102 protein-coding genes, 4 tRNA genes and 1 riboswitch (2 of these 107 cut by a window edge) are annotated in these 113,687 nt (G+C 58.8%); of the genes, 43 read left to right on the forward strand and 63 right to left on the reverse strand.

All coding sequences use genetic code 11. The features are described 5' to 3' along the window. The 4 genes from ACP3TY_RS16685 to ACP3TY_RS16700 all read left to right on the forward strand — a co-directional run. Nucleotides 1–52, forward strand: partial view of a M18 family aminopeptidase gene (locus ACP3TY_RS16685; protein ID WP_282357441.1) — the 3' end only. Its footprint begins 1,238 nt before the window's first position; only the last 52 of its 1,290 coding nucleotides appear in the window; its start codon lies beyond the left edge, outside the window; the stop codon is at nt 50–52. Between the two features lie 158 nt (nt 53–210). Next, nucleotides 211–387: a hypothetical protein gene (locus ACP3TY_RS16690; RefSeq protein ID WP_172680090.1), complete on the forward strand. Its 177-nt coding sequence runs from the start codon at nt 211–213 to the stop codon at nt 385–387. 75 nt (nt 388–462) lie between these two features. Further along, the gene (locus ACP3TY_RS16695; RefSeq protein WP_212544298.1) at nt 463–2,616 is read left to right on the forward strand and encodes a mechanosensitive ion channel family protein; all 2,154 of its coding nucleotides are present in this window, start codon (nt 463–465) and stop codon (nt 2,614–2,616) included. A 65-nt stretch (nt 2,617–2,681) separates the two neighbouring features. Beyond that, nucleotides 2,682–4,016, forward strand: coding sequence for an amidohydrolase (locus ACP3TY_RS16700; RefSeq protein ID WP_426618016.1), 1,335 nt, complete (start codon nt 2,682–2,684; stop codon nt 4,014–4,016). Between the two features lie 454 nt (nt 4,017–4,470). On the opposite strand, the gene ACP3TY_RS16705 is transcribed toward ACP3TY_RS16700, so the two are convergent. Continuing rightward, a complete protein-coding gene (locus ACP3TY_RS16705) occupies nt 4,471–5,184 on the reverse strand; it encodes a UTRA domain-containing protein (protein WP_282357446.1) in 714 nt (237 codons plus the stop codon). Between the two features lie 352 nt (nt 5,185–5,536). Here ACP3TY_RS16705 and ACP3TY_RS16710 point away from each other — a divergent pair, with 352 nt between their 5' ends. The 6 genes from ACP3TY_RS16710 (at nt 5,537) to ACP3TY_RS16735 (ending at nt 10,924) form a co-directional block, all read left to right on the forward strand. Then, nucleotides 5,537–6,604, forward strand: coding sequence for an ABC transporter substrate-binding protein (locus tag ACP3TY_RS16710; RefSeq protein WP_141129984.1), 1,068 nt, complete (start codon nt 5,537–5,539; stop codon nt 6,602–6,604). A gap of 133 nt (nt 6,605–6,737) precedes the next feature. Then, the gene (locus tag ACP3TY_RS16715) at nt 6,738–7,544 is read left to right on the forward strand and encodes an alkaline phosphatase family protein (RefSeq protein WP_212551384.1); all 807 of its coding nucleotides are present in this window, start codon (nt 6,738–6,740) and stop codon (nt 7,542–7,544) included. Nucleotides 7,545–7,549: 5 nt separating this feature from the next. Next, a complete protein-coding gene (locus ACP3TY_RS16720) occupies nt 7,550–8,386 on the forward strand; it encodes an ABC transporter permease (RefSeq protein ID WP_178124209.1) in 837 nt (278 codons plus the stop codon). Continuing rightward, the gene (locus ACP3TY_RS16725) at nt 8,373–9,173 is read left to right on the forward strand and encodes an ABC transporter permease (protein ID WP_008083711.1); all 801 of its coding nucleotides are present in this window, start codon (nt 8,373–8,375) and stop codon (nt 9,171–9,173) included. The genes ACP3TY_RS16720 and ACP3TY_RS16725 overlap by 14 nt, the downstream gene beginning before the upstream one ends. Continuing rightward, complete coding sequence (locus ACP3TY_RS16730; RefSeq protein WP_159814905.1) at nt 9,170–10,159, forward strand: ABC transporter ATP-binding protein; 990 nt, start codon at nt 9,170–9,172, stop codon at nt 10,157–10,159. The genes ACP3TY_RS16725 and ACP3TY_RS16730 overlap by 4 nt, the downstream gene beginning before the upstream one ends. A gap of 111 nt (nt 10,160–10,270) precedes the next feature. After that, a complete protein-coding gene (locus ACP3TY_RS16735) occupies nt 10,271–10,924 on the forward strand; it encodes an HAD family hydrolase (RefSeq protein ID WP_053118621.1) in 654 nt (217 codons plus the stop codon). 97 nt (nt 10,925–11,021) lie between these two features. Here ACP3TY_RS16735 and ACP3TY_RS16740 read toward each other — a convergent pair whose 3' ends face one another. Further along, nucleotides 11,022–11,984 carry a zinc-binding dehydrogenase gene (locus ACP3TY_RS16740; protein WP_426618017.1) on the reverse strand — a complete coding sequence of 321 codons (963 nt, stop codon included), beginning with the start codon at nt 11,982–11,984 and terminating at the stop codon, nt 11,022–11,024. A 138-nt stretch (nt 11,985–12,122) separates the two neighbouring features. Between ACP3TY_RS16740 and ACP3TY_RS16745 the strand changes: the two genes are divergently transcribed. Next, the gene (locus ACP3TY_RS16745) at nt 12,123–14,207 is read left to right on the forward strand and encodes a carboxy terminal-processing peptidase (protein ID WP_172680089.1); all 2,085 of its coding nucleotides are present in this window, start codon (nt 12,123–12,125) and stop codon (nt 14,205–14,207) included. Nucleotides 14,208–14,338: 131 nt separating this feature from the next. Further along, nucleotides 14,339–16,129, forward strand: coding sequence for a bifunctional diguanylate cyclase/phosphodiesterase (locus ACP3TY_RS16750; RefSeq protein ID WP_426618018.1), 1,791 nt, complete (start codon nt 14,339–14,341; stop codon nt 16,127–16,129). A gap of 38 nt (nt 16,130–16,167) precedes the next feature. Here ACP3TY_RS16750 and ACP3TY_RS16755 read toward each other — a convergent pair whose 3' ends face one another. From ACP3TY_RS16755 to ACP3TY_RS16785, 7 genes are all read right to left on the reverse strand, one after another. Next, on the reverse strand, nt 16,168–16,584 hold the full coding sequence (locus ACP3TY_RS16755; protein ID WP_426618019.1) for a hypothetical protein: 417 nt from the start codon (nt 16,582–16,584) through the stop codon (nt 16,168–16,170). Between the two features lie 8 nt (nt 16,585–16,592). Continuing rightward, nucleotides 16,593–21,368 (reverse strand): RHS repeat-associated core domain-containing protein, encoded by a 4,776-nt coding sequence (locus tag ACP3TY_RS16760; protein ID WP_426618020.1) that lies wholly within the window; start codon nt 21,366–21,368, stop codon nt 16,593–16,595. Between the two features lie 233 nt (nt 21,369–21,601). Beyond that, nucleotides 21,602–22,009, reverse strand: coding sequence for a tetratricopeptide repeat protein (locus ACP3TY_RS16765; protein WP_426618021.1), 408 nt, complete (start codon nt 22,007–22,009; stop codon nt 21,602–21,604). After that, nucleotides 22,010–22,381, reverse strand: a complete 372-nt coding sequence (locus ACP3TY_RS16770) for a hypothetical protein (RefSeq protein ID WP_003223109.1) — start codon at nt 22,379–22,381, stop codon at nt 22,010–22,012. After that, complete coding sequence (locus ACP3TY_RS16775; protein ID WP_053118605.1) at nt 22,378–22,719, reverse strand: helix-turn-helix domain-containing protein; 342 nt, start codon at nt 22,717–22,719, stop codon at nt 22,378–22,380. Before ACP3TY_RS16775 ends, ACP3TY_RS16770 begins: the two co-directional genes overlap by 4 nt. 112 nt (nt 22,720–22,831) lie before the next feature. Further along, nucleotides 22,832–23,287 (reverse strand): YkvA family protein, encoded by a 456-nt coding sequence (locus tag ACP3TY_RS16780; protein ID WP_053118602.1) that lies wholly within the window; start codon nt 23,285–23,287, stop codon nt 22,832–22,834. 293 nt (nt 23,288–23,580) lie between these two features. After that, complete coding sequence (locus tag ACP3TY_RS16785) at nt 23,581–24,300, reverse strand: FKBP-type peptidyl-prolyl cis-trans isomerase (RefSeq protein WP_053118601.1); 720 nt, start codon at nt 24,298–24,300, stop codon at nt 23,581–23,583. Nucleotides 24,301–24,569: 269 nt separating this feature from the next. Between ACP3TY_RS16785 and ACP3TY_RS16790 the strand changes: the two genes are divergently transcribed. Continuing rightward, nucleotides 24,570–26,378 carry a di-heme-cytochrome C peroxidase gene (locus ACP3TY_RS16790; RefSeq protein WP_426618022.1) on the forward strand — a complete coding sequence of 603 codons (1,809 nt, stop codon included), beginning with the start codon at nt 24,570–24,572 and terminating at the stop codon, nt 26,376–26,378. Next, a complete protein-coding gene (locus ACP3TY_RS16795; protein ID WP_426618023.1) occupies nt 26,375–27,541 on the forward strand; it encodes a catalase family protein in 1,167 nt (388 codons plus the stop codon). The genes ACP3TY_RS16790 and ACP3TY_RS16795 overlap by 4 nt, the downstream gene beginning before the upstream one ends. A gap of 180 nt (nt 27,542–27,721) precedes the next feature. On the opposite strand, the gene ACP3TY_RS16800 is transcribed toward ACP3TY_RS16795, so the two are convergent. The 4 genes from ACP3TY_RS16800 to ACP3TY_RS16815 form a co-directional block, all read right to left on the reverse strand. Further along, nucleotides 27,722–27,798: transfer RNA gene (locus ACP3TY_RS16800), tRNA-Asp, on the reverse strand. A 19-nt stretch (nt 27,799–27,817) separates the two neighbouring features. Further along, nucleotides 27,818–27,893: transfer RNA gene (locus ACP3TY_RS16805), tRNA-Val, on the reverse strand. A 200-nt stretch (nt 27,894–28,093) separates the two neighbouring features. Then, nucleotides 28,094–28,170 (reverse strand) — tRNA-Asp (locus ACP3TY_RS16810). 19 nt (nt 28,171–28,189) lie between these two features. Further along, nucleotides 28,190–28,265, reverse strand: a tRNA-Val gene (locus ACP3TY_RS16815). 159 nt (nt 28,266–28,424) lie between these two features. On the opposite strand from ACP3TY_RS16815, the gene rdgC reads away from it, so the two are divergent. From rdgC to sugE, 3 genes are all read left to right on the forward strand, one after another. Further along, nucleotides 28,425–29,345, forward strand: coding sequence for a recombination-associated protein RdgC (rdgC, locus tag ACP3TY_RS16820; RefSeq protein WP_007919763.1), 921 nt, complete (start codon nt 28,425–28,427; stop codon nt 29,343–29,345). A 151-nt stretch (nt 29,346–29,496) separates the two neighbouring features. Then, complete coding sequence (locus ACP3TY_RS16825) at nt 29,497–30,462, forward strand: bile acid:sodium symporter family protein (protein ID WP_282359331.1); 966 nt, start codon at nt 29,497–29,499, stop codon at nt 30,460–30,462. A 118-nt stretch (nt 30,463–30,580) separates the two neighbouring features. Continuing rightward, complete coding sequence (gene sugE / locus ACP3TY_RS16830; RefSeq protein ID WP_008077894.1) at nt 30,581–30,895, forward strand: quaternary ammonium compound efflux SMR transporter SugE; 315 nt, start codon at nt 30,581–30,583, stop codon at nt 30,893–30,895. A 113-nt stretch (nt 30,896–31,008) separates the two neighbouring features. Here sugE and ACP3TY_RS16835 read toward each other — a convergent pair whose 3' ends face one another. The 4 genes from ACP3TY_RS16835 to ACP3TY_RS16850 form a co-directional block, all read right to left on the reverse strand. Next, the gene (locus ACP3TY_RS16835; protein ID WP_282358739.1) at nt 31,009–32,883 is read right to left on the reverse strand and encodes an MFS transporter; all 1,875 of its coding nucleotides are present in this window, start codon (nt 32,881–32,883) and stop codon (nt 31,009–31,011) included. Nucleotides 32,884–32,981: 98 nt separating this feature from the next. Then, nucleotides 32,982–34,133: a TDT family transporter gene (locus ACP3TY_RS16840; RefSeq protein WP_400753506.1), complete on the reverse strand. Its 1,152-nt coding sequence runs from the start codon at nt 34,131–34,133 to the stop codon at nt 32,982–32,984. Nucleotides 34,134–34,238: 105 nt separating this feature from the next. Beyond that, nucleotides 34,239–34,550: a cupin gene (locus ACP3TY_RS16845; RefSeq protein ID WP_159814917.1), complete on the reverse strand. Its 312-nt coding sequence runs from the start codon at nt 34,548–34,550 to the stop codon at nt 34,239–34,241. Between the two features lie 44 nt (nt 34,551–34,594). Next, a complete protein-coding gene (locus tag ACP3TY_RS16850; RefSeq protein WP_426618024.1) occupies nt 34,595–35,794 on the reverse strand; it encodes an MFS transporter in 1,200 nt (399 codons plus the stop codon). Nucleotides 35,795–35,885: 91 nt separating this feature from the next. On the opposite strand from ACP3TY_RS16850, the gene ACP3TY_RS16855 reads away from it, so the two are divergent. Continuing rightward, nucleotides 35,886–36,428, forward strand: a complete 543-nt coding sequence (locus ACP3TY_RS16855) for a TetR/AcrR family transcriptional regulator (RefSeq protein ID WP_426618025.1) — start codon at nt 35,886–35,888, stop codon at nt 36,426–36,428. Between the two features lie 246 nt (nt 36,429–36,674). Then, entirely contained in the window at nt 36,675–40,145 is a 3,471-nt protein-coding gene (locus tag ACP3TY_RS16860) for a hybrid sensor histidine kinase/response regulator (protein ID WP_053118578.1), read from the forward strand. Nucleotides 40,146–40,257: 112 nt separating this feature from the next. On the opposite strand, the gene rmuC is transcribed toward ACP3TY_RS16860, so the two are convergent. Together rmuC and ACP3TY_RS16870 are read right to left on the reverse strand one after the other, a co-directional pair. Beyond that, nucleotides 40,258–41,622 carry a DNA recombination protein RmuC gene (gene rmuC / locus ACP3TY_RS16865; protein ID WP_178124210.1) on the reverse strand — a complete coding sequence of 455 codons (1,365 nt, stop codon included), beginning with the start codon at nt 41,620–41,622 and terminating at the stop codon, nt 40,258–40,260. A gap of 175 nt (nt 41,623–41,797) precedes the next feature. Continuing rightward, nucleotides 41,798–42,121 (reverse strand): hypothetical protein, encoded by a 324-nt coding sequence (locus ACP3TY_RS16870; protein ID WP_082341407.1) that lies wholly within the window; start codon nt 42,119–42,121, stop codon nt 41,798–41,800. A 964-nt stretch (nt 42,122–43,085) separates the two neighbouring features. Here ACP3TY_RS16870 and ACP3TY_RS16875 point away from each other — a divergent pair. From ACP3TY_RS16875 to ACP3TY_RS16885, 3 genes are all read left to right on the forward strand, one after another. After that, a complete protein-coding gene (locus tag ACP3TY_RS16875; RefSeq protein WP_003214941.1) occupies nt 43,086–43,310 on the forward strand; it encodes a hypothetical protein in 225 nt (74 codons plus the stop codon). A 274-nt stretch (nt 43,311–43,584) separates the two neighbouring features. Further along, the gene (locus ACP3TY_RS16880) at nt 43,585–44,067 is read left to right on the forward strand and encodes a hypothetical protein (RefSeq protein ID WP_053118572.1); all 483 of its coding nucleotides are present in this window, start codon (nt 43,585–43,587) and stop codon (nt 44,065–44,067) included. 146 nt (nt 44,068–44,213) lie between these two features. Beyond that, nucleotides 44,214–45,485 carry an OmpP1/FadL family transporter gene (locus tag ACP3TY_RS16885; RefSeq protein WP_426618026.1) on the forward strand — a complete coding sequence of 424 codons (1,272 nt, stop codon included), beginning with the start codon at nt 44,214–44,216 and terminating at the stop codon, nt 45,483–45,485. Between the two features lie 197 nt (nt 45,486–45,682). Here the strand turns inward: ACP3TY_RS16885 and ACP3TY_RS16890 are convergent, their stop codons facing one another. The 14 genes from ACP3TY_RS16890 to cobO form a co-directional block, all read right to left on the reverse strand. Beyond that, nucleotides 45,683–46,243 carry a glutathione peroxidase gene (locus tag ACP3TY_RS16890; RefSeq protein WP_053118563.1) on the reverse strand — a complete coding sequence of 187 codons (561 nt, stop codon included), beginning with the start codon at nt 46,241–46,243 and terminating at the stop codon, nt 45,683–45,685. A 54-nt stretch (nt 46,244–46,297) separates the two neighbouring features. Then, nucleotides 46,298–46,420, reverse strand: coding sequence for a hypothetical protein (locus ACP3TY_RS16895; RefSeq protein ID WP_256218825.1), 123 nt, complete (start codon nt 46,418–46,420; stop codon nt 46,298–46,300). Next, entirely contained in the window at nt 46,417–47,625 is a 1,209-nt protein-coding gene (locus ACP3TY_RS16900) for an MFS transporter (RefSeq protein ID WP_426618027.1), read from the reverse strand. The genes ACP3TY_RS16895 and ACP3TY_RS16900 overlap by 4 nt, the downstream gene beginning before the upstream one ends. A 53-nt stretch (nt 47,626–47,678) precedes the next feature. Beyond that, complete coding sequence (locus tag ACP3TY_RS16905) at nt 47,679–48,083, reverse strand: MarR family winged helix-turn-helix transcriptional regulator (protein WP_053118559.1); 405 nt, start codon at nt 48,081–48,083, stop codon at nt 47,679–47,681. Nucleotides 48,084–48,259: 176 nt separating this feature from the next. Continuing rightward, the gene (locus ACP3TY_RS16910; protein ID WP_426618028.1) at nt 48,260–48,991 is read right to left on the reverse strand and encodes an adenosylcobinamide-GDP ribazoletransferase; all 732 of its coding nucleotides are present in this window, start codon (nt 48,989–48,991) and stop codon (nt 48,260–48,262) included. 1 nt (nt 48,992) lies between these two features. Beyond that, complete coding sequence (cobC, locus tag ACP3TY_RS16915; protein WP_426618029.1) at nt 48,993–49,568, reverse strand: alpha-ribazole phosphatase family protein; 576 nt, start codon at nt 49,566–49,568, stop codon at nt 48,993–48,995. After that, nucleotides 49,565–50,620: a nicotinate-nucleotide--dimethylbenzimidazole phosphoribosyltransferase gene (gene cobT / locus ACP3TY_RS16920; protein WP_426618030.1), complete on the reverse strand. Its 1,056-nt coding sequence runs from the start codon at nt 50,618–50,620 to the stop codon at nt 49,565–49,567. The genes cobC and cobT overlap by 4 nt, the downstream gene beginning before the upstream one ends. Beyond that, a complete protein-coding gene (gene cobU / locus ACP3TY_RS16925) occupies nt 50,617–51,138 on the reverse strand; it encodes a bifunctional adenosylcobinamide kinase/adenosylcobinamide-phosphate guanylyltransferase (protein WP_426618031.1) in 522 nt (173 codons plus the stop codon). The genes cobT and cobU overlap by 4 nt, the downstream gene beginning before the upstream one ends. Before the next feature lie 123 nt (nt 51,139–51,261). Then, nucleotides 51,262–52,713: a cobyric acid synthase gene (locus ACP3TY_RS16930; protein WP_426618032.1), complete on the reverse strand. Its 1,452-nt coding sequence runs from the start codon at nt 52,711–52,713 to the stop codon at nt 51,262–51,264. After that, a complete protein-coding gene (cobD, locus tag ACP3TY_RS16935; protein WP_426618033.1) occupies nt 52,710–53,702 on the reverse strand; it encodes a threonine-phosphate decarboxylase CobD in 993 nt (330 codons plus the stop codon). The genes ACP3TY_RS16930 and cobD overlap by 4 nt, the downstream gene beginning before the upstream one ends. Continuing rightward, nucleotides 53,695–54,603, reverse strand: coding sequence for an adenosylcobinamide-phosphate synthase CbiB (gene cbiB, locus ACP3TY_RS16940; RefSeq protein WP_426618034.1), 909 nt, complete (start codon nt 54,601–54,603; stop codon nt 53,695–53,697). Before cbiB ends, cobD begins: the two co-directional genes overlap by 8 nt. Next, nucleotides 54,600–55,250, reverse strand: a complete 651-nt coding sequence (gene bluB, locus ACP3TY_RS16945; protein ID WP_426618035.1) for a 5,6-dimethylbenzimidazole synthase — start codon at nt 55,248–55,250, stop codon at nt 54,600–54,602. The genes cbiB and bluB overlap by 4 nt, the downstream gene beginning before the upstream one ends. Next, entirely contained in the window at nt 55,247–56,698 is a 1,452-nt protein-coding gene (locus ACP3TY_RS16950) for a cobyrinate a,c-diamide synthase (protein WP_426618036.1), read from the reverse strand. Before ACP3TY_RS16950 ends, bluB begins: the two co-directional genes overlap by 4 nt. Continuing rightward, nucleotides 56,695–57,306, reverse strand: coding sequence for a cob(I)yrinic acid a,c-diamide adenosyltransferase (cobO, locus tag ACP3TY_RS16955; RefSeq protein WP_003223053.1), 612 nt, complete (start codon nt 57,304–57,306; stop codon nt 56,695–56,697). Before cobO ends, ACP3TY_RS16950 begins: the two co-directional genes overlap by 4 nt. Nucleotides 57,307–57,387: 81 nt before the next feature. Then, a riboswitch (cobalamin riboswitch) is annotated at nt 57,388–57,617 on the reverse strand. 162 nt (nt 57,618–57,779) lie between these two features. Between cobO and ACP3TY_RS16960 the strand changes: the two genes are divergently transcribed. Next, nucleotides 57,780–58,364, forward strand: coding sequence for a hypothetical protein (locus tag ACP3TY_RS16960; protein WP_426618037.1), 585 nt, complete (start codon nt 57,780–57,782; stop codon nt 58,362–58,364). A gap of 64 nt (nt 58,365–58,428) precedes the next feature. Continuing rightward, on the forward strand, nt 58,429–59,742 hold the full coding sequence (locus ACP3TY_RS16965) for a PQQ-dependent sugar dehydrogenase (protein ID WP_426618038.1): 1,314 nt from the start codon (nt 58,429–58,431) through the stop codon (nt 59,740–59,742). 134 nt (nt 59,743–59,876) lie between these two features. Here ACP3TY_RS16965 and ACP3TY_RS16970 read toward each other — a convergent pair whose 3' ends face one another. The 5 genes from ACP3TY_RS16970 to ACP3TY_RS16990 all read right to left on the reverse strand — a co-directional run bounded on the left by ACP3TY_RS16970 (nt 59,877) and on the right by ACP3TY_RS16990 (nt 64,553). Beyond that, nucleotides 59,877–60,413, reverse strand: coding sequence for a C40 family peptidase (locus ACP3TY_RS16970; RefSeq protein WP_400650994.1), 537 nt, complete (start codon nt 60,411–60,413; stop codon nt 59,877–59,879). 221 nt (nt 60,414–60,634) lie between these two features. Beyond that, nucleotides 60,635–61,252 carry a C40 family peptidase gene (locus ACP3TY_RS16975; protein WP_053118534.1) on the reverse strand — a complete coding sequence of 206 codons (618 nt, stop codon included), beginning with the start codon at nt 61,250–61,252 and terminating at the stop codon, nt 60,635–60,637. A gap of 226 nt (nt 61,253–61,478) precedes the next feature. Then, on the reverse strand, nt 61,479–62,183 hold the full coding sequence (gene hda / locus ACP3TY_RS16980) for a DnaA regulatory inactivator Hda (RefSeq protein ID WP_034156234.1): 705 nt from the start codon (nt 62,181–62,183) through the stop codon (nt 61,479–61,481). Nucleotides 62,184–62,389: 206 nt separating this feature from the next. Next, nucleotides 62,390–63,463, reverse strand: a complete 1,074-nt coding sequence (locus ACP3TY_RS16985) for an AI-2E family transporter (protein ID WP_426618039.1) — start codon at nt 63,461–63,463, stop codon at nt 62,390–62,392. A 31-nt stretch (nt 63,464–63,494) separates the two neighbouring features. Beyond that, entirely contained in the window at nt 63,495–64,553 is a 1,059-nt protein-coding gene (locus ACP3TY_RS16990) for a DUF2066 domain-containing protein (protein ID WP_212550933.1), read from the reverse strand. Between the two features lie 374 nt (nt 64,554–64,927). Here ACP3TY_RS16990 and purM point away from each other — a divergent pair, with 374 nt between their 5' ends. Genes purM through ACP3TY_RS17005 form a run of 3 tightly spaced genes read left to right on the forward strand, consistent with a single transcriptional unit; the run spans nt 64,928 to nt 67,358 of the window. Next, nucleotides 64,928–65,986, forward strand: coding sequence for a phosphoribosylformylglycinamidine cyclo-ligase (purM, locus tag ACP3TY_RS16995; protein ID WP_053118528.1), 1,059 nt, complete (start codon nt 64,928–64,930; stop codon nt 65,984–65,986). Next, nucleotides 65,986–66,636, forward strand: a complete 651-nt coding sequence (purN, locus tag ACP3TY_RS17000; protein ID WP_053118526.1) for a phosphoribosylglycinamide formyltransferase — start codon at nt 65,986–65,988, stop codon at nt 66,634–66,636. The genes purM and purN overlap by 1 nt, the downstream gene beginning before the upstream one ends. A gap of 8 nt (nt 66,637–66,644) precedes the next feature. Further along, the gene (locus ACP3TY_RS17005; protein ID WP_053118524.1) at nt 66,645–67,358 is read left to right on the forward strand and encodes a DUF3108 domain-containing protein; all 714 of its coding nucleotides are present in this window, start codon (nt 66,645–66,647) and stop codon (nt 67,356–67,358) included. A 167-nt stretch (nt 67,359–67,525) separates the two neighbouring features. Here the strand turns inward: ACP3TY_RS17005 and ACP3TY_RS17010 are convergent, their stop codons facing one another. Both ACP3TY_RS17010 and ACP3TY_RS17015 read right to left on the reverse strand, forming a co-directional pair. Beyond that, nucleotides 67,526–69,151, reverse strand: a complete 1,626-nt coding sequence (locus tag ACP3TY_RS17010) for a methyl-accepting chemotaxis protein (protein ID WP_426618040.1) — start codon at nt 69,149–69,151, stop codon at nt 67,526–67,528. Between the two features lie 138 nt (nt 69,152–69,289). Then, the gene (locus ACP3TY_RS17015; protein ID WP_426618041.1) at nt 69,290–70,336 is read right to left on the reverse strand and encodes an amidohydrolase family protein; all 1,047 of its coding nucleotides are present in this window, start codon (nt 70,334–70,336) and stop codon (nt 69,290–69,292) included. Between the two features lie 130 nt (nt 70,337–70,466). Here ACP3TY_RS17015 and ACP3TY_RS17020 point away from each other — a divergent pair, with 130 nt between their 5' ends. Both ACP3TY_RS17020 and ACP3TY_RS17025 read left to right on the forward strand, forming a co-directional pair. Further along, nucleotides 70,467–70,883 carry an OsmC family protein gene (locus tag ACP3TY_RS17020; protein ID WP_426618042.1) on the forward strand — a complete coding sequence of 139 codons (417 nt, stop codon included), beginning with the start codon at nt 70,467–70,469 and terminating at the stop codon, nt 70,881–70,883. Nucleotides 70,884–70,944: 61 nt separating this feature from the next. Continuing rightward, nucleotides 70,945–71,817, forward strand: coding sequence for a pirin family protein (locus ACP3TY_RS17025; RefSeq protein ID WP_426618043.1), 873 nt, complete (start codon nt 70,945–70,947; stop codon nt 71,815–71,817). Between the two features lie 84 nt (nt 71,818–71,901). On the opposite strand, the gene ACP3TY_RS17030 is transcribed toward ACP3TY_RS17025, so the two are convergent. The 4 genes from ACP3TY_RS17030 to ACP3TY_RS17045 form a co-directional block, all read right to left on the reverse strand. Beyond that, nucleotides 71,902–72,630, reverse strand: a complete 729-nt coding sequence (locus ACP3TY_RS17030) for a dienelactone hydrolase family protein (protein WP_426618044.1) — start codon at nt 72,628–72,630, stop codon at nt 71,902–71,904. Between the two features lie 68 nt (nt 72,631–72,698). Beyond that, nucleotides 72,699–74,603 carry a molecular chaperone HtpG gene (htpG, locus tag ACP3TY_RS17035; protein WP_426618045.1) on the reverse strand — a complete coding sequence of 635 codons (1,905 nt, stop codon included), beginning with the start codon at nt 74,601–74,603 and terminating at the stop codon, nt 72,699–72,701. An 82-nt stretch (nt 74,604–74,685) separates the two neighbouring features. Further along, the gene (locus ACP3TY_RS17040) at nt 74,686–75,138 is read right to left on the reverse strand and encodes a PaaI family thioesterase (protein ID WP_053118509.1); all 453 of its coding nucleotides are present in this window, start codon (nt 75,136–75,138) and stop codon (nt 74,686–74,688) included. Further along, nucleotides 75,135–75,611 (reverse strand): PaaI family thioesterase, encoded by a 477-nt coding sequence (locus ACP3TY_RS17045; protein ID WP_426618046.1) that lies wholly within the window; start codon nt 75,609–75,611, stop codon nt 75,135–75,137. The genes ACP3TY_RS17040 and ACP3TY_RS17045 overlap by 4 nt, the downstream gene beginning before the upstream one ends. Before the next feature lie 158 nt (nt 75,612–75,769). Here ACP3TY_RS17045 and ACP3TY_RS17050 point away from each other — a divergent pair, with 158 nt between their 5' ends. Further along, entirely contained in the window at nt 75,770–76,006 is a 237-nt protein-coding gene (locus tag ACP3TY_RS17050) for a hypothetical protein (protein ID WP_053118505.1), read from the forward strand. Nucleotides 76,007–76,082: 76 nt separating this feature from the next. Here the strand turns inward: ACP3TY_RS17050 and ACP3TY_RS17055 are convergent, their stop codons facing one another. The 12 genes from ACP3TY_RS17055 to sdhC form a co-directional block, all read right to left on the reverse strand. After that, on the reverse strand, nt 76,083–76,484 hold the full coding sequence (locus ACP3TY_RS17055) for an MAPEG family protein (RefSeq protein ID WP_212550925.1): 402 nt from the start codon (nt 76,482–76,484) through the stop codon (nt 76,083–76,085). Further along, nucleotides 76,484–77,221 (reverse strand): DUF599 domain-containing protein, encoded by a 738-nt coding sequence (locus ACP3TY_RS17060; protein WP_159815062.1) that lies wholly within the window; start codon nt 77,219–77,221, stop codon nt 76,484–76,486. Before ACP3TY_RS17060 ends, ACP3TY_RS17055 begins: the two co-directional genes overlap by 1 nt. A gap of 251 nt (nt 77,222–77,472) precedes the next feature. Continuing rightward, the gene (gene brnQ, locus ACP3TY_RS17065; RefSeq protein WP_053118494.1) at nt 77,473–78,786 is read right to left on the reverse strand and encodes a branched-chain amino acid transport system II carrier protein; all 1,314 of its coding nucleotides are present in this window, start codon (nt 78,784–78,786) and stop codon (nt 77,473–77,475) included. Between the two features lie 447 nt (nt 78,787–79,233). Then, nucleotides 79,234–80,115: a succinate--CoA ligase subunit alpha gene (gene sucD / locus ACP3TY_RS17070; RefSeq protein WP_008082972.1), complete on the reverse strand. Its 882-nt coding sequence runs from the start codon at nt 80,113–80,115 to the stop codon at nt 79,234–79,236. Next, nucleotides 80,115–81,281 (reverse strand): ADP-forming succinate--CoA ligase subunit beta, encoded by a 1,167-nt coding sequence (gene sucC / locus ACP3TY_RS17075; protein ID WP_007919879.1) that lies wholly within the window; start codon nt 81,279–81,281, stop codon nt 80,115–80,117. The genes sucD and sucC overlap by 1 nt, the downstream gene beginning before the upstream one ends. Nucleotides 81,282–81,480: 199 nt before the next feature. Then, entirely contained in the window at nt 81,481–82,917 is a 1,437-nt protein-coding gene (gene lpdA, locus ACP3TY_RS17080) for a dihydrolipoyl dehydrogenase (protein ID WP_053118492.1), read from the reverse strand. Between the two features lie 109 nt (nt 82,918–83,026). Then, nucleotides 83,027–84,250 carry a 2-oxoglutarate dehydrogenase complex dihydrolipoyllysine-residue succinyltransferase gene (gene odhB / locus ACP3TY_RS17085; RefSeq protein ID WP_064117361.1) on the reverse strand — a complete coding sequence of 408 codons (1,224 nt, stop codon included), beginning with the start codon at nt 84,248–84,250 and terminating at the stop codon, nt 83,027–83,029. Nucleotides 84,251–84,292: 42 nt separating this feature from the next. After that, complete coding sequence (locus ACP3TY_RS17090) at nt 84,293–87,124, reverse strand: 2-oxoglutarate dehydrogenase E1 component (RefSeq protein WP_053118487.1); 2,832 nt, start codon at nt 87,122–87,124, stop codon at nt 84,293–84,295. Between the two features lie 251 nt (nt 87,125–87,375). Beyond that, on the reverse strand, nt 87,376–88,080 hold the full coding sequence (locus ACP3TY_RS17095) for a succinate dehydrogenase iron-sulfur subunit (RefSeq protein WP_053118486.1): 705 nt from the start codon (nt 88,078–88,080) through the stop codon (nt 87,376–87,378). Between the two features lie 11 nt (nt 88,081–88,091). Continuing rightward, nucleotides 88,092–89,864, reverse strand: a complete 1,773-nt coding sequence (sdhA, locus tag ACP3TY_RS17100; RefSeq protein WP_008077944.1) for a succinate dehydrogenase flavoprotein subunit — start codon at nt 89,862–89,864, stop codon at nt 88,092–88,094. 3 nt (nt 89,865–89,867) lie between these two features. Further along, the gene (gene sdhD / locus ACP3TY_RS17105) at nt 89,868–90,236 is read right to left on the reverse strand and encodes a succinate dehydrogenase, hydrophobic membrane anchor protein (protein WP_003222999.1); all 369 of its coding nucleotides are present in this window, start codon (nt 90,234–90,236) and stop codon (nt 89,868–89,870) included. Beyond that, entirely contained in the window at nt 90,230–90,604 is a 375-nt protein-coding gene (gene sdhC / locus ACP3TY_RS17110) for a succinate dehydrogenase, cytochrome b556 subunit (protein ID WP_016773673.1), read from the reverse strand. The genes sdhD and sdhC overlap by 7 nt, the downstream gene beginning before the upstream one ends. A 363-nt stretch (nt 90,605–90,967) precedes the next feature. Between sdhC and gltA the strand changes: the two genes are divergently transcribed. After that, nucleotides 90,968–92,257, forward strand: coding sequence for a citrate synthase (gene gltA, locus ACP3TY_RS17115; protein WP_007919904.1), 1,290 nt, complete (start codon nt 90,968–90,970; stop codon nt 92,255–92,257). Nucleotides 92,258–93,318: 1,061 nt separating this feature from the next. Here the strand turns inward: gltA and ACP3TY_RS17120 are convergent. From ACP3TY_RS17120 to ACP3TY_RS17130, 3 genes are all read right to left on the reverse strand, one after another. After that, nucleotides 93,319–94,977 carry a cation acetate symporter gene (locus ACP3TY_RS17120; RefSeq protein ID WP_053118483.1) on the reverse strand — a complete coding sequence of 553 codons (1,659 nt, stop codon included), beginning with the start codon at nt 94,975–94,977 and terminating at the stop codon, nt 93,319–93,321. Then, nucleotides 94,974–95,285, reverse strand: coding sequence for a DUF485 domain-containing protein (locus ACP3TY_RS17125; RefSeq protein WP_426618047.1), 312 nt, complete (start codon nt 95,283–95,285; stop codon nt 94,974–94,976). The genes ACP3TY_RS17120 and ACP3TY_RS17125 overlap by 4 nt, the downstream gene beginning before the upstream one ends. A 242-nt stretch (nt 95,286–95,527) precedes the next feature. After that, on the reverse strand, nt 95,528–96,379 hold the full coding sequence (locus ACP3TY_RS17130) for a glycine betaine ABC transporter substrate-binding protein (protein WP_212544251.1): 852 nt from the start codon (nt 96,377–96,379) through the stop codon (nt 95,528–95,530). A gap of 286 nt (nt 96,380–96,665) precedes the next feature. Here ACP3TY_RS17130 and ACP3TY_RS17135 point away from each other — a divergent pair, with 286 nt between their 5' ends. Further along, nucleotides 96,666–98,261 (forward strand): glycosyl hydrolase family 17 protein, encoded by a 1,596-nt coding sequence (locus ACP3TY_RS17135; RefSeq protein ID WP_426618048.1) that lies wholly within the window; start codon nt 96,666–96,668, stop codon nt 98,259–98,261. An 82-nt stretch (nt 98,262–98,343) separates the two neighbouring features. Here the strand turns inward: ACP3TY_RS17135 and ACP3TY_RS17140 are convergent, their stop codons facing one another. Beyond that, the gene (locus ACP3TY_RS17140; RefSeq protein WP_426618049.1) at nt 98,344–98,700 is read right to left on the reverse strand and encodes a hypothetical protein; all 357 of its coding nucleotides are present in this window, start codon (nt 98,698–98,700) and stop codon (nt 98,344–98,346) included. 224 nt (nt 98,701–98,924) lie between these two features. Between ACP3TY_RS17140 and ACP3TY_RS17145 the strand changes: the two genes are divergently transcribed. Both ACP3TY_RS17145 and ACP3TY_RS17150 read left to right on the forward strand, forming a co-directional pair. Next, on the forward strand, nt 98,925–100,223 hold the full coding sequence (locus tag ACP3TY_RS17145) for a serine/threonine protein kinase (protein ID WP_426618050.1): 1,299 nt from the start codon (nt 98,925–98,927) through the stop codon (nt 100,221–100,223). Beyond that, nucleotides 100,216–101,004 (forward strand): MlaA family lipoprotein, encoded by a 789-nt coding sequence (locus ACP3TY_RS17150; protein ID WP_053118473.1) that lies wholly within the window; start codon nt 100,216–100,218, stop codon nt 101,002–101,004. The genes ACP3TY_RS17145 and ACP3TY_RS17150 overlap by 8 nt, the downstream gene beginning before the upstream one ends. A 135-nt stretch (nt 101,005–101,139) precedes the next feature. Here the strand turns inward: ACP3TY_RS17150 and ACP3TY_RS17155 are convergent, their stop codons facing one another. Next, a complete protein-coding gene (locus ACP3TY_RS17155; RefSeq protein WP_053118471.1) occupies nt 101,140–102,054 on the reverse strand; it encodes a DUF808 domain-containing protein in 915 nt (304 codons plus the stop codon). 135 nt (nt 102,055–102,189) lie between these two features. Here ACP3TY_RS17155 and ACP3TY_RS17160 point away from each other — a divergent pair, with 135 nt between their 5' ends. Next, complete coding sequence (locus ACP3TY_RS17160; protein ID WP_150647094.1) at nt 102,190–102,795, forward strand: TetR/AcrR family transcriptional regulator; 606 nt, start codon at nt 102,190–102,192, stop codon at nt 102,793–102,795. 102 nt (nt 102,796–102,897) lie between these two features. Here ACP3TY_RS17160 and ACP3TY_RS17165 read toward each other — a convergent pair whose 3' ends face one another. Further along, a complete protein-coding gene (locus ACP3TY_RS17165; protein WP_426618051.1) occupies nt 102,898–103,356 on the reverse strand; it encodes an REP-associated tyrosine transposase in 459 nt (152 codons plus the stop codon). Between the two features lie 212 nt (nt 103,357–103,568). Beyond that, nucleotides 103,569–104,009: a GlcG/HbpS family heme-binding protein gene (locus tag ACP3TY_RS17170; RefSeq protein ID WP_053118462.1), complete on the reverse strand. Its 441-nt coding sequence runs from the start codon at nt 104,007–104,009 to the stop codon at nt 103,569–103,571. A 268-nt stretch (nt 104,010–104,277) separates the two neighbouring features. On the opposite strand from ACP3TY_RS17170, the gene gcl reads away from it, so the two are divergent. From gcl to ACP3TY_RS17210, 8 genes are all read left to right on the forward strand, one after another. Beyond that, nucleotides 104,278–106,053 carry a glyoxylate carboligase gene (gene gcl, locus ACP3TY_RS17175; RefSeq protein ID WP_426618052.1) on the forward strand — a complete coding sequence of 592 codons (1,776 nt, stop codon included), beginning with the start codon at nt 104,278–104,280 and terminating at the stop codon, nt 106,051–106,053. Nucleotides 106,054–106,198: 145 nt separating this feature from the next. Next, nucleotides 106,199–106,981 carry a hydroxypyruvate isomerase gene (gene hyi, locus ACP3TY_RS17180; RefSeq protein WP_008083506.1) on the forward strand — a complete coding sequence of 261 codons (783 nt, stop codon included), beginning with the start codon at nt 106,199–106,201 and terminating at the stop codon, nt 106,979–106,981. A gap of 131 nt (nt 106,982–107,112) precedes the next feature. Next, on the forward strand, nt 107,113–108,006 hold the full coding sequence (locus tag ACP3TY_RS17185; protein ID WP_007919937.1) for a 2-hydroxy-3-oxopropionate reductase: 894 nt from the start codon (nt 107,113–107,115) through the stop codon (nt 108,004–108,006). Between the two features lie 154 nt (nt 108,007–108,160). Further along, complete coding sequence (locus ACP3TY_RS17190) at nt 108,161–109,435, forward strand: glycerate kinase type-2 family protein (RefSeq protein WP_426618053.1); 1,275 nt, start codon at nt 108,161–108,163, stop codon at nt 109,433–109,435. Continuing rightward, nucleotides 109,432–110,847: a pyruvate kinase gene (gene pyk / locus ACP3TY_RS17195; RefSeq protein WP_282359054.1), complete on the forward strand. Its 1,416-nt coding sequence runs from the start codon at nt 109,432–109,434 to the stop codon at nt 110,845–110,847. Before ACP3TY_RS17190 ends, pyk begins: the two co-directional genes overlap by 4 nt. A gap of 227 nt (nt 110,848–111,074) precedes the next feature. Beyond that, a complete protein-coding gene (locus ACP3TY_RS17200) occupies nt 111,075–111,989 on the forward strand; it encodes an urea transporter (protein WP_426618054.1) in 915 nt (304 codons plus the stop codon). A gap of 21 nt (nt 111,990–112,010) precedes the next feature. Further along, nucleotides 112,011–112,835, forward strand: a complete 825-nt coding sequence (locus ACP3TY_RS17205; protein WP_159812675.1) for an ion transporter — start codon at nt 112,011–112,013, stop codon at nt 112,833–112,835. 185 nt (nt 112,836–113,020) lie between these two features. After that, on the forward strand, nt 113,021–113,687 hold the 5' portion of the coding sequence (locus ACP3TY_RS17210; RefSeq protein ID WP_053118449.1) for a sulfate ABC transporter substrate-binding protein. Its footprint extends 332 nt past the window's final position; only the first 667 of its 999 coding nucleotides appear in the window; the start codon lies at nt 113,021–113,023; its stop codon lies off the right edge, out of view.

A 113,687-nucleotide genomic window follows, 5' to 3' on the forward strand; every position in this document is an offset into this window, starting at 1 on the left:
GCATCTGGTGAAAGTGCTGAGCGCGTTTTACGCCTGCCAGGAACTCCCGTAACCCCCCTGTAGGAGCTGCCGCAGGCTGCGATCTTTTGATCCTGTTTTTCAAAAGACAAGATCAAAAGATCGCAGCCTGCGGCAGCTCCTACACAGATCAATACAATGCCCATAAAAGCCACCTAGACTTTAATCATCCCTTTCGACAAGGCTGTCTCCATGATCACGATGTCTTCGTTTCACGCCATGCTCATTCCGATCCTGTGCGGAATGCTCCTGCTGGCCATCGGCTTCAACTTCCGCGACAAGAACGCCGGTGTTTTCGCCATGTGGGTCGGCATGCTGTTGATCCTCGCCACCGTGGTTTACAAGATCCTCGCCAAACTCAACGAATAACCGCGCACCGGCTCGCATTGCAGCAGGCGGGCTCGTACACTCGTTCGATCCGCCCATTGCGAGGTTGACCGCCTAGTGTTTGCTCGTCTTTTTGCTTTACCCAGTCTGTTCCTCGTCTGCCTGATGACGCTGCTGCCGCTGGCGCCTGCCCAGGCGGTCGGTCTGCCCGGCCTGCTCAACACCAACAAGGCCCAGCCCGAAGCGCAAGAACCCCTCGGTCAATCCCTCGACGAAGTCATCAAGTCGCTGGAAAACGACAAGCAACGCGCGCAACTGCTCACCGACCTGAAAAAGTTGCGCGACGCCACGAAAAAAGCCCAGACCACACCTGAAGAAGGCGTGCTCGGCCTGATCGGCGGCACCCTCGCCAATTTCGAAAAACAATTCACCGGCGCTGACAGCCCGCTCAATCGCTGGTCTGCCGAGTTCGATCTGGCCAAAGATGAATTCAGCGCCTTGATGATGCCGGCCAGCGAATGGCTGCCGGTAATCTTCGGTTTCGCCATGATTCTGATGGTCTGGAGCCTGCTCGCCGCTGCGCTGATCTGGCTCAGTCATCGCGTGCGCATGCGTTTCGGCCTCACTGAAGAACTGCCGCAACACCCCAAAGCCCTCGACATGCTGCGCTTCGCCCTGCGCAAACTCGGGCCGTGGCTGATCGCCTTGGTCATCACCGTCTACATGAGTTACGCCTTGCCGTCCTCGTTGGGTAAAAGCCTGGCGATGGTGTTGGCGTACGCATTGGTGGTTGGCACCTGCTTCTCGGCAATCTGCGTGATTGCTTTCTCCCTGCTCGATGGCCCGCACCGCCATCGCGCGCTGTACATCCTGCGTCATCAGGCGTTCCGGCCGTTGTGGCTGATCGGCAGCTTCGCCGCGTTCGGTGAGGCGCTGAATGATCCGCGTCTGATCGAAAGCCTCGGCGTGCATCTGGCCCACACCGCCGCGACCGTCGCCAACGTCCTCGCGGCAATTTCAACCGGCCTGTTCATTCTGCGGTTCCGCCGACCGATTGCGCACCTGATCCGCAACCAGCCCCTGTCGCGACGCCTGACTCGCCGCGCGCTCAGCGACACCATCGATATCCTCGGTACCTTCTGGTACGTCCCGGCGCTGGTGCTGGTGGGGATTTCGCTGTTCGCGACGTTCTTCTCCGCCGGCGACACCAGCACTGCTTTGCGCCAATCGATGATCTGCACGGTGTTGCTGGTGTTGTGCATGGTGATCAACGGCCTGGTGCGTCGCCACTCGCTGAAACCGCAGCGCGGGGCCAAACGTCATGCGCTGTATTCGGAACGACTGAAAAACTTCTTCTATACCCTCGCCCATCTGCTGGTGTGGCTGGCGTTTATCGAGTTGGGTCTGCGGGTGTGGGGCAAGTCGCTGATCACTTTCGCAGAAGGCGACGGGCATGACGTCAGCGTAAAACTGTTCAGCCTCGCTGGCACGCTGCTGTTTGCCTGGCTGATCTGGATTCTCTCCGACACCGCCGTGCACCACGCCCTCACCCGCTCGCGCAAAGGCCTCGCCAATGCCCGCGCGCAAACGATGATGCCGTTGATCCGCAACGTGCTGTTCGTGGCGATTTTCATCATCGCGCTGATCGTCGCGCTGGCAAACATGGGCATGAACGTTACGCCACTGCTGGCCGGTGCCGGTGTGATCGGTCTGGCCATCGGTTTCGGTGCGCAGTCGCTGGTTGCCGACTTGATCACCGGCCTGTTCATCATCATCGAAGATTCGCTGGCCATCGATGACTACGTCGACGTCGGCGGCCACCTCGGCACCGTCGAAGGCCTGACCATCCGCACCGTGCGCCTGCGCGACATCGACGGCATCGTCCACACGATCCCCTTCAGTGAGATCAAAAGCATCAAGAACTACTCGCGGGAGTTCGGCTACGCAATCTTCCGCGTCGCGGTGCCGTACAACATGGAAATCGATGACGCGATCAAACTGATGCGCGACGTCGGCCAGAAGATGCGCACCGATCCCCTGCAACGCCGCAATATCTGGTCGCCGCTGGAGATTCAGGGTGTCGAGAGTTTTGAGTCCGGCAGCGCGATTCTGCGTGCACGGTTCAAGACGGCGCCGATCAAACAGTGGGAAGTGTCGCGGGCGTTCAACTTGTCGCTGAAGCGGCATCTGGATGAAGCCGGACTGGATCTGGCCACCCCACGCATGAGCGTACAAGTGATCACTGCCGGCGGTGGCGAGCCTAAGGAATAGCACTCAGGCGCGCAGTTGCAGTCACAGGCAGGGAAGCCCAAAAACAATAACCAAGGAGAAACCCGATGCAGCTGACCCGCATTGCCCAGGCCGTTCTACTCACCCTGTTCGCCTGTCACGCCGGCGCCGCCACCATGGAAAGCACGCGCACGCAGATCGCCGAGCAGGCGCAAAAACTCGAACCGGAACTGCTGGAAACCCGCCGCGACATCCACGCCCACCCCGAACTCGGCAACACTGAAAAGCGCACGTCGGAACTGGTCGCCAAACAACTCAAAGCCATGGGTCTGGAAGTCAAAACCGGCGTGGCGCGCACGGGCGTGGTCGCCGTCCTCAAAGGCGCCCTGCCCGGCCCGACTGTTGCCCTGCGCGCCGACATGGACGCGCTGCCGGTCAAGGAAGTCTCCGACCTGCCATTCGCCTCGAAAGCCAAAGGCACCTACCTCGACAAAGAAGTCGACGTGATGCACGCCTGCGGCCACGACGCCCACACCGCGATCCTGCTCAGCACGGCGAAAATTCTGACCGGCATGCGCGACACCCTGCCCGGCACCGTGGTGTTCTACTTCCAGCCCGCCGAAGAAGGCCCGAGCGACTTCATCCCCGACGGCAAAAATACCTGGGGCGCGAAAATGATGGTCGAGGAAGGCGTGATGAAATCACCGAAACCCGACGCCGTCTTCGGCCTGCACGTCTGGGCCGGCGTCCCCGCCGGCCAGATCACCTACCGCCCCGGCCCGACCCTCGCCAGCTCCGACGACCTGCGCATCAAAATCCTCGGCAAACAAACCCACGCCGGCCGCCCATGGGACGGCATCGACCCGATCACCGTCGGCGCACAAACCATCGTCGGCCTGCAAACCGTGGTCAGCCGCCGCACCGACATCTCGTCGTTTCCATCGGTGGTCAGCATCGGCACCATCAACGGCGGGACGCGCTACAACATCATTCCCGAATCGGTCGACATGACCGGGACGATCCGCTCATACGACTACGGCATCCGCCAGAAACTCCACGCCGACGTACGCCAGACCATCGAAAAAATCGCCGAAAGCGGCGGTGCCAAAGCGGACGTCACCATCATCGAAAAATACGACCCGACCATCAACAACCCGGCACTTACCGAAAAAATGCTGCCGACGTTGAAGTGGGCGGCCAAGGATGACGTGGTGCAAGGGCCGCTGGTGGGCGGGGCCGAGGACTTCTCGTTCTTTGCCAAAGAAGCGCCGGGGCTGTTCGTGTTTTTGGGGGTGACGCCGCGGGATCAAGACATGAGCAAAGCCGCACCGAATCATAATCCAGGGTTCTTTGTCGATGAGTCAGCGTTGGTGGTTGGCGTGAGGACACTGGCCTCGTTGGCAACGGATTATTTGTATGCCAACGCGCAGACAAACAAGTAAAGAGGCGGTGACTGTGGGGGCGCTTTCGCGAGCGGAGTCGCTCCCACAATTGGATGGTGTTGAATCAGGGAGAGATTGGTCGGCTGTCAGGCCGCCTTCGCGAGCAAGCTCTGCTCCTACAAAAGCAAAAGCAAAAGCCGAGCACGCCATGCTTCTCACCACTCAATAGGCCGAGTGTCAGCTCGCCTGCTTTTGATCTTGATCTTAGAGCCCGTCGGGAGGCTGAGTGGAGGGATTCATACGGGGAAAGCATCGAGAGGAGGTGCAGCGAAGCAAACCGTAGGCGATGCCCCCGGATGAACCCGGAGCGAAGGAACCCGAGCCTTAGCGAGGGCCGGACGTCAGGGCACAGACCTTTTGGTTACTTTTGGGGCGTTTGCCAAAAGTGACCCGCCGTAAGGGCGGAACCATAATCAGCAACACCCGCAGCAACGGATATGCCCCCAAAAAACGATCAAACAACGTCGACCCCGACATGAATCGCATCATGCCGCCAAAACTCCAGATCACAATCAATCAACCGCTCATGCTGATCATAATTAACCCGAGCAATCCGTAACCCAGGACTCCCCACCGACACCCGCAAAGCCGCCGCCGCATCCACCGACAAAGACGTCGGCACAATCTCAAAGCGCACCCGCCCATAGTGCAAATCGTAATGCCGCGCATACAACTCAGTAATCGACTGATTCAAATCAAACTCAAGAATCCCCGGAAAAAACTGCGGATTCAAATAGTGCTCCACATACAACACCAACCGCCCGTCAATCCGCCGCGACCGGCAAATCTGAATCACGCTGGACAGCGCCGGCAACTGCAACCACTCGCATACCGCCGCCGACGCCGGTTGCAGCCGCGCCGAAATCACCTCGGTCGACGGCACCCGCCCCTGCGCACTGACCATCGCGTGAAAGTGACTGCGTTGCATCAGGTTATAGGCCAGACGCGGCGGCGACACGAACCAGCCGCGTCGCTCTTCGCGATAAATCTGCCCCTGTGCCTCCAACTGCAACAACGCCTCACGCACAGTAATCCGCGTGGTGCCAAACAACTCACTGAGCTTGCGTTCGGCCGGCAACTTACTGCCCGCCGCCAACAAACCGTGGTCGAGCTGCTCCTGCAACACCTGGCCAATGGCTGTCACCGCTTTTGTTGCCTCATCGCGCATCAACGTTACCTATCTGGACTAGACCAGCACTGTTTCGGGGCAAAGCCGCACGGTGATCAAACCCGTTTCGCGGTGTTGCAAGCCTAGGCAGTACACATGACCGATAGATGACAAAACTACCGAACGGTCATCCTCACGGCTTGCAATACATCGGCCAAGTCCCTTGCCCTCCGGGCCTTTGAGCATGGTCTACGCTTATCTGGCACCTGCCGATATTGGCCAGATAAAAGGCCTGGCGCGAGGCCACCGACATCAAAGTGTCATCCAGCCCCCTTAAATTGGCTCAGGTATTGCTGACCTAGACCAACAACCACCGCAATCGCAGCGTTGAACACGACCAAGGAGCTTCGGAATGAAACAGCTTTTCCTGGCAACACTGTTAGGCTCGACCATTGCACTGTGTACCTCCGCCATGGCGGCCGGCACCGATCTGAAAACCCTCGAAGCCGCTGCGAAAGCGGAAGGCGCCGTCAACAGCGTCGGCATGCCCGATGACTGGGCCAACTGGAAAGGCACCTGGGAAGACCTGGCCAAAACCTACGGCCTGAAACACATCGACACCGACATGAGCTCGGCTCAGGAAATCGCCAAGTTTGCGGCGGAAAAGGATAACGCCACCGCTGACATCGGCGACGTCGGCGCCGCGTTCGGCCCGATCGCGGTCAAGCAAGGCGTGGTGCAACCGTACAAACCAAGCACCTGGGATCAAGTCCCGGACTGGGCCAAGGACAAGGACGGCAACTGGGCGCTGGCCTACACCGGCACCATTGCGTTCATCGTCAACAAAAAGCTGCTGCACGGCTCCGAAGTACCGACCAAATGGGCTGACCTCAAGGGCGGCAAATACAAGGTCTCCATCGGTGACGTAAGCACCGCCGCCCAGGCTGCCAACGGCGTTCTCGCTGCGGCACTGGCCAACGGTGGCGACGAGAAAAACATCAAGCCGGCCCTGCTGTTGTTTGCCGACATTGCCAAGCAAGGTCGCCTGTCGATGGCTAACCCGACCATCGCCACCATGGAAAAAGGCGAGATCGAAGTCGGTGTGGTCTGGGACTTCAACGGCCTCAGCTACAAAGCCAAGATGGCCAACCCGGATGATTACGTGGTGTTGATCCCGTCCGACGGTTCGGTGATTTCCGGCTACACCACGATCATCAACAAGTACGCGAAAAACCCTAACGCCGCCAAGCTGACCCGCGAATACATATTCAGCGACGCCGGCCAGACCAACCTCGCCCGCGGCAACGCGCGCCCGATCCGCGCCGAGCACCTGCAACTGCCGGAAGACGTGAAGGCCAAACTGCTGCCGAACGAGCAGTACAAAAAGGTCACCCCGATCAAAGACGCCGACGCCTGGGAAAAGACCTCCAAAGCCCTGCCACAGCAGTGGAACGAAGAAGTCATCGTCGAGATGAAGTAATCCTTCATCTGTAGGAGCTGCCGCAGGCTGCGATCTTTTGATCTTGCCCTTTAAGAGCAACCTCAAAAGATCGCAGCCTGCGGCAGCTCCTACAGGGGTTGGTTCCAGTTTTGTTTTCGGAGTTTTTGCCCCTATGAAGCACAACGTCATCCTTGTCGTGCTCGACGGTCTCAACTACGAGGTCGCGCGCCACGCCATGGGGCATCTGCAGGCTTATGTTGGCGCAGGACGCGCCGCGCTCTACCAGTTGGAGTGCGAGCTGCCGGCCCTGTCCCGACCGCTTTATGAATGCATCCTCACCGGCGTGCCGCCGATCGACAGCGGCATCGTCCACAACAACGTCGCGCGCCTGTCCAATCAGCGCAGCATTTATCACTACGCCCGCGATGCCGGTCTGAAAACCGCAGCAGCGGCGTATCACTGGGTCAGCGAGCTGTACAACCGCTCACCGTTCGTGGCTGCCCGCGACCGGCACACCGACAATCTGTCGCTGCCGATCCAGCACGGGCATTTCTACTGGAACGATCACTATCCGGATTCGCACCTGTTCGCCGACGCCGAAAACCTGCGCCTGCGCCATGATCCGAACTTCCTGCTGATCCACCCGATGAACATCGACGACGCCGGGCACAAACACGGCCTCGACAGTTCGCAATACCGCAACAGTGCGCGCTCGGCCGACATCATCCTCGCCGACTATTTGCAGAGCTGGCTCGACGCTGGTTATCAAGTGCTGGTGACCGCCGACCACGGCATGAACAACGACCGCTCGCACAACGGCCTGCTGCCGGAAGAACGCCAAGTGCCGCTGTTCGTCCTCGGCGATGCCTTCAGCTTCAGCGCTGATGCCGCGCCGAAGCAGACGGAAATCTGCGGCACTGTCTGCGAACTGCTCGGCGTGCCCCACGACAAACCTGTGTGCCGGGAGCTGCTCAAGTGAATGCCATGACTCGCGGCAAATGGCTGGCGGCGTTGTGCCTGGTGCCCTTCGCGCTGTTCTTTATCGTCTTCGAAATCGCCCCGCTGGTCTGGGTGATGATCAACAGCCTGCAATCGGAAGAGTTCGGTTGGGGCATCGAAAACTTCACCAAGATCTTCAGTTCGAAGTTCTACTTGCAGGCGATCCAGTACAGCCTGGAAATCAGTTTCTGGTCGAGCGTATTCGGCATCATCATTGCCGTGCTCGGGGCGTATTCCCTGCGCCGCGTCGATTCAAAACTGCGCAACTTCGTGAACGCCTTCGCCAACATGACCAGCAACTTCGCCGGCGTGCCGTTGGCGTTCGCCTTCATCATCCTGCTCGGGTTCAACGGCAGCATCACCATCATGCTCAAGCAGGCCGGGATCATTCAGGACTTCAACCTGTATTCGAAAACCGGCTTGATCATTCTCTACACCTACTTCCAGATTCCCCTCGGCGTGCTGCTGCTCTACCCGGCCTTCGACGCTTTGCGTGAAGACTGGCGCGAGTCCGCTGCATTACTCGGGGCCAATGGCTGGCAGTTCTGGCGGCACATCGGTTTGCCAGTGCTGACGCCAGCGCTGCTGGGTACGTTCGTGATCCTTCTGGCCAACGCCCTCGGCGCCTATGCCACGGTGTATGCACTGACGACGGGCAACTTCAACGTCCTGCCGATCCGGATTGCAGCGATGGTCTCCGGCGACATTTCCCTCGACCCGAACCTGGCCAGCGCTCTGGCCGTGGTGCTGGTGGCGCTGATGACCATCGTCACCGTCGTGCATCAACTGCTGTTGAAGAGGAGCTACCATGTCTCGCGCTGAATCCGGCCCGGCCGGCCTCTACCACCGCGTCGTGGTTTACCTGCTGTTTGCGATCCTTTTGCTGCCACTGGCGGGCACGCTGGTCTACTCGATCGCCAGCAGTTGGTCGGCGACCATTTTGCCTAGCGGTTTCACCTTCAAGTGGTACATCCAGTTGTGGAGCGACCCGCGCTTCCTCCACGCCTTCGGCCAGTCATTGCTGGTGTGTGTCGGCGCGCTGGTGCTGTCGGTGGTGCTGATTCTGCCGCTGCTGTTCGTCGTGCATTACCACTTTCCGAAACTCGATGCGTTGATGAACATCCTGATCCTGCTGCCCTTCGCGGTGCCGCCGGTGGTGTCGTCGGTGGGTCTGTTGCAACTCTACGGTTCCGGGCCGATGGCGATGGTCGGCACGCCGTGGATTCTGATCGGTTGCTACTTCACCGTGGCGCTGCCGTTCATGTACCGGGCGATCACCAACAACCTGCAAGCGATCAACCTGCGCGACCTGATGGATGCCGCGCAACTGCTCGGCGCCAGCACCTTTCAGGCAGCCATTCTGGTGGTGCTGCCCAACCTGCGCAAAGGCCTGATGGTCGCGTTGCTGCTGTCGTTCTCGTTCCTGTTCGGTGAGTTCGTTTTCGCCAACATCCTCGTCGGCACGCGTTACGAAACCCTGCAGGTTTATCTGAACAACATGCGCAACAGCAGCGGCCACTTCACCAGTGCGCTGGTCATCTCGTATTTCTTTTTCGTGCTGGTCCTGACCTGGATCGCCAACATCTTGAACAAGGACAAAAGCGAATGAGCTATGTCAGCGTCCAACACCTGCAGAAAAATTACGCGGGCACCCCGGTGTTCAGCGACATCAACTGCGAGATCAACAAAGGCGAATTCGTCACCCTGCTCGGCCCGTCCGGTTGCGGCAAATCTACCCTGCTGCGCTGCATCGCCGGGCTGACGCCGGTGGATGGCGGCCAGATCCTGCTGGATGGCGTCGACATTGTGCCGCTGACACCGCAAAAACGCGGGATCGGCATGGTCTTCCAGAGCTACGCGTTGTTTCCCAACATGACCGTCGAGCAGAACGTCGCGTTCGGTTTGCGCATGCAAAAGGTCAACGCCGACGACAGCCATAAACGCGTGTCGGAAGTTTTGAAACTGGTTGAACTCAACGACTTCGCCAGCCGCTATCCGCATCAACTCTCCGGTGGCCAATGCCAGCGTGTCGCCCTCGCCCGTTCGCTGGTCACGCGCCCACGTTTGTTGCTATTGGATGAACCGCTGTCGGCCCTCGATGCACGAATTCGCAAACACCTGCGCGAACAAATCCGTCAGATTCAGCGCGAACTCGGCCTGACCACGATCTTCGTCACACACGATCAGGAAGAAGCGCTGACCATGTCTGATCGCATTTTCCTGATGAATCAGGGAAAAATCGTACAGAGCGGCGACGCCGAGACCTTGTACACCGCGCCCGTCGACGTGTTTGCCGCAGGCTTTATCGGCAACTACAACCTGCTCGACGCCGAAGCCGCGTCGAAACTGTTGCAGCGCCCGATCAACCATCGCATCGCCATTCGCCCGGAAGCCATCGAACTGAGCCTCAACGGCGAACTCGACGCGCAGATCCGCAGCCATAGCCTGCTAGGCAATGTCATTCGCTATCGCATCGAAGCGCGCGGCGTGGAATTGGTGGTGGATGTGCTGAATCGCTCGGCGGCTGATCTGCATCCCGACGGTCAGCGTCTGGCGCTTTCCATCGATCCGACGGCCCTGTGTGAAGTAGCTTAAAAGCAGCTGCGCGCTTCGAGCTACAAGCTTCAAGTTGTAGACTGCGGCGCAGCTGATTCCAATTCTTGCAGCTCGACGCTTGTAGCTCGCAGCTGTTCTCGGAGAGAACTGATGGCCCTGGCAATTTTTGATCTGGACGAAACGTTGATCCACGGCGACTGCGCCACCCTCTGGAGCGAGCAGATGGGGCGCCTGGGCTGGGTCGATCCCGAGTCGTTCATGCGCAAGAACAACGAACTGATGGACGCCTACAGCCATGGCAAATTGCGCATGGAAGAGTACATGGCGTTCAGCCTCGAACCGCTGATCGGCCGTACGCCTGAAGAAGTCGAGCACTTGGTCGGGCCGTGGGTTGAAGACTTTATCGAACCGATCATCTTCAGCGACGCGACCAAAACCATCGCCGCGCACCGCAAGGCCGGCGACCGGATTCTGGTGATCTCGGCGTCGGGCACGCACCTGGTCAGACCGATTGCCGATCGACTCGGCATCGACGAGATTCTGGGGATTGAACTGGAAGTCGCGCACGGCGTTTACAGCGGCCAGACCGTGGGCACGTTGACCTACCGTGAAGGCAAGATCACTCGCTTGCTGGAGTGGCTGGACGCTGAAGAAGAGAACCTCGAAGGCGCAAGTTTCTATTCCGACTCACGCAATGACCTGCCATTGCTGCTGAAAGTGGATTTCCCGCATGTGGTCAACCCGGATCCGGTGCTGCTCGAGCACGCCGAAAAAGCCGGCTGGCCCATCCATCTCTGGAAATAAAAGCAAAAGATCGCAGCCTTCGGCAGCTCCTACATTTGGAATGCAATCCCCCTGTAGGAGCTGCCGAAGGCTGCGATCTTTTGACCTTGCTCTGATCTCAGCTCAAACTTTCGTCAATCACCAACACCAGTTTCCCAGCCACCGTATTACTCGCCAGCTCGGCAAACGCCGCCTCGGCATCCTTCACCGCAAACGCCTTGGCCAACTGCGGACTTAACCGCCCTTCCGCAAACAATGGCCACACCTGCTGGCCCAGATCGCTCAACAGATCCGCCTTGAACTGATCATCACGGCTGCGCAACGTCGAGCCCAGCAACTGCACGCGCTTACCCAACACCTGCGCCAGATCCAGTTTCGCCTCGCGGCCACCCATCAAACCGATCAGCACCCAACGCCCGTCCAGCGCCGTCAGCTTCAGATTCAGCGCCGAATAATTACCGCCCACCGGATCAAGAATCACATCGAACGGCCCGAAGTCGCGCAGGCTCTCCAGATCGTCAGTGCGCAGCACCCCGCCCTGAGCCCCCAGCGCCTCGCAATAAGCCAAACGCTCGGCTGAACCGACGCTGACCCAGCACGGATTGCCAAACGCCTTGCACAGCTGAATGGCGGCTGAACCGATTCCACTTGCCCCGGCGTGCAAGAGAACTTTCTCACCCGGTTTGAGCGCCGCAAGTTGAAACACATTCAGCCAGACTGTTGCGTAAACCTCGGGCAATGCCGCCGCTTCAATCAACGAAACGCCTTCGGGAACCGGCAGCACGTGCCGCCCGTCAACCACCACCTCTTCGGCCATGCCGCCCCCGGCCAGCAAGGCGCAGACCCGATCGCCGACCTGCCACGAACTGCCCGCGCCGACCTCGCTGATGACCCCGGAACACTCCAGACCGAGCACGTCGCTTGCGCCCGGCGGGGGCGGATAGAGACCGGCTTTCTGTAATAAATCGGCGCGATTGAGGCCGGCTGCCGCCACTCGAATGCGAACTTGTCCTACATCACATGTAGGACTCGGGGTCTCAACCCACGCCACTTGACCTTCCACGCCTTGCAATGCCTTCACAGTGCCTCCATAGTGAGTCTGGACTGAGCCCGAAGCTGTAGCGCCGGGCTTTTTGCATTATGCGACCGGCTCTCGTAGAACCGGCGACTTCAAAGACGGCCTAATATGCGTTATCAATTGTCCCCGCGTCGAATCAGCATGAAGCATCTGCTCCCAAGCACCGCCCTCGCTCTATTCATCGGTATCGGTATTTTGCCGATGTCGGGCAATACCTTCGCTGCCAACAGCTGGGACAAATTGCAGCCTGATCGCGATGAAGTCATCGCCAGTCTGAACGTCGTCGAGTTGCTCAAGCGTCACCACTACAGCAAGCCGCCGCTCGACGATGCGCGCTCGGTGATCATCTACGACAGCTACATCAAGCTGCTGGATCCGTCGCGCAGCTATTTCATGGCCAGCGACATCGCCGAATTCGACAAGTGGAAGACGCAGTTCGACGACTTCCTCAAAAGCGGCGACCTCAACGCCGGCTTCACCATCTACAAGCGTTATCTGGATCGCGTCAAATCGCGTCTGGACTTCGCCATCGCCGAGCTGAACAAAGGCGTCGACAAGATGGACTTCAACACCAAGGAAACCTTGCTGATCGATCGCAAGGACGCTCCTTGGCTGAAATCCACTGCAGAACTTGATGACCTGTGGCGCAAACGCGTCAAGGACGAAGTCCTGCGCCAGAAGATCGCCGGCAAAGATCCGAAGCAGATTCAGGAAACCCTGACCAAGCGCTACAAGAACCAATTGGCGCGCCTGGATCAGACCCGTCCGGAAGACATCTTCCAGGCGTACATCAACACCTTCGCCATGTCGTACGACCCGCACACCAACTATCTGTCGCCGGATAACGCGGAAAACTTCGACATCAACATGAGCCTGTCCCTCGAGGGCATCGGCGCTGTGTTGCAGAGCGACAACGACCAGGTGAAAGTCGTGCGTCTGGTGCCGGCAGGCCCGGCCGACAAGACCAAACAGGTCGCCCCGGCGGACAAGATCATCGGCGTTGCCCAAGGCAACAAAGAGATGGTCGACGTGGTCGGCTGGCGTCTCGACGAAGTGGTCAAACTGATTCGCGGCCCGAAAGGCACCGTGGTGCGTCTGGAAGTGATTCCGGCGAGCAATGCGCCGAACGACCAGACCACCAAGATCGTGCCGATCACCCGTGAAGCGGTGAAGCTCGAAGACCAGGCGGTGAAGAAGTCCATCCTCAACCTGAAACAGGACGGTAAGGACTACAAGCTCGGCGTCATCGAGATTCCGGCCTTCTACCTCGACTTCAAAGCGTTCCGTGCCGGTGATCCGGACTACAAGAGCACCACCCGCGACGTTAAAAAACTGCTGACTGAACTGCAGAAAGAAAAAGTCGACGGTGTGGTTATCGACCTGCGCAACAACGGCGGCGGCTCCCTGCAAGAAGCCACCGAGCTGACCAGTCTGTTCATCGACAAAGGCCCGACCGTACTGGTGCGTAATGCCGATGGCCGTGTCGACGTGCTCGAAGATGAAAACCCGGGCGCGTTCTACAAAGGCCCGATGGCGCTGCTGGTCAACCGCTTGTCCGCCTCGGCTTCGGAGATTTTCGCCGGCGCCATGCAGGACTATCACCGCGCGCTGATCATCGGTGGCCAGACCTTCGGTAAAGGCACCGTGCAGACCATTCAACCGCTGAACCATGGCGAGCTGAAACTGACCCTGGCCAAGTTCTACCGGGTCTCCGGTCAGAGCACCCAGCATCAGGGCGTGCTGCCGGACATCGACTACCCGTCGCTGATCGACACCAAGGAAATTGGCGAAAGCGCTCTGCCGGAAGCCATGCCGTGGGACACCATCCGCGCGGCCATCAAACCGGCGGCCGATCCGTTCAAACCGTATCTGGCTCAGCTCAAATCCGAGCATGACGCCCGCACGGCGAAAGACGCGGAGTTCGTGTTCATCCGTGACAAGCTGGCACTCGCGCAAAAACTGATGGAAGAAAAAACCGTCAGCCTCAATGAAACCGAGCGTCGCGCGCAACACACCGACATCGACGCCAAGCAACTGGCGATGGAAAACATCCGTCGCAAAGCCAAAGGCGAAGAGCCGCTCAAAGAGCTGAAGAAAGAAGACGACGACGCCCTCACGGCCGCCGAGCCGGACAAGGTCAAACCAGAAGACGATGCCTACCTGAGCGAAACCGGGCGCGTGCTGCTGGATTACCTGAAGCTGAGCAATCAGGTGGCGAAGAAGTAAGTGATGGCAATTTAATGCTGACGATCCCCGGATCGTCATCAAACAGTCATCATTCTGTCGTGCAATAAAGGACTGGGAGCCACTCTCCAACGAGAGCGCTCCCGGTCCTTTTTTTATCGCCAGAGATTGCCATGACCACGACCGAACAGCTGAGTGCCTTGAGCTCGATCCTGACTCAAAGCGGATTGCACAGCCTGTTCCAGCCGATCATCTGCCTCTCCGAGCGCCGCATTCTCGGCTACGAAGCGCTGACACGCGGCCCGTCCAACAGCCCTCTTCACTCGCCGATTGCCTTATTCGCGGTGGCGCGACAGGCGGGGCGTTTGAGTGAGCTGGAAATCGCCTGCCGCCAAAGCGCCTGCCGTCGTTTCAACGAACAACAACTGCCGGGCAAACTATTTCTCAACGTCTCGCCCGAGTCTTTACTCGAAGCCGCGCATCAACCGGGACGCACACTGCAACTGCTTCAAGATTTCGGCATTCCGCCCAGCCAGGTCGTCATTGAACTGACCGAACAAACACCCATCGACGACTTCCAACTGCTGCAAACCGCACTGCATCACTACCGCGCGATGGGCTTCTCCATCGCGCTGGATGATCTTGGCGCCGGTTATTCGAGCCTGCGCCTGTGGTCGGAGCTGCGCCCGGATTACGTGAAGATCGATCGACACTTCATCGACGGCATCCATCAGGATGCGCTGAAACGCGAATTCGTCGGCTCGATCCTGCAAATCGCCAAAGCCTCCCGCGCGCAAGTCATCGCCGAAGGCATCGAACTGCCGGAAGAACTCGCGGTGCTCACCGAAATGGGCGTCGACCTGGTGCAAGGCTATTTGCTCGGCCGCCCACAAGAACACCCACCGCGCGACGCCCGCACGTTGATGCCCAAACACGACAGCAGCAGCGTTGCGCTGAATGACGAAGGCAGCGACCTCAGCGCCCTGCTCAACGACCAACCCGCCGTAGCGCGCGACACACCGACCGCGACCGTACTGGAAGCCTTCCGCCGCCAAGCCAACCTCAACTCACTGGCCGTGCTCGACGAACAGGGTCAGCCGTGTGGCATCGTCCATCGCCATTCCTTGTCGGATGCCCTGCTCAAACCGTTTGCCACTGACTTGTTTGCGCGTAAACCGATTAGCCGATTGATGAATGACGATTTTCTCGCGGTGGAAATGAGTCAGTCGTTGCAGCAAGTGAGCCGCCTCATCACCAGCCGCGCTCGGCAGCGGATCGAAGAGGATTTCATCATCACCCTCAACGGCAGCTACCTCGGTCTCGGCCGGGTGATCGACGTGCTCAAACTCATCACCGAACTGAAAATCCAACAGGCACGCTACGCCAACCCGCTGACCTTGCTGCCTGGCAATGTGCCGATTCAGCAGTGCCTCACTCGCCTGCTGCAACAGGGTCGAGAATCTGTCATCTGCTACGTCGACATCGACAGCTTCAAACCCTTCAACGATATCTACGGGTACGGACGCGGGGACGAAGTGTTGTTGTGTCTCGCGCAATGCCTGAATGAACGCGTCGACCCCACCCGAGATTTCGTTGGCCACATTGGTGGCGACGACTTCCTGTTAGTCCTCGGCCCTGAAGACTGGCGCAAGCGACTCAATCAACTGCTCGACGACTTCCAAAGCCAATGCCGCCGCTTCTATCGCCCCGAACATCTTGAGGCAGGCTGCTTCATCGCGCCGAATCGCCAAGGTGTGCGGCAGGAGTTTCCGCTGTTGTCGCTATCCATTGGCGTAGTCCATCTACACCCCGAGGCCTGCGCACAGCTTGATGCCAGTCAGCTTGCGGAGATGGCATCGCAGGCGAAGCATCATGCGAAGAATGTTCCGGGGTATAGCGTACATCTGTTGGATAGCCTTACAACCACAGCACTCCACCAGCCGCAGCTAATGGGTCAACGCTGATTTTTTTCAACTGCACGTAACGACTGGACCAATCAAATTCACCATTGAGTTTGATCTTCAAGGCTTGCCCGAAGTAAATCATCCTTCCACGACTCACTGACGACCTCATATATATGTTCAAAAAAACCACGAGAATCTATTATTTCCGTTTCATCCCATGCAAGCATTCGCGGATCATCATAATCGCTCTCAAACTCTTCAGAAAAATCAAAATCAGCATCCTGTAAATGGCTTTCGAGAAGTTTATAAATCAAATACCTATGACGATAAGTTAAATAATCAAATTCCGGAACAATGAATTTTTTGATTATTTCTTGTCGATCCTCATATTTATTAGGGTCATAAATCCACAACGCCTGACCAAGCGTTTCTTCCCGATCGTAGACCGATATCCCACTCAACACATGAGAAAGCCTGGGTTCGAATGGCAACTTTGTAAATGGCAGCATCAACATAACTTTACCTATCTTGGAAAAACGGTAAATGGCCGTTTAACATCTCGCTTGTCAAATTTCACTTCAGCCCCATCCAAGCTATCTATGTAACGAGGGTTATCTAGATCTCTTTCATTCGGCTTGTAACCACGCCCCGCTCCTGGGAGTTTCATCCTAACAATAGGATTTTGGTCTGCGTCATACCCTGTCGGCTCAGGGATTTTTTTATTCATTCTAGATAAAGCGAAATCTAACGCCCGATAGTGCATCATCCAACTACTAAATTGTGAGCTCGGCCCTATCCTCCCCCTGACGGATTTTTTTGTTGGATGTGAGCCGTCTATTGACCGTTGTTTTAGGGCAACATCGTCAATCTCCGTACCATGTTTTTCTACTCCATGCATTCTGTATTGCCTGTTCCAAGCCAACACTTGACGCTTAGCCTCTGCTTCATTTTTCGGCCCCTGCAGACCAACAGGCGGAACGATGGGGAGTCCTTGGTTTACAGCAGGCTTATCAGCCTGAATCGGTACTGAGCACTTTACGTTCTTATTATTTTTCGGCGGCGGACAATTGGAGTTCAACCCCAACGGATCCACCCACCCAATCGGGTTCGGCGTGTACTGGTACTGATTCAACCCACCCGCGAGCTTCACCGGATCCGGCGTCAAATACCGTCCCAGGCGCGGGTCGTAATACCGATGCCGGTTGTAGTGCAGCCCACTCTCCGCATCGAAATACTGCCCCTGAAACCGCAGCGGCTGATCCAGGTATTCCTCAGCCGCCAACGTCACCGCCGCGACTTTTCCATAGGCGTCGTACTGCGCCGACCAGACGATTTCCCCGCTGTAATCGGTCAGCTCCAGCGGCGTGCCGAGGTGGTCGTTCTGGTAGTAAAACGGGCAGGCCTTTTTCGGGCCTTTGCCGTCGAGCAGTGCTAACGGACGGAAGGTGCCGGGGTCGTAGACGTAGCTGCGGTATTCGCTCTGGCTGCTTTCGGCGACGAGGTTGTCGCCTTGCCAGAAGAATTCAGTGGTGGCGCCGTCGACGGTTTTGCTGATGCGTCTGCCGAAAGCGTCGTAACGGTAAGACGCGGTTTTACCGTCAGGGCGAATCAGGCCGATCAGGCGGTGCTGGCAGTCGTAGTGGTATTCGGTGACGAGTTTGTGCGCGGTGCCGCGACGCTCGCGGATCAGGTTGCCGAAGGCGTCGTAGTCGTAATGGCGGTCGCCCTGCATCAACAGGCGGTTGCCTTTGATATGGCTCGGGCCAGGGCGATCCTGCATGAGCAGGTTGCCGGCCGGGTCGTGGGCGTAGGTTTCCGGGAGTTCGTCGCGGGAGTGGCGGACGCGGGTCAGTCGGTCGAGGGCGTCGTAGTAATAGCTGCGCTGACCGTGGCGGCTATCGGCGATGCTCGCCAGGTTGCCGTTGACCGCGTAGCTGTAGTGGCGCAGGTACAGTGGGCTGGATTGTTGATTGACGGCGTGGGCCTGAAGGTGGCCCTGTTCGTCGTAGTGATAGTGGCTGTGCAGCAAACCTTGCTGACGGGTTTGCTCGCGACCGAATTCGAACTGATGGGTGGTCAGGCGTGCGCCGTTGAGGTCGATCGCGGTCAGCGCGCCGCCCTTGGCATGGTGGTAATCGAGTTTGCTGTTGTCCGGCAAACGCATGCGCTTGAGCTGGCCGCAAGCGTCGTAGGCATAGCGCAGAGTGCCCCAGCCCTGGTGCTCGGTGATCAGCCGATCCTGGCGGTCGTATTCGAAGGCCAGCGGATGGTTTTGGCCATTATCGACACCGATCAAGCGACCGAGACTGTCGTACTGGTAACTGACCTTCACTCCGTCCGGCAGGGTTTTAACCAGCAGACGCCCGGCGCCATCGCGTTCGTATGCGGTGACTAACCGTGAGTCGTCATCGCCAAACTCGGTCTTTTCCAGCAGGTGACCGTTGAGGTCATACACGTAAGCAGTTCGGCGCCCATCGAAACCGGTTTCCTGTCGGATTAATCCGGTCGGCGTGTAGTCCAGCCGATATTTCTCACCCGACTCGTTCTCGATTTCCGTGAGCAGCAATTGGGCATGGTCGTAGCGATACTGAACCCGCGTGCCGTCGTGGTTAATGCGGCGGGAGACCAGATGCAGGTCATCGTCGTATTCATACCGGGTGATATGCCCCAGCTCGTCACGCTCGGCGGTGACTTGCCCGTACGCGCCATAGCTGTAAGCACGCGTGGCGCCGGTAGGAAAAGTCGTCTGAACCAGTCGGCCAACGGCGTCCCACTGCTGTCGGGTAACGGCGCCATGTTGATCAACCGTGGTCGCCCGCCGTCCCAAAGCATCGTAGGAAAAACGCCGTACACCACCCTCAGGCAGCGTCTCTTCAACCAGTTGGCCGAGGTCATTCCAGGCCAGCAGATGACGGCTGGTGTCCGGATACCGGATCGACACCAGTTGCCCGCGAACGCTGTAGTAGTAATGAGTCACCTGCCCGTCAGGATCGACAGCCTCGGTGATGTCGCCCTCGGCATTGCGCCGATAAATCCACACCGCATCGCCACGCGAACGCCGATGCAGGAAACCGTTGCGATACTCGTAGGACGTTGGCGCATCCGCTGTCGGAATCAGCGCGATCAGTCGTCCGACATCGTCGTATCGGTACTCGGTGATAGAACCCAGCGCATCCTGTTCAGCGATCAACCGTCCCTGATCGTCGTAGGCCTTGAGCTGCTCGCTACCATCCGCCTCAACCTTACGCACCAGCCGCGCACGGTCGTCGTGGACATAAACCTCTTCGGTGCCATCGACGTAATGCACCGCGACGCTGCCGTCGTCATCCCAGACATAACGCGTGTCCATCTGCGAAAACGACGCCCAGTGCCGCACGCAGCGTGCAGCTTTGCCGGCCCGTTCCCATTCCCAGAAAAAGCTCGCACCACCGGTCAGCTGTCGCTGCAGGATGACCTGCGCGTCGTCGTAGTCGTAGCGCTCGCTTTCACCTGCGGCATTGGTCGCCGCGAGCAAACGCTGACGCGCGTCATAGCAATAACTGACGAGGGTTTGCTCGGTACGCCACGCCTCTTCAAGGCGCTCGGCTGGATGAAAACTCTGGTAGTCGATCGCAATCAGTTGCGCACGGTCGTAACGCAACTGCAGCGCCCGCCCCGCGCCATTGTCGAGACGACTGATGCGATCCTGACGATCGCGGCTGATGCGTAAACGGTTGTCGTACGCATCGCTAATCGCCGTCAGACGCCCGGCACGAAAGTGATAAAACCGCGCCGTTTCCCCGGCCAGCGCAACAATCAGCTCCTCCGGCTCATCCCCAAGAAAAATCGCCGCCCGCGACAGGCTGTTGTGAATCGCCGGCCGCTCAACACTCGGCAACGGTAACCGTGTGCGCCTATTCTCGTGATCGACCCAAACAACCGTGTCGCCCTCAAACTCCAGCCGATGCGCCAGCGAATGGCTCCAGCCAAACCCCAGCCCGACATCGATTTCCACCGCACTGGTGCGATACAACCGAGTGAATTCAAACGGCAACACGCCGTCGAGCACAGCATCCGTCAGCGTCAGCAGTTCCTCACCGGTGACCATCGACACCGGACAACCGTTGGTGCACGTAGCCGAAGCGCAATCAGCGCTGTCCCCGTTGGGATTTTTCGCCTGATCCGGAGCGTCATCGTGGTGCTCGTCTTTCTTCAGCAAGGCGTTGCGCTTGGCGTTCCAACGCAACTGCATCCGGCCTTTTTTCACCCCGGCGGCAATCCCGCGTGCAGCGACTTTTTTGTATTTGTCGACGTACTTGATGAAGCCTTCGACGATGGCAAACATCGCCTTCAGCAACCGCGTCAACGCTGACAACAACTGCGCGGCGCGGTCAGCCAGGCGCAGCGTCAGATAAGCGATGCCGGCACCCGCACCGACAAACGTCAGCACGACGCCGATCAGCAAATCGATCAGCACCTGCACGATCATCATTGACGCCGCTTCGGCGGTTTTGCCGGCGATTTCGCTGGGCGGCAGCATCTCCAGCCAAAGGCTGGCGCTACGCAGCAGCAAACACAGCGCCGCTTCATCGCTCATCAGCAGTTGCAGCTTTTCCATGACATCGGGAGCCGTCTCCGCCAGCTCCTTTAACTGCGTGGCCCCAGCCCCCAACCGCTCGGCAAAGGCCCCGGGATCCTTGAGAATGTCCGAGAGCAAACCGATGCTGTCCCACACTCCCTCGATCGCAGCCCAACTTCCGGCCAGCATGCCGTTGCTTGCCGATGTCGCCACCGACTGCGACCACTGCGGTTTAAAACCCTGCCACTCACCGCGCAGCCAGCCGTCGAGTTCACGGGTCAGGCCGTCGTAGGCTTTAAATAGGTCATCAACCTGGTCCGTGGTGACCTCGCTGTGCACCAGCACCTGATAGAACTTGCCCGCTGTGCCCTTGAACAAGCCTTTGCCTTGCGCATCAAGGGTTACGGGGGTGATTTCGCCACTGTCCATGGCGATCACATCGACGGTGATGTTGCCGAGCGCAATGTCGTACACCGACTCGAACTTGCTCTCGATCAGCATCGGCCCGCTCTTCGGGCACTGGACGACGCCGGAGAAAAACTCGTTATCGGTACTGCTGACAACGGTGCTGTGTTCGCCGAAGCGGATGATCCGCTCCATGCCCATCAGCGACGGCAGATCCGCCGCGTGGCTGACGTTGTCTGCGGCACGGCTGGCCCAGTGCTTGAGCTGTTCGCGGTAGAGACTGAGGCTGGCGGGAAAACTGTCGAGTTCTTGCTCGATGCGAGCGATGGCGTCCATCAGCGCACGTCAGAGCGCGAATTGGACGGGTTAATCGGGTCGAACATGAGCGTTCCCTCGCGCAAAAAAATAGGCGCGGGAACTGTGCGGGGGATCAATCAGGAAAGAAGTCGGCCAAGTAGGCGATGGTTGTAGGACTAATCTGTAAACGCTTGCCCACAGCTAAACAAAAGGAGCCAAAACGCAAACAGGGCGTGAGGTTTCCCTCACGCCCTGTTTATCAATGACGAGATTTACAGGCTGGAATCGCGCGAACTCAATTCTTGCAGTTTGTGCTCGGCCAACGGGTGCCCAGCCTTGGCGGCCATGCTCCACCAGCGCACAGCCTCCTCTGGATCCGGCGCCTTGCTCGGCGTACCGGCAAGGCTGATCACGCCGACCTGATAGGCCGCTTTGCCATCGCCGGCCAGTGCCGCCAGACGCAGCAGTCGCACGCCTTCTTCACGCGCGCCCAGACCCACACCGCGAAAGGTCAGAATGTGCCCGTAAAAGCTTTGCGCGCCGACATCGCCGAGGTTGGCCATGCGCGCAAACTGCCCTTCCATCCAGCGCCAGATGCGCGGCTGGCGCACACACCACGACCAATGAAACAGCCGGCGGGCCAGCCAATAACTGGCCCACGCCTTGAGGCGTAAAAACACTCAGGCCTCCGCCGATTCCGGGTACTCGTATTCGAACACTCTGACCACTTCGGAAGCGTGCCACGACGCGGCGGCAACTCCGTCGGACGGCCCGGAAAAACGCCCCAGGCGTTCAACACATTCAAAAAAACCGGTGCGCGGTAAACGGCTCGCGCCTTGGCTGATTACCAGTGAACTGCGCAGCGGTTGCTCGGCCTTGGCATCCAGCGCAGCGAGATGCTCAAGTGCAGCGGTCAGGGTTTGCATGGCCGGTGTCGGCAGTTGCAGACGCTCAAGCAAGGCGCGATACGTCAGCAGATGACGCTGTCGGCGCGCCTGATCCAACTCCCCCAGCAACCCGTCCCAATGTTGACGACTGATGCGTACGCTCACGATTCATCCCTCCAACCTGGCACCGTCAATTCCCAGGCCAGGCTGCGGCGGATTGCGGCGTCGGGCGCACGCTCACCACTTTCGATCATGGCCAGATAAGACGGGCTGATGCCTACCGTGCGGGCCAGCGCCTCGATGGCGATGCCCTTCCCTTCGCGCAAACTGCGGAGTTGATCCAGACCTGGAAGAATCGGGTCTGAAGTGGCCGCGACAGGCGCTGGGGCCGGACGCGACGGTGTTTCGTTGAGACCTGCTGCTTTGAGTAACGCCTGATATTGAGCCCATGGCAGAACCGCGTATTCGGGTTCGCCATCGCGTGCAATTATCTGAATATCCATGACTACCCCGTAGGACAACAACACTTAGCGAGTCGGCACTTTTCCCTAGAAGTGTAATCCTAACAGCGGCTAAGGTCGCGGGGGCGATCTATCTATCGCAGGTCTTGGTTATTCAGGGCTTTTTCGGGCCTTCCAGTTGCAGTTGTTCAGGTGTATCGGGCAGACGTTCGGCAACCGCGAGTTTTTCCGGACGCTGACGACTGCGCCACAGGCGGAACGCGTTGAGTTCTTCGTCGAGGGTTTTCATCAGCCAGGCGAGCACGGCGATGTCGTCGAGCATGCCGAAGACCGGGATGAAATCCGGAATGGCATCGACCGGACTGAGGAAGTACATCAACCCCGCCACCACCGAGACCAACGCCTTGCCACTGATTGCGCGGTACTCGCCACGCCAGTAAGCCAGGCACAGCGCCTGCAGCAAACGCAGGTCATCTTTGAGCTTGCCGAGGCGATTGCCTTGCGCGGCGCCTTTGCTGGCCACGGCGAACAATAAAGTCGGCAGGCGACCACGGGCCAGCAAACGGCCAGCCAGGGGCAGGAATCGAGCGAAATTCCACGGAGCTTTCATCTATTCCTCCCGTTGAAATGTTATCCACACAAATTGTGGATAACCTTGTGAACAGAGCTGCATTTCGGCGCTGAGAGCCCCGGTTTATAAGGGCCGCGCTCAGATCGGGCGTTTTTTACTCACATAAAAAACCCCAATATTTCATTGACTTGGCGGCTCAGGGCGTCTAGCGCGGGCAGCCTCAAAGCTATGACTCCCCTGACCGGCATCGGTTCGCTCTGTTTACGCCCGCCAACCTGCAGATGCAACAACGCCCCGCTTAAGCGAGGCGTTGTTGTTGAAGCCGAAGCTGCTTACTTGGCAGCAGCAGCGTCTTCTTTGGCTGGATCCTTGATGGCCAGCAGTTCCAGGTCGAAAACCAGAACCGAGTTGGCCGGGATTGCCGGGCTTGGCGATTGCGCGCCGTAAGCCAGATCGCTAGGGATGTACAGTTTGTACTTCTCGCCAACGTGCATCAGTTGCAGACCTTCAACCCAACCCGGGATCACGCCGCTTACTGGCAGATCGATCGGGCTGCCGCGCTCGACGGAGCTGTCGAATACGGTGCCGTTGGTCAGCTTGCCGGTGTAGTGAACAGTCACTACGTCGGTCGGCTTAGGCTGTGGGCCGTCGGCCTTTTTGATGACTTCGTATTGCAGGCCGGAAGCAGTTGTTGTCACGCCTGCTTTCTTGCCGTTTTCTTCGAGGAATTTCTTGCCAGCGGTTGCCGACTCTTCGCTCATCTTGGCCATACGCTCTTCGGCACGCTTTTGCAGCGCGGCGAAAGCTTCAACCAGTTCTTCGTCTTTCAGCTTCTGTTCTTTCTTGCCGACGGCATCTTCGATGCCCTGGGCTACTGCTTTGGAGTCCAGATCATCCATGCCTTCCTGAGCCAGGCTCTTGCCCATGTTCAGGCCGATACCGTAGGAAGCTTTTTGCGCCGGGGTTTTCAGCTCTACGCTGGTTTGCGAATCACAACCCGCAAGTACCAGGCTAACCAGGGCTACCGCCGCCGCCAACCGATGCTGTTTCATGCTATTTCCTTGTTCATGCGCCGAAAGGGCAATCGAGTAAAGCCGCGAGCTTATCAGGCCGCCACGACCAATGGCTACCGGCATGAGAGCAGTAAAGCGGCGATAAGTTCAGGTATTGAAACGCATTCGGCTAAAGGCACGATGAAGCTTCTGTCATCTACGCCCTACAACGATTGATACCACTTCTCACAACAGTTGGCGTAATGGCCACTTGCCCACCCTCATAGCCTCAGGCATAACAGCGCAATAATTCGACAAGGATGTTTAACTTGCGCCGCTTATTCCGTGTTTTGACCCTGATCTTCGTGCTGCTCGGCCTCGTCCTCGCCGTGGTTTTGTATTACGTCGCCAACCCGAAATTAACGTTCTACACCCCGGCCGAGCAGGTGCATTACCTGAATCAATGGTCGGAAGAACAGCGGCAAACCTATTACTTCACGCCTCAGGGCACACAGGTCAAAGGCCTGCGCTATGAGTGGTTTCAAGCGCTGGAGCTGCCCTTCTCCGAGCAGCGTTTCGCCTCTGCGGAATACCTCGCGCGCTTCGGTTTTCTGGTCGATCCCAAACAGCAAGCCACGCCGAACAATCCCGGCAACCTGCCCGTGGGTTTCGCCCGGCATCAAAACCCCGCTACTTCCGAGCAATATCTCGACATAACTTGTGCCGCTTGCCACACCGGCGAATTGCGTTTCAAAGGTCAGGCTGTGCGCATCGACGGCGGCACCGCGCAGCACGTGCTGCCTTCCAGTGTTCCTACATTGCGCGGCGGCAGTTTCGGACAAGCATTGGTCGCGAGTCTGACGGCGACTTACTACAACCCGTGGAAATTCGAACGCTTCGCCCGAAGCGTGCTCGGCGATAAATACGACGTGCGCCACGAGCAACTGCGCAAAGACTTCAAAACCTCGCTGGATACGTTCCTGAAAGTCGCCTGGAACGACACCCATCGCGGCCTCTACCCCACCGAAGAAGGCCCTGGCCGCGCCGATGCATTCGGTCGGATCGCCAACGCGACCTTCGGCGATGCGATTTCCCCCGCCAACTATCGCGTGGCCAATGCGCCGGTGGATTACCCGCAGTTGTGGGACATGTGGAGGTTCGATTGGGTGCAGTGGAACGGCTCGGCACAGCAGCCGATGGCGCGCAATATCGGCGAAGCACTGGGCGTTGGCGCCACGCTGAATTTTTTCGACGCCAACGGCCAACCGCTGCAAGGCGAAGAGCGCTACGCCTCGAGCGTTCGTGTGCGCGATCTGCACACGATCGAAGAAACCCTGCAAAAACTTCAGCCACCGGCCTGGCCGGAAGAGATACTTGGCGCCGTCGACCAACCTCTGGCCGCCAAGGGCCGCGCGCTGTTTGCGGAAAACTGCGCCGGCTGCCATGTGCCGCGCGTCACTCAGGAAGGCGAGCGCTGGGTGCAGCATTTGCACATGCTGCCGCTCGATGTGATCGGTACTGACCCGAACGCCGCCACCAACATCGCCACCCACCGCTTCGACCTGACAGCGCTGCAATGGGATTTGAAAGAGCTGGCGAACATGGACGTCAAACTGCATCCGACGCCCACAGAACCGCTGGATCTGAGCCAGCTGTCAGTCGCCAAAGGACTGGCGTACGTCACCGCTTTCGTCGAAAACCGCGCCTACCGCGAAGCCAACGTCACTCCGCAAGAAAAACCTCGACTGGACGGTTTCGGCCTGCCGATCGGCGTGCGCGAAAAAGTCGCTTACAAGGCGCGGCCATTGGCTGGCGTCTGGGCGACCCCACCCTTCCTGCACAACGGCTCGGTGCCAAGCGTTTATCAATTGCTCTCGCCGCAGGATGAGCGCGCGACCACCTTCTATAAAGGCACCTTCGAATACGATCCTCGGCATCTGGGCTATCGCACCGAAGCGTTCACCAATGGTTTCCTGTTCGATACGCGCATCAGCGGCAACCATAACAGCGGTCATGAATTCCGCGCCGGCGAACCCGGCAATGGCGTGATCGGCCGACTGTTGCAGCCCGAAGAACGCTGGGCCTTGCTCGAATACCTGAAAGTGCTGGGCGGCCCACTGGAGGCGCAATTGCCATGACGATGCCGACATTCAAGAAAGAACTGCCGTTGCTCGCACGAATCTGGTTGTGGCTGGGGCGCTTGCTTGGCAAAACCGTGTTAATCCTGCTGGTGATTGGCTTGCTCGGCTGGGCGATCGCGACGGCGTGGTTTGCCTGGCAGCACCGCGGCCCGGTGTCGGCGCTGGAGCAGATTCCGCCCGGTGAAGCCGCGATGACGCAGGACGTGATCCAGACCGCCGTGCGCATCGTCGATCAACACCGCGAGCCCACGCGTTATCTGCGCGACGCCCATGCCAAAGCGCATGGTTGCGTAAAGGCAGAAGTCAAAGTATTGCCGGAATTGGCGCAACAATTGCGCCAAGGCGTGTTCAGTGAGCCGGGGAAAACCTGGCAGGCGATGATTCGTCTGTCGAATGGCAACGCTTATCCGCAATTCGACAGCCTGCGCGATGCACGAGGTATGGCGATCAAGTTGTTCGATGTGTCGGGTAAACCCTTGCTCGGCGAGCGACCGGCGCAGGGCGAACAGGATTTCGTGATGTTCAGTCATGCGAACTTCTTTGTCAGCGATGTCGCTGAGTACCGTCAGAATGTCGCGGCGCAGGCTGACGGCAAGAAGATCATGGCGTTTTTTCCAGGATGGGATCCGCGCACCTGGCAGATCCGTCATCTGTTTATTGCTCTGGCCACGCTGGCACCGCCGCCGGACAGCCCGACGCAGACGACTTATTTTTCAGTCTCGCCGTACAAATTCGGTGAGGCCAATGCGAAATTTCGGGTGATGCCGGATCCGGACAGTTGCCCGGCGTACGCGTTGCCTCAACAGAATCACGATCTGCCGAACTTTCTGCGCAGTGCTTTGAGTCAGCAGTTATCGACGGATCGGGTGCCAGCGTGTTTTGTCCTGCAGATTCAGCGTCAGGATGCCAACAAGTACATGCCGATCGAAGACACCAGCATTGAATGGCGTGAGCAGGACTCGCCGTTTGAGACGGTGGCGCGGATTACCCTGCCGGCGCAGGACTTCGATACGCCAGCGCTGAATCTGGCGTGCGACAACCTGTCGTTCAATCCGTGGTTTGGTATCGAAGCGCATCGGCCGATTGGCGGGATCAATCGTCTGCGTAAAGCGGTGTATGAAGCGGTGAGCGATTACCGGCACAGCCGAAATGCCCTGTAGGAGCTGTCGAGTGCAACGAGGCTGCGATCTTTTGATCTTAGGAAAGCAAGATCAAAAGATCGCAGCGTGCCGCAGCTCCTACAGGGGTTCAGGTGATTTTCTCAAACCCCAGACAGCAAAAAGCCCGCACTAGGCGGGCTTTCTGTGGATTCTGGCGTTCAGTGTTCCAGATTCCGAATATGGCGCAGCGGACGGGACTCGAACCCGCGACCCCCGGCGTGACAGGCCGGTATTCTAACCGACTGAACTACCGCTGCGCGAAACGCTTGAAACGAATGGTGGGTGATGACGGGATCGAACCGCCGACATTCTGCTTGTAAGGCAGACGCTCTCCCAGCTGAGCTAATCACCCTTCGCTTCGTTACGGGACGCATTATGCCACAAGTTTTCGTAAAGTGTTGATTTAATTGAAGTTTTTTTCAAATAAATCCGAAAACCGGTAAAACGACACATCCCGCGGGTACAACTGTACAAACTTTGAGGCAGAAAAAAACCCGCTTGGGCGGGTTCTTCCGTGGTGACCTGGCGTTCAGTGATCCAAGTTACCGAATATGGCGCAGCGGACGGGACTCGAACCCGCGACCCCCGGCGTGACAGGCCGGTATTCTAACCGACTGAACTACCGCTGCGCTAAACACTTGAAACGAATGGTGGGTGATGACGGGATCGAACCGCCGACATTCTGCTTGTAAGGCAGACGCTCTCCCAGCTGAGCTAATCACCCTTCGCTTCGGTGTGGCGCGCATTCTACGGAGCGACCCAACCTCTGGCAAGCACTTTTTTAAATAATTTTCTCAGGCCTTCCAAAGGCTTACAGAAGGGTTGGCCTATGAGACGGCGAGGACAATAATGCCCCCCTTTGTATAAAGGAGAGACTCACCCCATGTGGTTCAAGAACCTGCTTATCTATCGCCTGACCCAAGACCTGCCTGTCGATGCCGAGGCGCTGGAAACTGCACTGGCCACCAAACTGGCGCGTCCATGTGCAAGCCAGGAGTTGACCACCTACGGTTTCGTCGCGCCGTTCGGCAAAGGCGAAGATGCTCCATTGGTACACGTCAGCGGTGACTTCCTGCTGATTTCCGCGCGTAAAGAAGAACGCATTCTGCCGGGCAGCGTCGTGCGCGACGCGGTTAAGGAAAAGGTCGAAGAGATCGAAGCCGAGCAGATGCGCAAGGTCTATAAGAAGGAACGCGATCAGATCAAGGATGAAATCATCCAGGCCTTCCTGCCGCGCGCCTTTATCCGTCGCTCGTCGACCTTCGCCGCCATCGCGCCGAAACAAGGCCTGATTCTGGTCAACTCGGCCAGCCCGAAACGCGCTGAAGACTTGCTGTCGACCCTGCGCGAAGTGATCGGCACCCTGCCCGTCCGTCCGCTGACCGTGAAAATGTCGCCGACCGCGACCATGACCGAATGGGTCACCACGCAGAAAGCTGCCGACGACTTCTATGTGCTGGACGAGTGCGAACTGCGCGACACCCACGAAGACGGCGGCATCGTTCGTTGCAAACGTCAGGATCTGACCAGCGAAGAAATCCAGCTGCACCTGAGCACCGGCAAAGTCGTCACGCAGCTGTCGCTGGCGTGGCAGGACAAGTTGTCGTTCATGCTTGACGACAAGATGACTGTTAAACGTCTGAAGTTCGAAGACCTGTTGCAGGATCAGGCGGAACAGGACGGTGGCGACGAGGCACTGGGTCAACTGGACGCCAGCTTCACCCTGATGATGCTGACCTTCGGCGACTTCCTGCCGGCGCTGGTTGAAGCGCTGGGTGGTGAAGAGACGCCGCAGGGGATCTGATCCGTTCTTTGTGTGAACATTTAAAAGATCGCAGCCTTCGGCAGCTCCTACAGGGAATGTGTTTTTCTGTAGGAGCTGCCGGAGGCTGCGATCTTTTTGCCGACGACGTATGCTTAGCTTCCTAACGCTTTCACATAATAAGGAACAAGCCATGCGCGCACTGGCTGCACTCAGCCGCTTTGTCGGCAATACCTTCGCTTACTGGGTTCTGATTTTCGCGGTCATCGCGTTTTTGCAACCGGCATGGTTCCTCGGCCTTAAAGGCGCGATCGTGCCGTTGCTCGGGCTGGTGATGTTCGGCATGGGCCTGACCCTCAAACTCGACGACTTCGCTGCCGTTGCCCGCCATCCGTGGCGTGTGGCACTGGGCGTGGTTGCACACTTCGTGATCATGCCCGGCGTGGCGTGGTTGCTTTGCCAGCTGTTTCAGCTGCCGCCGGAAATCGCCGTCGGCGTGATTCTGGTCGGCTGCTGCCCGAGCGGCACCTCGTCCAACGTGATGACCTGGCTGGCCCGCGGCGATCTGGCGTTGTCGGTGGCCATCGCTGCCGTTACCACCCTCCTCGCTCCGCTGCTGACCCCGGCGCTGATCTGGCTGCTGGCTTCGGCGTGGTTGCCGGTGTCGTTCATGGAGCTGTTCTGGTCGATCCTGCAAGTGGTGCTGTTGCCGATCATTCTCGGCGTGGTTGCCCAGCGTCTGCTTGGCGACAAGGTTCGTCATGCGGTGGATGTGTTGCCGCTGGTGTCGGTGGTCAGCATCGTGATTATCGTCACTGCCGTGGTCGCCGCCAGCCAGGCAAAAATTGCCGAATCCGGTCTGCTGATCATGGCCGTGGTGATGCTGCACAACAGCTTCGGTTATCTGCTGGGTTACTTCACCGGTCGCCTGTTCAAGCTGCCGTTGGCTCAGCGCAAATCGCTGGCGCTGGAAGTCGGCATGCAGAACTCGGGATTGGGCGCCGCGTTGGCCAGCGCGCACTTCTCGCCACTGGCGGCAGTGCCGAGCGCGTTGTTCAGTGTCTGGCACAATATTTCCGGTGCGCTGCTGTCGACCTACTTCCGCCGCATGAGCGAAAAGGAAGATCGCGAGGCGTTGGCGCAACAGGCTGCCGACTGAGCTGAAACTTGATCCCCGGGTTAATGCTGGTCAAACTATCGCGCAACGCGAGGACGACCTCGCGGCTCGATCGAGTCATTAATCTGGGGACGACCCCGTCAATCGATGGAGGTCTCTCATGTCCTGGATCATTCTGTTTTTCGCCGGCCTGTTCGAAGTCGGCTGGGCCGTTGGCCTGAAATACACCGATGGCTTCAGCCGTCCACTCCCTACTGCGCTGACCGTTGCGGCCATGGCCATCAGCCTTGGCCTGCTTGGCCTTGCGATGAAGGAATTGCCGCTGGGCACGGCGTATGCGATCTGGACTGGGGTCGGTGCCGTGGGCACGGTGATTGCCGGGATCATATTGTTTGGCGAATCGATGGCGTTGATTCGGCTGGCGAGTGTGGCGTTGATCATCACCGGGCTGATTGGGCTTAAGGTCAGCGCTTAGGCCTCTACCGCTTTCGCGAGCAAGCCCGCTCCCACAGTGACCGTATTCCAATGACGGAACGCGGTCGAATGTGGGAGCGAGCCTGCTCGCGAAGAGGCCCTAAAAATCACTAATTATCTAACCGCCCCACGCAACTCCCCCACCAACACCTGCAACTTCGCCGGCTCCGCCGCTTCCACAGCTACCGCCGAACCCGCCACCAACGTCACCCGCGACCACAACCGGTGAAAAAACCCCTTGTTCGGATCGCGACTGAAGAAACTCCCCCACAACCCCTGCAACGCCAGCGGAATCACCGGTACCGGCGTCTCTTCGAGAATCCGCGTCAGCCCGCCCCGGAACTCATTCATCTCGCCATCAGCGGTCAATTTGCCTTCCGGGAAGATGCACACCAGTTCACCGTTCTTCAGATACTGAGCAATCCGCGTGAAGGCCTTTTCGTAGATCTGGATATCTTCCTGCCGCCCAGCGATAGGAATGGCCCCAGCCGTGCGGAAGATAAAGTTCAGCACCGGCAGGTTGTAGATTTTGTAGTACATGACAAAGCGAATCGGCCTACGCACTGCGCCGCCAATCAGCAAGGCATCGACGAACGACACGTGGTTGCACACCAACAACGCCGCGCCCTCATCCGGAATCGCCTCAAGGTTGCGATGTTCGACGCGGTACATGGAATGGCTGAGCAGCCAGATCATGAAACGCATGCTGAACTCGGGGACGATTTTGAAGATGTAGGCGTTAACGCCGATGTTCAGCAGCGACACCACCAGAAACAGCTGAGGAATCGACAGTTTGACCACGCTCAACAACACGATCGAAACGATGGCCGAGACCACCATGAACAGTGCGTTGAGAATGTTGTTCGCCGCGATCACCCGCGCGCGCTCGTTCTCGGCGGTGCGCGATTGGATCAACGCGTACAGCGGCACGATATAGAAGCCGCCGAAAATGCCCAGACCGAGAATGTCGATCAACACCGCCCACGTGTGCACAAAGCCCAGCACTTCAACCCAGCTATGGCCAGTGACGCTGTCCGGAATCCCGCCGGAATGCCACCACAGCAGCAGCCCGAACACGGTCAGACCAAACGAGCCGAACGGCACCAGACCGATCTCGACTTTACGCCCGGAAAGCTTCTCGCAGAGCATTGAACCGAGGGCGATCCCCACCGAGAACACCGTGAGAATCAAGGTGACCACGGTTTCATCGCCGTGCATCCATTCCTTGGCATACGCCGGAATCTGCGTCAGATAAATCGCCCCGACAAACCAGAACCACGAATTGCCTACGATCGAACGCGACACCGCTGGGGTCTGGCCCAAGCCGAGTTTCAGCGTCGCCCACGATTGGCTGAAGATATTCCAGTTCAGGCGCATTTCCGGCGAGGACGCCGCCGCCCGTGGAATGCTGCGGCTGGCGAGATAACCCAGCACGGCAATGCCGACGATGGCGCCGGACACCAGTGGCGCGTAGTGCGTCGAAGACATGATGACCCCGGCGCCGATGGTGCCGGCGAGGATCGCCAGAAACGTGCCCATCTCCACCAGACCATTGCCGCCGACCAGTTCATCCTCGCGCAATGCCTGCGGCAGGATCGAATACTTCACCGGCCCGAACAGCGCCGAGTGCGTGCCCATGGCGAACAACGCCACCAGCATCAGCGACAGATGATCGAACAAAAATCCGACGGATCCCACCGCCATGATGGCGATTTCCGCCAGTTTGATCAGACGGATCAACGCGTCCTTGGCGAATTTTTCGCCAAACTGCCCGGCCAGCGCCGAGAACAGAAAGAACGGCAGAATAAACAGTAGCGCACAGAGGTTGACCCAGATCGAGCGGTCACCTTCGATGGTCAGCCGATAGAGAATGGCGAGAATCAACGACTGTTTAAACACGTTGTCGTTAAACGCGCCGAGCGATTGCGTGATGAAGAACGGTAAAAACCGTCGCGTGCGCAGCAGGTTGAACTGTGAGGAATGACTCATCTTCCGTGTTTCCCTGATTTTGCTGGGGGGTGGTCTGGATACTGTCTATTGGATTCACAAACCGCAATCCAGGCCACACCTTAGCTAAATATTTCAGGTTATTTCTTCAAACCGGCGATGCACGGTGAAACAAACAGCTCGCCGCGCCACGCGCCTTGCACGGTACGTTTACCGACGATCAGCCACATGATCGCGAGCAACGTCACCAACACACAGCCAACCACGCTGAAAAATCCGAGATTCAAGGTGCTCGCCAGCTTCAACGTTGCCAGCGAATAAACACCCAACGGGAAGGTGAAGCCCCACCAGCCAAGATTGAACGGGATGCCATCACGCAGATAACGTGCGGTGATCAGCAGCGCCATCAACATCCACCACAACCCGAAGCCCCACAGCGTGATGCCGGCGACCAGGCCGATGCCCGATGCGATTTCGCCGATGCCCGGCAGACCGTTGGCGGCGAAGATCGCCGGTGCATCAGCGCCCAACAGCAACATACCCAGTGCACCGGTGCCGATCGGGCCAAGGGCCAGCCAGCTCGAAGCGGCCATGTTTTCGTGAGGCAGTTTGTGCAGGGCCATGCGCAGCAAGAGGATTGTCAGAATGCTGAACGCCACCGGTAGGGAAAATGCCCAAAGCACGTAGCTGGTGGTCAGCACCACCAATTGCGAGTGGGCATCGGTCAGATGCGGAGCCAGCAAGCCGCCGCTGGCCGCTGCCACTTCTGCGGCGACTACGGGCAACAGCCAAACGGCGGTCATCTGATCAATGCTGTGTTCCTGACGGGTAAACATCATGTACGGAATCAACACGCCGCAGGCCAGCGACATCGCCACATCAATCCACCACAGCACTTCGGCGAGATGAATCACCCCGTCGCCCCAGCGCGGCAGGCCGAACACCAAAAAGCCGTTGATGATCGTCGCCAGGCCCATTGGGATGGTGCCGAAGAACATCGATACCGTGGAATGCCCGAAAATCCGCCGCGCTTCATCGAAGAACAGAATCCAGCGAGCGGCGTAAGCCAGGGTAAACAACGTGAACAACAAAATGTTGAACAACCACAGCCCTTCGGCCACGGCGTGCAAACCGGGAATCGCCACCGGCAGTTGCGCCAACGCCAATGCCAGCACACCGGTACCCATGGTCGCGGCGAACCAGTTCGGTGTGAATTGGCGGATCACTTCACGCGGATGCTGAAGTTGGCTGAACGGCTTGATACCGGGTTTGGCGCTGTTGGGGCAAATCATCATGAACTCCTGTCCTCAGGTGAGGTGGAATTCATGGTAGATCCGAATCGAATATCTATATAACGGGTAATATCTCTAACTGTTATCTGTTTTGCCAATAAGCAGTCAGACGCTGCCTTCGCTTTCAATCACCAGGATCCGCGCAGCGCCCTGTGGATGCGCGACATGCTCGGTGCCGACCGAGGCGTAAAAGATGTCGCCGATGTCGAGCTGCACCTGTTTTTCCTCGCCGTTTTCGCGGTAGTGCATCTGCACTTGTCCATCGAGCACCACGAACACTTCTTCGCCATCGTTGACGTGCCATTTGTACGGCTGATCCGTCCAGTGCAGGCGCGTGGTGATGCCGTTCATATTGGCGATATCCAGCGCGCCCCAGGCGCGGTCGGCGGTGAAGGTTTTGCTGCGGATAATCTTCATGAATCGATCCGTGAGAAGAATGGCCAAGCAAGGCTAACCGAAACTCAGGGAGCGCTGCACACCTTGACTGCGTTGGCGCGCAGGCTGAGCAATAACGCCCCCACCGCCAACACGATCAGTACCGCGCCGTAGCCATCAGTGGTTGCCAGCAAGCCATAGGTGCGAGCCAGATAACCGGCCAACAATGCCGGCAGGCAGAACGCGAGATAGCTCAGCACGTAATACGCTGACATCAAACCGGCCCGTTCGTGAGGCAATGCCAGCGGCACCAGGCTGCGCACTGCGCCGAGGAAACCAGAGCCAAATCCGCAACCGGCGACCAGCGTGCCGAGGAAGAACAGCGAAAGACTCGCGCTGTGCACGCCGAGCAAGATCAGCACCAGCCCCATCGGCAGCAAACTCGCGCCCAGCCGCAAGGCTTGCTTGGCGCTGCGATTGCGCAGGGTAAAGATCATCAGCGCACCGGTCAGGGTCAATGCCGCCACGGTCGAGCCGCCGATCAGGTTGGACGTTGAACCGGTGGCCGTGCGCACCAATGACGGAGCCAACGAAGCATAAAAACCACCGAGTGCCCACGTCGCCGTGTTCAGCGGCAGCACTCGCCACAATGTTGAACGCGCCTGAGCCGGCACGTGCAGCGTCGGCTTCAATGACGCCCAAGCCCCGTCTTGCGGCGAGACACTTTCCGGCAGGCGCCAGACATAAATCCCCTGCAACACAAACAATCCGAGCAGCAGCCAATAGGTCAGTTGCAACGGCGCCGGAGCAAATTCCGCGAGCAAACCGCAACCCAAACCGCCCAACGCCATTCCCAACAGCGGCGCGACGCTGTTGATCAACGGCCCTTGCTGGCGATCCGTATCGAGCAACGTCGCGCTCAACACCGCAGTGGCCATGCCAGTGGCGAAACCTTGCAGGACGCGCGCGCTGATCAGCCACGTGACGCTGTCGGCATAGATAAACAGCAGCATCGCCAAGGCATTGAGCAGCACGGCGGTAAAAATCACCGGTTTGCGCCCGACGTGATCGGACAGCGAACCCACTGTTAATAGTGCCGCCAACAGACTGAGCGCATAGACGCCGAAGATCAGCGTCAGCACCACCGCCGAGAAATGCAGTTGATCCTGATACAGGTGATACAACGGCGTCGGCGCGGTGGAAGCGGCGAGAAAACTGAGTAAGGTGATCGCCAAAAACCACAGGCTGGAGCGGTTTGAAACGACGTTATTCAAGGGGCTGGTCATGGGCACACTCCGCAAAAGCTAATTTTTTGCTTTTGCGGAGTGTGCTACCGCCTCGCGCTTAAAGCAAATTCTTTGTGTTAAGGTCTGCCCCATGGCTATTAAAGAAGGTTTACGCCCCGGCGGCCGCAGTGCCCGGGTGCAAGAGTCGATTCATTCGGCAGTCCACGCGCTTCTGCAAGAACAGGAGCGCTCGACCTTGACCGTGCCGCAAATCGCCGCACGCGCGGGGGTGACGCCGTCGACGATTTATCGACGCTGGGGGGATCTGGCGGCGTTGCTCGCAGACGTCGCCCTCGCCCGCATGCGCCCGGACAGCGAGCCGGCAGCAACGGGCAGTTTGCGCAGCGATATTCGTGCGTGGGCTGAACAGTATCTCGACGAGATGAGCTCCGAGCCCGGCCGCAACATGATGCGCGACGTGCAGGCGAGCGCGACGCCGGGGTATTGCGTGACGATTATTGGCGCGCAATTGCAGACGATCATTGATCGACATCCCAATGAGATCGCGCCGAGCGTTGATCGATTGATCAACCTGGTGGTGGCGCCGGTGGTGTTCCGGATACTGTTTTCGGCGGCCGCGCTTGAAGTGGAAGAATTGCACCATTTGATCGATGTCGCACTGAATCAGCGCTGACGCCAATCCCCTGTAGGAGCTGCGGCACGCTGCGATCTTTTGATCTTGATTTCAAAGATCAAAAGATTAAAAGATCAAAAGATCGCAGCGTGCCGCAGCTCCTACAGTTCATCGCAGAACCAGCCGGTTCCCCCCTGCGACACCCCGCCACGCCACGACCTTGGTCGACACTGACTAACCGCCGCACTCATGCGAGACTGTTGGCCCGGACAGGGTTGCCGGGGAGTCTTCTGTCGGGAGTGTTGCATGTCGTTGTCCACCGGGCTGATCGCCGCCGTCGCCCTGGCCTATATGGCCATCATGTTCGCTATCGCCTTCTACGGCGACCGTCGCAGCGCGCCTTTGCCGCCGCGGATGCGTGCCTGGGTGTACAGCCTGTCGCTGGCGGTTTATTGCACCAGTTGGACATTCTTCGGCGCGGTCGGTCAGGCCGCCGAACAACTGTGGTCATTCCTGCCGATTTACCTCGGGCCGATTCTGCTGCTGCTCGGCGCGCCGTGGGTGCTGCAGAAAATGGTGATGATCAGCAAACAGGAGAACATCACCTCCATCGCTGACTTCATCGCCGCGCGTTACGGCAAATCGCAATCGCTGGCGGTGGTCGTCGCGCTGATCTGCCTGGTCGGCGTCCTCCCCTACATCGCCCTGCAACTCAAAGGCATCGTCCTCGGCGTGAACCTGTTGATCGGCGCCGGTGCCGACGCCATGGGCACCCGCGCGCAGGACACGGCGCTGATCGTGTCGCTGGTGCTGGCGCTGTTCACCATCGTCTTCGGTACGCGCAACCTCGACGCCACCGAACACCACCGTGGCATGGTGCTGGCGATTGCCTTTGAATCGCTGGTCAAGCTGTTTGCTTTTCTCGCGGTTGGCGCCTTCGTCACTTTCGGGCTGTACGACGGTTTCGACGACTTGTTTAACCAGGCAATGCTCGCCCCGCGCCTCGAGGAATACTGGAAAGAAACCATTAACTGGCCGTCGATGGTGGTGCAGACCGGCGTGGCGATGATGGCGATCATCTGCCTGCCCCGGCAGTTTCACGTCACCGTGGTGGAGAACATCGACCCGCAGGATCTGCGTCTGGCCAAATGGGTGTTCCCGGCCTACCTCGCACTGGCCGCGCTGTTTGTAGTCCCGATCGCCCTCGCCGGTCAGATGTTGTTACCGAGCGACGTACTCCCCGACTCCTTTGTGATCAGTTTGCCGCTCGCTCAAGCCCATCCGGCGCTGGCGCTGCTGGCGTTTATCGGTGGTGCTTCGGCGGCGACCGGCATGGTCATTGTCGCCAGCGTAGCGTTGTCGACCATGGTCTCTAACGACATGCTATTGCCGTGGTTGCTGCGCCGAAATAACGCCGAGCGCCCGTTCGAAGTGTTTCGTCAGTGGATGCTCTCGGTGCGCCGCGTCAGCATCGTGGTGATTCTGTTGCTGGCGTATGTCAGCTATCGCCTGCTCGGTTCCACCGCGAGCCTGGCGACCATCGGCCAGATTGCCTTCGCCGCCGTGACCCAATTGGCCCCGGCCATGCTCGGCGCGCTGTACTGGAAACAGGCTAACCGGCGCGGCGTATTCGCTGGTCTCGCCGCCGGTACTTTCCTGTGGTTTTACACGCTGATTCTGCCGATTGCCGCGCACAGCCTTGGCTTGTCCCTGAGCAGTTTTCCGGGGCTGGCGTGGTTGCACAGCAATCCGCTGAATTTGCCAATCACCCCACTGACACAAGGCGTGGTGCTGTCGCTGGCCGGTAACTTCACCTTGTTCGCGTGGGTTTCGGTGCTGTCGCGCACGCGGGTATCGGAACACTGGCAAGCCGGGCGTTTTATCGGTCAGGAGATCAGCGCGCGGCCAAGTGCGCGCTCAATGCTGGCGGTGCAGATCGACGACTTGCTGCAACTGGCGGCGCGGTTTGTCGGTGAGGAACGCGCGCGGCAGAGCTTTATCCGTTTCGCCTACCGTCAGGGCAAAGGCTTCAACCCGAACCAGAACGCCGATGGCGAATGGATCGCCCACACCGAGCGCTTGTTGGCCGGTGTACTCGGGGCTTCTTCGACGCGCGCTGTAGTAAAAGCCGCCATCGAAGGTCGGGAAATGCAGCTGGAGGACGTAGTCCGGATCGCTGACGAAGCGTCGGAAGTGTTGCAGTTCAACCGCGCCCTGCTGCAAGGCGCGATCGAGAACATCACTCAAGGCATCAGCGTGGTCGACCAGTCGCTGAAACTGGTGGCGTGGAATCGACGCTATCTGGAGCTGTTCAACTACCCGGACGGTTTGATCAGCGTTGGCCGGCCGATTGCCGACATCATTCGCTACAACGCCGAGCGCGGCTTGTGCGGCCCCGGCGAAGCTGAAGTACACGTTGCCCGTCGCTTGCACTGGATGCGTCAGGGCCGTGCGCACACCTCCGAGCGGCTGTTCCCCAACGGTCGGGTGATCGAACTGATCGGCAACCCGATGCCGGGCGGCGGTTTCGTCATGAGTTTCACCGACATTACTGCGTTCCGCGAAGCCGAGCAGGCGCTGACCGAGGCCAACGAGGGGCTGGAGCAACGGGTCAGCGAGCGTACGCAGGAACTGTCGCAACTCAACGTCGCGCTGACCGAAGCCAAAGGCACCGCTGAAGCAGCGAACCAGTCGAAAACCCGCTTCCTCGCAGCGGTCAGCCACGACTTGATGCAACCGTTGAACGCCGCCCGCCTGTTCTCCGCCGCCCTCTCCCATCAGGACGATGGTTTGAGCAGCGAGGCGCAGAAACTGGTGCAGCACCTCGACAGTTCGCTGCGTTCGGCCGAAGACTTGATCAGCGATCTGCTGGATATCTCGCGCCTGGAAAATGGCAAGATCAACCCGGATCGCAAGCCGTTTGCGCTCAATGAGCTGTTCGATATTCTCGGCGCCGAATTCAAGGCACTGGCGCAAGAACAAGGCCTGACCTTTCGCGTGCGTGGCAGTCATCTGCGCATCGACAGCGACAGCAAATTGCTGCGGCGGATTCTGCAGAACTTCCTCACCAATGCGTTCCGCTACGCCAAAGGCCCGGTGCTGCTCGGCGTGCGTCGGCGCGGGGCTGAATTGTCGCTGGAAGTGTGGGATCGCGGGCCGGGGATTCCGGAGGACAAGCTGCAGGTGATTTTCGAAGAATTCAAACGCCTCGACAGCCATCAGACCCGCGCCGAAAAAGGTTTGGGGCTTGGCTTGGCGATTGCCGATGGCTTGTGCCGCGTGCTCGGCCATACGTTGCGTGTGCGTTCGTGGCCGGGGCGCGGCAGTGTGTTCAGCGTCAGCGTGCCATTGGCCCCGACGCAAACCGTGCCGGCCAGCGCCGCCGTCGAGTTGAACGGCAAGTTGCTGGGCGGCGCGCAGGTGCTGTGTATCGACAATGAAGACAGCATTTTGATTGGCATGAACAGTTTGCTCAGCCGCTGGGGTTGTCAGGTGTGGACGGCGCGCAATCGTGAGGAATGTGCGGCGTTGCTTAAGGATGGCGTGCGGCCGCAACTGGCATTGGTGGATTACCACCTCGATCACGGCGACACCGGGACTGAGTTGATGGCGTGGTTACGCACAACGCTGGGCGAGCCGGTGCCGGGGGTGGTGATCAGTGCGGATGGGCGGCCGGAAACGGTGGCGCAGGTGCATGCGGCGGGTCTGGATTATCTGGCGAAACCGGTGAAACCGGCGGCTTTGCGGGCGTTGTTGAGTCGGTATGTGCCGCTCTAAAAGCAAAAGATCGCAGCCTTCGGCAGCTCCTACAGGTTCGGTGTCAGACCAGATTTTTGTGTTCGACAAAAATCCCCTGTAGGAGCTGCCGCAGGCTGCGATCTTTTGATCTTTATTCCGGCAACTCAACCAACCCATCAACATCGGTCATCGCCCGCTCCAGCAGATCCGCCGGCAAGCTCTTGCTCGCTCGCGCCCCGAGCAGTTTGAGCTGCTCACTGCGGCTGACCAGATTGCCGCGTCCTTCTGTCAGTTTGTTGCGCGCGGAGCTGTAGGCTTTGTCCAGTTGTTGCAGACGATTGCCGACCTCGTCCAGATCCTGAATAAACAGCACGAACTTGTCGTACAGCCAACCGGCGCGCTCGGCGATTTCCCGGGCGTTCTGACTCTGGCGCTCCTGCTTCCACAGACTGTCGATGACCCGCAATGTCGCCAATAAGGTAGTTGGGCTGACGATCACGATGTTGCGGTCGAACGCCTCTTGAAACAGCGACGGCTCAGCCTGCAACGCCGCCGAAAACGCCGCTTCGATCGGCACGAACAGCAAAACAAAATCGAGACTGTGCAGGCCTTCCAGACGCTTGTAATCCTTGCCGGCCAGACCTTTGACGTGATTGCGCAGGGACAGTACGTGCTGCTTGATCGCGATCTGGCCGAGGGTGTCGTCTTCGGCGGCGACGTATTGCTGATACGCGGTCAGACTGACTTTCGAGTCGACCACCACCTGCTTGTCGCCCGGCAGATAAATCACCACGTCGGGCTGGAAACGCTCGCCGTCCGGGCCCTTCAAATTGACCTGTGTCTGATACTCGCGGCCCTTCTCCAGACCGGCGTGTTCGAGCACGCGTTCGAGAATCAGCTCGCCCCAATTGCCTTGGGTTTTCTGGCCCTTGAGGGCACGAGTCAGGTTGGTCGCTTCGTCGCTCAGGCGCAGGTTGAGCGCCTGCAAACGCTCCAGCTCCTTGGCCAGCGAAAAGCGCTCGCGGGCTTCAGCCTGATAGCTTTCTTCCACACGTTTTTCGAAGGATTGGATGCGTTCTTTCAGCGGATCGAGCAACTGGCCGAGGCGCTGTTGGCTGGTTTCGGCGAAACGCTGCTCGCGCTCATCGAAGATCTTGCCGGCCAGTTCGGCGAACTGCGCGCGCAGCTCATCACGCGAGCCTTGCAGGTCGCTGAGGCGTTGCTGATGGCTTTCCTGTTGCTCACGCAGCTCGGCGTTCAACGAAGCGGCTTGCGCGTCGAGACGGCGCAGCTCGGCTTCTTTGCTGGCACGTTCGATGTTCCAGGCGTGGGACGCATCGCGGGCGTCGTCGCGCTCGATCTGCAGCAACTCGACTTCACGGCGCAGGGCCGCCAGTTCAGCCTGTTTCGCGGCGTTGGCCTGGCCCAGATCAGCGACTTCATCGCGGCTCGCCTCAAGCTGAGCGTTGAGGCCGTCCTGCGCCAGTTGCGCCATGGCCAGCCGCTCTTCGAGCAGGGCCACGTCGGCTTGGCCGTTGCTCGCCCGGCGCTGCAGTTGCCAGGCCAGCGCCAGCAATGGCAACCCCGCTGCCGCGAGACCGAGCAATACGCTGGTCAAGTCCATCGCCATAGAGATTCCTGCCCATCCAATAAAGCCTGAAGGTTAACCAAGGTGTCAGGTCTTGGACAGCTCAGTCTTCGATGAGACCGAGTTCCTGCTGCGCACGCCGGTCGCCGGCACGGGCAGCTGAACGCAGCAGATCCTGGCCAATGCGGCGGTCGCGGGCGTTACCGCACTCGCGGCACATCAATTGGCCAAGACGGCTTTGCGCAGCGACCACGCCTTCCCGCGCAGGCTGCTTGAGCAGGCGACCGGCAAGGTGTTTGGCGTTGTGGCTGTCGCTCAGGCGCGGGCTGTCGAGCAGCCATTCGGCGACGCGCACAGAAAATCGCTTGGGCGGGGTAACACGAGGGGGTTCTGAGGTAACAGAGTCTGATACTGAGCGAAACTTCATAAAGCACTGTGGGACAGATCGGAAGGCGCGCCACTCTACTCTCTTTTTCTTACAGGTAAAGTCCGAAAAAAACCCGGCACGCCCGTGCTAGAGCAAGCGCTCGGGACAATCCACAGAAGCTGTGGATAACTCAGTGGACAACCGCCCTTGAACCCTCGCAAACCCTTGTGAAATGGGGCTCGCAGTCAAACTGACGATTTTTTCACCAACAAAAAAAACCGATGTTTTTCATTGACTTAAACTTTCGATGCAGGCAGCCATCGGGGTCAGGATTGATGTGACAGTGCTGTGACAGTCCGCGCAACTAATGTGCACAAGTACCTGTTACCCGGTTATAGGGGTGCGCTTTTTCGGGTCATTTTTCACCATTGCTTGGGGATAAGGCTGTCTGGCGCGGCGCTTGATGAAAATTGTTTCACCGACCGACGGTCTTAATGTGGGCCAATACGGGGCGATTCGCCGGATCGACAAGCAGAATCCATAGCGCCCTGCAATCTTTTTCAGCATTGGGTTTGCTTTGTACTTTTCGATCCGTTAGTATCCGCGGCGTTAGTACCAAGCTGAAAGTCAATTCCGGTCGAACACATCCCCACGGTCAACCTTCTACCAAGAAGCCAATCGCCGAAAAAAGCGGGAGCGACCCCTCGATGGTTTCCAGGTAAATCTTGCGACAACACAGCCTTTGAATGATGCAAAGGGTGTTGCGAAGGCCACTTACTCTGACCGAACCAACCTGCAAATTGATCAGGATCTTCACCCCGGGCCCAGAACCTTTGCCCTTGATGTGTTGCCTGCCCTCCTAAGTACCTACCTGCCAGCCCAAGCGCGCCAACTTATCAGCGCTTCAAACTGGCTGCTTTGTTCCAGTCGGGTTCTTCGTTCGACCAATGGTGGTCGTCGTCACTGGAACGTTTTAACGTTGCACGGTTCTTATCCGTGTCATTTGTAGGAACACCTAATAACTATGTCTACTCAAATCCATACTCAGGATGCCATTCGCACCCTAACCAACGCTTTTGCTCCGATGAACTGCCTGATCATGGCCGCTCGCAAAGGCTGCTTCAGCTTCACACTGGTCAACGAACACGGTATCGCCCGCCACAGCGAGCGTCTTTACCCCGATCAGTACTCCAGCGCTGAACCGCTGCAGGCCGTGATCGATCGTACCCGTCAGGCACTGGTTGCCTGAAAGCCGAAAAGGCTGCAAAAGCAAAAGCCCCGCACAAAATGCGGGGCTTTTTATTGCCCGATGTTTCGCTTTTACCCTTCAGCGGCTAAGCACCATCGGATATAACGAATATTCCGCGCAGCCGGAAATATTTTAAAAACAGGCCTTTACGTCGCGAATATGACACTACACTTCAACTCAAGCGGCGTGATCCGCTTGCGGCGAGCCTGAACCGATCCACTGCTGCCAAGCCCCCCTTCAGGACTCGCCATTAATAACAAGAACCGAGGGATTTATGGGTATCGCTGCCAGCGAACTGTGCCGCTATGTGATCCGTCCTACGTTGATCTACCTGGGACGCCACTGCGCAACTGCCGAAGCCCTGTTGCTGGGCATCGCCGCCAGCCAGTCAGCCCTGGGTTCTGCCCTGCATGACCGCCGTGGCCACGGCCTCTATCGCATTGCCGAGCATCGCCACCAAGCCCTTTGGGACGATTACCTGGCACTCGATCCGGAGCGCGCGAGCCTGGTTCGCGGCCTCGCCAGTCAACACGCTTTTCTCAGCGGCCCACACCTGGAATTGACCGTTAATCTGCGTTACGCCACCGCCATCGCCTGGCTGCTGGTAGAAGAACAAAACCCCACCCTCCCCGACCCGGCTGATTTGCTCGGAATGGCGCGTATCTGGCGTCAGACGTTTCAGCCCCAGGGTCGTCTGCGCGATTTCACCTACGCCTGGCAGACCTGTGTTTCACCGATGAATCAGGTCGCTTGTTGACCCACCAGTTTCTCAAGATCGCACAACGGGTCGCGAATTTGGTCGGATTGTCCTACAAAACCGCTCTAACTCAAGGCATACGGACTATAGCGCCCGGACGAAAATGTTGGTAATTTTCGCCCCGGTGATCACCAGGAGTTCTAATAATGAAAAAAGTAATGCTCAAAACCACCCTTAGCCTCGCCGTTACCATGGCATCCACCCAGATTTTCGCAGCTGGCTTTGCCATCAACGAACACAGCATCAGCGGGATGGGGACTGGGTACGCCGGGCGATCTTCTTCTGCCGACGACGCAAGCACTGTTTATGGTAACCCTGCCGGCATGTCGCGCCTCACGCGCGAACAAGTCACTGGCGGTGTCGCATTCCTCGACGCAAAAACCGATATCAGCGACGCCAGCTCCAGCCCTAACGGCGGCAGCAACAAAGGCGACATGGTGCCCTTCACCTCCGTACCTATGGGCTTCTACGTCAAACCAATCGATGATCATTGGGCATTCGGCCTCGGCGTTTACGTGCCGTTCGGTCTGGTAACCGATTACGAAAACGGCTTTGCCGGCCGTTACTTCGGCAGCAAGTCCGAAGTACAAGTCATCACCTTCCAGCCAACCGTGAGCTACAAGTTCAACGACGTCGTGTCGATCGGTTTCGGTCCGACCATCAACCGTATCGACGGCACCCTGGAATCGAACCTGTCGATCACTCAGGCGGCGCCGGACGGCAAGGTCAAGATCAAGGGTGACGACACCGCACTGGGCTACAACATCGGCGTTCTGGTTCAAGCTACCGACACTACGCGTCTGGGCATGACCTACCACTCGAAAGTCGACTACAAGCTCGAAGGCAACACCAAGGTCAACTACGGTGTGCTCGGTCTGATCGGCGCGAACCCGAACCAGAAGTACGACGCTTCGCTGAAGATCACTACGCCTGAATCCCTGGACTTCTCGGTGACCCAGGCGATCAACGATCAGTGGAATGTCTACGCCGGTTCAACCTTCACCCGCTGGAGCCAGCTGAAGAAAATCACCGTCGAGAACTCGGGCGTGCAGCCTGCACTGGCCGGTCAGTTCGGTGAAATCACCGAAGACCAGAACTGGCATGATTCCTGGGCTTACGCCGTGGGTACTTCGTACCAGTTGAACAAGGAATGGGTACTGCGTACCGGTCTGACCTTCGACCAGTCGCCGACCAACAACGTCGACCGTTCGCCACGTATTCCGACTGGCGACCGCACGATCTTCAGCATCGGTGCTGGCTGGAGCCCGACCGAAGACCTGACCATCGACGTGGCTTACTCGTACCTGAAAGAAGAGTCGATCAAGATCCGCAACGAAAACGATCGTGGCCAGACCTACGACGCCAAGTATGAAAACTCGGCAAACGGTTTCGGTGTTGGCGCGACTTATCGCTTCTGATGCTGCCGGGCGGGGCTAACCCCTCGCCCACTGAAAAGCCCCGCTCTCTTTACAGAAAGCGGGGCTTTTTTGTGCCTGCGATCTAACCCCTGTAGGAGCTGCGGCACGCTGCGATCTTTTGACCTTGAAGATCAAAAGATCGCAGCGTGCCGCAGCTCCTACAGGATTCGGGCGAACCCGTTGCAGGAATTCATGTGTCAGGGTTTCAGGGGTTTCGAGGCGATGGCTTTTTCGATCGCTGCAATAAACTCCGGATCATCGGGTTTGGTCAGGCTAGAGAAATTGGCGATCACCTTGCCCTGCCGATCAACCACATATTTATAGAAATTCCACTTCGGCGCGCTGCTCTGCGCAGCCAATACCTGGAACATATGCGTAGCGTCATCGCCACGGACTTTCTGTGGTTCGGTCATGGCGAACGTCACGCCGTAGTTGGCGTAGCAGACCTTGGCGGTCTCAGCGCTGTCCTTGGACTCTTGTTTGAAGTCATTGGACGGCACGCCGAGCATTTCCAGCCCCTGCCCTTCATAGCGTTTGTGCAGCGCCTCAAGGCCTTCGAACTGCGGCGCGAAACCGCAGAAACTGGCGGTGTTGACCACCACCAGCGGTTTGTCCGCGTATTGTTTGCACAGGTCGATGGAATCCTTGGCGCGCAATTTGGGCAGCGAGCCTTGCAGCAATTCGGGACAGTCAGCGGCCTGGGCCACGCCAGTCAACGCCATCAGCAACGCGGGAACAGCACACCAGCGCATCAGCATGTCGTACATCCTTGAGAAGTCGTCAGACTTCGACGTTACTCGCCACGCCTGCTTCTAGCAAATGCTCATGCCCAGTTGCATCAACGCCAGACCGCCCTGATGCCAGCCCCACCACACCAGCGCCAACAATGCGGCGCCGAGTGCGGCAAAGAGGATACGCGGCCAGAATCGGCTCATGCGGCGCCTGCTGCGGCTTGCAAGCGGGCCACCGGACGCTCGCGCACCGGCCAGTTCAGTGCGGCCGCCAACAGACTCAACAGAATCGCCACTTGCCAGATCAAGTCATAACTCCCGGTTCGGTCATACACCACCCCGCCCAGCCAGCCGCCGAGGAACGAGCCGAGCTGATGGAACAGGAACACGATGCCGCCGAGCATGGACAGATTACGCACACCAAACAAGGTCGCCACCGTACCGTTGGTCAACGGCACCGTCGACAGCCACAAGAAGCCCATGGCCATGCCGAACAGATACGCTGAGGTGGTCGTCACCGGCAGCCACAGAAACAGCACGATCACCACCGCGCGCAACAGATACAACGCCGTGAGCAAACGCGGTTTTGACATGCGCCCGCCAAGCCAACCAGCCGTGTAAGTGCCGAAGATATTGAACAGCCCGATCAGCGCCAACACCGTAGTACCGACGCTGGCCGGCAGATGCTGATCGACCAGATACGCCGGCAGATGCACGCCGATAAACACCACCTGAAAACCACAGACGAAAAAACCGAACGCTAGCAACCAGAAACCCGAATGCGAACAGGCTTCACGCAAGGCTTCGGATAGGGTTTGCTCATGGCCGAGCACCGGCAGCGGTTTGTCCTTGAGCATGCTCACCAGCGGCACAATCAGCGCCACCAGCAGGCCCAACACCAGCAGCGCCGCCGACCAGCCGAGCCAGCCGATCAGCCCGAGGGTACCGGGCAACATCGCGAACTGGCCGAACGAACCGGCAGCACTGGCGATGCCCATGCCCATGCTGCGTTTCTCTGGCGGCACTGCACGACCGACGACGCCGAGGATTACCGAAAACGAGGTACCGGACAGGCCGATGCCGATCAGCAAACCAGCGCTCAGCGACAGCGTCACCGCCGAATCCGACAAGCCCATGCAGATCAGGCCCACGGCGTAGAGCACGCCGCCGACCAGCACCACTTTCGCCGCGCCGAAACGGTCAGCCAGCGCGCCGGTAAATGGCTGCGCCAGACCCCAGATCAGGTTCTGCAAAGCGATGGCGAAGGCGAATACCTCGCGGCCCCAGCCGAACTGCGCGCTCATCGGCGACAGAAACAGACCGAAGCCGTGCCGCACGCCCAATGACAACGCAAGAATCAGCGCACTGCCGACCAACACCCAACCGCACGTACGCCACATCGATGTCATTATTATTCTCCAGTCGCGGGTATATACCCGCTTGAGATCGGAAAAACCGGCCGTTACGCCAGTTCATCCAGCAATTTGAGCAAGGTTTCACGCTTCTCGGCACCCAGTCGATCGATCAATCGCTGCTGCGCCGCCTCCCAGGCCGGCAGTGCATCTGCCAGACGTTGCGCACCGATTTCCGTCAGCCGGACGATGCGGTTACGCATGTCTTCGCCCTCGGCCAGCGCCACCAGGCCTTCACCTTCGAGCACGCGCAGATTGCGCCCGAGGGTGCTGCGATCCAGCCCCATGGCTTCGGCGAGTTCCGAGATGCTCGGTTGATCGAGACGTTGCAGGTTGCACAGCAAAGAATACTGCGCAACGTTGATCCCGAAGCCGTCGAGAGCGCCGTCGTAATGCCTGCTGACGCCACGCGCGGCGCGACGCAGGTTGGTGCACAAACACTGAGAGGTAAGCATGATGCGTGTATATACCCGCGACTGTGTTAAATCAAGTTACAGATGAGTTTACCCTGAACATTTGTGGTGCATGTGAGGCCGCCTTCGCGAGCAAGCTCGCTCCCACAGGGGATTGCATTTCAAAATGTGGGAGCGAGCCTGCTCGCGAAGACGTCGGCATCAACAATAGAGACCTCTCAGGCCAAAACCAAGCCTACCAAAACCCCCATCTCCAGCAGTTCCAACAACGCCCCCGCCGTATCGCCCGTCGTCCCGCCCAACCTCCGCATCATCACCCGTCGCAGCCAGACAACCACCCCGACAGAAATCACCACCGCAACAACGGCGCTGAACCCGGCAAACAGCACACAGACCAACGCACTGAAGCCCAGCACCCACCACCCGGCCCGACGCGGTAAATGATCTGCCAATGCCTGCCCCAACCCACCCGCACGCACATACGGCGTGGTCAGAAACAACCCCAGCAGCGCCGCCCGCCCAAGCACCGGCACGATGATCAACACCAGCCCTTGCCCTTGCTCGATCAACGCCAGCAACGCGGCAAACTTGAGCAGCAACACCAGCACCAGCGTGACCACGGCAATCGGCCCGCTGCGCGGATCTTTCATGATCGTCAGCGTGCGTTCGCGATCACCAAACCCGCCGAGCCAGGCATCCGCGCTGTCAGCCAGACCATCAAGGTGCAACGCGCCGCTGAGCAACACCCAAACCGTCAGCAGCAACGCCGCATGCAGCAACAACGGCGCCCCCGCCAATGCCAAATTCAGCGCCCACAGGATCACACCAAACAACAATCCCACCAGCGGATAAAACAGCAGCGAACGCCCAAGCTGTTCCGGCTCAGGCATCCCCGGCAGACGAATCGGCAGGCTGCTGAGAAATTGCAGGGCGATCCACAGCGGCAACATGTCAGTGACCTTCCTTGAGTAAACCGTCGGCCTCGACCGTCAGCGCAAACAATGCGCCGTGCCCTACTTCAACATTGAGCAATTGCTCACGCGGCAAACCTCGCGCCCGCGCCAACAATAAACGCATGACGCCACCGTGGCTGATCAGCAAAATTCGCTCACCGGCATATGCGCTGTGCAGCCGAGCCACTGCTGCCAACACTCGCGTGGAAAAGTCGCTGACCGGCTCACCCTGTGGTGGCGTGAATGAATACGGATCGGCCCAAAACAGGCCCAACGCATCAGCATCCGTCTCCATCAACGCCGCCGCGCTCTGCCCTTCCCATGCGCCGAAATGCAGCTCCTGGAGATCTTTGTCGAGCTGCACCGGCAGATTCAACTGCTCACCCAACTCAGCGGCAAACCGCGCGCAACGCTGCAACGGCGAGCTGACCAAACGATCCCAAGGCCCGCCCTCGATCACCGCCGCACGCATCTGCGTCCAGCCTTTTTCGGTCAGCGCATCATCAAGACTGCCGCGCAAGCCGCCACCCAGTTCGGTTTCACCGTGACGCAGCAGATCAAGGCGCAAGGTCATGCCGGGCGATCCGCCACCGCCGCTTCGGCGAACGTCGCCATCTGCCCGTGCAGATCGCAGGCCAGACGCAACAGGGGCACCGCCAGCGCTGCGCCACTGCCTTCGCCCAGACGCAGACCGAGTTCCAGCAACGGCTCGGCGCCGAGGGTTTCCAGCACATGACGATGGCCTGGTTCAGCACCGCGATGACCGAACAGCAGCCACTCGCGACACGCCGGATTCAGGCGTACCGCGACCAGCGCCGCGACCGTGCAGATAAAGCCGTCGACCAGCACCGCAACGCCTTCCTGCGCGCATGCCAGATACGCACCGACCAGCGCCGCGATTTCGAAACCGCCAAGATTGAACAGCGTCTGCAACGCATCTCCGCGCTGGGCTGCGTGCAACGCCAGTGCGCGTTCGATCACTTGGGCTTTATGGCTGACACCTTCGGCATTAAGCCCGGTGCCGGGGCCCGTCAGGTGCACCACCGGGCAATCGAGCAAAGCACAGGCCAGCGCGCTGGCGGCCGTGGTGTTGCCGATGCCCATTTCGCCGCCGATGAACAACTGCGCGCCGGCCGCTCTCGCTCGCAGCACGCTGTCACGACCAGCCTGCAGCGCGAGTTCGCCTTGGGCTTGGGTCATCGCCGCGCCCTGAACGAAATTTGCCGTGCCGGGGCCGATATTCAAGTGACGCACACCCGCCAGGTTCAGCGCGGGATTAACGGTGCCCAGATCGACCACTTCCAGCTGCGCGCCGAGCTGCCGCGCCAGCACGCTGATCGCCGCGCCGCCACTGACGAAGTTGAGCAGCATCTGCCCGGTGACTTCCTGCGGGAACGCCGAAACCCCTTCAGCCACCACGCCGTGGTCGCCGGCAAAAATCGCGATCCAGATCTGCTCCAGTGTCGGTTTGACCTGGCCTTGCAGACCGGCCAGTTGCACCGCCACCGCTTCCAGCTGCCCCAGCGAACCGGCCGGTTTGGTCAGTTGCTGTTGGCGCGCGGCGGCTTGCTCAACGATATCGGCGTTCACCGGTTTGCACGGGTTCAGCCACCAGGTGTGGGTCATAGCGCAGATCCTTTCAGAGTCAGGGGCAGGCCGGCGACGGTCAGGACAACACGCTGACAGCGCTCAGCCAGAGCTTGATGCAGCCAACCGGCTTCATCGACGTAGCGGCGAGTCAATTCGCCCAGCGGCACGACACCCATTCCGGTCTCGTTGCTGACAAAAATGATTTCCCCCGGCAGCGTGGCCAGGCAGTTGAGCAAGGCTTCGCGTTCGGCGGCGAGGCGTTCGGCGTCGTCGAGCATCAGCAGGTTGGTCAGCCACAGGGTCAGGCAATCGACCAGCAGGCAACGCTCGGCGCTGGCGGATTCGCGCAGGACGCGGGCCAGTTCGAGGGGCTCTTCGATGAGCGCCCATTCGGCTGGGCGACGGGCGCGGTGGTGGGCAACGCGGTCGTTCATTTCGCCATCGAGCGGTTGGCTGGTGGCGATGTAGGTGACCGCAAGATTACTTTCGCTGGCGAGTTTTTCCGCCAGACGGCTTTTGCCGGAGCGGGCGCCGCCGAGGATTAGTTGGAGCATGGGTTTATCCAGAGAATGTGTGGTGGGACAACTGGCCTCATCGCGGGCAAGCCTTGCTCCTACAGGGATTGCATCGCCCTTGTAGGAGCAAGGCTTGCCCGCGAAGAGGCCAGCACAGGCAGCTCAAATCCCACAGAGCTGACGCAACAGATTGGTATCCAAATGCTGCTCGACCAAATCCGCCAAGCGCTCGATATCGCGCTCGCGCAAGCCGTGGTAATCCACTTCCTGCACATCGCTCAACCCGGCCCAACGCAGCAACGCCGCACTCGCCGCCGGTGATTCGAACAAGCCATGCAGATATGTGCCAAACACCTGCCCATCAACGCTCTGCGCACCATCGCAACGCCCATCATCCAGATGCACCGCGGCATTCTCCAGCGCCGCCCCGGTCGTCACCCCAGCATGAATTTCATAGCCACTGACTTCGGCATTTTCCAACGCCAAACGCCCACGCACATTGCGCAATTGCTTCTCGGCTTCAAGCGTCGTTGCAAACGCCAGCAAACTTAGACCCGCACTCGAACCGGGCGCGCCTTCCAAGCCGAGCGGATCATGCACCTGCTCACCGAGCATCTGCAGGCCGCCACAAATCCCCAGCACTTTGCCGCCGTAGCGCAAATGCCGACTGATCGCCGTGTCCCAGCCATTGGCGCGCAAATACGCCAGATCACTGCGCACGCTTTTCGAGCCCGGCAGGATGATCAGATCGGCCGCAGGAATCGCCTGCCCTGGCCCGACAAATTGCAGATCGACCTGCGGATGCAAACGCAGCGGATCAAAATCGGTGTGGTTACTGATGCGCGGCAGCACCGGCACCAGCACTTTCAGCACTTGTTCGGCCTTGTCGGTCTGGCGCTGATCGATACCGTCCTCGGCTTCCAGATGCAGATCCATCACGTACGGCAACACGCCCACCACCGGTTTGCCGGTGCGCTCCTCCAGCCAATCAAGGCCCGGTTGCAGCAAGGCGATGTCGCCGCGAAAACGGTTGATGATGAAGCCTTTGACCCGCGCCTGTTCACTCGGCGAAAGCAGTTCCAGTGTGCCGACCAGATGGGCGAAAACCCCGCCACGATTGATGTCGGCAATCAGCAGCACCGGGCAATCCACCGCCTCGGCGAAGCCCATGTTGGCGATGTCGCCGGCACGCAGATTGATCTCGGCCGGCGAGCCCGCGCCCTCAACCATCACCAGTGGATACGCGGCGCTGAGTCGCTCGTGAGAAGCCAAAACCGCTTTCATCGCGATGGCTTTGTAGTCGTGATAGGCCACGGCGTTCATCGACGTGACCGCGCGACCATGAATGATCACTTGCGCGCCGGTGTCGCTGTTCGGTTTGAGCAGCACCGGGTTCATGTCGGTGTGCGGTTCGAGGAACGCCGCTTGCGCCTGCACCGCTTGCGCACGACCGATCTCGCCACCGTCCGCCGTCACGGCGCTGTTGAGCGCCATGTTCTGCGGTTTGAACGGCACAACCGCGACGCCTTGACGCGTCGCCCAGCGGCACAGCGCCGTCACCAGCGTGCTTTTGCCGGCGTCGGAAGTGGTGCCCTGCACCATCAGGGTGGTCATGGTTTGTCCTTGGTAAAAGCGATGAAAGCCTGTTCGAGACGCGCTTCTTCGGCTGCGTCGGCAGGCAAGCCGAAACGCAGACTGCTGTTGTGCGTGAAGAGGCGCAGAAGAATGCCGCGTCGGGCCATGAATTCGTACAGCGTTTGCGCTTGATCAGTGATCAGCCACTGAAACAAGGCGCAGCCGCCCTGCGGTTTGAAGCCGTAGCGTGCGAGCAGCGCTGCCAGCCGTTCGCTCGCTTCATCGCTGCGAATCCGTTGGCGTTTGTGATTTTCAGTGTCTTGCAGACAGGCTTGACCGAGCACCCGCGTCGGCCCGCTGACGACCCACGGCCCGACCTGTTCGGCGAGCAAACGGAGCAATTTGCGCTCGGCCAATACAAAGCCCAAACGTACACCGGCCAAGCCGAAAAACTTGCCGAACGAACGCAACACGATCAGTCCGACCTGATGCGCGTGCGCCGCCAGGCTCAACTGCGGCGTGTTGTCCATGAACGCTTCATCGACCACCAGCCAGCCGCCGCGCTGCGCCAGTCGCGCATGCCAGTCGAGCAATCGCGCTGGAGTCAGGCTCAGGCCGGTTGGATTGTTCGGGTTGACCACCACCAGCACGTCGAGGTTGTCCAGATAGAACTCGACTTCCTGCTCCTGCACTTCGCGCACGATGTAACCGTTGCGGCGCCAGGCTTCAGCGTGTTCGGCATAGCACGGCGACAGCACGCCAACCTTGCCGGCGCGACGCAAACGCGGCAGCAACTGGATGGCCATCTGCGAACCGGCCACCGGCAGTACCTGATTTGCTCCGTAGTAATCGCACGCCGCTTGTTCCAGACCGTCATCGGTTTCCGGCAAACGGGCCCAGGCACGCAAGGGGATTTCCGGGATCGGAAATGGCCACGGCGCGAGACCGCTGGACAGGTCGAGCCAGTCACCCTCGGCGATGCCGTAATCGAGTGCAGCCTTGCGCAGCCGGCCACCGTGCTCAAGCATAGAATTCAGCCCCCACGCAGAGAATCAGCAACCATAACCATACCCCGCGCTGCACCAATTGCCAGCCACGGTCGATGGAATCGGCGTCGGCGGGAGCGCCTTCGCCCAGTTGCGGACGCTCGTGCAGTTCGCCGTGGTAAATCGCCGGGCCGCCCAACTCCACGCCCAGTGCACCGGCGCCTGCGGCCATCACCGGGCCGGCGTTGGGGCTGTCCCACTTCGGTGCCTGTGTGCGCCAGCATTTCAATGCCAGTCGGGTTTTGCCGAGCAACGCGTAGGTCAATGCCACCAGACGCGCAGGAATGTAGTTCAACACGTCGTCGATTTTTGCCGCCGCCCAGCCGAAGCGTTCGAAACGTTCGTTGCGATAACCCCACATCGCGTCGAGCGTGTTGCTCAAGCGATAGAGCACCACGCCGGGCGCACCGGCCACGACAAACCAGAACAGTGCGGCGAACACCGCGTCGCTGCCGTTTTCCAGCACCGACTCAGTGGCGGCACGGGCGACCGCAGTGCTATCAAGTTCATCGGTCTGCCGGCTGACCAGATAGCCGACACGCTTGCGTGCTTCGTCCAGATCATCCGCACGCAACGCCGCAGCGACCGGGGCGACATGCTCGCCGAGGCTGCGCATGCCGAGGGCGCAATACAGCGCGAGAATCTCGACGATCCAACCGACATAAGGCGCCCAGGAAAACGCCGTCGCCAGCAGTGTCAGCGGCAGCACGGCGATCACCCACGCGGTGACGCCATGACTGCGCCAGCCGCGCCCTTCACCGTTGAAACGTTGCTCGATGCGCCCGGCGAAATTGCCAAACGCCACCAGCGGATGCCAGCGTTTCGGTTCACCGAGCAGCGCATCCAGCGCCACCGCGGCGACACTCAACAACGCCACACTCATTGACTCACTCCCCAATAATTTTCATACAGCAACTCATTCAGCGGCCGCGCCTGCGCCCACCCTTCGAGTACCAGCATCGGCGCCGGATAGAATTCCTTGACCGGGCCCAGACACAAAACCGCCAGCGGCTTGGCCCCTGCCGGCAGTTTCAACAACTCCGCCAGCGCTTGCGGTTCGAACAGCGAGACCCAGCCCATGCCCAAGCCTTCTGCGCGCGAGGCCAGCCACAGATTCTGAATCGCGCAGGACAACGAGGCCATGTCCATTTCCGGCAGCGTGCGGCGACCGAAGATGTGTTTTTCGCGATCATCCATCAGCGCCGCGACCAGCACTTCGGCGCAGTCGTTGATGCCTTCGACTTTGAGCTTCATGAACTCGTCGCTGCGCTCGCCGAGGGCTTCGGCGGTGCGGATGCGTTCTTCTTCGACGAGGTGCTGGATTTGGCTGCGCAGGGTTCGGTCGCTGATGCGGATGAAGCGCCAGGGCTGCATCAGGCCGACGCTTGGGGCCTGGTGGGCGGCTTCCAGAAGTCGGCGCAGCAGATCAGGTTCGACGCTGCCGCCGGTGAAATGGCGCATGTCGCGGCGTTCGGCTATTGCCCGATACACCGCTTCGCGTTCCGCCTCTGAAAATGCGTTGTCTGTCATGGCCCTTTCGCGAGCAGGCTCGCTCCCACAGGGGATCCGGTTTCTTCAGGCAATGCATCAGCTAGCCTGCCACCATCCTCAGGAGATTGAATTTCTTCAGGAAGCACATTGGCCACTGTGGGAGCGAGCCTGCTCGCGAAGGCGCCCTCAGGATCAGGCAGAAAAAGTGCAGCGACAGCCACAGGATTCGACGGAAAATAAAAGTGCACATAAGAAGCCGTCATCCGCCCCTCACGATAAACCGCCTCAGCCCCTCGCCCTCCATTGGGGCTCAACCCCCGGGCAATCGGCGTCAGCTTAGTCGTGGTCAACGAGTGATGATACGTGTGCCCACGCAACGCCCCTTCCGGCAGATCCACCGCTTGCAACGCCAACGCCGCCAGACGCTTTTGCATCACCGCATCGCCCTTGAGCAACCCGACCAGCTCAGCGCGAGTGCCTTCAACATCCGTCAACGAATCGAGCAAATACAACATCCCGCCACACTCAGCCAGCAACGGCTTCCCCGCCGCATGATGCGCACGGATCGCCGCAACCATCGCGGTGTTCTGCGACAGCGCGACGTGATGCAATTCCGGATAACCACCGGGCAAATACAGACTGTCCGCCTCAGGCAATTGCGTATCGCGGATCGGCGAGAAGAAGCTCAACTCGGCGCCCATCGCACGCAATAGATCCAGACTCGCGCCATAAGTAAAGGCGAACGCCTCATCACGGGCGACAGCAATGCGCACATTTTTCAGCAACGGCTCGACAGCAATCACGTCAGGCGCGGCAAATTCCACGGCCGGTGGCAGCGCTACCTCGCAACTACTGGCGAGCGCTTCGGCGGCGGCGTCGAGACGCACATCGAGGTCATTCAATTCGCTGGCCTGCACCAGACCAAGATGCCGGCTCGGCAGTTCGATACCGGTCTCGCGCGACAACGCGCCGTACCAACGCAAACCTTCAGTGAGACTGCCTTCGAGCAACTGCGCATGGCGCAAGGTGCCGACGCGGTTGGCCAGCACGCCAGCAAACGGCAGATCCGGCTGATACTTGGCCAAGCCCAGCGCCAACGCACCAAAGGTCTGCGCCATCGCGGTGCCGTCGATCACGCCGAGCACCGGCACACCAAAATGCCGCGCCAGATCAGCGCTGGAGGGCGTGCCATCGAACAGCCCCATCACGCCTTCGATCAAAATCAGATCCGCCTCGGCGGCGGCTTCCCACAACAGCCGACGACTTTCCTGCTCGCCGACCATCCACATATCAAGCTGATACACCGGCGCACCGCTGGCGCGTTCGAGGATCATCGGGTCGAGAAAGTCCGGGCCGCATTTGAACACGCGCACCTTGCGCCCCTGATTGCGATGCAAACGGGCGAGCGCGGCGGTGACGGTGGTCTTGCCCTGACCGGAGGCCGGCGCGGCGATAAGTACCGCCGGGCAGTGACGTGGTTGATTCAAAGTTCGACGCCTTTCTGCGCTTTGATGCCGGCCTGGAAGGCGTGTTTGAGCATGCCCATTTCGGTGACCGTGTCGCCCATTTCGATCATTTCCGGCTTGGCCGCACGACCGGTGACAATCACGTGCTGCATCGGCGGACGTGCCTGCAAATCGCTGAGCACCTGATCGAGATCGAGGTAGCCGTGCTTGAGGGCGATGTTTAACTCATCGAGCACCACCAGACCGATCGACGGATCGCGCAGCAGTTCGCGGGACACGGCCCACGCAGCTTCGGCAGCGGCGATGTCGCGCTGACGATCCTGGGTTTCCCAGGTGAAGCCCTCGCCCATCACGTGGAAGCGAACTTGTTCGGGGAAGCGGCGGAAAAACAACTCTTCACCGGTACTGTTGCGGCCCTTGATGAACTGCACCACGCCGCACTGCATGCCGTGGCCCATGGCGCGGGCGAGCATGCCGAACGCCGAACTGCTTTTGCCTTTGCCATTGCCGGTCAGCACCAGCACCAGGCCGCACTCGTCGGGAGAGTTGGCGATGCGTTCGTCGATCACGGCTTTTTTGCGCTGCATACGCGCCAGATGGCGTTCGTCGCGCTCGGGGGAATCAGTCATGGGGGAGCTCTCCGTTGAGGCTGGATAACGGCGGGCAGGCACAAGAATAGACGGCAAAAAGCCTGGCATCGCCCACCGTGATGCCGCTGGATGGATCAGGCCGGTCTCCGGGCTCATGAGCGGCATTGGCCTGGCTGCGCGCCTTCCCGCTTCTGTCGAGGCAGTGGCTCATGGCGCAGCTTTTACTCATTTACCGTTGCGGGGGCAGCGCCGGGATCGTGATCGTTCTTCGCATGAAGACAACCCTCACCGGCTTCCCTGTTTCACTCTGTCGACGTGGGTCACAGAGCACCTGAAACAAGCCGCGAAGGTTAGAGGGTTGGGGGTGGAGCGTCAATTAAAGAGGCGGCTGACGGACGATTATCTGCCGTTGATCAATTATCGGCCGGCAATCTTGTGCAAGGCTGTTACAAATGATATCAAAGAGCCATGCTTTTCCATAAAAGCAACTCACAAGAATAAGGATGATGACGATGCAAGGCATGATCATCAGCAACCCGCGCCTGGAATTCCTGCGCCCGATGCTTGAACGCTGGTTTGACTGTATCGACCGTTACAACGCCGTGCGCGGCGACAGCGACACGCCGTACTGGCATGACGAGAAAGCCAATCTCGGCTTGCTGACCGCGGCGGCGTGGATGGCCGAACTGGTCACCCTCAACGACACCGCCACGCGCAAGCAAAACGAAGACGGCGAGCGCAATGCCCGCGCCGATCTGTTCATCGCAGGGCCAGAAGACCGCGCTTACCTTCAAGCCACGCAGCGCTGGCCGCGAGTGAACAACCTCAACCTCACGCAAGCACTTCTCGACATCACCAGCGACGCCAAACGCATCAGCTTCGCCAGCGATCTCAAGCTCGGCTGCCTGTTCGTCGCCCCGCAAAAAACCCAGCAGAGTGCCAGCCCCGAAGAACTGCAGGACATGGTCGACGACTTGCAAAAGGAACATACCTGCGCGGTCGCCTGGTATTTCCCCTACGCCTACCGCAAATTGCGCAGCGAGGCCGGCAACTATCACCCCGGCATCGCCGTGCTGTTCAAAGAGGCTCGCGGCTGAGGTTGAACCATCGGGCTTGCGCCCTCCTCTATGATTAAGAACGCATTCATAGGAAAGATCAGTCATGCGCAAGCCCCAGCTCGTTTTTGTCATCGCTCTGGCCGGAGGGCTCGCCGCGTGTGGTGAAACCTCCAGCCTGCAAGTCTCCGACGGCACCGGCCCTTCGCCGAAACTGCCCGAACCGAACAAAACCCTGATCCCCACCGTGAACATCGCCCCGGCGATTGGCTGGCCCGAAGGCGGCAAACCGACAGCGGCGGCCGGTACGCAAGTCGCAGCGTTTGCCGAAGGCCTCGATCATCCGCGCTGGATGTACGTGCTGCCCAACGGTGATGTGCTGGTGGCGGAAACCAACGCCCCGCCGAAACCGGACGACAGCAAAGGCATTAAAGGCTGGGTGATGAAGAAAGTCATGGGCAAGGCCGGCGCCGGCGTACCGAGCCCGAATCGCATCACTTTGCTGCGCGACGCTGACCACGATGGCGTCGCCGAGACGCGCACGGTGTTTTTGCAGAACCTCAATTCGCCGTTTGGCATGACACTGGTTGGCAATGACTTGTACGTTGCTGACACGGATCGTTTGCTGCGCTTCAACTACGAGCCCGGCGCGACCGAGATCAAATCGCAGCCGATCAAAGTGACTGACTTGCCGGGCGGCACGCTCAACCATCACTGGACGAAAAACGTCATCGCCAGCAAGGACGGCAGCAAGCTGTACGTCACCGTCGGCTCGAACAGCAACGTCGGCGAAAATGGTCTGGATCAAGAAGAAGGCCGCGCGGCGATCTGGGAAGTGGATCGCGCGACCGGCAATCACCGGATCTTCGCTTCAGGCATCCGCAACCCCAATGGCTTGGCGTGGGAGCCTACCAGCGGCGCGCTGTGGACGGCGGTGAATGAGCGTGACGAGATTGGCAGCGATCTGGTGCCGGACTACATCACCTCGGTGAAGGACGGCGGTTTCTATGGCTGGCCGTTCAGTTATTACGGCCAGCATGTCGATGTTCGAGTGAATCCGCAGAATCTGGATCTGGTGGCCAAAGCCATCGCCCCGGATTACGCGGTCGGCCCTCACACGGCGTCTTTGGGCCTGACCTTCGCCGAAGGCAACACCTTGCCGGCGCAGTTCAAGGAAGGCGCGTTTATCGGCCAGCACGGCTCGTGGAACCGTAAACCGCACAGTGGTTATAAAGTGATTTTTGTGCCATTTACCGGCGGTAAGCCGAGTGGAACGCCGGTGGATGTGTTGACCGGTTTTCTCGACAAAGATGAGAACGCGCTGGGTCGCCCGGTGGGCGTGGTGATTGATCAGCAAGGTGGATTGCTGGTGGCGGATGATGTTGGCAACAAGGTTTGGCGAGTGTCTTCTACCAAATAACTTAGCGCCGTACACATAACAAATGTGGGAGCGAGCCTGCTCGCGAAAGCGGTCTATCAGTCGACTCAAGGGTGACTGAAACTACGCATTCGCGAGCAGGCTCGCTCCCACATTGGGGTTTTGTGTTGGCCTTATTACGGGTTACGCGCCAGATGCTCCGGCTGCAACACCCGCTTCGCGCTCAGATAAGCCTTCTGCCAATACGCCTTCGACAGACTGTCCAGCTTCACCGTGCCACCCGTGGCCGGCGCATGCACGAAGCGCCCTTCACCAACGTAAATCCCCGCATGACTGACCTGCGAACCACCATTGGTGGCGAAGAAGATCAGGTCGCCGGTCTGCAAGCCTTCCTTACCGACATTCGGCGCCTGCATCACGATCAGGTCGCGCGTGGTGCGTGGCAGGTTGATGCCCGCCGCATCGCGGTAAACAAAGCCGATCAGGCCACTGCAATCAAATCCCGAATCCGGCGTATTGCCGCCCCAGCGATACGGCGTGCCGACCAGGCCGAGCGCGCGGAACAGCACGTCTTCAGCAGCAGGCGAAAAAGATTCTGAGGGGGCGAACACGATCGGGGCGCGAACCACCGGCGCAGGGGGCGGTGTGCGACTGGCGCAAGCGCTGAGCAGCGCTGCGAAGACGATCAAAACGAGGCGGGCCGACGTGGTCATAAGCAGAACATCCTGATCTGGCTGCGGCTAATTCTGCCGATTGGGCAGAAAACAAAACCGCCCGCGTACGCACGCAGGCGGTTTGCCATCAATATAGATTCAGGATTCTAGCGGCTACGCGGCAAACTTCAAGTAAGACTTTAACTTCACCTTGTAAAGTATAGGTCTACTCCCTTGCCGTGAACCGTTTTGTCGCCGCGAACGCGGCGACAACGGGGGAATTACTTGCGAGCGGTGACCACGGTCGGGGCCATGGCGAGTGCACGCTTGGCTTCGATGAAGGTCTTGCTCCAGTAGCTGTCACCGAGGTTGTCGATGCGAACACCGCCGCTACGACGACTGCTGGAGTGAATGAACTGGTTATCGCCCAGGTAGATCCCGGCGTGACTGACACGACCGCGACGACCATTGGTGGCGAAGAACAGCAGATCGCCCGGTTCCAGATCGCTACGCGAGACCAGTGGTGCGTCTACGTTGATCATTTCGCGGGTGGAGCGCGGCAGATTCATGCCGGCTTCTTCGCGGAACAGGTAACCGATGAAACCGCTGCAGTCGAAACCGGCTTCAGAGGTACCGCCGAAACGGTAACGGGTACCGATCAGGGACATGCCGCGTTCGAGAATGCTGTCGGCCAGAACCGGCAATTCATACGGCTTGCTGCCGCTGAAGTCTGCGAGTTCTTTTTCGGTAGCCAGCTCTTCCTGATAAATAACGGAAGACTGCGCTGTGGAAGAATTTTTAACCTGTTGAGGCTGCTCTTGAACTGGAGAATGAGCAGCGCAACCGTACAACAGGGTGACGAGTGCGAGAGGCACGAGGGGTGCGAAGCGCTTTAGCATGGGCACGACCGTGGCTGATAGTTGTAAAGAAGCCGAGACTATGCCCGCTATCAACCTCATTTGCAAATTCAATCGATCTTTTTGTGACTTCTCGGTTTCTCGTTTACATCTAAGCGCTTAAACCCATTTCACTCGTTACGCGGCCTGCACCCGGTGCAGGAAAGCGCTTTTACTGACGCCTGAAATATGCCGAAACGTGCTAAAAGCCGCAGAGACAAAGGGCTGGCTACCAACCGAGAGTTTCTTTAAGGAAGGGAATTGTCAGCTTGCGCTGAGCTTGCAGCGAGGCCTGATCGAGCTGTTCGAGCAGATCAAACAACGCGCTCATGCTGCGGGTACCGCGAGTCAGAATGAAATGCCCGACTTCGTCGGTCAGGTGCAGACCGCGCCGTGACGCGCGCAATTGCAGGGCACGTAATTTGTCTTCGTCGGAAAGGGGGCGCATCTGGAAAATCAGCGCCAGGGTCAGACGTGATTTGAGGTCGGCCAGTTTGACCGGCAATTCACGTGGCGAGGTTGCCGCCGCAATCAACAACCGTCGACCGCTGTCACGCAAGCGGTTGAACAGGTGAAACATCGCCTCTTCCCAGTCAGCCTTGCCGGCAATCACCTGCAAATCATCCAGGCAAACCAGTTCGTACTGTTCAAGATTGTCGAGGATTTCCACACCGCGATCCATCAACTCGGCCAACGGCAGGTACACCGCCGGTTCGCCCATCTGTTCGAAGCGCAAACACGCAGCCTGCAACAGATGCGTACGCCCTACCCCGTGCTTGCCCCAAAGATAAATCAGGCTTTCGGTCCAGCCGGCGTCGGCTTCGCATAGGCGCTCGACATAGCCGAGTGCAGCGGCATTTGCGCCTGGGTAGTAGTTGATAAAGGTGGCGTCGTCACGCAGACGCACACCTAGGGGCAGCTGAATCGGTTTCATGCTGACTGAACAGTTCTCAAGGAACCGTTAGTGGCCTCTGTGTAAAGTTTGCGAAGTTTATACCCGTGAGGCGGAGCGCACAATGCAGCAGACCCCAAGCAAAATCAAAGGTTTGCGTTAACACCCTGGTTTTATGACAGTTTCTCTGACGCAATCACCTGCATGACACGGGCCAACCCGGCGCACCGCCGGGCTGTCCGTCGTGATTACAACTCCGGCTCATCCACTCCGCTGTACATATCAGAGTCTTTATACAAATCGTGCATATGGCGCACCAAGACCATGATCACCGCAGCCACCGGCAGCGCCAGCAGCACACCGGTAAAACCAAACAGCTCGCCACCGGCCAGAATCGCGAAGATCACCGCCACCGGGTGCAGGCCAATGCGGTCGCCGACCAGCAACGGTGTCAGCACCATGCCTTCCAGCGCCTGACCGACCATGAACACCGCGACGATGCCGACCATCGGGTACAGATCGCCACCAAACTGGAACAACCCGGCAATCAGCGCCGCACCGATACCAATCACGAAGCCCATATAAGGCACGATCGCCGCCAGACCCGCGATCAGGCCGATCAACAGCCCCAACTCCAGACCGACGAGCATCAGACCCGCCGCATAAATCACGCCCAGCGCGAGCATCACCAGCAACTGACCACGCACAAACGCGCCCAGCACCTCATGACATTCGCCGGCCAGCGCTACCACGCGCTCTTCGCGATCACGCGGCAGCAGGCTGCGGATCTTGGCCATCATCACGTCCCAGTCGCGCAGCAAGTAGAAACTCACCACCGGGATCAGCACCAGATTCGCCAGCAGGCCGATCAACGCCAGACTCGACGCCGTGGCCTGACTCAGCACCACACTGACGATGTCGGTGGTCTGACCCATGTGTTCGCTGATGGCCGCTTTGACCTTGTCGAACTTCCAGAAGCCGTCCGACAGCCCAAGCTTCGCCTGCGCCCACGGCAGCGCCGTGTGCTGCAGCCAGTCGAGCATTTGCGGCGCCAGTTCGTACAAACGCAGCAACTGCTTGGCGAGCATCGGTACCAGCACCAGCAACAGCGTGGTGACGATCAGGGTGAATAAAGCAAACACCGCGATCACGCCCCACGTACGCGACAGCCCGAGCTTCTCCAGGCGATCCACCAGCGGATCGAACAGATACGCGAGCAGCAGCGCCACCAGAAACGGTGTGAGGATCGGGTGCAGCAACCATACAAACGCGCAAAGCAGGACAACCCCACCGAGCCAGAACCAACGCCGCGTATCGGCCATGAACCACTCCTGCTTCTATATAAGGAAAGACTTACCAGCGAAACCGTAACGACGGTGCTGCCGGTGTCGGGGCCGGAGCCGCGACCGGAGCCGCACCTGCCACCGCAGGTTGCGGCGGCGCGACCGGTGCAGGCGCCTCGGCCGGCAATTCCTGCAACTTCGCCAGCGACAACTGCGCGCGCATCTGGTCGGCACTGCCATTGACCCGATAGACGATGCGATCGCCATCAACACTCTGCAGACGCACGCCGAACGGTTCGAGTAACCGCAACAGCGCCGCATAATGCTCAAGATTCATGCCTTGCACTTCCAGAGTCTGCTGCCCCGACGCACCCGGTTTGGCAACAAAACGTGGCGCCAGACGCTCAGCCACCGCCAGCATCACCGCATCGGCCACAGCAGCCTGATCGGCGCCCTGCACAGTGCCGGCCTCTTTCTGCTCACCCAGCCACAAATGCCATTTCGCCTGCCACTGCCCGCCTTCTTCGCGCGCATGCACGGCCAGCAAGGCATCTGCGTTGTAGCGTTCGGAAACCCCGCGCAACGGCCCCGGATCCGTACCCTCCAGCGCCGGCGCAGTCGCGACCAGTTGTTCACTCAGATCCGCCAACGGCAAACGCAGCGGCAAACCACGATGCTGAGCCGCCACACGCAATGGCCCGGCAGTCGATTGACCATCACCCACCAGATACGTGCCGTCCGCTGACTCGTTCAGCCACCAGCTCAGGATCGACGGCCGACTGGCGCCCCACATCGACAGCCCGGCGCGGCGCAAGGCCTGCTCGGTGGCGTTCGGATCGAAGTTGACCTTGAGCACCTCCGGCGGCCCGGCGTCGAAGCCGAACTGAGTGATGATCTGCTGCGGATTCTTGCGAATATCCGCCAGCCCGGGATTTTGCGCAGCTTTCGGGTCACCGGTCAGGCGCAACACCAACGTATCCAGTGCGGCCTGAGTAGCGCGATCACGCTCCTCCGGCGCCTGGCTGGTGACCGGCTGACTGACTTGATAGAGACCTTTGAGGTTTTCGGCATGACTCGCCAGGCTGACCACAGACAAACAACCCACAACCAACAATTTACGAAAAAGCATGGAAAATTCCCGTCGACAGGAGCGGCTGGAACAGGCCGCGTGAACCGGTTAAGCAAGGCTGTGACCCTTGACCCTCGCAAAACATTCACACGGCGGCGGTAAGTTTTTACGTAGTGATAACGATAGACGGTTAATTGCCACACCTTATACAGGCAGTGATACGCCTTAATTGCAAAAAATTTCCCGAGATAATGGCCCTGCCCGTCGGTGCGAGGATGGCCGCTGCCCCTCAAGCCTGATAAAATCGCGCGCCTTCGCAGACCGGCAACAGCCGGGCCCCTCGAAACTCGCGTGAGGCACTCGCCCCCTCGATTTCGATGTTCCCGCTGAACTCGGTCGTTACCCCTGAATCCCCTCCCCTAAAGGCCTGGATCATGAGCAAGCAACCCTCCCTGAGCTACAAGGACGCCGGTGTAGACATCGACGCCGGTGAAGCATTGGTCGAACGCATCAAGAGCGTCGCCAAGCGCACTGCGCGCCCGGAAGTCATGGGCGGCCTGGGCGGTTTCGGCGCCCTCTGCGAAATCCCGGCCGGCTACAAGCAGCCAGTGCTGGTTTCCGGCACCGACGGCGTCGGCACCAAGCTGCGTCTGGCGCTGAACCTGAACAAGCACGACAGCATCGGCATCGACCTGGTTGCCATGTGCGTCAACGACTTGGTGGTGTGCGGCGCTGAGCCACTGTTCTTCCTCGACTACTACGCCACCGGCAAACTCAATGTCGAGACCGCGACCCAAGTGGTGACCGGCATCGGCGCTGGCTGCGAACTGTCGGGTTGCTCGCTGGTTGGCGGCGAAACCGCTGAAATGCCAGGCATGTACGAAGGCGAAGACTACGACCTGGCCGGCTTCTGCGTCGGCGTTGTGGAAAAAGCTGAAATCATCGACGGTTCGAAAGTCGCCACCGGTGACGCGCTGATCGCGCTGCCATCGTCCGGCCCGCACTCGAACGGCTACTCGCTGATCCGCAAGATCATCGAAGTCTCCGGTGCTGACATCGAAAACATCCAGCTCGACGGCAAACCGCTGACCGACCTGCTGATGGCCCCGACCCGCATCTACGTGAAGCCGCTGCTCAAGCTGATCAAAGACACCGGCGCCGTCAAAGCCATGGCCCACATCACCGGTGGCGGCCTGCTCGACAACATCCCGCGCGTTCTGCCAAAAGGCGCTCAGGCTGTTGTTGACGTCGCCAGCTGGACTCGCCCGGCCGTGTTCGACTGGCTGCAAGAGCAAGGCAACGTTGACGAAACCGAGATGCACCGCGTGCTGAACTGCGGCGTCGGCATGGTCATCTGCGTGGCTCAGGAGCACGTTGAAGTCGCCCTGAACACCCTGCGTGACGCTGGCGAGCAGCCTTGGGTGATCGGTCAGATCGCTGCTGCGGCCGAAGGCGCAGCTCAGGTTGATCTGCAGAACCTTAAGGCTCATTAATGTCCGCACCCTGTGATGTCGTGGTGCTGTTGTCCGGCACCGGCAGTAACTTGCAGGCTTTGATCGACAGCACGCGAGCCGGCGACAGCCCGGTTCGCATCGCTGCGGTGATTTCCAACCGCGCCGACGCGTACGGCCTGCAACGCGCCAGTGACGCGGGTATTGCTACCCGCTCGCTGGATCACAAGGCATTCGAAGGTCGCGAGGCCTTCGATGCTGCACTGATCAAACTGATCGACGAATTCCAACCCAAACTCGTGGTACTGGCCGGTTTCATGCGCATTCTCAGCGCTGATTTCGTTCGCCATTACCAAGGGCGCCTGCTCAACATCCATCCGTCGCTGCTACCCAAATACAAAGGGTTACACACTCATCAGCGCGCACTGGAAGCCGGCGACACGGAGCACGGCTGCTCCGTGCACTTCGTCACCGAGGAACTCGATGGCGGACCACTGGTCGTACAGGCAGTAATACCGGTAGAGTTGCACGATTCGCCGCAGAGTCTGGCGCAGCGGGTACACGTTCAGGAACACCTGATCTACCCGATGGCCATACGCTGGTTTGCTGAAGGCCGGCTGGCCCTCGGTACGGACGGTGCTTTACTGGATGGCCAGTTACTCGCGGCCAGCGGCCACTTGATTCGACACTAGGAGATTTTATGCGTCGCGCCCTGCTTCTCGCTTGCGCCTTGTTTGCCCTGCCCTTCGCACAGGCAGCAGACCTTCAACCGTTCTCCGCCAGCTACACCGCCGACTGGAAACAGCTGCCGATGAGCGGCACCGCCTCGCGCAGCCTGACCAAGGAAGCCAACGGCGTCTGGAAACTCAGCTTCAAGGCATCGATGATGATCGCCAGCCTGAGCGAAGAAAGCACCCTGACCCTGGACAAGGACACCTTGCTGCCACAGTCCTACCACTTCGAACGTGGCGGTCTGGGCAAAGCGAAAAAGGCTGACCTGGACTTCGACTGGGCCAATAAACTAGTGACCGGCACTGATCGCGGCGACGCCGTGAAGATTCCGCTGAACCGTGGCATGGTCGACAAATCCACCTACCAACTGGCGCTGCAGCACGACGTGGCTGCCGGCAAGAAAAGCATGAGCTATCAGGTGGTTGATGATGGCGAGGTCGATACCTACGACTTCCGCGTGCTGGGTTCGGAGAAAGTCGAAACCAAGGCTGGCCAGATCGATGCGATCAAGGTCGAGCGCGTTCGCGATCCGACACAAAGCAAGCGCATCACCGTCCTGTGGTTCGCCAAGGATTGGGATTACCTGCTGGTTCGCCTGCAACAGGTTGAAACCGACGGCAAGGAGTACAACATCATGCTCCTCGACGGCACGGTCAACGGCAAAGCCGTTAAAGGCAGCTGATTCGACGCACGATGAAAGAGCCCCGCGAGATGCGGGGCTTTTTTTTGCTGGCAACTTGCGCCTCTGTAGGAGCTGCGGCACGCTGCGATCTTTTGATCCTGATCTTAAAAAATCAACATCAAAAGATCGCAGCCTCGTTTCACTCGACAGCTCCTACAGGGGTAATTTCAGACAGAAAACTTCGCCACCATGCTGTTCAAATCCACCGCCAACCGCGACAACTCCTGACTCGCCGCGCTCGTCTGATTGGCCCCAGCCGAGGTCTGCATCGCCAGATCGCGAATGTTCATCAGATTACGATCCACCTCCCGCGCCACCGCCGCCTGCTCCTCCGACGCACTGGCGATGACCAGATTGCGTTCGTTGATCAGCGTAAACGCCGAGGCAATCTCCTCCAGCGCCACTCCGGCAGCTTTCGCCAGCTCCAGTGTCGAACGCGCCCGGACATTACTCTGCTGCATCGAATTAACCGCCGAATCGGTGCCCTGCTGAATCCCGCTGATCATCTGCTCGATCTCGTGCGTCGATTGCTGCGTGCGATGCGCCAGTGCGCGCACTTCATCCGCCACTACCGCAAACCCTCGCCCGGCATCACCGGCCCGCGCTGCTTCAATCGCCGCGTTCAGCGCGAGCAAATTGGTCTGCTCGGCAATCGAGCGAATCACGTCCAGCACCTTGCTGATGCCATGCACCTTGTCCGCCAGATTCTCGACCTGCGTGGCATTGTTGGTCACGTCTTCAGCGAGAAACTCAATCGACGACACGGTCTGCTGCACCTGTTCACGCCCATGCTGAGCAATGCGATCCGATTCACGCGAAGCTTCGGACGTCGCCACCGCATTGCTGGCAACCTCCTCAACCGCTGCCGTCATCTGATTCACCGCCGTCGCCGCCTGTTCGATTTCCAGACTCTGCTGATGCAACCCGCGCGTAGCGTCTTCCGTGACGCAGCTCAGCTCTTCCGAGGCCGAGGCGAGTTGGCTGGAGGATTCGGAAATTCGCCGGATCGTGTCGCGCAAGTTGTGCTGCATGCTTTGCAACGCTTGCAGCAGCCGCGCCGGTTCATCCTTGCCGCTGATAGTGATGTCGCCGGTCAGGTCGCCAGCAGCGACCACTTCCGCCACTCCAAGCGATTGCGCCAGCGGCAGCACGATGCTGCGCGTCAGCATCACCGCGAGACCGATGGTGATCAGCGCGGTAATGCCGATCATCACCCCGACCCACACCCGCGAATTGGTGAACACCAGCCGAGCGGCCTCGGTGGCGAGATTGGCGTTGTGCTTATTCAGCTCGACCAGCTCACGCAGAATGACTGCGATTTCATCGGCCAACGGGCTCATCTGGCCGTTGAGAATGCTCGCCGCCTCTTCCACGCGGTTCTGCGCGGACAGCTGCATGACTTGCGCCTGATATTCCAGGTATTTGTGTTCGGTGACCTTGAAGCGATCAAACAACGCGCGCTCCTCCGGCAGAACAATCAGCACGTCATAAGTTTGCTGGGCTTCGCTGAGCACGCCGCGCAGCTGATTGAGCTTGGCGACGTTCTGCTCAAGCGCCTGCGGATCGCGATTGAGCAGCAGGCGCATGGTCAGCGCACGCAGGCGCAGCATGTCCTGACTCATCTCGCCGACCGCCATCACACTGGGCAGCCAGTTGTTATCGACCTCGTCGGATTGCGCACGCATGTTCGCCATTTGCAGCAGGGCGAACGCCCCAAGGGCAAACACCATCATCGCCAACAGGCCAAAACCCAGACCGGCGCGCGGGGCAATATTGAGACTACGGATACTCATTGCTCTGGTTCCTTCCAAAAGCGCTGCATCAACCCTGCAGCTGGTTGCTTTAGAAGGTATCGGCCCTTTGCGAATTTGCGTAAGACGAAATGGTGATATCAAAACGCCTTAATACTTCGAACGCTTGGCAATAACGTTTCAGCGAGTAATACCGGACTTGGGCGAAGTTTTCGGCAAGATCGCGAGGAAGTTATCCCGCGCGACTTTATGCGCGACCTCTGTAGGCAATGCGTCGAGGAACGGATTGAAGCTGTGCATTTCCTTGCCCAGCTTGTTGAATCGACCTACGACGTCCGAGCCCAGCATGAAGCGCTCAGGGTAGCGCTCGACCAGCGCCAGCCATTCCTTGCGCGGCTTGCCTTGCTCATCCAGCAGATACGGGGTGAGCATGCTCCACGACAGGTCGATATACAGATTCGGGTAGGCCTCCAGCATGCGCGTCAGCGTTGGCAGCAAGAAATCCATCTGTGTCTGATGCCGATGAATCTCGGCGCTGGTGCCGGCGTGCGCCCAGATAAACCGGGTGTGCGGGTGGTTGCGCAGCGGCTCTTCGACTTCCGACAGATAAAGCGGATTTTTCTCACGCTTGGAGGTGATGTTCGAGTGCAACATTACCGGCAAATCGTTCTCGGCGGCCAGGTGATAGATCTTGGTCATCGCCTCATTGTTGGCGCGCGGGGTGTCGCCGGAGGTCAGCGCCGTCAGGTCATCATGACGGGTAAACACTTCGCCAATGCCCTGCCACAGCCCCGGGTACAGATCGAGCATGCGCTGAATGTGCGCGGCGGAGTTCTTGTCGTTCGGATTGAAGCCGGAGAGGAACGGATGAAAGTACGGCCGCTGCTCAGCAGGCAGTTTTTGCACGGCATCGGCGACGATCACATCAGTGGCGCTGTACCAATAGGCATCGGCGTCATCACCGGCGTAATAGCGTGGACGTTTCGGTTCATCTTCGTGCCATTTCTTCGCCACCGGAATGCCGGAAATCATCACATGCTCGACGGAATTGTCTTTCATCGCTGTCAGCAACTTCGGCATGCCAGCGGTTTCCTGGAAAAAATCCACGTAATGCAGGTGCGCATCGCTGTAGGTGTAATCCCGCGCATGGGCGGCACCGGCAATCAGCAACAGGCTGGCAAGACTCAAACGAAACAAGGACACAAGTAATCTCCGGCAGGTAGGCACAGACTAGACCCCAGCGCAGCCACCGGGGTTCAGCCAGCCGGAAAGTGAAACGTTCAGCGGCGACAATGCTCTATAACTGCAAGATCCTTTTTTGATCGAAGTACATTTTCCCACCGATAGCGAGGTTCACATGACCATCACCGTCAATACCGTCTCTGCCGAAGGTTTCCGTCACTCCGTAAAAATCGATGATCTCGAATTGTTCACCGACGTCCCGGCAGCTGCCGGCGGTGAAGGCACGGCGCCAGAGCCGCACGATTATTTCGACGCCGCGCTGGGCGCCTGCAAAGCCCTGACCCTGAAAATGTACGCAAAAAAGAAAGACATCCCGCTGACCGGTGTGGGCGTCGACGTCAAACGCGACAACAGCGAAGAGCAGAAAGGCAGATACGTCCTGCACGTCACCCTCACCCTCAAAGGCGTGCTCACCGATGCTCAGCGTGAAGAACTGCTGCGCGTCGCCGACCGCTGCCCGATTCACAAGCTGATGACCACCAGCGACGTCACCATCGAAACCCACGCACCACAAGGCTTCGACAGCCAGTAACCCTCCTGATGCCAGCGGCGGGTTATGCTTCCGGCATCACCCGCTCAGCCTGGAATGCACCATGGACACGCAACCTCTGATCATCCGCCCGCGCGCCGAAGACGTCGAAGGCCAGCCGATTCTGCGCCCGTTGCCGTCAGCCAAATGCCGCAGCGTCGGGCCATTCGTGTTTTTTGACCACATGCTCGAAACGGTTTATCCGACGGGCAAAGGCATGAACATCCGACAGCACCCGCACATCGGTCTGTCGACCCTCACCTACCTGTTCCAGGGGCAGATCCAGCACAAGGACAGCCTCGGCTCCGACCAGGTGGTCAGCGCCGGCGATGTCAGTTGGATGACCGCCGGCAGCGCGATCGCCCACGTTGAACGCACGCCGGAGCCGTTGTGGGAACAGAGCTTCACGATGCACGGCTTGCAGATCTGGCTGGCCTCACCCAAGGATCACGAACAAGGCCCGGGGCATTACAGCCATCACCCGGCGGCGACGTTGCCGGTCAGCAATAACCTTGGCGTGCAGATTCGCATGATTGCCGGGTCAGGCTTTTGCCTGGAATCACCGGTGCCGGTGCTTTCTCCTACGTTATATGCCGAAGTGCAGATGCAAACGGCGACCACCCTGCTGATACCGACCGAGCATGAAGAGCGGGCGGTGTATGTGTTGAGTGGTGATGCGCAGTTGAACGGCGAAGCAATTGAGCCGCATGCGTTGGTGGTGTTGCCGGCGGGGGAAGAGATGAGTGTGTTTGCCGAGAGTGATGTGCACGCCGTGGTGTTTGGCGGCGCGCCACTGGACGGGCCTCGGCGGATCAACTGGAATTTTGTCGCAAGCGATCCGGCGGCGATCGATGAGGCACGGCGTAAATGGGCGGCCGGGGATTGGCCGACGGTGCCGGGGGAAGTTGAGCGGATTGAATTGCCGGCAGGCCGATAAAGCAAAAGATCGCAGCCTGCGGCAGATCCTACATTGATCGCGTGTAGGAGCTGCCGCAGGCTGCGATCTTTTGATCTTGAAAAATCAGCCTTTGAACACTTCATCCAGCAAATCATGCATCGACTTGAACGCGCGCTTGGCCGTTTTCTCGTCGTACATCATCTTGCCCGGCACATTCGCATGCGGGTCAGTAAATGAGTGCACCGCACCGCCGTAGCTGAGCAACTGCCAATCGACATTCGCCGCGTTCATCTCATCTTCAAACGCCGGCAATTGCTCTTTCGGCACCAATGGATCAGAAGCACCGTGCAACACCAGCACCGAGCCCTTGATGTTCTGCGCATCCGCCGGGTTTGGCGAATCGATCGTGCCATGGAACGACACCGCAGCCTTCACCGGCGCACCGGTGCGCGCCAGATCCAGTGCACAGCAACCGCCAAAGCAGAAACCGAACACCGCCAGTTTCGAGGTATCAACCGCCGCTTCGCCCTGCTTCTGCAACTGCTCGAACGCCGCCTGCATCCGCGTACGCAGCAGTGCGCGATCATCCTTCAACGGCATCATCGCCGCGCCAGCCTGATCAGCGTTCTGTGGACGCACGGCCTGACCATAGACGTCAGCAATCAACACCACGTAGCCCTTGGCCGCCACCGACTTGGCGATTTCTTCCGCGCCCGCGCTGACGCCCATCCAGTTCGGCGCCATCAACAAACCCGGACGCGCGCCTTTGTGCTCGGCGTCGAACGCCAGACGACCTTCATAAGGCTGGCCGTCAATCTGATAGACCACGGAACGTACTATGACTTGGCTCATTTCTGACTCCTGATTTGCTAAACACCAGAATGAAAAAACCCGCCGAAGCGGGTTTTTCTACGACTTGGTTAAACCGACAGCTCAACCAGCAGCTTGTTCAGACGGCGCACATAAGCGGCCGGATCCTTCAAGCTGTCGCCGGCAGCCAGGGCTGCCTGATCGAAGAGGATGTGCGACAGGTCGCCAAAACGCTCTTCGCTCTGCTCGCCGTCGAGTTTCTCGATCAGCGGGTGGCTTGGGTTGAATTCGAAGATCGGCTTCGAATCCGGCACTTTCTGCCCGCTGGCTTCGAGGATCTGACGCATTTGCAGACCCAGATCCTGTTCGCCGATGGCCAGAATAGCCGGCGAATCGGTCAGACGATGGGAAACCCGGACTTCCGCCACGGAATCGCCCAGCGCGGTTTTCAGACGCTCAACCAGACCTTCTTTGGACTTGGCGACTTCTTCTGCAGCTTTCTTGTCCTCTTCCGAGTCCAGGTTGCCCAGATCGAGGTCACCGCGTGCCACGTCGACAAAAGTCTTGCCGTCGAATTCGCTGAGGTAGCTCATCAGCCACTCGTCGATGCGGTCGGTCAGCAGCAACACTTCGATGCCTTTCTTGCGGAAGACCTCCAGGTGCGGGCTGTTCTTGACCTGCGCGTAGGTTTCGCCGGTGAGGTAGTAGATCTTGTCCTGACCTTCCTTGGCGCGGGCCAGGTAGTCGGCCAGACCGACGATCTGCTCGCCGTCGTCGCCGTTGGTCGATGCGAAACGCAGCAGACCGGCAATTTTTTCCTTGTTGGCGAAGTCTTCTGCCGGGCCTTCTTTCATGACCTGACCGAAGTTCTTCCAAAAGCCTTTGTATTGCTCAGGCTCGTTTTTCGCCAGTTTTTCCAGCATGTCCAACACGCGCTTGGTCAGCGCGGTCTTCATCGAATCGATGATCGGGTCTTTCTGCAGGATCTCACGCGACACGTTCAGCGACAGGTCGTTGGAATCGACCACGCCTTTGATGAAGCGCAGGTACAGCGGCAGGAAGGACTCGGCCTGATCCATGACGAACACGCGTTGCACGTACAGCTTCAGGCCTTTCGGCGCTTCACGCTGGTACAGGTCGAACGGTGCGCGGGCCGGCACGTACAGCAGCGAGCTGTATTCGAGCTTGCCTTCGACTTTGTTGTGGCTCCAGGCCAGCGGGTTTTCAAAGTCGTGGGCGATGTGTTTGTAGAACTCCTGGTATTCCTCGTCCTTCACTTCAGTGCGAGGGCGAGTCCACAGGGCGCTGGCGCGGTTGACGGTTTCCCACTCGGCCGCTGGTGTTTCTTCACCTTCAGCAGGTGCCACTTCTTTCGGCAGCTCGATTGGCAGCGCGATGTGATCGGAGTACTTCTTGATGATGTTGCGCAGACGCCAGCCATCCGCGAATTCGTCTTCAGCAGCTTTGAGGTGCAGAACGATACGGGTGCCGCGCCCTGGCTTGTCGATGTTCGCAACTTCGAACTCGCCCTCGCCTTTCGACGACCAGTGCACGCCTTCGCTGGCTGGAGTGCCGGCGCGACGGGAGTAAACGTCAACCTGGTCGGCAACGATGAACGCGGAGTAGAAACCGACACCGAACTGACCGATCAGGTGCGAATCCTTCTTCTGATCGCCGGAAAGGTTTTTCATGAAATCGGCAGTGCCGGATTTGGCGATGGTACCCAGGTGGGTGATCACATCGTCACGGTTCATGCCGATACCGTTGTCTTCGAGGGTGACGGTCTTGGCGTCTTTGTCGAAGCTCACACGGATTTTCAGATCAGCGCCACCTTCGAGCAACTCTGGCTTGGCCAGGGCTTCGAAGCGCAGCTTGTCGACAGCGTCAGAGGCGTTCGAGATCAATTCGCGAAGGAAAATTTCCTTGTTGGAATACAGCGAATGGATCATGAGGTGCAGCAGTTGCTTCACCTCGGTCTGGAAGCCCAGGGTTTCCTTTTGAGTTTCCACACTCATGGTCATCAAACTCCAATCAGATGGCAGTGGCCGCGACCCGAAATGGTCGGCGGCGGGTTGTCTTGTGAGTTTGGGGCGCTGTTCAGGATTTCAAGGGCTCATCAATTTTGAAGTGCGCGCGAGCGGTGGCAATCGGCTCGCCTTCGGTGCTTTGCCACGCCGTGATTGCGACGTTGGCGACGCGACGCCCCTGCCGGCACACCTGACATTTGGCCCAGGTGTCGCGAAATTGCCCGGCGCGCAGGTAATCGAGGGAGAAATCGATAATCTTCGGCACGCCCGGCGCTTCGGTGAAGATCAACAGGTGTAGCGCCGCAGCCAGTTCCATGAACCCGGCAATCACGCCGCCGTGGATCGCGGGCAGTAAAGGGTTACCAATGTTGTCCTTGTTCGCTGGCAGCTTGAACAGCAGTTCATCACCGACCCGCGAACATTCGACGCCGATCAAACCCGCGTAGGGAATCAGTTTCAACAGTGGCGCGTAATCACCTTGAGCGTGAGCGAGTTGCAGCTGCTGTTTCAGATCATCGCTCATTGCCCTGCTCCCTTGATCGCGCCGCCGAAGCCTTTGGTGCCTTTGAGGCCCTTGCCCATGCGCATAAAGGTGCCAACGACGTGGGCGATGGGTTGTGCAGGATCGTCCTGATAGGCGAAACCGCGTGCAAAGATCACATCGGTGGTTACCCGGTAGCACTGGGCGAAGCCATAGACGTCTTTGTTCGGTTCGGCGGCGTGCATATAGTCGATGCGTAAATCGAGGGTCGGGCAGACTTCGAATTCCGGCAACACGCACAATGTCGACATCCCGCAAGCGGTGTCCATCAACGAGGTGATTGCCCCGCCGTGAATCACGCCGGTCTGCGGATTTCCGACAATTCGTGAGCTGTAAGGCAGGATCACCGTAAGCCCTTCGCTGGAGGCTTCATGTACCCGCAAACCCAGTACCTGACAGTGTCTTAACGCCGAAAGAAATCGCGTCGCGCGCTCAAAAACGGGGTTTTCAGCCATATGATAATTACTCTCGTTAAAGCCATTGGCCAGTAGTAGCCAACAGGCCAAAAGTTCCGTGGCAAAACAAACTTATATATCTGAAACAAATGAGGAACTTAACCTGTAGCGCAAAGCTCTTAAGGCCAGTAGTTATTTTCCATAAGGAGAAACACCCCATGCGTAAGACTTTTGCTATTGCCTTGATGTTGACCGCTTCCCTCGGTCTCGCTGCCTGCGATAAAAAATCCGAGGACAAAGCTCAAGATGCCAACCAACATGCTGAACAAGCTCAGCAAGACATGAACAAAGCTCAGGATAAAGTGAACGACGCTGCGAAAGAAAACGCCGAAGCTGCCAAAGCTCAGGCTGAATCGAACGCTGCCGCGCAAGACGAAGCTGCTAAAAAGCAATAATCTGCTTTTTACCGCTGAAAAAGGAAACCCGCCTAGTGCGGGTTTTCTTTTGTCTGGGATTTAACGGCAATATCGGTTAGAGCAAGACAGTTCTAAAAGTCGGACTAATCATCAGCAGCAGCGAACACACTAAGCCAACGAACCAGACCAGGCTACGCAGCGCTGGCAGATCAGCCAGGTAAAACCACAAATAGACGATGCGGGCGATGACGAAGATGATCGCCAATGTATCGATCAGCCATCCTACCGTTTGCGTGGTGTGCGCCATTAACACACCCACGGCAAATAACATGAACGCTTCGATACTGTTCTGATGCGCCGCCAGCGCCCTCGCGCCGTAACCAGTCAGTTGCGCCTGTTGTTGGCGCGGCAAGTGGTTGTTGTAACCGCCCTGCTCTTTCATCGCCTTGGCCACTGGCATACGCGCCACATAAATCAGCAAAGCGCTGATAAACACACACCAGAACGGAATACTCATCAAGCGGCCTCTTTGTTCGCCTCGGGAATGGGCGCCTCTGTAGGGGTATAGACCATTACGTCGAGAACGTCCGAATGAAACTCGCGACGGTACAAGACCAGCACCACGCCAGTGCTCAACAACATGAACAGCCACGGGCTGACGAACCACGCGAGCATGGTCATGCCGAAGTAGTAAGAGCGCAGACCGAAGTTGAACTGGTTGGCCGCCATCGAAATCACCCGCGCCGCCCGTGCCGCGAACGCTTTACGCTCCTGTTCGGAGACATGACGCTCGCCGATCATCGGCGCCGAACCGACCAGCACCGCCGCGAAGTTGTACTGGCGCATGCACCAACTGAAGGTGAAGAAGGCGTAGACGAACACCATCGCCAGGCACAGCAATTTGATTTCCGACATGCCCTGCGACGCTTGCTGCACCATCGGGATGTCCGCCAGCAACGACACCGCCCGCTCGGACGCACCGAGCACGGTGAGAATACCGGCGAGGATGATCAGCGTGCTGGAGGCGAAAAACGAGGCGTTGCGCTCCAGATTGCCGATCACGCTGGCGTCGGCGATGCGGTTGTCGCGCAAGAGCATGCGGCGCATCCAGTCTTCTCGGTACAAGTGCAGCACGCTGGCCAGGCACGCGGTGTCGCGGCCCTTCCACGTGGCATAACGGGTGTAACCGCCCCAGCAGATGACAAACCAGCACGCGGCGAGCAAGTGGATCAGATTGGCCTGGATGAACGACATGCAATTCCTTTGAATACGTGACCTGTAGGAGCAAAGCTTGCTCGCGAAAGCGGCGTTTCTGTCGACATCAATGTTGAATGTCAGATCGCTTTCGCGAGCAAGCTCTGCTCCTACAAAAAGCGATGCAACTCTTCGACGATGGTTCAGGGAAAAAGACACTGCCTGACGCCCATAAAAAATGCCCCGTATCGATTGATACGGGGCATTTCTGTTTAAGCGTTGAAGACCCGCTTATGGCGGGTCAGCCAACCTCAGGCAACCGCTTCGCTGCGCTTGCCCAGCAGGCGATCACACACCACTGCAACCACCAAAGTCATCACACAAGGCACCAGCCACGCCAGACCTTGCTCGCTCAGCGGCAGGTGCGACAGCTGCGTCGGCATCCAGTCAGCCAGACCCGCGCCTTTCAGTGCGTCGATGCTGCCGAACAGGAACGACACCAGCATCACCGGGCCGAGGATACGACCGTGTTCATGCCAGAAGTCTTTGCAGAAGCTCAGCGCCACCAACACGATGCACGGCGGGTAGATCGCGGTGAGCACCGGAATGGAGAACGCGATCAGCTTGGTCAGACCGAGGTTGGACACCAGCAGCGAGAACGCCGCCAGAATGATCACCAGGGTCTTGTACGACAGTGGCAGCACTCGACTGAAGTACTCGGCACAGGCGCAGGTCAGACCTACTGCCGTCACCAGGCACGCCAGCGAGATCAGTACCGCGAGGAAACCGCTGCCCAGCGAACCGAAGGTGTGTTGCACGTAAGCGTGCAAGACCGCCGCGCCGTTGGTTGCACCGACGGCCACTTCATGGCTGCCGGAACCCAGACGGAACAGGCTGATGTAGACCAGCGCCAGACCGACACCGGCGATCAAACCGGCGATGATCGCGTAACGGGTGATCAACTTCGGCGACTCCACACCACGGGAGCGGATCGCGTTGACGATGACGATGCCGAACACCAGCGCGCCGAGGGTATCCATGGTCAGGTAACCATTGATGAAGCCCTGGGAGAACGGTGCCGCGACGTATTCCGGCGTGCCGTGACCGACGTCACCCGCCGGCAAGGCGAATGCAGCGATACCGAGCACGGCCAGCGCGATGATCTTCAGCGGCGCGAGGAAACGGCCAACAGTGTCCAGCAAACGGCCCGGGTAGAGCGAGATGAAGAACACCAGCAGGAAGTACACCGAGCTGTAGAGGAACAGCGCCAGCGGGCTTTCGCCGGTCAACGGCGCCAAACCGACTTCGAAGGACACGGTGGCGGTACGCGGAGTGGCAAACAGCGGGCCGACGGCCAGATAGCACGCAGCCGCAAGAATGCCGCCCGCGACTTTACCGATCGGGCTGCTCAGCGCGTCCATCGACCCACCGACCTTGGCCAGTGCGACAACGGTGATCACCGGCAAACCCACTGCGGTGATCAGAAAACCCAGCGCAGCCATCCAGACGTGAGGTCCGGCCTGCAGGCCAACGATAGGCGGGAAGATAATGTTGCCGGCCCCAACGAACAGGGCAAATGTCATAAAGCCAAGTGCCAGGATGTCCTGACCTTTCAAAACTTTCATTAAGGTAATACCACACTACTGAATCGGAATTTAGAGGGGGATTGCCCTGTGTAATTAGGGAAATGCTGTCGATCCGTATGGGACTGACCCTTAAAGCGCGTTGCATGCCTTGTGGGCGGCAGACGCAAAAATGGCTGCTAGCCTAACGAATTTGGCCTGCAAACGCACTGTTAGAGGGCGAACTATCCGATACGCGACGTTTCTGTGTCGCGTTTACGTATCTATTTTTCGTTGGTACGGCAAAGATCAAAAGATCGCAGCCTTCGGCAGCTCCTACAGGGGATGACGGTTGCCGGCCATGAAGGCATTTCGATCGCCCCCAATGAAAACGCATTTCAATGTAGGAGCTGCCAAAGGCTGCGATCTTTTGATCTTCCAAATTGCAGAAACGACAAAGGCCACCCGAAGGTGGCCTTTGTTTGGTGAAGCGTCAGCTAAGCGCGAGGCTTACTTGACAGCCCAACCGGTCAGCTCGGCCAGGGCCTTGCCGATGTCTGCCAGCGAACGCACGGTTTTAACGCCTGCGTCTTGCAGTGCAGCGAATTTCTCGTCTGCAGTGCCTTTGCCGCCAGAGATGATTGCGCCAGCATGGCCCATGCGCTTGCCCGGAGGAGCAGTCACACCAGCGATGTAGGAAACAACCGGCTTGGTCACGTGTGCCTTGATGTAGGCAGCCGCTTCTTCTTCAGCCGAACCGCCGATCTCACCGATCATCACGATCGCTTCGGTCTTCGGGTCTTCCTGGAACAGCTTCAGGATGTCGATGAAGTTCGAACCCGGGATCGGGTCACCACCGATGCCGACGCAAGTCGACTGACCGAAACCGGCGTCAGTAGTCTGCTTGACAGCTTCGTAGGTCAGGGTGCCGGAACGCGAAACGATACCGACCTTGCCTGGCAAGTGAATGTGACCTGGCATGATGCCAATCTTGCACTCGCCCGGAGTGATAACGCCTGGGCAGTTAGGGCCGATCAGGACTACGCCCAGCTCGTCGCACTTAACTTTAGCGTCCAGCATGTCCAGGGTAGGAATGCCTTCGGTGATGCAAACGATCAGCTTGATGCCGCCGAATGCCGCTTCCAGGATCGAATCTTTGCAGAAAGGAGCCGGAACGTAGATCACGGAAGCGGTAGCGCCAGTGGCTTCTACTGCGTCTTTAACGGTGTTGAACACTGGCAGACCCAGGTGCTCGGTGCCGCCTTTGCCAGGAGTAACGCCACCAACCATCTTGGTGCCGTATTCGATGGCTTGCTGGGTGTGGAAACTACCTTGCGAACCGGTAATACCCTGGCAGATAACTTTGGTGTCTTTATTGATCAGGACGCTCATTATTTGCCCTCCGCAGCTTTGACAACTTGTTGAGCAGCGTCGGTCAGGCTGGTAGCAGCGATGATGTTCAAACCGCTTTCTGCCAGTACTTTAGCGCCCAGCTCAGCGTTGTTACCTTCAAGGCGAACAACAACCGGGATTTTCACGCCGACTTCTTTCACAGCGCCGATGATGCCTTCGGCAATCATGTCGCAGCGAACGATGCCGCCGAAGATGTTGACCAGTACTGCAGCGACGTTGGTGTCGGACAGGATGATCTTGAACGCTTCAGTTACGCGTTCTTTGGTAGCGCCACCACCTACGTCGAGGAAGTTGGCTGGCTTGCCGCCATGCAGGTTGACGATGTCCATGGTACCCATGGCCAGGCCAGCACCGTTGACCATGCAGCCGATGTTGCCTTCCAGTGCTACGTAGTTCAGCTCGAACTTGGCAGCGTGCGCTTCGCGCGGATCGTCTTGCGACGGATCGTGGAAAGTCTTCAGCTTAGGCTGACGGTACATTGCGTTGGCGTCGATGTTGATCTTGGCGTCCAGGCAGTGCAGATCGCCGTCAGCCTTGATCACCAGCGGGTTCACTTCCAGCAGAGCCAGGTCGTGATCCTTGAACAGCTTGGCCAGACCTACGAAGATCTTGGCGAACTGAGCAACCTGCTTGCCTTCCAGACCCAGCTGGAATGCCAGCTCGCGACCCTGGAATGGTTGAGCGCCAACCAGTGGATCGATAGTGGCTTTCAGAATTTTTTCTGGAGTGTCGTGAGCGATTTTCTCGATGTCCACGCCACCTTCGGTGGAAGCCATGAACACGATACGACGGCTCGAACGGTCAACGACAGCGCCCAGGTACAGCTCTTTAGCGATATCAGTGCACGATTCAACCAGGATCTTGGTGACTGGCTGGCCATTGGCGTCAGTCTGGTAAGTCACCAGACGCTTGCCCAGCCACTGCTGTGCGAAGGCTTTGGCGTCTTCTTTGCTGCGAACCAGCTTAACGCCGCCCGCTTTACCGCGACCACCAGCGTGGACCTGGGCTTTGACAACCCACTCACTGCCGCCGATTTTGTCGCAAGCTTCTGCTGCTGCTTCCGGGGTGTCTACTGCGTAACCAGTGGAAACTGGCAGGCCGTATTCAGCGAACAGCTGCTTACCCTGATACTCGTGAAGATTCATGCTTTTTACCGTCTTCGTTAGGTACTGCGCATTCGGCGCTGCGCTCGTATGAGTGCCGCGCCACCTGTGACTGCTGCTTGCGTAGCCTTTCCGGATACCCGGTGCAACTACGCAAGACTGCGTCCAGCGGACATTCCGCGGTGAGACTTGCTCGCAAGGCTCACGACGGGCCGTTACCGCCGTGGTTTCTTATTGTCTGTTAACGCTTTTTGCGGTTGGCAATGTGGATGGCGCCGCCATTCACCGCCAAAGCAGCTTCGTGCAAGGCTTCAGACAGGGTCGGATGGGAGAAAACCATCATGCCCAGATCTTCAGCGCTGGTGCCGAATTCCATACCGATCGCGCCCTGCTGAACCAGTTCTGCAGCGCTCGGGCCAATCACGTGCACGCCCAATACGCGGTCAGTCTTGGCATCAGCGATGACCTTGACGAAACCACCGGTATCGTTGGCGGCCATGGCACGGCCGGAAGCGGCGAACGGGAAGGTGCCGACGTTAACTTCAACGCCTTCAGCTTTCAAGGCCTGCTCGGTTTTACCCACCCACGCGATTTCCGGGTGAGTATAAATAACCGAAGGGATCAGGTCATAGTTCATCTGGGCTTTGTGGCCCTTGATGCGCTCGACAACCATGATGCCTTCTTCCGATGCCTTGTGCGCCAGCATCATGCCGCGCACCACGTCACCGATGGCGAAAACGCCCGGTACGGTGGTCGCGCAGTGATCGTCAACGTGCACGAAACCGCGCTCGTCGAGGGTCACGCCGCTGTCGGAAGCCAGCAGATCAGTGGTCACCGGACGGCGACCAACGGCTACGATCAGCTTGTCGAAAGTAATGGTCTGTTCGCCGTTGGCATCGGTGTAGTTCACAACGACTTCGTCGCCATTCACTTTCGAGCCGGTCACGCGAGCGCCCAGTTTGATGTCCAGACCTTGTTTGGTCAGGGTTTTCAGCGCTTCCTTGGAAACAGCGGTGTCCGCTGCCATCAGGAAGGTGTCCAGTGCTTCGAGGACAACCACTTCCGAACCCAGACGCGACCATACCGAACCCAGTTCCAGACCGATCACGCCAGCGCCGATCACGCCCAGACGCTTAGGTACGGTTTGGAATTCCAGAGCGCCAGTCGAATCGACGATGACGTTCTGATCAACCGGAGCCGGTGGAATGTCGATTGGACGCGAGCCTGGAGCCAGGATCACGTTTTCAGCTTCGATGACTTCAACCGAGCCGTCTGGCTTGGTAACTTCGACTTTCTTGCCAGCCAGCAGTTTGCCGTGGCCCTGGATCGAAGTAACGCCGTTCGCCTTGAACAGAGTGGCAACGCCGCCGGTCAGGTTCTTGACGATGCCAGCCTTGCGGCCAACCATCGCAGCGACGTCCATTTTGACTTCGCCGGTCGAGATACCGTGAACGTTGAAGCTTTCTTTCGCTTCCTTGTATTTCCAGGAGCTGTCGAGCAGCGCCTTGGAAGGAATGCAGCCTACGTTCAGGCAGGTGCCGCCCAGGGCTTGCTTGCCTTCAGCGTCGGTGTACTTCTCGATGCAGGCAGTGGTCAGACCCAGCTGCGCCGCCTTGATGGCAGCCACGTAGCCACCAGGGCCAGCACCGATCACTACTACGTCAAATTTCTGCGACATTCAAAAAATCCTCTTTAGCAATAAAGCTACAAGCCGCAAGCAACAAGCTCCAAGCCCACCCCGCTCGCTTTGAGCTTGTGGCTTGAAACTTGAAGCTTGCCGCTGTTTTTTAGATATCCAGCAACAGACGCGCCGGATCTTCCAGCAGGTTCTTGATGGTCACCAGGAAGGTCACAGCTTCTTTGCCATCGATCAGACGGTGATCGTAGGACAGTGCCAGGTACATCATCGGACGGATAACGACCTGACCGTTGATGGCCATAGGACGCTGGATGATATTGTGCATGCCCAGAATCGCTGCCTGCGGCGGGTTGACGATCGGGGTCGACATCATCGAACCGAAGGTACCACCGTTGGTGATGGTGAAGGTACCACCGGTCATCTCGTCCATCGACAGTTTGCCGTCACGGGCTTTTTTGCCGAATGTTGCGATGCCGCCTTCGATTTCAGCCAGGCTCATCAGTTCGGCGTTACGCAGAACCGGAACAACCAGACCGCGGTCGCTGGAAACGGCAACGCCGATGTCAGCGTAGCCGTGGTAAACGATGTCAGCGCCGTCGATCGATGCGTTAACAGCCGGGAAGCGTTTCAGCGCTTCGGTCGCTGCTTTAACGAAGAACGACATGAAGCCCAGGCGTACGCCGTTGTGGGACTTCTCGAACAGATCCTTGTACTTCGAACGCAGAGCCATGACTTCAGTCATGTCGACTTCGTTGAAAGTGGTCAGCATCGCCATGTTCGACTGAGCTTCAACCAGACGCTTGGCCACGGTGGCACGCACGCGGGTCATCGGTACACGCTTCTCGATGCGGTCGCCAGCGGCGAACACAGGAGCGGCGGCCGAAGGAGCAGCAGCCTTGGCAGGCGCGGCAGCTGGAGCGGCTTTCTTGGCAGCAACAGCAGCGACTACGTCTTCCTTGGTCACACGACCGCCTTTGCCGGTGCCGGCAACGGAGGCGATGTTGATGCCGTTTTCTTCAGCCAGCTTGCGTGCAGCCGGTGCAGCAACAGGATCGTCTTCGCCTTCGGCAGCAGCCGGTGCAGCGGCAGCAGCGGCCGGAGCAGCAGCGGCGGCTGGAGCAGCGGCAGCAGCGCCGCCCGCTTCGATGGAGCCCAGCACTTCGTCGGACAGAACGGTGTCGCCTTCGTTCTTGACGATTGCGCCCAGCACGCCGTCGGCGGTAGCCAGAACTTCCAGTACGACTTTGTCAGTTTCGATGTCGACGATCAGGTCGTCACGCTTGACGGCGTCGCCCGGTTGTTTGTGCCAGGTGGCAACGGTGCCATCGGCAACCGATTCCGGGAAAGTGGGGGCTTTGATCTCGATAGCCATTATCTGTAGTTCCTTAAATTCGGTTTCAGGTGCGCGAAGGCATTAAATGGTAAACGCGGCTTGCAGGAGTTTTTCCTGCTGCTCGGCGTGCATCGATGCGTAACCACAAGCTGGGGCAGCAGAAGCCTCACGGCCCGCGTACTCAAGTACGAGAGACTTGTCGAGGTTACCGATGCTGCGACGCAAGTGGTGCTGGCTGCAGTACCAGGCGCCCTGGTTCATCGGCTCTTCCTGACACCAAACGGCATTTTTGACGTTGGTGTACGGAGCCAGGACTTCTTTCAAGTCGTCCTCAGGGAATGGATACAGCTGCTCGATACGCACGATGGCGATATCTTCACGGCCTTCGGCACGGCGTTTTTCCAGCAGGTCGTAGTAGACCTTGCCGCTACACAGAACAACACGCTCGACCTTTTTCGGATCCAGAGTATCGATTTCCGGGATCACGGTCTGGAACGAACCTTCGGCCAGATCTTCCAGAGTCGAGATGGCCAGCTTGTGGCGCAGCAGCGACTTCGGCGTCAGCACGATCAACGGTTTGCGCAGCGGACGAATCACCTGACGACGCAGCAAGTGGTAGATCTGTGCTGGCGTGGTCGGTACAGCTACCTGAATGTTGTGCTCGGCGCACAGTTGCAGGTAACGCTCAAGACGTGCCGAGCTGTGCTCAGGGCCCTGACCTTCGTAACCGTGTGGCAGCAACATGGTCAGACCGCAGAGACGGCCCCACTTGTGCTCGCCGCTGGTGATGAACTGGTCGATAACAACCTGTGCACCGTTGGCGAAGTCACCGAACTGGGCTTCCCAGATCACCAGCGCGTCCGGCGTGGTGGTCGAGTAACCGTATTCGAATGCCAGTACCGCTTCTTCCGACAGGAACGAGTCGTACAGGTCAAAGCGTGGCTGACCGTCGTACAAGTGCGCCAGCGGAATGTAGGTGCCCGCGTCTTTCTGGTTGTGCAGCACAGCGTGACGGTGCGAGAACGTACCGCGGCCGATGTCCTGACCAGTCATGCGAATCGGGTGACCTTCGAACGCCAGGGTCGCGTACGCCATGGTTTCGGCGTAACCCCAGTTGATCGGCAGGCCGCCGGCTTGCATCTTCTGACGGTCTTCGTAGATCTTCGCGACCTGACGCTGCACCACGAAACCGTCCGGAATTTCCAGCAGCTTGGCGGACAGTTCTTGCAGGGTTTTCAGATCGAAACGCGTGTCGTGACGCGCAGTCCAGGCGTGGCCCAGATACGGACGCCAGTCCACGAACAACTCTTTGTTCGGTTCTTTGACCAGCGATTTCACGACGTGCAGACCGTTGTCCAGCGCGTTGCGGTATTCGTCGACTTTCGCCTGAACACGCTCTGCGTCGAGCACACCGCCCTGGGTCAGACGATCAGCGTACAGCTCACGGGTGGTGCGCTGTTTGGTGATCTGCTGATACATCAGAGGCTGGGTGCCGCTTGGCTCGTCAGCTTCGTTGTGGCCGCGACGACGGTAGCAGACCAGGTCGATCACCACGTCACGCTTGAACTGCATGCGGTAATCGATGGCCAGCTGGGTCACGAACAGCACGGCTTCCGGATCATCACCATTCACATGGAGGATCGGCGCCTGGATCATCTTGGCAACGTCGGTGGCGTACTCGGTGGAACGCGAGTCCAGCGGGTTGCTGATGGTGAAACCAACCTGGTTGTTGATCACGATGTGCACGGTACCGCCGGTTTTGAAACCGCGGGTCTGCGACATCTGGAAGGTTTCCATGACCACGCCCTGACCTGCAAAAGCAGCGTCACCGTGGATGGAGATCGGCAGAACCTTCTCACCGGTCGGGTCGTTACGACGATCCTGACGGGCGCGAACCGAACCTTCTACCACCGGGGAAACGATTTCCAGGTGGGACGGGTTGAACGCCATGGCCAGGTGAACTTCACCGCCGGCGGTCATCACGTTGGACGAGAAGCCCTGGTGATACTTAACGTCACCGGAACCCAGCTCGACCTTCTTCTTGCCTTCGAACTCGTCGAACAGCTCGCGCGGGTTCTTGCCGAAGGTGTTGACCAGTACGTTCAGACGGCCACGGTGGGCCATGCCGATGACGACTTCCTTGGTGCCGTAGGAACCGGAACGCTGGATCAGTTCGTCGAGCATCGGAATCAGGCTTTCGCCGCCTTCCAGACCGAAACGCTTGGTGCCCGGGTATTTGGTGCCCAGGTATTTTTCCAGGCCTTCACCGGCAGTCACGCGCTCAAGCAGGTGGCTCTTGATGTCGGCGGAGTACGTCGGACGACCACGCACGCTTTCCAGACGCTGCTGGAACCACTGGCGCTGCTCGGAATCGGTGATGTGCGTAAATTCAGCGCCGATGGTGCGGCAATATGTCTGCTGCAACGCTTCGTGAATTTCGCGTAGGCTCGCTTCCTCTTTGCCGATGAACAGGTCGCCGGCACGGAAGGTCGTATCAAGATCGGCATTGGTCAAGCCGTAATGATTGATCGACAGGTCTGCAGGTGCAGGACGCTGCCACAGCCCCAGCGGGTCAAGCTGGGCTGCCTGGTGGCCACGCATACGGTAGGCCTGGATCAATCGCAGCACTTCAACTTGCTTCTTCTCGTGCTCACTGCTCACGCTCCCGGCGGAAACCGGTTGGGCGCGGCGCTGGTTCTTTGCCAGCAGCACGAAATGATCGCGAATTGTGGAGTGCGAAACATCAGTGGCAGAGTTGCCGTCGGCGGGCAACTTCTGAAAGTAGGTGCGCCACTCTTCTGGCACAGCGTTAGGGTCGTGCAGGTAGAGCTCATAAAGCTCTTCCACATAGGCAGCGTTTCCACCTGAAAGGTAGGCGCTGTTCCACATGCGCTGCATCACGCTTTCTTGCATGCTTGGTCACCCTCGGTTAGGGGAACACCATCGGCGACGACACCGAGCAAACTTGCAGAAGTCCGAATGCAGCGACTAAAACAAGCCACCTAGGATCACGCTGATAGTCCGGGTACCAGCCCGGATGCCCCTGCTTGTCTCATTTCTTCAAAATAAGAGCCGCAGCTTGTGGCTACTGCTCTGGTTATAGCCATGACGCGGGTTGAAGCCCGCGCCACAGCCTCTACGGTACAGCGGTTACATCAGCTGAATCACACGCCGCTCGAGAGCAACATGTTACGGATGTGACCGATGGCCTTAGTCGGGTTCAGGCCTTTCGGACATACGTTGACGCAGTTCATGATGCCCCGGCAGCGGAATACGCTGAACGGGTCATCGAGCGAAGCCAGACGCTCGGTAGTCTTGGTGTCACGGCTGTCTGCCAGGAAGCGATAAGCTTGCAGCAGTGCAGCTGGACCCAGGAACTTGTCCGGGTTCCACCAGAAGGACGGGCAAGAGGTCGAGCAGCAAGCGCACAGGATGCACTCGTACAGACCGTCGAGCTTTTCGCGCTCTTCTGGCGACTGCAGACGCTCGATGGCCGGAGCCGGCGTGTCGTTCTGCAGGTAAGGCTTCACCTTCTCGTATTGCTTGTAGAAGATGCTCATATCGACAACCAGGTCACGGATAACCGGCAAACCTGGCAGCGGACGAACGATCAACTTGTTACCTTTTACAACAGCAGACAGCGGCGTGATGCATGCCAGGCCGTTTTTGCCGTTGATGTTCATACCGTCGGAACCGCAAACGCCTTCACGGCAAGAGCGACGATAGGAGAAACCTTCGTCCTGCTCTTTGATCAGGGCCAGTACGTCCAGCACCATCAGGTCTTTACCACCGGTATCGACCTGGAATTCCTGCATGAACGGCGCGGCGTCCTGATCAGGGTTGTAACGATATACGCTGACTTGCAACATGGCGGCCACCCTTAATAAGTCCGAATCTTAGGTTCAAAAGTCGGAACAGTCTTCGGCGAGAAGTTCACGGCACGCTTGGTGACGCGCTTGTCACCCGGGAAGTACAGGGTGTGGCACAGCCAGTTTTCGTCGTCACGGTCTTCGAAGTCTTCACGGGCGTGAGCACCGCGCGACTCTTTACGAACCTCGGCAGCGATGGCAGTAGCTTCAGCCACTTCCAGCAGGTTTTGCAGTTCCAGCGCTTCGATACGGGCAGTGTTGAACGCCTGCGACTTATCGTTGATCTTCACGTTGGCGATGCGGGTACGCAGATCAGCCAACTGAGCGATACCTTTCTGCATGTATTCGCCAGTACGGAATACACCGAAATAGTTCTGCATGCAGTTCTGCAGCTCGCGACGCAGGGTTGCCACGTCTTCGCCATCAGTACGGCTGTTCAGCGCGTTCAGACGCGACAGGGCAGCTTCGATGTCGGCTTCGGTAGCGTCGTCGTATTCGATGCCGTCGGTCAGCGCCTTTTCCAGGTGCAGGCCGGCAGCGCGGCCGAATACCACCAGGTCGAGCAGCGAGTTGCCGCCCAGACGGTTGGCACCGTGAACCGATACGCAAGCCACTTCGCCTACAGCGAACAGGCCCGGGATGATCTTGTCGACACCTTCAGCGTCCTGGGTGATCGCCTGACCATGAATGTTGGTGGCAACGCCGCCCATCATATAGTGGCAAGTCGGAACAACCGGAACCGGCGCAACAACCGGGTCAACGTGTGCGAAAGTCTTCGACAGTTCGCAGATGCCTGGCAGACGGCTGTGCAGTACTTCCTCGCCCAGGTGGTCGAGTTTGAGCAGTACGTGGTCGCCATTCGGGCCGCAACCGTTGCCGGCGATGATTTCTTTAACCATCGAGCGAGCAACAACGTCACGACCGGCAAGGTCTTTGGCGTTCGGAGCATAACGCTCCATGAAACGCTCGCCGTGCTTGTTGATCAGGTAACCACCTTCACCACGGCAACCTTCTGTAACCAGTACACCGGCGCCGGCGATGCCGGTCGGGTGGAACTGCCACATTTCAATGTCTTGTACCGGCACGCCAGCACGCAGAGCCATGCCGACGCCGTCACCGGTGTTGATCAGGGCGTTGGTGGTGGACGCGTAGATACGACCTGCACCGCCGGTAGCCAATACGGTGGCTTTGGCGCGGATGTAGGTGGTTTCGCCGGTTTCGATGCAGATCGCGATCACACCGACGAAGTCGCCTTCCTGGTTTTTCACCAGATCGACAGCGTAGTACTCGTTCAGGAACGTGGTACCGGCTTTCAGGTTGCCCTGATAAAGGGTGTGCAGCAGCGCGTGACCGGTACGATCGGAAGCGGCGCACGTACGGGCAGCCTGCCCGCCTTTGCCGTAATCCTTGGACTGGCCGCCGAACGGACGCTGATAGATGCGGCCCTGTTCGGTGCGCGAGAACGGCATGCCCATGTGGTCCAGCTCATAAACAGCAGCCGGGCCTTCCTGACACATGTATTCGATAGCGTCCTGGTCACCGATGTAGTCGGAACCCTTGACGGTATCGTACATGTGCCAGCGCCAGTCATCGTTCGGGTCAGCGGACGCGATTGCGCAAGTGATGCCGCCTTGAGCGGAAACAGTGTGCGAACGGGTCGGGAAAACCTTGGTGATCACGGCAGTCTTGTGACCGCCCTGTGCCAGTTGCAGCGCAGCGCGCATGCCGGCACCGCCACCACCAATAATGATGGCGTCGAAAGAAATCGTTGGAATGTTAGCCATGACTCAGATACCCCAGAGAATCTGCACACCCCAGACGAAGTAAGCGAACATCGCAACGCCGCATACTGCCTGGAAAAGGAAACGTATAGCCGTCGCGGACTTGCCGAACGCCATTGGCGTCAGGTAGTCAGTCGCGATGGTCCACATGCCGACCCAGGCGTGAGCGCCAAGGGCAACAAGGGCCAGGAGGCTGAAAATACGCATCCCGTTGTGGGCGAACAGTTCATGCCACTGGGCATACTCGAGGCCAGGGTGGGCCACGACGTATCCGATCAGGAAGATGAAGTAAGCCGCGAGAACGACCGCAGACACACGTTGCGCCATCCAGTCATAGAGGCCCGAACGCGAGAGGTTCGTGACGTTAGTTACCATATCCAAACTCCTGCCAGAACGATTACCACCACGGAAACGGCGATAACGATTTTCGAGCCCAGCTTGCCGCCTTCCAGCGTCTCACCGATGCCCATGTCCATGATCAAGTGGCGCACACCGGCTACCAAGTGATACAGCAGAGCGGACAGGATGCCCCAAATCACTAGCTTGGCTAGCGGACTGGTCAGACACGCTTTCACCTGACCGAAGCCTTCCTCGGAGCTCAGCGACTTGTCCAATGCGTAAAGCATGATGGCAAGGCACACGAAGAGGATGACACCGGAGATTCGGTGAAGAATGGACGTGTAAGCAGTGACTGGGAGTTTGATGGTCCTTAGGTCTAGGTTTACAGGTCGTTGGCTTTTCACGGCTTTTTTTTCACACTGAAGAGCCCCTAACAATCAGGGCAAAGTTGTTGGGGAGTGCACTGGTCAGGTAACCACCACCCAGGGATGCGACCCCCAATGAAAGCAAGCCCAAAAGCCCTTGGCGGTCGGTGGCCGAGTATAGACAGTTAGGCTACTAATGACAACGCAATCACCTACCCCCAATAGCTGATTGCACAAGTTGCATAAAAGGCGTAAATGGCAGGCAATTTCGAGGAAAAAGTGCGCTTAAAGCCTTCTGGAGCAAGACTTTAGGCAAATTGACATTCGAATTTATCTCACTATAGTGGTGCGGGCCCTGCGTGGGGGGTCTGTCTGATGGTTCAAGCATAAATAGGAGGCCACATGGCTGACAAAAAAGCGCAGTTGATCATCGAGGGCGCAGCCCCCGTCGAGCTGCCCATTTTAACCGGCACCGTTGGTCCCGATGTAATCGATGTTCGGGGCCTGACGGCCACGGGCCGCTTCACTTTCGACCCGGGTTTCATGTCGACCGCTTCGTGCGAATCGAAGATCACCTATATCGACGGCGACAACGGCATTCTGTTGCACCGCGGCTACCCGATCGAACAGCTGGCTGAAAAGTCGGACTACCTGGAAACCTGCTACCTGCTGCTCAACGGCGAATTGCCGACCGCAGAACAGAAGGCCCAGTTCGTCAGCACCGTGAAAAACCACACCATGGTTCACGAGCAGCTGAAAACCTTCTTCAACGGCTTCCGTCGCGACGCCCACCCAATGGCCGTCATGTGCGGTGTAGTCGGCGCCCTCTCGGCCTTCTACCACGACTCCCTCGACATCAATAACCCGCAGCATCGCGAAATCTCCGCGATCCGTCTGGTTGCCAAGATGCCGACCCTGGCAGCGATGGTTTACAAGTACTCCATGGGTCAACCCATGATGTACCCGCGCAACGACCTGACGTACGCGGAAAACTTCCTGCACATGATGTTCAACACCCCGTGCGAGATCAAACCGATCAGCCCGGTGCTCGCCAAGGCCATGGACCGGATTTTCATCCTCCATGCCGACCACGAGCAGAACGCATCGACTTCCACCGTACGTCTGGCAGGTTCTTCGGGTGCCAACCCGTTCGCCTGTATCGCCGCCGGTATCGCCGCACTGTGGGGCCCTGCTCACGGCGGTGCGAACGAAGCCGTTCTGACCATGCTGGATGAGATTGGCGATGTGTCGAACATTGACAAGTTCATCGCCAAGGCCAAGGACAAGAACGATCCGTTCAAGCTGATGGGCTTCGGTCACCGCGTTTACAAGAACCGCGACCCTCGCGCGACTGTAATGAAGCAGACCTGTGACGAAGTGCTGAAGGAACTGGGCATTAATAATGATCCGCAACTCGAACTGGCCATGCGCCTGGAAGAGATTGCGTTGACTGACCCGTACTTCATCGAGCGCTCGCTGTACCCGAACGTCGATTTCTACTCGGGGATTATCCTCAAGGCGATCGGCATTCCGACCAGTATGTTTACGGTGATTTTCGCGCTGGCACGTACTGTTGGCTGGATTTCGCACTGGAAAGAGATGCTTTCGAGCCCGTACAAGATTGGCCGTCCGCGCCAGTTGTACACTGGCTACGAGTCGCGTGATATTTCCAAGCTGGAAGATCGCAAATAAGACCTGTCTTGCGTTAACGTCTTAAGTTGTACCGGGAACGGCCTCTATTTATATAGGGGCCGTTTTTGTTTGGTCTCAGCGGCCTGTGGGCCGACTGGATTTGAGGGTTGGGTGTATATCCGTTTTTGCGGGTGCTGCCGCTGGCGGTTTCGCTCTTACAGCGAGTCCCTTTTTCAAACGCCAAAAAGGAACCAAAAGGCTTTGCCCCTGGCGTACGGCACTTCGCTGAGGCTCAGTGTTCCCTCGCTACGGTGTCCATCCGGGGGCATCGCCTACGGTTTGCTTCGCTGCACCTCCTCTCGATGTATGCGGCTGCGCCGCACGGCGCTTCGCGCCTACCCCCTGATGAACACCTCCGCTCGGCCTGCCGATGGGGCAAAAAATCAAAAGCCAAAGCACAATCAAAAGCCAGATCAAAAGCCCCTCACCCTAGCCCTCTCCCGGAGGGAGAGGGGACTGATCGGGGTGTTTGGGAGAGGTATGCCGGCTTGGGATGCCGAGTCGAATGCATATTTTGAAAAGCCCACCATCGGCTCCCTCTCCCTCGGGAGAGGGCTGGGCGGGCGGCGTTCCGATGAGGGGCAAAAACACCACAAAAACCAAAGCCAAGCGCGCCGTGCTCCACACCACTCAATAGGCCGAGTGTCAGCTCGCCTGCTCTTGATCTTGATCTTGATCTTGATCTCGGAGCCCGTCGGAAGGCTGAGTGGAGGGATTGATCCGGGGGTGGGAGCGCAGCGACCGTTTGGCGCAGCCAAACACAGCGAGAGGAGGTGCAGCGAAGCAAACCGTAGGCGCTGCGCCCGGATCGATCCCGCAGCGAAGGAACCCCGAGCCCCAGCGAGCGGGCCGCACGTAGGAGCAAGCGTTTTTTGCTTACTTTTTTTGGCGTTTGAAAAAAAGTGAGTCGCCGTCAGGGCGAAACCCTAAGCCGCCGTTACCGCAGCAACGGATATTCACCCAATCAAAAAAAACACACCAAAGTCCGATAACCGCCCACAAAAAATGCCCCGATCTCTCAACCGGGGCATTCAGCACAACATTACAAAACCATCAAACCATCAGTGAGAAACCGCCCCACTCGCCCCCAACCCAGTCTGCGAACGCACAAACTGCGGGAAGAACAGCGCACGTTCTTTGTCCGCCGCCGCCGACTTATCCGTAATCGAGAAGAACCAAATACCCACAAAGGCAATGATCATCGAGAACAGCGCCGGATACTCGTAAGGGAAGATCGCCTTCTCATGATGCAGAATCTGCACCCAGATGGTTGGGCCAAGGATCATCAGGCCAACAGCACTGATCAACCCCAACCAGCCGCCAATCATCGCACCGCGTGTGGTCAGCTTCTTCCAGTACATCGAAAGCAACAGCACCGGGAAGTTACAGCTCGCCGCGATCGAGAACGCCAGGCCCACCATGAACGCAATGTTCTGGCTTTCGAACAAAATACCCAGGCCAATCGCCAACACCGCCAAAGCAATGGTGGTGATCTTCGACACACGAATCTCGTCCTTCTCGTTCGCCTTGCCCTTCTTGATCACACTGGCGTACAGGTCGTGAGACACCGCCGAAGCACCGGCCAGAGTCAGACCCGCCACAACCGCCAGAATGGTCGCAAACGCTACCGCCGAGATAAAGCCGAGGAAGATGCTGCCGCCGACCGCGTTGGCCAAGTGCACCGCCGCCATGTTGTTGCCGCCCAACAGCGCGCCTGCAGCATCTTTGAAGGCCGGGTTGGTGCTGACCAGCAGGATCGCGCCGAAGCCGATGATGAAGGTCAGGATGTAGAAGTAGCCGATAAAGCCAGTCGCGTACAACACGCTCTTACGTGCTTCTTTTGCGTCACTCACGGTGAAGAAGCGCATCAGAATGTGTGGCAGGCCAGCGGTACCGAACATCAGCGCCAGACCCAGCGAGAAAGCCGAAATCGGATCCTTGACCAGACCGCCCGGGCTCATGATCGCTTCGCCTTTGGCGTGAACCTTGATCGCCTCGGAGAACAGCGTGTTGAAGTCGAAGCCGACATGCTTCATGACCATCAGCGCCATGAAGGAGGCACCGGACAGCAGCAACACAGCCTTGATGATCTGTACCCAAGTGGTCGCCAGCATGCCGCCAAACAGCACGTACATGCACATCAGCACGCCGACCAGAATCACCGCAACGTGGTAATCGAGGCCGAACAACAGCTGGATCAGCTTGCCCGCACCGACCATTTGCGCGATCAGGTAGAACGCCACCACCACCAGCGAACCGCAGGCAGACAGGGTGCGAATCTGGGTTTGCCCGAGGCGGTAGGACGCCACGTCGGCAAAGGTGTATTTACCCAGGTTACGCAGACGCTCGGCGATCAGGAACAGAATGATCGGCCAGCCCACCAGGAAGCCGATCGAGTAGATCAGGCCGTCGTAGCCGGAGGTGAACACCAGCGCGGAAATTCCCAGGAAGGACGCCGCCGACATGTAGTCACCGGCAATCGCCAGACCGTTCTGGAAACCGGTGATCTTGCCACCCGCCGCATAGTAGTCGGCGGCCGAATTGTTTTTCTTCGAGGCCCAGTAGGTGATGTACAGCGTGGCACCGACGAACGCCACGAACATCAGGATCGCAGGAATATTCAGCGGCTGTTTGGCCACTTCACCCGTCAGCGCATCCGCCGCCCAGGCACCCGGTGCAAATGCTGCAACACTTAATAAAGCCAGTAGACGCCGGATCATTGCTGAGCCTCCTTGAGAATCGCATTGTTCAGGTCGTCAAACTCGCCATTGGCGCGGCGCACGTAGATACCGGTCAGGATGAAGGCAGACAGAATCAGGCCGACACCGATCGGGATACCCCAGGTAATGGATGATTCAGGGCTGATCTTCGCGCCCAGAATATGCGGCCCGTAAGCAATCAGAAGGATGAATGCGGAGTAAAGCCCTAGCATGATTGCCGAGAGAATCCAGGCGAATCGTTCCCTTTTCTTTACCAGCTCCTTGAATCGGGGACTGTTTTGAATCGAGAGGTAAATGCTGTCGTTCATTGTTTTTATCCTCGCAGCACAAATTATTGTTGGAACATAGCTAATGTATGCGGCTGCGGGAGCGGGAACAGACGACCTTAGTAGTAGAACGCCATGACACTTTTGCCAATTTCAAGCATGCGCAAAAAAATGTGGGAGCGAGCCTGCTCGCGAAAGCGTCGGTTCAGTCGAAATATGTATCAACTGACAGATCGCATTCGCGAGCAGGCTCGCTCCCACAGTGGGGTACGGCGGTGTGGCGGTTATTTAGTCCAGTCAGCCACGCGCTCCGGGTGTTTGGCCACCCAATCTTTCGCTGCGGCTTCAGGCTTGGCGCCGTCTTGAATCGCGAGCATCACTTCGCCGATTTCGTCTTTCGAAGCCCACTGGAAGTTCTTCAGGAACTTGGCCACTTCCGGTGCCTTGGCTTCCAGCCCTTTGCTGCCGATGCTGTTCACGGTTTCAGCCGCGCCGTACACGCCTTTCGGGTCGTCGAGGAAGCGCAGTTTCCACTTGGCGAACATCCAGTGCGGCACCCAACCGGTGACGGCGATGGATTCGTTTTTCTTCTCGGCACGGGTCAGCTCGGCAATCATGCCGGCGCCGGAACTGGCTTTAAGACTGTATTTGTCGAGGCCGTAATCCTTGATCGCTTGATCGGTCTTGAGCATCACGCCTGAACCGGCGTCGATGCCGACGATGCGGTTTTTGAAGGTGTCGTCGGTTTTCAGATCTTCGATCGATTTGGCTTTGACGTACTCCGGCACGATCAGGCCGATTTTTGCATCCTTGAAGTTCGGGCCGTAATCGACGACCAGATCCTTGTTTTTCGTCCAGTATTCGCCGTGCGTTACTGGCAGCCAGGCCGAAAGCATGGCGTCGAGTTTGCCGGTGGCAACACCCTGCCACATGATCCCGGTGGCGACGGCTTGCAGCTTCACGTCGTAGCCGAGTTTCTGTTTGATCACTTCGGCGGCTACGTGGGTGGTCGCCACGCTGTCGGACCAGCCGTCAACGTAACCGATGTTCAGGGTCTGCTTTTCTGCACTGGCGAAAGTGGAGCTCATCGCAAGCACCAGAGCAGCACTTGCGCCTAAAAGTCGTCGCATCTTCATCGTTACTTCCCCGAAATGCTGCGCCCGACGGATGACGGGCGGCGTCAACGTATTGTTATGGTGCACAGCGCCCCCATCACGCCCGACCGCAAACTCGCTGGAACATCAGTGGAGTGCTGATACTTTGATCATCAACCTCACGCCCCTCGCGACCTGCTCTGTCAGCGACCTCAAGACAATAAGAAACGACATCAGAAGGCCATTAACTGCCTTCGAATAATTGGCGCCAGACAATCCGCCCGAACTTTGCATGTCAAAATCGTGCGGGCCACCAACCCCTCTATAAATGCAGGTAACATGCGTCGCTTTGCAGCCACTCGGCCCGACCATGTCCGCGACGTCCCGCTTCCCCTTCCCTGCTTATTTATTCGCCTGCCTGCTTGGGCTGTTTGCGCTCGGCGGCTTCTGGTATGGCCTCGGCCAACCGGTGATTCTGCCGGACGCCGCGACGCCAACGCACAAGCTGCAATGCGCGTCCTATACGCCGTTCGATAAGGATCAGTCGCCGTTCGACGTGCCGTTCAAATTGCGCCCGGAGCGCATGGACGCTGACCTCGCGCTGCTGGCGACACGTTTTGAATGCATTCGCACTTACTCGATGACGGGCCTCGAAGCGTTGCCGGATCTGGCGCGCAAACACGGTCTGAAATTGATGATCGGCGCGTGGGTCAACAGCAACCCGGTCGACACCGAAAAAGAAGTCGACCTGCTGATCAAATCGGCCAACGCCAACCCGGACGTGGTCAGCGCGGTGATCGTCGGCAACGAAGCGCTGCTGCGCAAAGAAGTCACCGGCGCGCAACTGGCCCGACTGATCAACAAGGTCAAAAGCCAGGTCAAGCAACCGGTCACGTACGCCGATGTCTGGGAGTTCTGGCTCAAACACCCGGAAGTCGCGCCGGCGGTGGATTTCCTGACCATTCATTTGCTGCCGTACTGGGAAGATGATCCGTCGAACATCGATGCCGCCCTGCAACACGTGGCGGATGTGCGCCGCGTGTTCGGCAACAAGTTCGCGCCGAAGGACGTGATGATTGGCGAAACCGGTTGGCCGAGCGAAGGCCGTCAGCGCGAGACCGCCCTGCCGAGCCGGGTCAATGAGGCCAAATTCATTCGTGGTTTTGTCGCGATGGCCGAAAAAGAAGGCTGGCATTACAACCTGATCGAAGCGTTTGACCAGCCGTGGAAACGTGGCAGTGAAGGCGCTGTCGGCGGGTATTGGGGTCTGTTTGATGCGGATCGTCAGGACAAAGGCGTGCTCGCCGGGCCGGTGACCAATGTGCCGTACTGGAAAGAATGGCTGGCGGTCGGTGGTTTGATTTTCCTCGGCACTTTGCTGCTGGGCGGACGCGTTCGCAGTACGCGCGCTGCACTGGTGTTGCCACTGCTGGGCGCCCTCGCCGCGTGTTCGATTGGCGCATGGGGCGATCTGGCGCGCGTGACCACGCGGTTTACCAGTGAATGGCTGTGGGTCGCTTTGCTGACAGCGCTGAATCTACTGGTGCTGGCGCATGCGGCGCTGACGCTGAGTGCGCGAACGGGATGGCGTGAACGCGCATTCAATCTGCTGGAGCGTCGCGCGGGCTGGCTGGTCGCGGCGGCAGGGTTTGCCGCAGCGGTGATGATGCTGGAGATGGTCTTCGACGCGCGTTATCGCAGCTTTGCGAGCATGGCGTTTGTGCTGCCGGCGCTGGTTTACCTGAGCCGCCCGGTGAGCGTGCCGCGTCGGGAGATTGCCTTGCTGGCGTTTATCATCGGCGCGGGGATTGCGCCGCAGTTGTATGTGGAAGGTTTGCAGAATCAGCAGGCGTGGGGGTGGGCGTTGGTGAGTGGGTTGATGGTGGCTGCTCTTTGGCGCTGCCTGCGGGTTCGCAAGGGCTGAAGATCAAAAGATCGCAGCCTTCGGCAGCTCCTACAGGGTGTACGTCACCCCAATGTAGGAGCTGCCGCAGGCTGCGATCTTTTTACGCTCTGACCAGGCGCAACCCGGCAATCACCGCCGCAAACACCGCCAACGTCGTGTTGTACAACGCCAGCGCCGGCAATCCGGCCACCAGCGCCAACACCGCCATCCACCACCCTGCCCGCCCGGGCACGACAAAACCGATCAGCGCCGCACCCAGCGCCGTCCAGCCCAGCACCTTGAAATGAATCATCAAACCAAGGTTCGAGCGCACTTGGCATTCCCAACGGCTGGCCTCATCCACACAGATGCCCACCCATTTGCCGTCTTCCATAAAGCCATAACGCGCGCCATAGCTGGCGGCCAGCCATAACGGCAACAAAACAAGCAGCAAAATCCAGGGCAAGCGGCGGGACATGAAGCACTCCAATCTTCGGAAATCGGCGGCCAGCTTAATCTGCCTTCAATACTTCGCAAGCGATAACAACTGTTAACTGTTCATCAAGGGCGTGCAAAGTGTATCGTCCAGCTACTATTACTCCGAATTCTGCCTGTTTGGTGCCGCTGCATGGCACTTTGGCGCAAACCCGGTGGTCATAGCCTGCGAACTTCATTCGGCACCTTCCTCTAAGGGATCTAGTCATGCTCCGTTCCTTGCGCTTCGCCGCGCTGATCAGCGGCCTTATTTTGAGTGCGTCCGCACTGGCGGTGGATATCGACCCCGCCAGCTATGGCTACCCCCTCACCAACCCGTTTGAGGCGACTATCGCCACCACCCCGCCGGATTTGCGTCCGGAGCTGCCGCTGGATGACGACATCGATCAGTCCGATCGCAGCCTCACATTGCGCCCGGAGCGTGAATTCATTCTGCCGGACAACTTCTGGGCGGTGAAAAAGCTCACCTACCGCATCGCTACCCAGGACAAACCGGCCCCGCTGATCTTCCTGATCGCCGGCACCGGCGCGCGCTATGACAGCACGCTCAACGAATACCTGAAAAAGCTCTACTACAAGGCCGGCTACCACGTCGTGCAGTTGTCGTCGCCGACCAGTTTCGACTTCATCAGTGCCGCTTCTCGTTTTGCCACCCCCGGCATTACCAAGGACGATGCTGAAGACATGTACCGGGTCATGCAGGCCGTGCGGGCGCAGAACCCGAAACTGCCGGTGACCGAGTATTACCTCACCGGTTACAGCCTCGGTGCGCTGGACGCAGCCTTCGTCGCGCACCTGGACGAAACCCGCCGCAGCTTCAACTTCAAGAAAGTCCTGCTGCTCAACCCGCCGGTCAACCTCTACACCTCGATCAGCAACCTCGACAAGCTGGTGCAGACCGAAGTGAAAGGCATCAACAACAGCACCACGTTCTATGAACTGGTGCTGAACAAGTTGACCCGCTACTTCCAGCAGAAAGGCTACATCGACCTCAACGATGCGCTGCTCTATGACTTCCAGCAGTCCAAGCAGCATTTGACCAACGAGCAGATGGCGATGTTGATCGGCACCTCGTTCCGCTTCTCGGCAGCCGACATCGCGTTCACCTCGGACTTGATCAATCGTCGTGGTCTGATCACCCCGCCGAAAACCGAGATCACCGAAGGCACCAGCCTCACGCCGTACCTCAAGCGTGCGCTGCAGTGCGACTTCGAATGCTATCTGACCGATCAAGTGATTCCGATGTGGCGCGCGCGTACTGACGGCGGCAGCCTGCTGCAACTGGTCGATCAGGCCAGCCTGTATGCGCTCAAGGATTACCTGCATGACAGCCCGAAAATCGCCGTGATGCACAACGCCGACGACGTGATCCTCGGCCCGGGCGACCTCGGTTTCCTGCGCAAGACCTTCGGTGATCGCTTGACCGTTTATCCATTGGGCGGCCATTGCGGCAACATTAACTACCGCGTCAACAGCGACGCCATGCTGGAGTTCTTCCGTGGCTAAATATCTCCTGCTGGCGACAGCGTTACTCTGTGCAGGCGTGGCTCAGGCCGACAACAGCAAAGCCAATGCACCGGTGGTGGTCGACAGTGACGGCTTCAAGGAGCCGCTGTCGAAACTGAAATTCAACCCGGGTCTGGATCAGCGCGAATTCGAGCGTTCGACGCTCAACGCGCTGAACGTCTACGACCCGCTGGAATCGTGGAACCGCCGCGTTTACCACTTCAACTACCGCTTCGACGAATGGGTGTTCCTGCCGGTGGTCGACGGTTATCGTTACGTGACGCCGAGCTTCGTGCGTACTGGCGTGAGCAACTTCTTCAACAACCTGGGTGACGTGCCGAACCTGATCAACAGCTTGCTGCAGTTCAAGGGCCAGCGTTCAATGGAAACCACCGCGCGCCTGCTGTTCAACACCACGATCGGCATCGGCGGTCTGTGGGATCCGGCGACCGCCATGGGCCTGCCGCGCCAGAGCGAAGACTTTGGTCAGACCCTCGGCTTCTACGGCGTACCGGGCGGGGCCTATTTCGTGCTGCCAATCCTCGGCCCGTCGAACATCCGCGACACCGCTGGCCTCGCCGTGGATTACACCGCCGAATCGGCGATCAACTTCCTCAACGTTTCGGAAGTCAGCTCCGACCACCCGGAAGTCTGGGCCCTGCGCGCGGTCGACAAGCGCTACCAGACCAGCTTCCGTTACGGCCAGATGAACTCGCCGTTCGAGTACGAGAAAGTGCGTTACGTGTACACCGAAGCACGCAAGCTGCAGATCGCCGAATAGTTTTCGGCGGGTACAAAAAAGGGCTATTCGATGCGAGTCGAATGGCCCTTTTTTTAGATCAAAGGATCGCAGCCTGCGGCAGCTCCTACATGGGCATCGCGTACACCTGTAGGAGCTGCCGAAGGCTGCGATCTTTCAGCCTTTAACAGATTTCCAGATTTTGCCGACGACGGATACCACCGCCAGCACCACTGCCCCGGCAATAATCCCCGCCACGCCATTCAGCAACATCGGCACCGCAAACCCGGCCCCACCCGCCGCCGCGCCCACACCTTCAATCCAGTGATGCACCACCGGTACGCCGTGAGTAAGGATGCCGCCGCCAACCAAAAACATCGCCGCCGTACCGACCACCGACAAGGTTTTCATCATGTACGGCGCCGCGCTCAGAATGCCGCTGCCGATTTTCTTGGCTGCCTGCCCAGGCTTCTGCGTCAGCCACAAACCGAGGTCGTCGAGTTTGACGATGCCCGCCACCAACCCGTAAACGCCAACAGTCATGACAATAGCGATGCCCGACATCACGACCACTTGCTGAGTCAGCGACGCATCCGCCACGGTGCCGAGGGTGATCGCGATGATTTCTGCCGAGAGGATGAAATCCGTGCGGATCGCACCCTTGATCTTGTCCTTCTCGTACGCCACCAGATCAGTTGCCGGATCAGCCACTGCTTCCTTCAGTTGCGCATGCTCGGTGTCGTCTTCAGCCTTGCTGTGCAGAAATTTGTGCGCAAGTTTCTCGAAACCCTCGAAGCACAGGTACGCGCCGCCGACCATCAACAGCGGCGTCACCAGCCACGGCACGAACGCACTGATCGCCAGCGCCGACGGCACCAGGATCAGTTTGTTGACGAACGAACCCTTCGCTACCGCCCAGACCACGGGAATCTCGCGCTCGGCACGCACACCGGAGACTTGCTGGGCATTCAGCGCCAGATCATCGCCGAGCACGCCCGCGGTCTTCTTGGCGGCCATCTTGGTCATCAAGGCAACGTCGTCCAGAACGGTGGCGATGTCATCGATCAGCACCAGCAAACTGCTTCCTGCCATGAATCCTGTTTCCTTTTATGTATGAATGTTGCGAAGCATAACGCGACCATAGACCACGCGGTGCATTCTTGAGCGCTGCGCGAGGCCGGTGCTACCATGCGCAACCGCCAGAACAGGCAAGGAACCACCGGGTTTATGAGCACAATCCGCGAGCGCAACAAAGAACTGATCCTGCGTGCCGCCAGTGAGGAGTTTGCCGACAAGGGCTTCGCTGCGACCAAAACCAGCGACATCGCCGCCAAGGCGGGATTGCCCAAGCCCAACGTCTACTACTACTTCAAGTCCAAGGAAAACCTTTACCGCGAGGTACTGGAAAGCATCATCGTGCCGATTTTGCAGGCCTCGACCCCGTTCAATCCGGACGGCGTTCCGAGCGAAGTGCTGAGCGGCTACATCCGCTCGAAGATCCGCATCTCCCGCGATCTGCCGTTCGCCTCGAAAGTGTTCGCCAGCGAAATCATGCACGGCGCCCCACACCTGAGCGCCGACCTGGTCGAGCAACTCAACGGCCAGGCCAAGCACAACATCGACTGCATCCAGAGCTGGATCGACCGCGGCCAGATCGCCCCGATCGACCCTAATCACCTGATGTTCAGCATCTGGGCCGCGACCCAGACTTACGCCGACTTCGACTGGCAGATTTCTGCGGTGACGGGGAAGGAGAAGCTGGATGAAGCGGATTACGAAGCGGCGGCGCAGACGATAATCCGGTTGGTGTTGAAAGGGTGTGAGCCGGACTGATGCTATCGCGAGCAAGCTCACTCCCACATTGGATCTGTGGCGTTCACAAATCCCCTGTGGGAGCGAGCCTGCTCGCGAATGGCGGCGCCACAGAAAATAAGCTCAAACCCAAATCGCATCCCACAGTGGATAGTCGCCAAGCTTATCCACCAAGCCTGCCCGCAACGGGTTGGCCACGACGTATCGAGCCAGCTTCACCAAGTCTTCTTCTCTGCGCAATGCACGATCATGAAAGCCTGATTGCCAAATACTGGTGTCTCTACCCGTTGAGAGATTCACGGCTTTGGTACTGAGGGATTTGGTTCGCTGCATCAACTCGCCAAGCGAACCACTCTTCAATTCGATCAGCCAGTGAAAATGATCCGGCATGACAACCCATGCCAGCGTGTTTGCTAATCCCTTTCCCTCTGCGACCCGGAACTGGTTCACGACCAATCGGCCAAGCGCAAAGTCTTTGAAAATAGGGCGTCTCCCCGCCGTATTGGTAGTCAGCAGGTAGATGCGGTTGTGTTCGGAGTAGCGGCCGACGCGCAAGCGATGTGAAGCAGATAGATCCAGCATTCCTTTGCCTTTTCATATGCGGTTTATGAAAAGGCTAGTTCTGTGAATGTCGGAGCAGGTGCCGGTTTTTAGCAAGATGTGTTTTTGAGATCGTATTCGCGAGCAGGCTCGCTCCCACAGGGGGTTCGGGGTATTCAGACATTTTGTGTCGAACCACAAATCCAATGTGGGAGTGAGCCTGCTCGCGAAAGCGATTAATCAGACGCTAAAGATCAAGCAGCCACCCCCGCATCCGCCCGCAACTCCAGCGCCTCCACCGCTTTAATCGCCACTTGCTCATCGATATCCGACAGATCGCCGCTAATCCCGATCGCTCCCAGCACATTCCCCGCCTGATCACGAATCAACACACCGCCCGGTGCCGGCACGACGCTGCCCTGGCCCATGCTGTTCAGCGCAGCAATAAAGGCCGGGCGTTGTTGGGCGTCGAGGGCGAGCAGGCGCGAGCCTTTGCCGAGGGCGATGGCGCCCCAGGCTTTGCCGATGGCGATTTGTGGGCGCAGAAGGCTGGCGCCGTCTTCGCGTTGCAGGGTCACCAAGTGGCCGCCGGTGTCGAGTACTGCGATGGTCAGGGGTGCGGCGTTGATGCCGCGCCCTGCGTTAATGGCCTCGTTGACCAGTTTGACTGCGACTTTCAAGGTTAAAGCGCTCATGGTGCCGTCCTCATTTTGTTATAGGGAAAGTCGTGGGCCTGCGGTTTTGTGCCGCAGTCCGATGCAACAAATAGAACACAATGAATTATTTTTTTGTATACAATAATTCTCGAAAAGCGCCACATGCGACGAAAAGCCACAGTCATAAAGGCTTCCGACGAATGAAACAGGCGCTTGAGAAAATGGATTGACCTGCGCCGTCCGCCGTGAATACACTCTGCGCAAAGCCACTTGTATACAATTACAAAACGTAAAGAGGCACAAAACCATGAGCAAAATGAGAGCAATCGAAGCCGCCGTTCTGGTGATGCGCCGTGAAGGGGTTGATACCGCTTTTGGCATCCCGGGCGCTGCCATCAACCCGCTGTACTCCGCCTTGCAGAAAGTCGGTGGCATCGATCACGTCCTTGCTCGCCACGTCGAAGGCGCCTCGCACATGGCCGAGGGCTACACCCGCACTAAAGCCGGCAACATCGGCGTGTGCATCGGCACTTCCGGCCCTGCCGGTACCGACATGGTCACCGGGCTCTACAGCGCCTCGGCCGACTCGATTCCAATCCTCTGCATTACCGGCCAGGCACCCCGCGCCCGTATGCACAAGGAAGACTTCCAGGCTGTCGACATCACCAGCATCGTCAAGCCAGTCACCAAGTGGGCGACCACTGTTCTGGAACCAGGCCAGGTGCCTTACGCGTTCCAGAAAGCGTTTTTTGAAATGCGCTCCGGCCGTCCAGGCCCAGTGCTGATCGACCTGCCGTTCGACGTGCAGATGGCCGAAATCGAATTCGACATCGACGCTTACCAGCCGCTGCCATTGGCCAAACCGACCGCGACCCGCATTCAGGTCGAGAAGGCTTTGGCGCTGCTCGATCAGGCTGAGCGTCCACTGTTGGTAGCAGGCGGCGGCATCATCAACGCCGACGCCAGCGATCTGCTGGTTGAATTCGCTGAGCTGACCGGCATCCCGGTAATCCCGACCCTGATGGGCTGGGGCACCATCCCGGACGATCACCCCTTGATGGTCGGCATGGTCGGTCTGCAGACTTCGCACCGTTACGGCAACGCGACCCTGCTGAAATCCGACGTGGTGTTGGGGATCGGTAACCGTTGGGCTAACCGCCACACCGGTTCGGTTGACGTTTACACCGAAGGCCGCAAGTTCATTCACGTCGACATCGAAGGCACGCAGATCGGTCGTGTGTTCACGCCGGATCTGGGCATCGTGTCCGACGCCGCTGCAGCACTGACCGTGTTCATCGAAGTGGCGCGTGAATGGCAAGCCGCCGGCAAGCTGAAAAACCGCAGTGCCTGGCTGCAAGACTGCCAGCAGCGCAAAGCCAGCCTGCATCGCAAAACCCACTTCGACAACGTGCCGGTAAAACCACAGCGCGTTTACGAAGAAATGAACCAGGTGTTCGGCAAGGACACCTGCTACGTCAGCACCATTGGTCTGTCGCAGATTGCCGGCGCGCAGTTCCTGCACGTCTACAAGCCGCGGCACTGGATCAACTGTGGCCAGGCCGGCCCGTTGGGCTGGACCATTCCGGCAGCGCTGGGCGTGGTGAAGGCCGATCCGAGCCGCAAAGTTGTGGCCCTGTCGGGGGACTATGACTTCCAGTTCATGATCGAAGAACTGGCGGTCGGCGCTCAGTTCAAACTGCCGTACATCCACGTCGTGGTGAACAACTCGTACCTGGGTCTGATCCGTCAGGCACAGCGCGGCTTCGAAATGGACTACTGCGTGCAGCTGTCCTTCGATAACCTGAACGCGCCGGAACTCAACGGTTACGGTGTTGACCACGTCGCAGTCGCTGAAGGCCTCGGCTGTAAAGCGCTGCGTGTGTTCGAACCATCGGAAATCGCCCCTGCCCTGCGCAAGGCCGAACAGATGATCGAAGAGTTCAAAGTGCCGGTAATCGTCGAGATCATTCTGGAGCGTGTGACCAACATCTCCATGGGTACCGAGATCAACGCCGTCAACGAATTCGAAGACCTGGCGCTGGTCGGCAACGATGCGCCAACGGCGATTTCGCTGCTCGACTGATCCGCCATGGCCTGATGCTCCTGTAGGAGCTGCCGCAGGCTGCGATCTTTTGATCTTTGTTGTTAACAGATCAAGATCAAAAGATCGCAGCCTGCGGCAGCTCCTACACGGGGTCATCATCATTAATTTGCAACGGGAGACCACCATGCCGCGTTTCGCAGCCAACCTGTCCATGCTGTTCACCGAACAGGATTTCCTTGCCCGTTTCGACGCCGCCGCCAAGGCTGGTTTCAGCGGTGTCGAGTACCTGTTCCCGTACGATTTCAGCTCTGCCGAAATCAAGGCCAAGCTCGACGCCAACGGTCTGACCCAAGTGCTGTTCAACCTGCCGGCCGGTGACTGGGCCAAGGGCGAGCGCGGTATCGCGTGTCTGCCTGATCGGGTTGAAGAGTTCCGTGCCGGTGTCGATCTGGCCATCGCTTACGCACAAGTGCTGGGCAACACCCAGATCAACTGCCTGGCCGGTATTCGTCCGCAAGGCGTTGATGACGTCACCGTGGAAAAAACCTTCGTTGCCAACCTGAAATACGCGGCTGACAAGCTGCAAGCGGCGGGCATCAAACTGGTGATGGAAGCAATCAACACCCGCGACATCCCGGGTTTCTACCTGAACAACACGGCGCAAGCCCTGTCGATTCGCGAACAGGTCGGCAGCGCCAATCTGTATCTGCAATACGACATCTATCACATGCAAATCATGGAAGGCGATCTGGCCCGCACCCTGCAATCGCACCTGGGCGAGATCAACCATGTGCAGCTCGCGGACAACCCGGGCCGCAACGAGCCGGGCACCGGTGAGATCAACTATCGGTTTCTGTTCGAACACCTCGACCGCATCGGTTATCAGGGTTGGGTGGGTTGCGAATACAAGCCGCTGACCACCACCGAAGCAGGCCTCGGCTGGCTGAAGTCGCACAACGCAATCTGACAAACACATGACCCTGTAGGAGCTGCCGAAGGCTGCGATCTTTTGATCTTGTTATTTTGAAGATCAAGATCAAAAGATCGCAGCCTTCGGCAGCTCCTACAGGGGAAAGACAAAAACAAGAGGATTTTCTCATGGCTAAAATCGGATTTATCGGCACCGGCATCATGGGCCACCCAATGGCTTCGAACCTGCAGAAAGCCGGTCACAGCCTGTTCCTGTCGGCGCACCACGACGCCGCCCCGGCCGATCTGGTTGCCGCTGGCGCCGTCGCCCTGGCCAACCCGCGCGAAGTCGCGCAGGAAGCTGAATTCATCATCGTCATGGTGCCGGATACCCCGCAGGTAGACGACGTACTGTTCCGCGCTGACGGCGTTGCCGCTGGCCTGAGCAAAGGCAAAATCGTGATCGACATGAGCTCGATCTCGCCGACCGCCACCAAGGCCTTCGCGGCGAAGATCAACGAGAAAGGCGCGCAATACCTCGACGCACCGGTATCCGGTGGTGAAGTCGGCGCCAAAGCCGCGACCCTGAGCATCATGATCGGTGGCGATGCCGATGCCTTCGAACGCGCGCTGCCACTGTTCCAGGCCATGGGCAAAAACATCACCCTGGTCGGTGGCAATGGCGACGGTCAAACCGCCAAAGTCGCCAACCAGATCATCGTTGCCCTGAACATTCAGGCCGTCGCTGAAGCCCTGCTGTTCGCTTCGAAAAACGGCGCTGATCCGGCCAAGGTGCGTGAAGCACTGATGGGCGGTTTCGCGTCCTCGAAGATCCTTGAAGTGCACGGCGAGCGCATGATCAAAGGCACTTTCGATCCAGGCTTCCGCATCAGCCTGCACCAGAAAGACCTGAACCTGGCCCTGCAAGGCGCCAAAGAGCTGAACATCAACCTGCCAAACACCGCCAACGCCCAGCAAGTGTTCAGCACCTGCGCAGCGATCGGTGGCAGCAACTGGGATCACTCGGCGCTGATCAAAGGTCTGGAGCACATGGCCAACTTCTCGATTCGCGACAACAAATAAGCCCTGCACAAAACCCTGTGGGAGCGAGCCTGCTCGCGAAAGCGGTTGCACATTCAACATCCATGTTGGCTGACACACCGCCTTCGCGAGCAGGCTCGCTCCCACAAGGGTTCCGAGTTGCCCTTTCGAATAACAAGAATTCCGGGAGCCCGCCATGTCGGTCGATCCGCAACAACTGCTGCGCGAGCTGTTTGCCACAGCCATCGACGCGGCCCATCCGAACCAAGTCCTCGAAGCCCATTTGCCTGCCGATCGTACTGGCCGGGTGATCGTCATCGGTGCCGGCAAAGCCGCTGCTGCGATGGCGCAAGTGGTCGAAAATTGCTGGCAAGGTGACGTGTCTGGCCTGGTGGTGACCCGTTACGGTCACGGCGCCCCGTGCGAAAAAATCGAAGTGGTCGAAGCCGCGCATCCGGTGCCGGACGCTGCCGGTCTGGCCGTGGCCAAACGCGTACTGGAACTGGTCAGCAACCTGAGCGAAGACGACCGCGTAATCTTCCTGCTCTCCGGCGGTGGTTCTGCCCTGCTCGCATTGCCGGCCGAAGGCATCACCCTCGCCGACAAGCAGTCGATCAACAAAGCCCTGCTCAAATCCGGCGCGACCATCGGCGAGATGAACTGCGTGCGCAAGCACCTCTCGGCGATCAAGGGCGGCCGTCTCGGCAAGGCCTGCTGGCCTGCCACTGTTTACACCTACGCGATTTCCGATGTGCCGGGCGACCTCGCCACGGTCATCGCTTCCGGCCCGACCGTGGCCGATCCAAGCACCTCCGCCGAAGCGCTGGCGATCATCAAACGCTACGGCATCGAGATTCCCGTTTCCGTGCGCAACTGGTTGCAAAGCCCAGAGTCGGAAACCGTCAAACCCGGTGATCCGAGTCTTGCGCGCAGCCACTTCCAATTGATCGCCCGTCCTCAGCAATCGCTGGATGCGGCGGCGGTGAAATGCCGTCAGGCCGGGTTCAGCACGCTGATCCTCGGCGACCTCGAAGGTGAGTCGCGCGAAGTGGCGAAAGTCCACGCCGGCATCGCCCGCCAGATCATCAACCACGGTCAGCCACTGGCAGCACCGTGCGTGATTTTGTCCGGTGGCGAAACCACCGTGACCGTGCGCGGCAATGGCCGTGGCGGACGCAACGCCGAATTCCTTCTGAGCCTGACCGAAAATCTCAAAGGCCAGCCCGGCGTCTATGCCCTGGCCGGTGACACCGACGGCATCGACGGCTCGGAAGACAACGCCGGCGCGATCATGACCCCGGACAGCTACGCCCGCGCCGCCGCCCTCGGTTTGAGCGCCAGCGACGAGCTGGATAACAACAACGGCTACGGTTATTTCGAGGCGCTCGATGCGCTGATCGTCACCGAGCCGACCCGCACCAACGTCAACGACTTCCGCGCCATTCTGATCCTTGAGAGCTGCAAATCATGACGCCTGATAAAAAGGTAAAAATCCTCGCCACCCTCGGGCCTGCTGTCGACGGCATCGAAGAGATCCGTGAACTGGTCGAGGCCGGGGTCAATATCTTCCGCCTGAACTTCAGCCACGGCGATCACGCCGACCACGCCAAGCGCTATCAGTGGATCCGCGAAGTCGAGCGCCAGCTCAACTACCCGCTGGGCATTCTGATGGACTTGCAGGGGCCGAAACTGCGCGTCGGCAAGTTCGCTGACGGCAAGGTGCAACTGCATCGCGGTCAGGCCTTCCGTCTCGATCTGGACGCGACACCGGGCGATCAGCGCCGAGTGAATCTGCCGCATCCGGAAATCATCGAAGCGCTGGAAGCGGGCATGGATCTGCTGCTCGACGACGGCAAACTGCGTCTGCGCGTGGTCAGCAAATACGCCGATGCGATCGACACCACCGTGCTCAACGGCGGCGAGTTGTCGGATCGCAAAGGCGTGAACGTACCGCAAGCCGTGCTCGACCTCAGCCCGCTGACCGCCAAGGATCGCCGCGATTTGAGCTTCGGTCTGGAACTGGGCGTGGATTGGGTAGCGCTGTCGTTTGTGCAGCGTCCGCAAGACATCATCGAAGCTCGCGCATTGATCGGCGACAAAGCCTTTTTGATGGCAAAAATCGAGAAGCCTTCCGCGGTTGAACAGCTGCGTGAAATCGCGGAATTGAGCGATGCGATCATGGTGGCCCGTGGCGACCTTGGCGTTGAAGTGCCGGCCGAAAGCGTGCCGCAGATTCAGAAAAACATCATCACTACCTGCCGCGAACTCGGAAAACCGGTGGTGGTGGCGACGCAGATGCTTGAGTCGATGCGCTTCTCCCCTGCCCCGACCCGCGCCGAGGTGACTGACGTCGCCAACGCCGTGGCCGAAGGTGCCGATGCAGTGATGCTCTCGGCAGAAACTGCGTCCGGCGAGTACCCGCTGGAAGCCGTGCAGATGATGAGCAAGATCATCCGCCAGGTGGAGAACGGCCCGGATTATCAGACCCAGCTCGACGTCAGCCGGCCGAAGGCTGAAGCGACCGTGTCCGATGCGATCAGTTGCGCGATCCGTCGCATCAGCAACGTGCTGCCAGTGGCGGTGCTGGTCAACTACAGCGAGTCGGGCACCTCAAGTTTGCGTGCCGCGCGGGAACGGCCGAAAGCGCCGATCCTCAACCTGACGCCGAATCTGCAAACCGCGCGGCGTCTGAGCGTGGCGTGGGGGATTCACTCGGTGGTCAACGATCGCCTGCGTCAGGTCGACGAAGTCTGCTCCACCGCACTGGAAATCGCCCAGGCCCAAGGCATGGCCGAGCGTGGCGACACGCTGCTGATTACTGCCGGTGTGCCGTTTGGCCAGCCTGGATCGACTAACTCGCTGCGGATCGAAACATTGATCTGACCCACATTCTTAATGTGAGTACAAAACCTGTGGCGAGGGGATTTATCCCCGATTGACTGCGCAGCAGTCACAGCTTTTCGGACATGACAGTTTTCACAGAAAAACCGCATGCACCGAATTTGGGGCCGCTTCGCAGCCCATCGGGGCGGTGCGACGTTTCGCTGAATCCCCTCGCCACAGTGACTTGCAAGACCTTTTGATGTTCCAACTGCCCAGATTTTCTCAACATGCCTGCCAATCATTTCAACACCCACTGCCCCGACTGGGCCGAGGCTTTGCTCAACGGTTTCAGTCAAATATTCCTCCAGCGCCATCCGCTGTGCGGCCTGCTGTGTCTGTTGGCGATCCTGCTGACCGCACCCGTGCTGTTCGCCGGGGCGCTGCTCGGTGCCGTCGCCGGATTGCTCACCGCGCAACGCCGCAATTACGCCAAGGCTGATCGCCAGGCTGGACTGTTCAGCTACAACGGCATCTTGCTCGGTCTGCTGCTGAGCCTGTATTTCCCATGGTCGCCAATGCTGCCGCCGCTGATTCTTGCCGCTGGCGGCTTGAGCGCGATGGTCACGCAACAATGGCTCAAACATGTCTACAGCAGCCGATCGATTCCGGCCTACACCTCGCCGTTCGTCGCGATGAGCTGGGTTCTGTTGCTGTTCGCCGAACCGTCGGCGCCGATGGCACACGTCGAAATGAGCACGCTGAACCTGCTCGCCGCCGAACTGCGGGGCCTCGGCCAGGTGATGTTTCTCGGTCATCCACTGGCCGGCGCATTGATCGCCATCGGTTTGCTGGTCGCGGATCGCCGCGCGTTTTGCTGGGCGCTGCTGGCGTCGGCGATCGGCCTCGGTTCCAGTTTGCTGCACCACGAAACCAGCGTCGCACTGCTCGGCATCGGCAGCTACAACGCCGTGCTCGCCGCCCTCGCCTTTTCGTCGCAACGCCAACAACCGTGGTTGCCGCTGCTCGGCATCGTTCTCGCGCTGCTGGTCACGCCGTTGTTTGCAGCGGTTGGCCTCGCCACTTTGACCGCGCCATTCATCCTCGCCGGCTGGCTGATCCGCGCCGGGATTCAGATGCTCGGCAAAGCGTCGGTCGAGCGTGCGCCTTGCGCTCACGGTGAGAATCAACCTAGGCTGCGCTGATCTTTGATTCAGGCGTTTTCCATGGACAGCAGCAACAATTGGCGCGAACGGCTCTACGTCATGATTTTCCAGAGCGACACCCTCGCCGGGCGTCGCTTCGACGGCATCTTGCTGTTGATCATCCTCGCCAGTCTGGTGATCGTGATGCTCGACAGCATCGACAGCATTCACCAGAACTACGCGAATGTGCTGGCCTACATCGAGTGGGGCTTCACGATCATCTTTCTCGGCGAGTACATCCTGCGTCTGTACTGCTCACCGAAGCCGCTGCGCTACGCCTTCAGTTTTTACGGGTTGGTGGATTTGCTGGCGATCGTGCCCGGCATCCTTGCGCTGTATTACAGCGATGCGCAGTACCTGCTGATAATCCGGATCATCCGCATGCTGCGGATTTTCCGCGTGCTCAAGCTCAGCCCGTACCTCAAACAAGCCAACTATTTGATGTCGGCGCTGCGCGGCAGCAAGCAGAAGATCGTCGTGTTTCTCGTCAGCGTCTGCACGCTGGTGACGGTATTCGGCACGCTGATGTACGTGATCGAAGGCCCGGAGCATGGCTTCACCAGCATTCCCAAAGGCATCTATTGGGCGATCGTCACGCTGACCACTGTGGGCTTCGGCGACATCGTGCCGAAGACGCCGTTGGGTCAGGTCATTTCGTCGCTGGTGATGATCACCGGTTACTCGATCATCGCCGTGCCCACCGGTATTTTCACCGCCGAACTGGCCAACGCCATGCGCGGTGAACAGCTGCAGCACGACTGCCCGGTGTGCAAGAAAAACAGCCACGAACACGGCGCGGCGTTCTGCTCGCGGTGCGGCAATCAGCTATTCAAGAAAGTGGAATAAGCAAAGAGCTTTTTAATCTTTAAGCGACTATGCACAGCCCGTTATAGTCGTGGCAATTAAACATCACCCCCCCAATGTAGGAGCTGCCGAAGGCTGCGATCTTTTGATCTTGGTTTTATGAGATCAAGATCAAAAGATCGCAGCCTTCGGCAGCTCCTACATAAATAGATAACAAGGAATGCGCAGTGAAAAAACTCTTTGGCGCCTCACTTCTCGCCGCCGGCCTGGCCTTGGCCAACATCGCTCAGGCAGCCCCGACGCTGCTTAACGTTTCCTACGACGTGATGCGCGATTTCTACAAGGACTACAACACTGCGTTCCAGAAACACTGGCAAGCCGAGCATAACGAAAACATCACCGTGCAGATGTCCTTCGGTGGTTCGAGCAAGCAAGCGCGTTCGGTGATCGACGGCCTGCCGGCTGACGTCATCACCATGAACATGGCCACCGACATCAACGCCCTCGCCGACAACGGCAAACTGGTGCCGGAGAACTGGGTCACCCGTCTGCCGAACAACAGCGCGCCGTTCACTTCCGCAACCGTGTTCATCGTGCGTAAAGGCAACCCGAAAGCCCTGAAAGACTGGCCGGATCTGCTCAAGGACGGCGTGCAAGTGATCGTGCCGAACCCGAAAACCTCGGGTAACGGCCGCTACACCTACCTGTCCGCGTGGGGTTATGTGCTGAAGAACGGCGGCGACGAGAACAAGGCCAAAGCGTTCGTCGGCAAACTGTTCAAGCAAGCGCCAGTGCTGGATACCGGTGGCCGTGCCGCGACCACCACGTTTATGACCAACCAGATCGGCGACGTGCTGGTGACCTTCGAAAACGAAGCGGAAATGATTGCTCGCG

It is taken from the genome of Pseudomonas rustica (genome assembly GCF_049959085.1).
GTDB lineage: Bacteria > Pseudomonadota > Gammaproteobacteria > Pseudomonadales > Pseudomonadaceae > Aquipseudomonas > Aquipseudomonas rustica.

What these genes read in the sequence shown, in the direction of transcription:
- ACP3TY_RS16880 (WP_053118572.1), top strand. Translation starts at nt 43,585, where the DNA reads ATGGGTATCGCTGCCAGCGAACTGTGCCGCTATGTGATCCGTCCTACG.
- ACP3TY_RS17045 (WP_426618046.1), bottom strand. Translation starts at nt 75,611, where the DNA reads ATGGCTGAAAACCCCGTTTTTGAGCGCGCGACGCGATTTCTTTCGGCG.
- ACP3TY_RS16690 (WP_172680090.1), top strand. Translation starts at nt 211, where the DNA reads ATGATCACGATGTCTTCGTTTCACGCCATGCTCATTCCGATCCTGTGC.
- ACP3TY_RS17200 (WP_426618054.1), top strand. Translation starts at nt 111,075, where the DNA reads ATGCCTGCCAATCATTTCAACACCCACTGCCCCGACTGGGCCGAGGCT.
- htpG (WP_426618045.1), bottom strand. Translation starts at nt 74,603, where the DNA reads ATGAGTGTGGAAACTCAAAAGGAAACCCTGGGCTTCCAGACCGAGGTG.
- rdgC (WP_007919763.1), top strand. Translation starts at nt 28,425, where the DNA reads ATGTGGTTCAAGAACCTGCTTATCTATCGCCTGACCCAAGACCTGCCT.
- ACP3TY_RS17120 (WP_053118483.1), bottom strand. Translation starts at nt 94,977, where the DNA reads ATGATCCGGCGTCTACTGGCTTTATTAAGTGTTGCAGCATTTGCACCG.
- ACP3TY_RS16735 (WP_053118621.1), top strand. Translation starts at nt 10,271, where the DNA reads ATGGCCCTGGCAATTTTTGATCTGGACGAAACGTTGATCCACGGCGAC.
- ACP3TY_RS17095 (WP_053118486.1), bottom strand. Translation starts at nt 88,080, where the DNA reads ATGTTGCAAGTCAGCGTATATCGTTACAACCCTGATCAGGACGCCGCG.
- ACP3TY_RS16860 (WP_053118578.1), top strand. Translation starts at nt 36,675, where the DNA reads ATGTCGTTGTCCACCGGGCTGATCGCCGCCGTCGCCCTGGCCTATATG.
- ACP3TY_RS16775 (WP_053118605.1), bottom strand. Translation starts at nt 22,719, where the DNA reads ATGGATATTCAGATAATTGCACGCGATGGCGAACCCGAATACGCGGTT.
- ACP3TY_RS17125 (WP_426618047.1), bottom strand. Translation starts at nt 95,285, where the DNA reads ATGAACGACAGCATTTACCTCTCGATTCAAAACAGTCCCCGATTCAAG.
- ACP3TY_RS16970 (WP_400650994.1), bottom strand. Translation starts at nt 60,413, where the DNA reads ATGACCACGTCGGCCCGCCTCGTTTTGATCGTCTTCGCAGCGCTGCTC.
- sugE (WP_008077894.1), top strand. Translation starts at nt 30,581, where the DNA reads ATGTCCTGGATCATTCTGTTTTTCGCCGGCCTGTTCGAAGTCGGCTGG.
- sdhD (WP_003222999.1), bottom strand. Translation starts at nt 90,236, where the DNA reads ATGGTAACTAACGTCACGAACCTCTCGCGTTCGGGCCTCTATGACTGG.
- ACP3TY_RS17055 (WP_212550925.1), bottom strand. Translation starts at nt 76,484, where the DNA reads ATGAGTATTCCGTTCTGGTGTGTGTTTATCAGCGCTTTGCTGATTTAT.
- ACP3TY_RS16895 (WP_256218825.1), bottom strand. Translation starts at nt 46,420, where the DNA reads ATGAGCCGATTCTGGCCGCGTATCCTCTTTGCCGCACTCGGCGCCGCA.
- cobU (WP_426618031.1), bottom strand. Translation starts at nt 51,138, where the DNA reads ATGCTCCAACTAATCCTCGGCGGCGCCCGCTCCGGCAAAAGCCGTCTG.
- ACP3TY_RS16785 (WP_053118601.1), bottom strand. Translation starts at nt 24,300, where the DNA reads ATGAAACAGCATCGGTTGGCGGCGGCGGTAGCCCTGGTTAGCCTGGTA.
- ACP3TY_RS17030 (WP_426618044.1), bottom strand. Translation starts at nt 72,630, where the DNA reads ATGAGCCAAGTCATAGTACGTTCCGTGGTCTATCAGATTGACGGCCAG.
- ACP3TY_RS16795 (WP_426618023.1), top strand. Translation starts at nt 26,375, where the DNA reads ATGACGATGCCGACATTCAAGAAAGAACTGCCGTTGCTCGCACGAATC.
- ACP3TY_RS17010 (WP_426618040.1), bottom strand. Translation starts at nt 69,151, where the DNA reads ATGAGTATCCGTAGTCTCAATATTGCCCCGCGCGCCGGTCTGGGTTTT.
- cbiB (WP_426618034.1), bottom strand. Translation starts at nt 54,603, where the DNA reads ATGAGTGTGGCGTTGTTGAGTGTCGCCGCGGTGGCGCTGGATGCGCTG.
- ACP3TY_RS16960 (WP_426618037.1), top strand. Translation starts at nt 57,780, where the DNA reads ATGCAAGGCATGATCATCAGCAACCCGCGCCTGGAATTCCTGCGCCCG.
- ACP3TY_RS16760 (WP_426618020.1), bottom strand. Translation starts at nt 21,368, where the DNA reads ATGGACGCCATCGCTCGCATCGAGCAAGAACTCGACAGTTTTCCCGCC.
- ACP3TY_RS17050 (WP_053118505.1), top strand. Translation starts at nt 75,770, where the DNA reads ATGCGTAAGACTTTTGCTATTGCCTTGATGTTGACCGCTTCCCTCGGT.
- ACP3TY_RS16720 (WP_178124209.1), top strand. Translation starts at nt 7,550, where the DNA reads ATGACTCGCGGCAAATGGCTGGCGGCGTTGTGCCTGGTGCCCTTCGCG.
- ACP3TY_RS17190 (WP_426618053.1), top strand. Translation starts at nt 108,161, where the DNA reads ATGTCGGTCGATCCGCAACAACTGCTGCGCGAGCTGTTTGCCACAGCC.
- gcl (WP_426618052.1), top strand. Translation starts at nt 104,278, where the DNA reads ATGAGCAAAATGAGAGCAATCGAAGCCGCCGTTCTGGTGATGCGCCGT.
- ACP3TY_RS17020 (WP_426618042.1), top strand. Translation starts at nt 70,467, where the DNA reads ATGACCATCACCGTCAATACCGTCTCTGCCGAAGGTTTCCGTCACTCC.
- ACP3TY_RS16780 (WP_053118602.1), bottom strand. Translation starts at nt 23,287, where the DNA reads ATGAAAGCTCCGTGGAATTTCGCTCGATTCCTGCCCCTGGCTGGCCGT.
- ACP3TY_RS17130 (WP_212544251.1), bottom strand. Translation starts at nt 96,379, where the DNA reads ATGAAGATGCGACGACTTTTAGGCGCAAGTGCTGCTCTGGTGCTTGCG.
- ACP3TY_RS17090 (WP_053118487.1), bottom strand. Translation starts at nt 87,124, where the DNA reads ATGCAAGAAAGCGTGATGCAGCGCATGTGGAACAGCGCCTACCTTTCA.
- ACP3TY_RS17185 (WP_007919937.1), top strand. Translation starts at nt 107,113, where the DNA reads ATGGCTAAAATCGGATTTATCGGCACCGGCATCATGGGCCACCCAATG.
- ACP3TY_RS17025 (WP_426618043.1), top strand. Translation starts at nt 70,945, where the DNA reads ATGGACACGCAACCTCTGATCATCCGCCCGCGCGCCGAAGACGTCGAA.
- pyk (WP_282359054.1), top strand. Translation starts at nt 109,432, where the DNA reads ATGACGCCTGATAAAAAGGTAAAAATCCTCGCCACCCTCGGGCCTGCT.
- lpdA (WP_053118492.1), bottom strand. Translation starts at nt 82,917, where the DNA reads ATGTCGCAGAAATTTGACGTAGTAGTGATCGGTGCTGGCCCTGGTGGC.
- ACP3TY_RS17005 (WP_053118524.1), top strand. Translation starts at nt 66,645, where the DNA reads ATGCGTCGCGCCCTGCTTCTCGCTTGCGCCTTGTTTGCCCTGCCCTTC.
- sucC (WP_007919879.1), bottom strand. Translation starts at nt 81,281, where the DNA reads ATGAATCTTCACGAGTATCAGGGTAAGCAGCTGTTCGCTGAATACGGC.
- sucD (WP_008082972.1), bottom strand. Translation starts at nt 80,115, where the DNA reads ATGAGCGTCCTGATCAATAAAGACACCAAAGTTATCTGCCAGGGTATT.
- purN (WP_053118526.1), top strand. Translation starts at nt 65,986, where the DNA reads ATGTCCGCACCCTGTGATGTCGTGGTGCTGTTGTCCGGCACCGGCAGT.
- hda (WP_034156234.1), bottom strand. Translation starts at nt 62,183, where the DNA reads ATGAAACCGATTCAGCTGCCCCTAGGTGTGCGTCTGCGTGACGACGCC.
- ACP3TY_RS16985 (WP_426618039.1), bottom strand. Translation starts at nt 63,463, where the DNA reads ATGGCCGATACGCGGCGTTGGTTCTGGCTCGGTGGGGTTGTCCTGCTT.
- ACP3TY_RS16750 (WP_426618018.1), top strand. Translation starts at nt 14,339, where the DNA reads ATGACCACGACCGAACAGCTGAGTGCCTTGAGCTCGATCCTGACTCAA.
- ACP3TY_RS16870 (WP_082341407.1), bottom strand. Translation starts at nt 42,121, where the DNA reads ATGAAGTTTCGCTCAGTATCAGACTCTGTTACCTCAGAACCCCCTCGT.
- gltA (WP_007919904.1), top strand. Translation starts at nt 90,968, where the DNA reads ATGGCTGACAAAAAAGCGCAGTTGATCATCGAGGGCGCAGCCCCCGTC.
- ACP3TY_RS17155 (WP_053118471.1), bottom strand. Translation starts at nt 102,054, where the DNA reads ATGGCAGGAAGCAGTTTGCTGGTGCTGATCGATGACATCGCCACCGTT.
- ACP3TY_RS16825 (WP_282359331.1), top strand. Translation starts at nt 29,497, where the DNA reads ATGCGCGCACTGGCTGCACTCAGCCGCTTTGTCGGCAATACCTTCGCT.
- ACP3TY_RS16755 (WP_426618019.1), bottom strand. Translation starts at nt 16,584, where the DNA reads ATGTTGATGCTGCCATTTACAAAGTTGCCATTCGAACCCAGGCTTTCT.
- ACP3TY_RS16725 (WP_008083711.1), top strand. Translation starts at nt 8,373, where the DNA reads ATGTCTCGCGCTGAATCCGGCCCGGCCGGCCTCTACCACCGCGTCGTG.
- ACP3TY_RS16875 (WP_003214941.1), top strand. Translation starts at nt 43,086, where the DNA reads ATGTCTACTCAAATCCATACTCAGGATGCCATTCGCACCCTAACCAAC.
- ACP3TY_RS16990 (WP_212550933.1), bottom strand. Translation starts at nt 64,553, where the DNA reads ATGCTTTTTCGTAAATTGTTGGTTGTGGGTTGTTTGTCTGTGGTCAGC.
- ACP3TY_RS16710 (WP_141129984.1), top strand. Translation starts at nt 5,537, where the DNA reads ATGAAACAGCTTTTCCTGGCAACACTGTTAGGCTCGACCATTGCACTG.
- ACP3TY_RS17140 (WP_426618049.1), bottom strand. Translation starts at nt 98,700, where the DNA reads ATGTCCCGCCGCTTGCCCTGGATTTTGCTGCTTGTTTTGTTGCCGTTA.
- ACP3TY_RS17165 (WP_426618051.1), bottom strand. Translation starts at nt 103,356, where the DNA reads ATGCTGGATCTATCTGCTTCACATCGCTTGCGCGTCGGCCGCTACTCC.
- purM (WP_053118528.1), top strand. Translation starts at nt 64,928, where the DNA reads ATGAGCAAGCAACCCTCCCTGAGCTACAAGGACGCCGGTGTAGACATC.
- bluB (WP_426618035.1), bottom strand. Translation starts at nt 55,250, where the DNA reads ATGACAGACAACGCATTTTCAGAGGCGGAACGCGAAGCGGTGTATCGG.
- ACP3TY_RS16715 (WP_212551384.1), top strand. Translation starts at nt 6,738, where the DNA reads ATGAAGCACAACGTCATCCTTGTCGTGCTCGACGGTCTCAACTACGAG.
- ACP3TY_RS16885 (WP_426618026.1), top strand. Translation starts at nt 44,214, where the DNA reads ATGAAAAAAGTAATGCTCAAAACCACCCTTAGCCTCGCCGTTACCATG.
- ACP3TY_RS16850 (WP_426618024.1), bottom strand. Translation starts at nt 35,794, where the DNA reads ATGACCAGCCCCTTGAATAACGTCGTTTCAAACCGCTCCAGCCTGTGG.
- ACP3TY_RS16975 (WP_053118534.1), bottom strand. Translation starts at nt 61,252, where the DNA reads ATGCTAAAGCGCTTCGCACCCCTCGTGCCTCTCGCACTCGTCACCCTG.
- ACP3TY_RS16900 (WP_426618027.1), bottom strand. Translation starts at nt 47,625, where the DNA reads ATGACATCGATGTGGCGTACGTGCGGTTGGGTGTTGGTCGGCAGTGCG.
- ACP3TY_RS16845 (WP_159814917.1), bottom strand. Translation starts at nt 34,550, where the DNA reads ATGAAGATTATCCGCAGCAAAACCTTCACCGCCGACCGCGCCTGGGGC.
- ACP3TY_RS17170 (WP_053118462.1), bottom strand. Translation starts at nt 104,009, where the DNA reads ATGAGCGCTTTAACCTTGAAAGTCGCAGTCAAACTGGTCAACGAGGCC.
- ACP3TY_RS16930 (WP_426618032.1), bottom strand. Translation starts at nt 52,713, where the DNA reads ATGACCACCCTGATGGTGCAGGGCACCACTTCCGACGCCGGCAAAAGC.
- ACP3TY_RS16730 (WP_159814905.1), top strand. Translation starts at nt 9,170, where the DNA reads ATGAGCTATGTCAGCGTCCAACACCTGCAGAAAAATTACGCGGGCACC.
- odhB (WP_064117361.1), bottom strand. Translation starts at nt 84,250, where the DNA reads ATGGCTATCGAGATCAAAGCCCCCACTTTCCCGGAATCGGTTGCCGAT.
- ACP3TY_RS16705 (WP_282357446.1), bottom strand. Translation starts at nt 5,184, where the DNA reads ATGCGCGATGAGGCAACAAAAGCGGTGACAGCCATTGGCCAGGTGTTG.
- ACP3TY_RS16745 (WP_172680089.1), top strand. Translation starts at nt 12,123, where the DNA reads ATGAAGCATCTGCTCCCAAGCACCGCCCTCGCTCTATTCATCGGTATC.
- ACP3TY_RS16965 (WP_426618038.1), top strand. Translation starts at nt 58,429, where the DNA reads ATGCGCAAGCCCCAGCTCGTTTTTGTCATCGCTCTGGCCGGAGGGCTC.
- ACP3TY_RS16910 (WP_426618028.1), bottom strand. Translation starts at nt 48,991, where the DNA reads ATGTTGCCGCTGTGGATCGCCCTGCAATTTCTCAGCAGCCTGCCGATT.
- ACP3TY_RS16835 (WP_282358739.1), bottom strand. Translation starts at nt 32,883, where the DNA reads ATGAGTCATTCCTCACAGTTCAACCTGCTGCGCACGCGACGGTTTTTA.
- ACP3TY_RS16855 (WP_426618025.1), top strand. Translation starts at nt 35,886, where the DNA reads ATGGCTATTAAAGAAGGTTTACGCCCCGGCGGCCGCAGTGCCCGGGTG.
- cobD (WP_426618033.1), bottom strand. Translation starts at nt 53,702, where the DNA reads ATGCTTGAGCACGGTGGCCGGCTGCGCAAGGCTGCACTCGATTACGGC.
- brnQ (WP_053118494.1), bottom strand. Translation starts at nt 78,786, where the DNA reads ATGAAAGTTTTGAAAGGTCAGGACATCCTGGCACTTGGCTTTATGACA.
- ACP3TY_RS16905 (WP_053118559.1), bottom strand. Translation starts at nt 48,083, where the DNA reads ATGCTTACCTCTCAGTGTTTGTGCACCAACCTGCGTCGCGCCGCGCGT.
- ACP3TY_RS16700 (WP_426618016.1), top strand. Translation starts at nt 2,682, where the DNA reads ATGCAGCTGACCCGCATTGCCCAGGCCGTTCTACTCACCCTGTTCGCC.
- sdhA (WP_008077944.1), bottom strand. Translation starts at nt 89,864, where the DNA reads ATGGCTAACATTCCAACGATTTCTTTCGACGCCATCATTATTGGTGGT.
- ACP3TY_RS17135 (WP_426618048.1), top strand. Translation starts at nt 96,666, where the DNA reads ATGCAGGTAACATGCGTCGCTTTGCAGCCACTCGGCCCGACCATGTCC.
- hyi (WP_008083506.1), top strand. Translation starts at nt 106,199, where the DNA reads ATGCCGCGTTTCGCAGCCAACCTGTCCATGCTGTTCACCGAACAGGAT.
- cobC (WP_426618029.1), bottom strand. Translation starts at nt 49,568, where the DNA reads ATGACCTTGCGCCTTGATCTGCTGCGTCACGGTGAAACCGAACTGGGT.
- cobT (WP_426618030.1), bottom strand. Translation starts at nt 50,620, where the DNA reads ATGACCCACACCTGGTGGCTGAACCCGTGCAAACCGGTGAACGCCGAT.
- ACP3TY_RS17040 (WP_053118509.1), bottom strand. Translation starts at nt 75,138, where the DNA reads ATGAGCGATGATCTGAAACAGCAGCTGCAACTCGCTCACGCTCAAGGT.
- ACP3TY_RS16890 (WP_053118563.1), bottom strand. Translation starts at nt 46,243, where the DNA reads ATGCTGATGCGCTGGTGTGCTGTTCCCGCGTTGCTGATGGCGTTGACT.
- ACP3TY_RS17060 (WP_159815062.1), bottom strand. Translation starts at nt 77,221, where the DNA reads ATGTCGTTCATCCAGGCCAATCTGATCCACTTGCTCGCCGCGTGCTGG.
- ACP3TY_RS16840 (WP_400753506.1), bottom strand. Translation starts at nt 34,133, where the DNA reads ATGATTTGCCCCAACAGCGCCAAACCCGGTATCAAGCCGTTCAGCCAA.
- cobO (WP_003223053.1), bottom strand. Translation starts at nt 57,306, where the DNA reads ATGACTGATTCCCCCGAGCGCGACGAACGCCATCTGGCGCGTATGCAG.
- ACP3TY_RS17160 (WP_150647094.1), top strand. Translation starts at nt 102,190, where the DNA reads ATGAGCACAATCCGCGAGCGCAACAAAGAACTGATCCTGCGTGCCGCC.
- ACP3TY_RS17145 (WP_426618050.1), top strand. Translation starts at nt 98,925, where the DNA reads ATGCTCCGTTCCTTGCGCTTCGCCGCGCTGATCAGCGGCCTTATTTTG.
- ACP3TY_RS17205 (WP_159812675.1), top strand. Translation starts at nt 112,011, where the DNA reads ATGGACAGCAGCAACAATTGGCGCGAACGGCTCTACGTCATGATTTTC.